The 114919-nt window shown below is 57.1% G+C and carries 111 protein-coding genes and 1 tRNA gene (1 of these 112 running past the window's edge); 33 read left to right on the top strand and 79 right to left on the bottom strand.

Annotated elements, in window-relative coordinates; genetic code table 11:
• From ACP90_RS14505 to ACP90_RS14495, 3 genes are all read right to left on the bottom strand, one after another.
• On the bottom strand, nt 1–276 hold the 5' end (the start) of the coding sequence (locus ACP90_RS14505) for a PAS domain S-box protein (RefSeq protein ID WP_088665233.1). It extends 1695 nt beyond the left edge of the window; 276 of the gene's 1971 nt are visible here — the first part of the coding sequence; its start codon is at nt 274–276; its stop codon lies beyond the left edge, outside the window.
• Nucleotides 277–425: 149 nt separating this feature from the next.
• The gene (gene arfB / locus ACP90_RS14500; protein WP_055654348.1) at nt 426–887 is read right to left on the bottom strand and encodes an alternative ribosome rescue aminoacyl-tRNA hydrolase ArfB; all 462 of its coding nucleotides are present in this window, start codon (nt 885–887) and stop codon (nt 426–428) included.
• The gene (locus ACP90_RS14495) at nt 884–1564 is read right to left on the bottom strand and encodes a TetR family transcriptional regulator C-terminal domain-containing protein (RefSeq protein ID WP_062488726.1); all 681 of its coding nucleotides are present in this window, start codon (nt 1562–1564) and stop codon (nt 884–886) included. Before ACP90_RS14495 ends, arfB begins: the two co-directional genes overlap by 4 nt.
• Nucleotides 1565–2042: 478 nt before the next feature.
• On the opposite strand from ACP90_RS14495, the gene ACP90_RS14490 reads away from it, so the two are divergent.
• From ACP90_RS14490 to mazG, 8 genes are all read left to right on the top strand, one after another.
• The gene (locus ACP90_RS14490) at nt 2043–3371 is read left to right on the top strand and encodes an aspartate aminotransferase family protein (protein ID WP_022998597.1); all 1329 of its coding nucleotides are present in this window, start codon (nt 2043–2045) and stop codon (nt 3369–3371) included.
• Between the two features lie 46 nt (nt 3372–3417).
• Nucleotides 3418–4674 (top strand): Zn-dependent hydrolase, encoded by a 1257-nt coding sequence (locus tag ACP90_RS14485; protein WP_062488725.1) that lies wholly within the window; start codon nt 3418–3420, stop codon nt 4672–4674.
• Nucleotides 4675–4774: 100 nt separating this feature from the next.
• The gene (locus ACP90_RS14480) at nt 4775–5545 is read left to right on the top strand and encodes an endo alpha-1,4 polygalactosaminidase (protein WP_062488724.1); all 771 of its coding nucleotides are present in this window, start codon (nt 4775–4777) and stop codon (nt 5543–5545) included.
• Nucleotides 5546–5614: 69 nt separating this feature from the next.
• Complete coding sequence (hydA, locus tag ACP90_RS14475) at nt 5615–7072, top strand: dihydropyrimidinase (RefSeq protein ID WP_062488723.1); 1458 nt, start codon at nt 5615–5617, stop codon at nt 7070–7072.
• A gap of 120 nt (nt 7073–7192) precedes the next feature.
• Nucleotides 7193–7999, top strand: a complete 807-nt coding sequence (locus tag ACP90_RS14470; RefSeq protein ID WP_062491636.1) for an ABC transporter ATP-binding protein — start codon at nt 7193–7195, stop codon at nt 7997–7999.
• 152 nt (nt 8000–8151) lie between these two features.
• Complete coding sequence (locus ACP90_RS14465; protein WP_062488722.1) at nt 8152–9042, top strand: ABC transporter permease; 891 nt, start codon at nt 8152–8154, stop codon at nt 9040–9042.
• Entirely contained in the window at nt 9039–10184 is a 1146-nt protein-coding gene (locus tag ACP90_RS14460; protein WP_062488721.1) for an ABC transporter permease, read from the top strand. Before ACP90_RS14465 ends, ACP90_RS14460 begins: the two co-directional genes overlap by 4 nt.
• Before the next feature lie 77 nt (nt 10185–10261).
• Nucleotides 10262–11083, top strand: coding sequence for a nucleoside triphosphate pyrophosphohydrolase (mazG, locus tag ACP90_RS14455; RefSeq protein ID WP_062488720.1), 822 nt, complete (start codon nt 10262–10264; stop codon nt 11081–11083).
• Nucleotides 11084–11123: 40 nt separating this feature from the next.
• Here the strand turns inward: mazG and hflX are convergent, their stop codons facing one another.
• From hflX to dusB, 9 genes are all read right to left on the bottom strand, one after another.
• Entirely contained in the window at nt 11124–12404 is a 1281-nt protein-coding gene (hflX, locus tag ACP90_RS14450; protein WP_062488719.1) for a GTPase HflX, read from the bottom strand.
• A 120-nt stretch (nt 12405–12524) separates the two neighbouring features.
• Nucleotides 12525–12782: an RNA chaperone Hfq gene (gene hfq / locus ACP90_RS14445; protein ID WP_173006241.1), complete on the bottom strand. Its 258-nt coding sequence runs from the start codon at nt 12780–12782 to the stop codon at nt 12525–12527.
• 187 nt (nt 12783–12969) lie between these two features.
• Nucleotides 12970–13833: a D-amino-acid transaminase gene (locus tag ACP90_RS14440; RefSeq protein ID WP_062488718.1), complete on the bottom strand. Its 864-nt coding sequence runs from the start codon at nt 13831–13833 to the stop codon at nt 12970–12972.
• A gap of 103 nt (nt 13834–13936) precedes the next feature.
• Nucleotides 13937–15313: a Trk system potassium transporter TrkA gene (gene trkA / locus ACP90_RS14435; protein WP_022998587.1), complete on the bottom strand. Its 1377-nt coding sequence runs from the start codon at nt 15311–15313 to the stop codon at nt 13937–13939.
• Between the two features lie 50 nt (nt 15314–15363).
• Nucleotides 15364–16731, bottom strand: coding sequence for a sigma-54 dependent transcriptional regulator (locus tag ACP90_RS14430; RefSeq protein WP_022998586.1), 1368 nt, complete (start codon nt 16729–16731; stop codon nt 15364–15366).
• Nucleotides 16721–18985 carry a PAS domain-containing sensor histidine kinase gene (locus ACP90_RS14425; RefSeq protein WP_062488717.1) on the bottom strand — a complete coding sequence of 755 codons (2265 nt, stop codon included), beginning with the start codon at nt 18983–18985 and terminating at the stop codon, nt 16721–16723. The genes ACP90_RS14430 and ACP90_RS14425 overlap by 11 nt, the downstream gene beginning before the upstream one ends.
• A gap of 381 nt (nt 18986–19366) precedes the next feature.
• Nucleotides 19367–20806, bottom strand: a complete 1440-nt coding sequence (gene ntrC / locus ACP90_RS14420) for a nitrogen regulation protein NR(I) (protein ID WP_022998584.1) — start codon at nt 20804–20806, stop codon at nt 19367–19369.
• 2 nt (nt 20807–20808) lie between these two features.
• On the bottom strand, nt 20809–21948 hold the full coding sequence (locus ACP90_RS14415) for a nitrogen regulation protein NR(II) (RefSeq protein WP_035909465.1): 1140 nt from the start codon (nt 21946–21948) through the stop codon (nt 20809–20811).
• 8 nt (nt 21949–21956) lie between these two features.
• Entirely contained in the window at nt 21957–22961 is a 1005-nt protein-coding gene (gene dusB, locus ACP90_RS14410; protein ID WP_062488716.1) for a tRNA dihydrouridine synthase DusB, read from the bottom strand.
• Nucleotides 22962–23131: 170 nt separating this feature from the next.
• On the opposite strand from dusB, the gene ACP90_RS14405 reads away from it, so the two are divergent.
• From ACP90_RS14405 to ACP90_RS14385, 5 genes are all read left to right on the top strand, one after another.
• Nucleotides 23132–24385, top strand: a complete 1254-nt coding sequence (locus tag ACP90_RS14405; RefSeq protein WP_062488715.1) for a bifunctional 2-C-methyl-D-erythritol 4-phosphate cytidylyltransferase/2-C-methyl-D-erythritol 2,4-cyclodiphosphate synthase — start codon at nt 23132–23134, stop codon at nt 24383–24385.
• Nucleotides 24386–24391: 6 nt separating this feature from the next.
• Nucleotides 24392–24901, top strand: coding sequence for a CinA family protein (locus ACP90_RS14400; protein ID WP_062488714.1), 510 nt, complete (start codon nt 24392–24394; stop codon nt 24899–24901).
• Nucleotides 24902–25005: 104 nt separating this feature from the next.
• Entirely contained in the window at nt 25006–25473 is a 468-nt protein-coding gene (locus ACP90_RS14395; protein WP_022998579.1) for a hypothetical protein, read from the top strand.
• A gap of 171 nt (nt 25474–25644) precedes the next feature.
• Complete coding sequence (locus tag ACP90_RS14390; protein ID WP_022998578.1) at nt 25645–26121, top strand: hypothetical protein; 477 nt, start codon at nt 25645–25647, stop codon at nt 26119–26121.
• A 98-nt stretch (nt 26122–26219) separates the two neighbouring features.
• A complete protein-coding gene (locus ACP90_RS14385) occupies nt 26220–26654 on the top strand; it encodes a hypothetical protein (protein ID WP_022998577.1) in 435 nt (144 codons plus the stop codon).
• A gap of 18 nt (nt 26655–26672) precedes the next feature.
• Here ACP90_RS14385 and ACP90_RS14380 read toward each other — a convergent pair whose 3' ends face one another.
• From ACP90_RS14380 to ACP90_RS14335, 10 genes are all read right to left on the bottom strand, one after another.
• Nucleotides 26673–27125: a type II toxin-antitoxin system RatA family toxin gene (locus ACP90_RS14380; protein ID WP_023014591.1), complete on the bottom strand. Its 453-nt coding sequence runs from the start codon at nt 27123–27125 to the stop codon at nt 26673–26675.
• A 29-nt stretch (nt 27126–27154) separates the two neighbouring features.
• Nucleotides 27155–28129, bottom strand: coding sequence for a lipoyl synthase (gene lipA, locus ACP90_RS14375; RefSeq protein ID WP_022998575.1), 975 nt, complete (start codon nt 28127–28129; stop codon nt 27155–27157).
• A gap of 56 nt (nt 28130–28185) precedes the next feature.
• On the bottom strand, nt 28186–28626 hold the full coding sequence (locus ACP90_RS14370) for a thioesterase family protein (RefSeq protein ID WP_062488713.1): 441 nt from the start codon (nt 28624–28626) through the stop codon (nt 28186–28188).
• A complete protein-coding gene (locus tag ACP90_RS14365) occupies nt 28623–28862 on the bottom strand; it encodes a GlsB/YeaQ/YmgE family stress response membrane protein (protein ID WP_022998573.1) in 240 nt (79 codons plus the stop codon). The genes ACP90_RS14370 and ACP90_RS14365 overlap by 4 nt, the downstream gene beginning before the upstream one ends.
• A gap of 32 nt (nt 28863–28894) precedes the next feature.
• Nucleotides 28895–29143 carry a GlsB/YeaQ/YmgE family stress response membrane protein gene (locus ACP90_RS14360; RefSeq protein ID WP_022998572.1) on the bottom strand — a complete coding sequence of 83 codons (249 nt, stop codon included), beginning with the start codon at nt 29141–29143 and terminating at the stop codon, nt 28895–28897.
• 181 nt (nt 29144–29324) lie between these two features.
• Nucleotides 29325–30773 (bottom strand): dihydrolipoyl dehydrogenase, encoded by a 1449-nt coding sequence (lpdA, locus tag ACP90_RS14355; protein WP_062488712.1) that lies wholly within the window; start codon nt 30771–30773, stop codon nt 29325–29327.
• Between the two features lie 72 nt (nt 30774–30845).
• Complete coding sequence (locus ACP90_RS14350) at nt 30846–32195, bottom strand: pyruvate dehydrogenase complex dihydrolipoamide acetyltransferase (RefSeq protein WP_062488711.1); 1350 nt, start codon at nt 32193–32195, stop codon at nt 30846–30848.
• A gap of 16 nt (nt 32196–32211) precedes the next feature.
• On the bottom strand, nt 32212–33609 hold the full coding sequence (locus tag ACP90_RS14345; RefSeq protein WP_022998569.1) for a pyruvate dehydrogenase complex E1 component subunit beta: 1398 nt from the start codon (nt 33607–33609) through the stop codon (nt 32212–32214).
• 14 nt (nt 33610–33623) lie between these two features.
• Nucleotides 33624–34673, bottom strand: a complete 1050-nt coding sequence (gene pdhA, locus ACP90_RS14340) for a pyruvate dehydrogenase (acetyl-transferring) E1 component subunit alpha (protein ID WP_022998568.1) — start codon at nt 34671–34673, stop codon at nt 33624–33626.
• A gap of 175 nt (nt 34674–34848) precedes the next feature.
• Complete coding sequence (locus ACP90_RS14335) at nt 34849–35142, bottom strand: septum formation initiator family protein (protein WP_022998567.1); 294 nt, start codon at nt 35140–35142, stop codon at nt 34849–34851.
• A gap of 171 nt (nt 35143–35313) precedes the next feature.
• Between ACP90_RS14335 and ACP90_RS14330 the strand changes: the two genes are divergently transcribed.
• Nucleotides 35314–35970, top strand: a complete 657-nt coding sequence (locus tag ACP90_RS14330; RefSeq protein ID WP_062488710.1) for a protein-L-isoaspartate(D-aspartate) O-methyltransferase — start codon at nt 35314–35316, stop codon at nt 35968–35970.
• A 238-nt stretch (nt 35971–36208) separates the two neighbouring features.
• Here the strand turns inward: ACP90_RS14330 and mfd are convergent, their stop codons facing one another.
• Together mfd and ACP90_RS14320 are read right to left on the bottom strand one after the other, a co-directional pair.
• Complete coding sequence (gene mfd / locus ACP90_RS14325; protein WP_062488709.1) at nt 36209–39694, bottom strand: transcription-repair coupling factor; 3486 nt, start codon at nt 39692–39694, stop codon at nt 36209–36211.
• 17 nt (nt 39695–39711) lie between these two features.
• A complete protein-coding gene (locus tag ACP90_RS14320) occupies nt 39712–40029 on the bottom strand; it encodes a succinate dehydrogenase assembly factor 2 (RefSeq protein WP_077292816.1) in 318 nt (105 codons plus the stop codon).
• Between the two features lie 231 nt (nt 40030–40260).
• On the opposite strand from ACP90_RS14320, the gene recG reads away from it, so the two are divergent.
• On the top strand, nt 40261–42363 hold the full coding sequence (gene recG, locus ACP90_RS14315) for an ATP-dependent DNA helicase RecG (RefSeq protein WP_062491631.1): 2103 nt from the start codon (nt 40261–40263) through the stop codon (nt 42361–42363).
• A 143-nt stretch (nt 42364–42506) separates the two neighbouring features.
• Here recG and ACP90_RS14310 read toward each other — a convergent pair whose 3' ends face one another.
• Nucleotides 42507–43244, bottom strand: coding sequence for a DUF502 domain-containing protein (locus ACP90_RS14310; protein WP_055654395.1), 738 nt, complete (start codon nt 43242–43244; stop codon nt 42507–42509).
• Between the two features lie 122 nt (nt 43245–43366).
• On the opposite strand from ACP90_RS14310, the gene ACP90_RS14305 reads away from it, so the two are divergent.
• Complete coding sequence (locus ACP90_RS14305; RefSeq protein ID WP_062488708.1) at nt 43367–43786, top strand: YbaN family protein; 420 nt, start codon at nt 43367–43369, stop codon at nt 43784–43786.
• Between the two features lie 8 nt (nt 43787–43794).
• On the opposite strand, the gene ACP90_RS14300 is transcribed toward ACP90_RS14305, so the two are convergent.
• From ACP90_RS14300 to glmU, 3 genes are all read right to left on the bottom strand, one after another.
• Complete coding sequence (locus ACP90_RS14300) at nt 43795–44235, bottom strand: GNAT family acetyltransferase (RefSeq protein ID WP_062488707.1); 441 nt, start codon at nt 44233–44235, stop codon at nt 43795–43797.
• Between the two features lie 3 nt (nt 44236–44238).
• A complete protein-coding gene (gene glmS / locus ACP90_RS14295) occupies nt 44239–46065 on the bottom strand; it encodes a glutamine--fructose-6-phosphate transaminase (isomerizing) (RefSeq protein WP_062488706.1) in 1827 nt (608 codons plus the stop codon).
• Between the two features lie 117 nt (nt 46066–46182).
• Complete coding sequence (gene glmU, locus ACP90_RS14290; protein ID WP_062488705.1) at nt 46183–47538, bottom strand: bifunctional UDP-N-acetylglucosamine diphosphorylase/glucosamine-1-phosphate N-acetyltransferase GlmU; 1356 nt, start codon at nt 47536–47538, stop codon at nt 46183–46185.
• Nucleotides 47539–47822: 284 nt separating this feature from the next.
• On the opposite strand from glmU, the gene ACP90_RS14285 reads away from it, so the two are divergent.
• Nucleotides 47823–48986 carry a hypothetical protein gene (locus ACP90_RS14285; RefSeq protein WP_145915776.1) on the top strand — a complete coding sequence of 388 codons (1164 nt, stop codon included), beginning with the start codon at nt 47823–47825 and terminating at the stop codon, nt 48984–48986.
• Nucleotides 48987–49056: 70 nt separating this feature from the next.
• Here ACP90_RS14285 and ACP90_RS14280 read toward each other — a convergent pair whose 3' ends face one another.
• The 3 genes from ACP90_RS14280 to ACP90_RS14270 all read right to left on the bottom strand — a co-directional run bounded on the left by ACP90_RS14280 (nt 49057) and on the right by ACP90_RS14270 (nt 51629).
• Nucleotides 49057–49797, bottom strand: a complete 741-nt coding sequence (locus tag ACP90_RS14280; protein ID WP_022998556.1) for a cytochrome c biogenesis protein CcdA — start codon at nt 49795–49797, stop codon at nt 49057–49059.
• Nucleotides 49798–49923: 126 nt separating this feature from the next.
• Nucleotides 49924–50991, bottom strand: coding sequence for a TAXI family TRAP transporter solute-binding subunit (locus ACP90_RS14275; protein WP_208993320.1), 1068 nt, complete (start codon nt 50989–50991; stop codon nt 49924–49926).
• A gap of 344 nt (nt 50992–51335) precedes the next feature.
• Entirely contained in the window at nt 51336–51629 is a 294-nt protein-coding gene (locus ACP90_RS14270) for a hypothetical protein (RefSeq protein WP_031268452.1), read from the bottom strand.
• Nucleotides 51630–52000: 371 nt separating this feature from the next.
• On the opposite strand from ACP90_RS14270, the gene ACP90_RS14265 reads away from it, so the two are divergent.
• Nucleotides 52001–52076 (top strand) — tRNA-Lys (locus ACP90_RS14265).
• A gap of 238 nt (nt 52077–52314) precedes the next feature.
• On the opposite strand, the gene ACP90_RS14260 is transcribed toward ACP90_RS14265, so the two are convergent.
• The 6 genes from ACP90_RS14260 to tpiA form a co-directional block, all read right to left on the bottom strand.
• Complete coding sequence (locus ACP90_RS14260; RefSeq protein ID WP_062488703.1) at nt 52315–55470, bottom strand: multidrug efflux RND transporter permease subunit; 3156 nt, start codon at nt 55468–55470, stop codon at nt 52315–52317.
• Nucleotides 55471–56631 carry an efflux RND transporter periplasmic adaptor subunit gene (locus ACP90_RS14255; RefSeq protein ID WP_208984171.1) on the bottom strand — a complete coding sequence of 387 codons (1161 nt, stop codon included), beginning with the start codon at nt 56629–56631 and terminating at the stop codon, nt 55471–55473. It lies immediately after the preceding gene.
• Between the two features lie 295 nt (nt 56632–56926).
• Nucleotides 56927–57754, bottom strand: a complete 828-nt coding sequence (locus ACP90_RS14250) for a VOC family protein (RefSeq protein ID WP_062488702.1) — start codon at nt 57752–57754, stop codon at nt 56927–56929.
• A gap of 28 nt (nt 57755–57782) precedes the next feature.
• Nucleotides 57783–59411 (bottom strand): CTP synthase, encoded by a 1629-nt coding sequence (locus tag ACP90_RS14245; protein ID WP_022998550.1) that lies wholly within the window; start codon nt 59409–59411, stop codon nt 57783–57785.
• Nucleotides 59412–59544: 133 nt separating this feature from the next.
• Complete coding sequence (secG, locus tag ACP90_RS14240) at nt 59545–59928, bottom strand: preprotein translocase subunit SecG (protein ID WP_022998549.1); 384 nt, start codon at nt 59926–59928, stop codon at nt 59545–59547.
• A gap of 125 nt (nt 59929–60053) precedes the next feature.
• A complete protein-coding gene (gene tpiA, locus ACP90_RS14235; protein WP_055656557.1) occupies nt 60054–60812 on the bottom strand; it encodes a triose-phosphate isomerase in 759 nt (252 codons plus the stop codon).
• Nucleotides 60813–61043: 231 nt separating this feature from the next.
• Between tpiA and ACP90_RS14230 the strand changes: the two genes are divergently transcribed.
• From ACP90_RS14230 to glp, 5 genes are read left to right on the top strand one after another with little or no spacing between them, the layout of a single operon-like run.
• The gene (locus tag ACP90_RS14230; RefSeq protein WP_062491628.1) at nt 61044–62936 is read left to right on the top strand and encodes a peptidylprolyl isomerase; all 1893 of its coding nucleotides are present in this window, start codon (nt 61044–61046) and stop codon (nt 62934–62936) included.
• A 24-nt stretch (nt 62937–62960) separates the two neighbouring features.
• Nucleotides 62961–63974, top strand: coding sequence for an anthranilate phosphoribosyltransferase (trpD, locus tag ACP90_RS14225; protein WP_022998546.1), 1014 nt, complete (start codon nt 62961–62963; stop codon nt 63972–63974).
• Nucleotides 63975–63977: 3 nt separating this feature from the next.
• Nucleotides 63978–64790, top strand: coding sequence for an indole-3-glycerol phosphate synthase TrpC (gene trpC / locus ACP90_RS14220; RefSeq protein ID WP_062488701.1), 813 nt, complete (start codon nt 63978–63980; stop codon nt 64788–64790).
• A gap of 6 nt (nt 64791–64796) precedes the next feature.
• Nucleotides 64797–65309, top strand: a complete 513-nt coding sequence (gene moaC, locus ACP90_RS14215) for a cyclic pyranopterin monophosphate synthase MoaC (protein ID WP_055654413.1) — start codon at nt 64797–64799, stop codon at nt 65307–65309.
• Nucleotides 65309–66514 (top strand): gephyrin-like molybdotransferase Glp, encoded by a 1206-nt coding sequence (gene glp, locus ACP90_RS14210; protein WP_062488700.1) that lies wholly within the window; start codon nt 65309–65311, stop codon nt 66512–66514. The genes moaC and glp overlap by 1 nt, the downstream gene beginning before the upstream one ends.
• 133 nt (nt 66515–66647) lie before the next feature.
• On the opposite strand, the gene ACP90_RS14205 is transcribed toward glp, so the two are convergent.
• The 11 genes from ACP90_RS14205 to ACP90_RS14155 form a co-directional block, all read right to left on the bottom strand.
• The gene (locus ACP90_RS14205; RefSeq protein ID WP_022998542.1) at nt 66648–67445 is read right to left on the bottom strand and encodes a xanthine dehydrogenase family protein subunit M; all 798 of its coding nucleotides are present in this window, start codon (nt 67443–67445) and stop codon (nt 66648–66650) included.
• 71 nt (nt 67446–67516) lie between these two features.
• The gene (locus tag ACP90_RS14200) at nt 67517–69877 is read right to left on the bottom strand and encodes a xanthine dehydrogenase family protein molybdopterin-binding subunit (protein WP_022998541.1); all 2361 of its coding nucleotides are present in this window, start codon (nt 69875–69877) and stop codon (nt 67517–67519) included.
• 216 nt (nt 69878–70093) lie between these two features.
• Entirely contained in the window at nt 70094–70585 is a 492-nt protein-coding gene (locus ACP90_RS14195; protein WP_062488699.1) for a (2Fe-2S)-binding protein, read from the bottom strand.
• Between the two features lie 232 nt (nt 70586–70817).
• Nucleotides 70818–71528, bottom strand: coding sequence for a carbon monoxide dehydrogenase subunit G (locus ACP90_RS14190; protein WP_062488698.1), 711 nt, complete (start codon nt 71526–71528; stop codon nt 70818–70820).
• A gap of 280 nt (nt 71529–71808) precedes the next feature.
• Nucleotides 71809–74046 (bottom strand): EAL domain-containing protein, encoded by a 2238-nt coding sequence (locus tag ACP90_RS14185; protein ID WP_208993319.1) that lies wholly within the window; start codon nt 74044–74046, stop codon nt 71809–71811.
• A gap of 7 nt (nt 74047–74053) precedes the next feature.
• Nucleotides 74054–75655 carry a HAMP domain-containing sensor histidine kinase gene (locus ACP90_RS14180; RefSeq protein ID WP_208984173.1) on the bottom strand — a complete coding sequence of 534 codons (1602 nt, stop codon included), beginning with the start codon at nt 75653–75655 and terminating at the stop codon, nt 74054–74056.
• 442 nt (nt 75656–76097) lie between these two features.
• The gene (locus tag ACP90_RS14175) at nt 76098–76874 is read right to left on the bottom strand and encodes a winged helix-turn-helix domain-containing protein (protein ID WP_022998536.1); all 777 of its coding nucleotides are present in this window, start codon (nt 76872–76874) and stop codon (nt 76098–76100) included.
• A gap of 328 nt (nt 76875–77202) precedes the next feature.
• A complete protein-coding gene (locus ACP90_RS14170; RefSeq protein ID WP_062488696.1) occupies nt 77203–78549 on the bottom strand; it encodes a FliI/YscN family ATPase in 1347 nt (448 codons plus the stop codon).
• The gene (locus tag ACP90_RS14165; RefSeq protein ID WP_062488695.1) at nt 78518–79309 is read right to left on the bottom strand and encodes a hypothetical protein; all 792 of its coding nucleotides are present in this window, start codon (nt 79307–79309) and stop codon (nt 78518–78520) included. Before ACP90_RS14165 ends, ACP90_RS14170 begins: the two co-directional genes overlap by 32 nt.
• Entirely contained in the window at nt 79306–80037 is a 732-nt protein-coding gene (flgF, locus tag ACP90_RS14160; protein WP_062488694.1) for a flagellar basal-body rod protein FlgF, read from the bottom strand. Before flgF ends, ACP90_RS14165 begins: the two co-directional genes overlap by 4 nt.
• A 3-nt stretch (nt 80038–80040) precedes the next feature.
• Nucleotides 80041–80829 carry a DUF1217 domain-containing protein gene (locus ACP90_RS14155; RefSeq protein WP_062488693.1) on the bottom strand — a complete coding sequence of 263 codons (789 nt, stop codon included), beginning with the start codon at nt 80827–80829 and terminating at the stop codon, nt 80041–80043.
• A 185-nt stretch (nt 80830–81014) separates the two neighbouring features.
• On the opposite strand from ACP90_RS14155, the gene motA reads away from it, so the two are divergent.
• From motA to ACP90_RS14115, 8 genes are all read left to right on the top strand, one after another.
• Nucleotides 81015–81911 (top strand): flagellar motor stator protein MotA, encoded by an 897-nt coding sequence (gene motA / locus ACP90_RS14150; RefSeq protein WP_022998531.1) that lies wholly within the window; start codon nt 81015–81017, stop codon nt 81909–81911.
• A 3-nt stretch (nt 81912–81914) separates the two neighbouring features.
• Complete coding sequence (locus tag ACP90_RS14145; protein WP_006934597.1) at nt 81915–82874, top strand: FliM/FliN family flagellar motor switch protein; 960 nt, start codon at nt 81915–81917, stop codon at nt 82872–82874.
• Nucleotides 82855–83424 (top strand): hypothetical protein, encoded by a 570-nt coding sequence (locus ACP90_RS14140; protein ID WP_062488692.1) that lies wholly within the window; start codon nt 82855–82857, stop codon nt 83422–83424. Before ACP90_RS14145 ends, ACP90_RS14140 begins: the two co-directional genes overlap by 20 nt.
• A complete protein-coding gene (gene fliN / locus ACP90_RS14135) occupies nt 83424–83816 on the top strand; it encodes a flagellar motor switch protein FliN (protein ID WP_022998528.1) in 393 nt (130 codons plus the stop codon). The genes ACP90_RS14140 and fliN overlap by 1 nt, the downstream gene beginning before the upstream one ends.
• Before the next feature lie 69 nt (nt 83817–83885).
• Nucleotides 83886–84950: a flagellar motor switch protein FliG gene (locus ACP90_RS14130; RefSeq protein WP_022998527.1), complete on the top strand. Its 1065-nt coding sequence runs from the start codon at nt 83886–83888 to the stop codon at nt 84948–84950.
• Nucleotides 84951–85002: 52 nt separating this feature from the next.
• A complete protein-coding gene (gene flhB, locus ACP90_RS14125) occupies nt 85003–86076 on the top strand; it encodes a flagellar biosynthesis protein FlhB (protein WP_062488691.1) in 1074 nt (357 codons plus the stop codon).
• Nucleotides 86077–86101: 25 nt separating this feature from the next.
• Nucleotides 86102–86548 carry a hypothetical protein gene (locus ACP90_RS14120; protein WP_022998525.1) on the top strand — a complete coding sequence of 149 codons (447 nt, stop codon included), beginning with the start codon at nt 86102–86104 and terminating at the stop codon, nt 86546–86548.
• A 229-nt stretch (nt 86549–86777) separates the two neighbouring features.
• Nucleotides 86778–87035: a hypothetical protein gene (locus tag ACP90_RS14115; RefSeq protein ID WP_022998524.1), complete on the top strand. Its 258-nt coding sequence runs from the start codon at nt 86778–86780 to the stop codon at nt 87033–87035.
• A 67-nt stretch (nt 87036–87102) separates the two neighbouring features.
• Here the strand turns inward: ACP90_RS14115 and ACP90_RS14110 are convergent, their stop codons facing one another.
• From ACP90_RS14110 to flgB, 31 genes are all read right to left on the bottom strand, one after another.
• A complete protein-coding gene (locus ACP90_RS14110) occupies nt 87103–87297 on the bottom strand; it encodes a hypothetical protein (RefSeq protein WP_062488690.1) in 195 nt (64 codons plus the stop codon).
• Nucleotides 87298–87497: 200 nt separating this feature from the next.
• Nucleotides 87498–87953: a hypothetical protein gene (locus ACP90_RS14105; protein ID WP_022998522.1), complete on the bottom strand. Its 456-nt coding sequence runs from the start codon at nt 87951–87953 to the stop codon at nt 87498–87500.
• The gene (locus tag ACP90_RS14100) at nt 87950–88378 is read right to left on the bottom strand and encodes a hypothetical protein (protein WP_062488689.1); all 429 of its coding nucleotides are present in this window, start codon (nt 88376–88378) and stop codon (nt 87950–87952) included. Before ACP90_RS14100 ends, ACP90_RS14105 begins: the two co-directional genes overlap by 4 nt.
• A complete protein-coding gene (locus ACP90_RS14095; RefSeq protein WP_031268441.1) occupies nt 88378–88800 on the bottom strand; it encodes a rod-binding protein in 423 nt (140 codons plus the stop codon). Before ACP90_RS14095 ends, ACP90_RS14100 begins: the two co-directional genes overlap by 1 nt.
• Before the next feature lie 179 nt (nt 88801–88979).
• Entirely contained in the window at nt 88980–89360 is a 381-nt protein-coding gene (locus ACP90_RS14090; RefSeq protein WP_062491626.1) for a hypothetical protein, read from the bottom strand.
• Nucleotides 89361–89390: 30 nt separating this feature from the next.
• Nucleotides 89391–90167, bottom strand: coding sequence for a flagellar biosynthesis protein FliR (gene fliR / locus ACP90_RS14085; RefSeq protein WP_022998518.1), 777 nt, complete (start codon nt 90165–90167; stop codon nt 89391–89393).
• Nucleotides 90164–92254: a flagellar biosynthesis protein FlhA gene (gene flhA / locus ACP90_RS14080; protein ID WP_055654445.1), complete on the bottom strand. Its 2091-nt coding sequence runs from the start codon at nt 92252–92254 to the stop codon at nt 90164–90166. The genes fliR and flhA overlap by 4 nt, the downstream gene beginning before the upstream one ends.
• Before the next feature lie 385 nt (nt 92255–92639).
• Nucleotides 92640–92906 (bottom strand): flagellar biosynthesis protein FliQ, encoded by a 267-nt coding sequence (fliQ, locus tag ACP90_RS14075; RefSeq protein ID WP_022998516.1) that lies wholly within the window; start codon nt 92904–92906, stop codon nt 92640–92642.
• Nucleotides 92907–92920: 14 nt separating this feature from the next.
• On the bottom strand, nt 92921–93316 hold the full coding sequence (gene flgD / locus ACP90_RS14070) for a flagellar hook assembly protein FlgD (RefSeq protein WP_022998515.1): 396 nt from the start codon (nt 93314–93316) through the stop codon (nt 92921–92923).
• 11 nt (nt 93317–93327) lie between these two features.
• Nucleotides 93328–93801, bottom strand: coding sequence for a flagellar biosynthesis repressor FlbT (gene flbT, locus ACP90_RS14065; protein WP_022998514.1), 474 nt, complete (start codon nt 93799–93801; stop codon nt 93328–93330).
• Between the two features lie 4 nt (nt 93802–93805).
• Nucleotides 93806–94156, bottom strand: coding sequence for a flagellar biosynthesis regulator FlaF (gene flaF, locus ACP90_RS14060; protein ID WP_022998513.1), 351 nt, complete (start codon nt 94154–94156; stop codon nt 93806–93808).
• 51 nt (nt 94157–94207) lie between these two features.
• Nucleotides 94208–95254: a flagellar hook-associated family protein gene (locus tag ACP90_RS14055; protein ID WP_062488688.1), complete on the bottom strand. Its 1047-nt coding sequence runs from the start codon at nt 95252–95254 to the stop codon at nt 94208–94210.
• Between the two features lie 5 nt (nt 95255–95259).
• A complete protein-coding gene (flgK, locus tag ACP90_RS14050) occupies nt 95260–96750 on the bottom strand; it encodes a flagellar hook-associated protein FlgK (protein ID WP_022998511.1) in 1491 nt (496 codons plus the stop codon).
• 33 nt (nt 96751–96783) lie between these two features.
• Complete coding sequence (locus ACP90_RS14045; RefSeq protein ID WP_022998510.1) at nt 96784–98058, bottom strand: flagellar hook protein FlgE; 1275 nt, start codon at nt 98056–98058, stop codon at nt 96784–96786.
• A 169-nt stretch (nt 98059–98227) separates the two neighbouring features.
• Complete coding sequence (locus ACP90_RS14040) at nt 98228–98803, bottom strand: transglycosylase SLT domain-containing protein (protein ID WP_062488687.1); 576 nt, start codon at nt 98801–98803, stop codon at nt 98228–98230.
• Nucleotides 98757–100040: a flagellar hook-length control protein FliK gene (locus ACP90_RS14035; protein WP_062488686.1), complete on the bottom strand. Its 1284-nt coding sequence runs from the start codon at nt 100038–100040 to the stop codon at nt 98757–98759. The genes ACP90_RS14040 and ACP90_RS14035 overlap by 47 nt, the downstream gene beginning before the upstream one ends.
• On the bottom strand, nt 100030–101265 hold the full coding sequence (locus ACP90_RS14030) for a hypothetical protein (protein WP_062488685.1): 1236 nt from the start codon (nt 101263–101265) through the stop codon (nt 100030–100032). The genes ACP90_RS14035 and ACP90_RS14030 overlap by 11 nt, the downstream gene beginning before the upstream one ends.
• On the bottom strand, nt 101265–102761 hold the full coding sequence (locus ACP90_RS14025; RefSeq protein WP_062488684.1) for a MotB family protein: 1497 nt from the start codon (nt 102759–102761) through the stop codon (nt 101265–101267). The genes ACP90_RS14030 and ACP90_RS14025 overlap by 1 nt, the downstream gene beginning before the upstream one ends.
• A complete protein-coding gene (locus ACP90_RS14020; RefSeq protein WP_055654457.1) occupies nt 102761–103399 on the bottom strand; it encodes a hypothetical protein in 639 nt (212 codons plus the stop codon). Before ACP90_RS14020 ends, ACP90_RS14025 begins: the two co-directional genes overlap by 1 nt.
• Nucleotides 103399–105045 (bottom strand): flagellar basal-body MS-ring/collar protein FliF, encoded by a 1647-nt coding sequence (gene fliF / locus ACP90_RS14015; protein ID WP_062488683.1) that lies wholly within the window; start codon nt 105043–105045, stop codon nt 103399–103401. Before fliF ends, ACP90_RS14020 begins: the two co-directional genes overlap by 1 nt.
• A 167-nt stretch (nt 105046–105212) precedes the next feature.
• Nucleotides 105213–106115, bottom strand: a complete 903-nt coding sequence (locus tag ACP90_RS14010; RefSeq protein WP_031268437.1) for a flagellin — start codon at nt 106113–106115, stop codon at nt 105213–105215.
• A gap of 306 nt (nt 106116–106421) precedes the next feature.
• Nucleotides 106422–107165, bottom strand: a complete 744-nt coding sequence (gene fliP, locus ACP90_RS14005; RefSeq protein WP_022998502.1) for a flagellar type III secretion system pore protein FliP — start codon at nt 107163–107165, stop codon at nt 106422–106424.
• Nucleotides 107162–107662: a flagellar basal body-associated FliL family protein gene (locus ACP90_RS14000; protein ID WP_055654461.1), complete on the bottom strand. Its 501-nt coding sequence runs from the start codon at nt 107660–107662 to the stop codon at nt 107162–107164. Before ACP90_RS14000 ends, fliP begins: the two co-directional genes overlap by 4 nt.
• Nucleotides 107663–107692: 30 nt before the next feature.
• Nucleotides 107693–108397, bottom strand: coding sequence for a flagellar basal body L-ring protein FlgH (gene flgH / locus ACP90_RS13995; RefSeq protein WP_022998500.1), 705 nt, complete (start codon nt 108395–108397; stop codon nt 107693–107695).
• A complete protein-coding gene (locus ACP90_RS13990; protein WP_055654463.1) occupies nt 108397–108939 on the bottom strand; it encodes a MotE family protein in 543 nt (180 codons plus the stop codon). The genes flgH and ACP90_RS13990 overlap by 1 nt, the downstream gene beginning before the upstream one ends.
• 194 nt (nt 108940–109133) lie before the next feature.
• Nucleotides 109134–110240 carry a flagellar basal body P-ring protein FlgI gene (gene flgI, locus ACP90_RS13985; protein ID WP_055654466.1) on the bottom strand — a complete coding sequence of 369 codons (1107 nt, stop codon included), beginning with the start codon at nt 110238–110240 and terminating at the stop codon, nt 109134–109136.
• Nucleotides 110241–110244: 4 nt separating this feature from the next.
• Nucleotides 110245–110700, bottom strand: a complete 456-nt coding sequence (gene flgA / locus ACP90_RS13980) for a flagellar basal body P-ring formation chaperone FlgA (RefSeq protein ID WP_055654468.1) — start codon at nt 110698–110700, stop codon at nt 110245–110247.
• Between the two features lie 13 nt (nt 110701–110713).
• Nucleotides 110714–111502, bottom strand: coding sequence for a flagellar basal-body rod protein FlgG (flgG, locus tag ACP90_RS13975; protein WP_022998496.1), 789 nt, complete (start codon nt 111500–111502; stop codon nt 110714–110716).
• Between the two features lie 48 nt (nt 111503–111550).
• The gene (locus tag ACP90_RS13970) at nt 111551–111883 is read right to left on the bottom strand and encodes a flagellar hook-basal body complex protein FliE (RefSeq protein WP_062488682.1); all 333 of its coding nucleotides are present in this window, start codon (nt 111881–111883) and stop codon (nt 111551–111553) included.
• A gap of 2 nt (nt 111884–111885) precedes the next feature.
• Complete coding sequence (gene flgC, locus ACP90_RS13965) at nt 111886–112302, bottom strand: flagellar basal body rod protein FlgC (RefSeq protein ID WP_022998494.1); 417 nt, start codon at nt 112300–112302, stop codon at nt 111886–111888.
• A gap of 12 nt (nt 112303–112314) precedes the next feature.
• Nucleotides 112315–112695, bottom strand: a complete 381-nt coding sequence (flgB, locus tag ACP90_RS13960) for a flagellar basal body rod protein FlgB (protein WP_022998493.1) — start codon at nt 112693–112695, stop codon at nt 112315–112317.
• Between the two features lie 916 nt (nt 112696–113611).
• On the opposite strand from flgB, the gene ACP90_RS28910 reads away from it, so the two are divergent.
• Nucleotides 113612–113812, top strand: coding sequence for a hypothetical protein (locus ACP90_RS28910; protein ID WP_324252086.1), 201 nt, complete (start codon nt 113612–113614; stop codon nt 113810–113812).
• Between the two features lie 243 nt (nt 113813–114055).
• Nucleotides 114056–114814, top strand: a complete 759-nt coding sequence (locus tag ACP90_RS13950) for an FCD domain-containing protein (RefSeq protein WP_022998491.1) — start codon at nt 114056–114058, stop codon at nt 114812–114814.
• The last annotated feature ends 105 nt before the right edge of the window (nt 114815–114919 follow it).

The raw sequence follows: 114919 nt of genomic DNA, 5'->3' as shown, positions 1-114919 counted from the left end.
TCCCTTGGCAATCCGGGCAAATTCAGCAGACTGGAACTCTCCCTTCGACAAAGCCTTCCAAAGACGTTCATAATCGGACGACTTTGCATAGTCCGGATCGACGAACATCCTGTGATGTCGTCCCTTTATTTCATCCAACGAATACCCGAAGGTCCTGAGAAAATTCTCATTCGCTTCCAAAATTGTGCCATCGGGTTTGAATTGTATGATCGCTTGAGAACGACTAAACGCATCGACAATTTCTCGGCAGTCACTTTGCGGCAATAACAACGTCATAAGAAATCGCCTTTAGGTAGGTGTTTTCCCGTATCACACTAGCGACATCTTCTTGAATCTTGTTTAACGTGAACTATAGGTAAATATATCTAGGGTTGCTGCGCACATGTACGGCACGGACCTGTAATCGACGCCATGCTCTACGTCCCTTAACCGTCGTAACCACTTGAACGGCCGCGCATTTTCTTGATCTGACCACGTTGTTTCTTGGCGTCGAGACGACGCTTCTTGGATCCGAGGGTCGGTTTCGTGGCCTTGCGGGGTTTCGGCTTTTCCGTAGCCTTTCGAAGCAAGTCCAGCAAACGCTCCAACGCATCTTCCCGATTCCGTTCGCGGGTCCGGAACCGATCCGCCTGCAAGACAATCTCGCCGCCCAGAGTCAGCCGACTGCCTGCAAGCCTCGCCGCTCGCGTCTTGACGTCTTCTGGAAGTGTTTCATTGCCGGCAAGGTCGAACCGAAGTTGAACTGCCGTTGAGACCTTGTTGACGTTCTGCCCGCCAGGCCCGGAGGCGCGAATGAAATCTTCTGTGAGATCATCCTTGAGGATGAACAGGCGTCCAGTCACTGCAATCTTTGAAGCAGCAAAGGGATCGTCCGTCTCGCCGCTCATACCGCCTGATCACTCTCGGCCGGCAACTTCAGGCCGACACCGTTCAAGATAAGCGACGTCACCGCAGCTTCCGTTTCGGCCTGGAAGGCCGCGTCGGAAAGGTCCTTCCCGGTCAACGCCTTGATCTGCACCGAAAAGTCCGCGTAATGCTGGGTGGTTGCCCAAATCGTGAAGATGAGATGGACAGGATCGACACTTCGCATCTTGCCTGCCGCGATCCAGTCTTCGATCACCTGACTTTTTTCGGCCACCAAACGCTTCAGATCCGTTTGCAGGATCGGCAATATCTGTGGCGCACCCTGCATCACTTCGTTGGCAAACAACTTTGAGGCTTCCGGAAACCTGGCAGACATTTCGATCTTCTGGCGAATATAGGCAGCCAGTTCCTGCGCCGGCTCCCCATCCGGATTGAGCGTTTTCAAAGGGGCAAGCCACACCTCCAGAATATGGGCGAGCGTCGCGTTATAGATCGCCTCCTTGGAGGAGAAGTAGTAGAGCAGGTTGGACTTCGACATTCCGGCATCCGCAGCGATCCGCTCAACTGTCGCGCCGGAAAATCCCTTCATGGAAAACTCGCCAAGCGCCGCTTCCAGAATCAGGGACCGGTTCTTTTCCTGGATCCGGCTCAGCCCGCCTGATTTAAAGGATGCCTGCGTCTGCTCGCCCAAATCCGCCATCTACCGTTCCGTCTTCTGCCGCGAAGGGTCGCAACCCTACACCCAAACCACACGGCATTTTTCCGGAAAAAACACCGATTTCACAACTGCCAAGTTCAGCACCGGAAGGAATGACCAGAAATTAGTCATGACGACCGGATTTGCATCTTGACCATTTGGTCAAATCCCTCCTAGGGTAAATTGACCAGATGGTCAGAAGGCTAGTCGATTGATCCGTCCCTCGCAATGGGGATGTCTTGAACAAACGGCAGCCATCGGCCAATTCGGGAATCCCGGCAACCCGGGGCGGCTGAAAGGCCAGACAGAGGATTTAGGCGAACGGGAAAGAGGCAAAAGCCCATCCGGAACGCCAGGGAACAGTGTGGGGAGAGGACCAGCGCAGTCGGCACTGCCGTTGACGCAGTGCGCGTGCTATTCCTTCCATCACAAATCAGCAACAGTCGGCCGCTTCAAGCACGAAGGGTCGCAAGGAGGACGTATGTCAGCATCGAGCCAGGCTGCCACCAACAATCTCGAAGCTTTCTGGATGCCGTTCACGGCCAATCGGCAATTCAAGCAGGCCCCACGCATGTTCGTGTCGGCCAAGGACATGCATTACACCACAGCCGACGGCCGCCAGGTTCTCGACGGCACGGCCGGCCTCTGGTGCTGCAACGCCGGTCACTCCCGTCCCAAGGTCGTTGAAGCGGTCCAGAAGCAGATTGCCGAGCTGGACTATGCACCCGCCTTCCAGATGGGCCATCCCAAGGCATTTGAACTTGCTGCGCGTCTCGCGGCCATGATGCCCTCCCCGCTGGACCATGTCTTTTTCACGAATTCCGGATCGGAAAGCGTGGACACCGCATTGAAGATTGCACTTGCCTACCAGCGCGCGATCGGACAGGGCACTCGCACCCGTTTGATTGGCCGTGAACGTGGCTACCACGGTGTCGGCTTTGGCGGCATATCGGTTGGCGGCATCGTCTCCAACCGCAAGACCTTCGGCACGATGCTGACCGGCGTCGACCACATGCGCCATACGCACGATCCCGAGCGCAATGCATTCTCGCGCGGCATGCCGGAAAACGGCGCTGAATATGCCGAAGAGCTGATCCGTATCATTCAGCTTCATGATCCCTCGACCATCGCAGCTGTCATCGTTGAACCGGTCGCCGGATCGACCGGCGTTCTGATCCCGCCCAAGGGATATCTGGAACGCCTGCGCGAAATCTGCTCTCAGCATGGCATTCTGCTGATTTTCGACGAAGTTATCACCGGTTTCGGTCGTCTGGGGTCACCGTTTGCGACTGACTTCTTCGGTGTAACGCCGGATCTTGTCACAACAGCGAAAGGCCTGACGTCCGGCGTCGTCCCGATGGGGGCGGTGTTCTGTACATCTGACATCTATCATACGTTCATGACCGGCCCGGAACACATGATCGAGCTGTTCCACGGTTATACCTATTCCGCGCATCCGCTCGCCTGCGCAGCCGCTCTTGCAACACTCGACACCTACGATGAAGAAGGCCTGCTGACACGTGCGGCTGACCTTGCTCAATATTGGGAAGACGGCCTGCATTCGCTCAAGGATTGCCCGAATGTCATCGACATTCGCAATCTCGGCCTGATTGGCGCAATCGAACTGACGCCAATTGCAGGAGAACCGACGAAACGGGCGTTCTCGGCGTTCCTGAAAGCCTACGACGACGGCCTGCTGATCCGCACGACTGGCGATATCATCGCCCTGTCCCCGCCGCTGATTATTTCGAAGGAACAGATCGACGAGTTGTTCGGCAAGCTGCGCAGCGTGCTGAACGCGATCGACTGATATCCGGCAAGACCAGAGACAAAGACACGTTTTAGGAGACACAAGCATGGCAGCCCCCGGCGAAAACCTGAGGATCAACGCAGAACGCCTCTGGGACAGTCTGATGGAGATGGCAAAGGTCGGTCCGGGTGTTGCCGGTGGCAACAATCGCCAGACGCTGACCGATGCCGACGCCGAGGGCCGCAAGCTGTTCCAGAAATGGTGCGAGGAAGCCGGCATGACCATGGCGGTCGACACCATGGGCAACATGTTCATGACGCGGCCGGGAACAGATCCGGACGCCCTGCCCGTCTATGTCGGCTCGCACCTCGATACTCAGCCGACCGGCGGCAAGTATGACGGCATTCTCGGCGTGCTCGGCGGACTGGAAGTCATCCGAACCATGAACGATCTCGGCATCAAGACCAAACACCCGATCGTGGTCACCAACTGGACCAACGAGGAAGGCACTCGCTTTGCACCGGCAATGCTTGCGTCTGGCGTCTTCGCAGGTGTGCATACACAGGACTGGGCCTATGACCGGGCCGACCACGAAGGCTTGAAGTTCGGCGACGAATTGAAGCGCATCGGCTGGGTTGGCGATGAAGAAGTCGGTGCACGCAAGACCAAGATGCACGCAATGTTCGAACTCCACATCGAACAGGGTCCGATCCTGGAAGCCGAGGGCAAGGATATTGGTGTCGTGACCCACGGCCAGGGCCTTTCCTGGACGCAAGTGACGGTAACCGGCAAGGACAGCCACACGGGCTCCACGCCGATGCCCATGCGCAAGAACGCCGGCCTCGGCATGGCCCGTATTCTGGAACTGGTCGATGAAATCGCCTGGTCGCATGCTCCACATGCTGTGGGTGCCGCCGGCCACATCGAGGTTTTCCCGAATTCACGCAACGTGATCCCCGGCAAGGCTGTCTTCACGATCGATTTCCGCTCTCCGGATCTCGCCGTCATCAAGGATATGGAAGATCGCCTGAAGACAGGCGCCAAGAAGATCTGCGATGACATGGGACTGGACGTCGATTTTGAAAAAGTCGGCGGTTTCGACCCGGTAGAATTCGACAAGGGATGCGTCGAGGCGGTTCGCAACGCTGCCGAGCGTCTCGGATATTCCCATCAAAACATCATCTCCGGCGCCGGTCACGATGCCTGCTGGATTAACAAGGTCGCGCCGACTGCGATGATCATGTGCCCCTGCGTCGACGGTCTGTCGCACAACGAGGCAGAAGAGATCTCCAAGGATTGGGCGAAAGCGGGTGCTGATGTCTTGTTCCACGCAGTGGTCGAAACAGCGGGGATCGTGGAATAGCACAAACATCGGCCAACCTGTCGCGTCAGCGACCGGATTGAACGAACACCTGGCTGTCCCGGTCCTGAACCGAGGCCCGTTGCAGGGAAATGAGAGGAACATGACTTTTAATGGAAAGGCATTGGCAATGGTCTGCGCCCAGTTTTGGGCCGCAGCACCTGCCTTTGCCTTTTCCGTTGGAGACAGCTGGGACTGGCAACTCACGGAGCCGGTCGATCTCGACAGGAATGTCAGGGTTCTGGATCTGCACCCCGACCTGGTGACGCCGGATGATCTGGCGGCTCTCAGGCAAAAAGGTGTCCGCACCATTTGCTATGTCAGCATCGGAACCCTGGAAAATACCTCCGAGGATTTCAAGGTATTTCCGGATGACTTGCTCGGCAAAACCTACGAAGACTGGCCGGACGAGCGTTTTCTCGATATCCGCCGTCTTGATGTCCTGCTTCCGATCATGAAATCCCGCTTCGAAGCCTGCAAGAACGAGGGTTTCGACGCGATTGAACCTGACAACATGGACGTTCATGACAACGACAGCGGGTTTCCGATCACCGCAGACGACGTTGTTGCCTATGTCGCCAGACTGGCCGCCATTGCCCATTCTCTCGACCTCGGCATCGGGCAGAAGAATGTGCCCGACCTGACTGCCGATCTGATCAACCACATGGACTTCCTGATCGCCGAAAGCTGTTTTCAGGACAAATGGTGCGACGACGTCAACGCCTATGTCCGGGCAGGCAAGCCGATCTTCGATGCAGAATACACGGACCGGCCGATAGACTTTCAAGAAGCCTGCGAAGTCGCAGCGCGGCAGAACATTGCGATGATCCTGAAAGACCGGGATCTGACGTCACCGGTACAAACCTGTCCATGAGGCAGGCTGACGAGGGAAATTTCCGGCGCTTCGCACCGGACGAGTGAACAAACGAGAAGGGGAACACAAATGGCCAGCAAAGTGATCAAGGGCGGTACGGTTGTAACTGCCGATCTTTCCTACGAAGCCGATGTGAAAATCGAAGGTGGCCGCATTGTCGAAATCGGCCCCAACCTGTCCGGTGACGAAACCCTGGATGCGACCGGCTGTTACATCATGCCGGGTGGCATCGATCCGCACACCCACCTCGAAATGCCGTTCATGGGCACATTCTCTTCAGACAATTTCGACAGCGGCACACGCGCAGCGTTGGCCGGTGGCACGACCATGGTCGTTGATTTCGCCCTGCCCTCACCCGGCCAGTCGCTGCTGGAAGCCCTGCAGATGTGGGACAACAAGTCTTCAATGGCCCATTGCGACTATTCCTTCCACATGGCGATCACCTGGTGGGGCGAACAGGTCTTCAACGACATGCAGACCGTCGTCCAGCAGAAGGGCATCAACACGTTCAAGCACTTCATGGCCTACAAGGGCGCCCTGATGGTGAATGACGACGAGATGTTCGCCTCGTTCTCACGCTGCGCTGAGCTTGGCGCCTTGCCGCTCGTGCACGCGGAAAATGGCGATGTCGTCGCCACCTTGCAGCAAAAGCTACTGGCGGAAGGCAACAATGGCCCCGAAGCACATGCCTATTCCCGCCCGCCAGAAGTGGAAGGCGAGGCAACCAACCGCGCCATCATGATCGCGGATATGGCTGGTGTACCGGTCTATATCGTTCACACGTCTTCGGAACAGGCGCATGAGGCCATTCGCCGGGCTCGCCAGAACGGCATCCGTGCCTATGGCGAACCGCTCATCCAGCATCTGACGCTGGATGACAGCGAATACAAGCACGCCGACTGGGACCACGCCGCACGCCGGGTCATGTCGCCTCCGTTCCGCGACAAGAAACACCAGGACAGCCTCTGGGCAGGTCTCGCTTCCGGCTCCTTGCAGGTGGTTGCGACCGACCATTGCGCATTCTCCACCGATCAGAAGCGCACCGGTGTCGGCGATTTCACCAAAATCCCGAACGGCACTGGTGGTCTTGAGGACCGGATGCCGATGTTGTGGACATATGGCGTGAATACAGGTCGCCTGACACCCAATGAATTCGTCGCGGTCACCTCAACCAATATTGCAAAGATCTTGAATATCTATCCGAAAAAAGGAGCAATTCTGGTTGGCGCAGATGCCGATCTTGTCGTCTGGGATCCCGAAAAATCGAAAACCATTTCCGCCTCCAGCCAACAGTCCGCCATCGACTACAACGTCTTCGAAGGCAAGGCCGTCAAAGGGCTGCCGCGCTACACACTCACCCGTGGCCGCGTTGCAGTGGAAGACGGCACCGTCAACCACAGCCAGGGTCATGGCGAATTTGTCGCCCGCAAGCCGTATCAGGCCGTCAACAAGGCGCTAAGCACGTGGAAGGAACTGACGGCACCGCGTAAGGTGGAACGCTCCGGCATTCCCGCCAGCGGCGTCTGATCCAATCCGGCCCCGCCTTTCAAACAGGCGGGGCCTTCAAGAAACGAACACGTCAATCCGGACCCGACTCGTGCCGCGAGGAACTTGATGACTGCACTTGCCAGCGCAAAGGACACCGAAATGGTGGAAAACAAACAAAGCGCCAGCCCGAACCGGGTGATCGATATCGAGAACCTCTCGCTAACATTCGAGACCAACGACGGCCCGGTTCACGCGCTTTCAGACATCGATCTGAAGATCGAAGAGGGAGACTTCGTTTCCTTCATCGGTCCGTCGGGTTGCGGCAAGACCACATTGCTCAGGGTTATCGCCGATCTTGAAAAGCCGACCGCGGGGTCCATCACGGTCAATGGTGTCTCTCCGGAACAAGCACGCCTCAATCGGGCCTATGGCTATGTCTTTCAGGCTGCCGCCCTTTATCCCTGGCGCACGATTGCCAAGAACGTGGCATTGCCTCTCGAAATCATGGGGCTTTCAAAGGCCGAGCAGCAAAAGCGGATTTCCCGAAACATGGAGCTGGTGAACCTCACCGGCTTCGAAAAGAAGTATCCCTGGCAGCTTTCAGGCGGCATGCAGCAGCGCGCGTCGATCGCCCGCGCCCTCGCCGTCGAGCCGGATCTGCTCCTGATGGACGAACCCTTCGGTGCGCTCGACGAAATCGTCCGCGACCATCTCAACGAACAATTGCTGCAGCTTTGGGCCAAGACCAACAAGACCGTTGTCTTCGTAACCCACTCGATCCCGGAAGCGGTGTTCCTGTCGACCAAGATCGTCGTGCTGTGCCCGCGCCCGGGCCGTATCTACGACGTGATCGAAAGCGATCTGCCTCGCAACCGCAGTCTTGATATTCGCGAGACACCGGAGTTCCTGAAAATCGCCCATCGGGTGCGCGATGGACTGAAGGCAGGGCACTCCTATGAAGACTAAATCGCATCGACCCGCGACATTTGTTGATGTCGACCCTGCCGTGGAAATCCAGGCCCTTGATGGTCTTGCGACCAGGGTTTGGCAGCGCATTTCTGCGATTGCGGGAAAGGCGCGGATATATGACTGACGCCTCTCTTTCGCAGACCCGTAGCATGAACCCATTTGCCGGCCTGATGTCTGGAACGGTCGGGCCGGTCACTGTCGTCGTCTTGTCGATCATAGCGCTCTGGTATGTCGCTGCAGTTGCACTCAACACCCCATTCCAGAAAGACATGTATGAGCGAGCCGGACAAAGTGATGTCGGGTTCTCTCAACTGGTCACCGATACGCTTTACCAGGAGCGCCCGGTCCTGCCTGCGCCGCACCAGGTGATTGTGGAAATCTGGGACACGACGGTAAACAAGAAGATCACGTCCAAACGGTCGCTGGTCTATCACACGGGCATCACACTCTCTTCGACACTTCTCGGGTTTCTGATCGGCACGACACTCGGCATTCTTCTGGCAATTGGCATCGTTCATTCGCGTGTTCTCGACAAATCGTTGATGCCGTGGGTCATTTCCTCGCAAACCATTCCCATTCTGGCCATCGCGCCGATGATCATCGTCGTTCTCAACGCCGTCGGGATCTCAGGTTTGCTGCCCAAAGCGATGATCTCCACATACCTGTCCTTCTTCCCGGTCACGGTCGGCATGGTGAAGGGACTGAGATCACCTGAAGTCATTCACATGGACCTGATGCACACCTATTCGGCGACGCGCTTCCAGGCTTTCTGGAAACTGCGCCTGCCCTATGCAGTGCCCTACCTTTTCACATCAATGAAAATCGGCATGGCTGCCTCTCTCGTCGGAGCGATCGTCGGTGAACTGCCGACAGGTGCCGTGGCCGGTCTCGGCGCGCGTTTGCTTGCCGGCTCCTACTACGGCCAAACTGTCCAAATCTGGTCGGCACTTCTGATGGCCGCCTTTTTGGCAGGGTCCCTGGTTGCCCTGATAGGCATGATCGAGAAGCGCACGCTGAAACGCATGGGGATGGCCGGATGAGCACCATAACCGCAAAAAAGAACCGCCTCGATATGCCGGCGCTGTTGGCCTGGTTCATCGTAGCCATGGTGATAGTTGGCCTGTTCAGTCCGATCTTCGGACCGGACTACGGCATCATGGATGTTCCGCGTCTGGCTCTTTGCCTGGTCATCCTGGCAGTCGCCGGTGTACGCTACGAACTAGGCTTCATGCGCAACCCGTTTGGAGACGTTGTCCTCGGCATCATTACCGCCATTGCAGCCTGGCTGCTGATCTCAACCTCCTCGCACCACGTCGGGCAGGCCACGCTCGGTTTCTGGGCCCTGGTAGCAGCAACCTGGGCAGCGGCATGGCTCTTCGTTGAACGTCTTGCCACATGGCGCAACCTGTCGCCACTTGCAGCCCGGCTCATCAACCTCGCCATTCCGGCACTCTTTGGCATTACCCTTCTGGTACTGTGGCAAATCGTGGTCACCGGCGCGGGCGTTCCGAAGGTTCTGCTGCCAGCCCCTTCCGAAATATGGGTGCGCCTGACCAATTCCGGACCAACATTGTGGGCTGACTTTCGCCAGACTTTCCTGAAAGCCGTTCTGGCCGGTTACGCCATCGGCTGTGGTTCGGCGTTCATCACTGCCATTCTGGTAGACCGGGTGCCGTTCCTGCGCCGAGGGCTGCTGCCGATCGGCAATCTGGTATCTGCACTGCCGATCATCGGTGTCGCCCCCATCATGGTGATGTGGTTCGGCTTCGACTGGCCGTCCAAGGCAGCGGTCGTAATCATCATGACCTTCTTCCCGATGCTGGTGAACACGGTATCCGGCCTTTCCGCGTCTGATGCCATGCAACGCGACCTGATGCGCACCTACGCCTCCAACTACTGGCAGACGCTTTTCAAGCTGCGCCTGCCGATGGCCATGCCTTTCATCTTCAATGCGCTGAAGATCAATTCGACGCTCGCCCTGATCGGCGCCATTGTCGCTGAATTCTTCGGCACGCCGATTGTCGGCATGGGTTTCCGCATCTCAACGGAGGTCGGTCGCATGAACGTTGATATGGTCTGGGCAGAAATCGCCGTTGCTGCCCTCGCCGGATCGCTGTTCTACGGCCTCGTCGCGCTCCTTGAACGCGCCGTCACCTTCTGGCATCCGTCCGTCAGGGGGTGATTTGCCTCTCCACTTGTCATTCCGGATATGCCAAAAGGCATCATCCGGATGACAAGCAGACAGGATGTTTCCACTCCATGACTCCCAGCCGCGACATTTCCCGCCTTATCGAAATCATGGCAGCGCTCAGAACACCTGTGACCGGTTGTCCCTGGGATCTGGAACAGACGTTCGCGACCATCGCGCCCTATACGCTGGAAGAGGCCTACGAAGTTGCGGACGCCATTGCCAAAAACGATCTGGTGGAACTGCGCGAGGAGCTCGGCGATCTGTTGCTTCAGGTCGTCTACCATGCACGCATGGCTGAAGAAGACGACCACTTCGACTTTGGCGATGTGGTCGAAGCCATCACAAAAAAACTGATCCGCAGGCACCCCCATGTTTTCGGTGACGAAAACGGAGAAAAACCGGAGCTGGTCAAAGGTATCTGGGAACGGATCAAGGCTGAAGAACGAGCGGAAAAGAGGTCCGCCAGGGAAGCGCTCGGCATGGAAGAAGCGCAAAAGGGCTTTCTCGACGACGTCCCGACCGCCTTTCCGGCTCTTCAGGAAGCCGAAAAGCTGCAGCGACGGGCTTCAAGGGTTGGTTTTGACTGGAACGATGCCAGACTGGTTCTGGACAAGATCAGAGAAGAAACCCACGAACTCGACGAAGAACTTGCCAAATCCGTTCCGGACAAAGACCGGATCTCCGACGAACTCGGCGACACGTTGTTCGCGCTTGCAAACCTCGCCCGGCATCTGGACATCGATCCGGAAGAATCTCTCAGGCGCACAAACCGGAAGTTCCGCATGCGTTTTGCAGCCATTGAAGCTCATGCAGTGAAAACGGACACGACACTTGAAGCGATGACGCTGGATGAGATGGAAGCTGCCTGGCAGGCCGCGAAGAACAAATAGTTCCCCCTGCTCGGCTCGTTCCGGCTTTCTATCCGACTAGCTAAAGATAAGCGGCATAAAGCTCGCGAAACGGGCCACGTTGCTTGTCGGAAACGCGCACTTCCGCTGTTACGAAATCTTCGGCATCGGTGCGTTCCAGCACCTCTGCCATCTGATAAAGTTTCGCTAGCAAAGCGCCATCGGCAACGGGGATCTTCACGGTCAGGATGTCGTCGTGCTGCGCCATGAAAGCATCGACACGGGCATAAAGCTGCTCGATCCCTTCGCCGGTCAGCGCGGAAAGGGCAATCGGCCCCTCTTCACCGGCATCTTCCAGCAACTTTTCGCGGTAAGCCGGATCAAGGCAGTCGATCTTGTTCCAGACTTCGATGATCGGCGCGCCTGTCAACGCGTCAACACCAAGATCAGTCAGCGTCTTCTTGACGTCTTCTGCCTGCGCTTCGGTGTCCGGATGCGAAATGTCCCGCACATGCAGAATGAGATCCGCTTCAAGCACCTCTTCCAGCGTCGCCCGGAATGCGGCGACCAGATGGGTCGGAAGATCGGAGATGAATCCGACCGTATCCGACAGGATGACTTCCTTGCCATGCGGCAAGGCTACCTTGCGCAAGGTCGGATCGAGCGTGGCGAACAGAAGATCCTTGGCAAAAACGTCAGATTCGGTCATCCGATTGAAAAGCGTCGATTTACCGGCATTGGTATAACCGACCAGCGCAACAACCGGCTGCGGGATTTTCTTGCGTTTCTTGCGGTGCAGGTCACGCGTCCGGCGAACCTGTTCCAGCTGTTTCTGCAACGCAATGATCCGGTCCTGAATCTGGCGCCGGTCGGACTCGATCTGGGTTTCACCCGGACCGCCCATGAAACCGGCGCCGCCGCGCTGGCGCTCGAGGTGGGTCCAGGAGCGGACGAGACGGCTCTTCTGCCAGGTCAGATGCGCCAGATCGACCTGAAGCCGACCTTCCTTGGTGCGGGCCCTGTCGCCGAAGATCTCAAGGATAAGACCTGTGCGATCGATGACCTTGGTCTTCAGCCGGCGTTCAAGGTTGCGCTGCTGAACCGGGGTGAGCGGATGATCTATGACAACGAGGTCCAGGTCCTCGCTTGCAACGATCCCGGCAAGCTCGGCAACCTTGCCATCGCCAAAAAGGGTTGCAGGCTTGGGATTGTTGACCCGGACAACGCCGGAATGCGCGATATTGAGATTGATGGCAGCACTCAGACCGAGGGCTTCTTCCAGCCGCGCTTCCGGGCTGCGATTGCCGCGAAGTTCTGTCTGCGCGGACTCGCCACGCAACTGCAGAACCGGCTCCAGAATCATCGCACGGAAGGGCTGGGGCAGACGGTCTACCCCAGTATCTTTCAACCTTAGAGATTTCTGGCCAGGTTCCTCGGAACCGTTGGATTTAGAAAAATCGTCTGCGCGAGACTTCGGTTTCAATCAGCTTGCCTTTTCAGCGTTTTCCTCAGCCTGATCGAACAGTTGAACAGGTCCGTTTGGCATAATTGTGGAAATCGCGTGTTTGTAAACCAGCTGGGAATGCCCATCACGACGCAGCAGAACGCAGAAGTTGTCGAACCAGGTAACGACACCCTGCAATTTCACACCGTTGATCAGAAAAATCGTCAGAGGAGTTTTTTGCTTGCGAACGTGATTAAGAAAAGTGTCTTGGAGATTTTGTGCGCGCTCAGCCATCAGTCTTTTTATCCTATTTGCCCCGGATGCGGCCGAGCATCCGGCGTTTCAGCAGCCTACCGTCAAAAGCCGTTCAGTATCAATGACTAATGTTTGACGCACCGCCCGCTTTTCGTATAGCCCACCAGTCAAGACCGTCTGCCTCGGTCTAAAATAGTTTCGTACTTTCGACCCAATAAGGCCAATCGAATCATACCGCCTGCAAATCAGTAGCAGTATGGAACAATTCGCGCAATCGGGTTGCCACCGATCCAGGATGACCGTTTCCGATAATCCTGCCGTCCAAACGTGTCACAGGCATCACGACAGTCGTCGCTGCCGTGACGAAAGCTTCCTTCGCATCGAAAGCTTCCTCAAGGCTAAACGGTCTTTCCTCAAACGTCAGCCCTTCCTTTTGGACGAGATCAAGAACCACGGCGCGTGTGATACCGCGCAGGATCCCGCTCTCGGCCGGCCGGGTGACCAAAACGCCTTCCTTGGTAACGATCCAGGCGTTGGTCGATCCGCCTTCGGTGACATTGCCGTCGGCATCCACATACCAGGCTTCCTTGCCGCCCTGTTCCTTGGCGTTCTGTTTCGCCAGCACGTTCGGCAAAAGCGCAACGGTCTTGATATCAACGCGCGGCCAACGGTTTTCCGGATAACTGAACACCGAGATACCCTGTTCGGCCTGTGCCTTGGCAGCAGTCGGGCTGGACGAACGGGCGGTCACCACGATCGACGGTGCAACATGCGCCGGCGGGAAGAAGTGATCGCGCTTGGAAACACCCCGCGTCACCTGAATATAAACCAGTCCGTTGCGAACAAGATTCCGACGGACGACCTGATGCAGCACGAATTTCACGGCGTTACGAGCCATTGGCCAGTCTATGCGCAGCTCATTCAAGGACCGGCCAAGGCGGTCCAGATGGCGCGGAACGTCGACGATCTTGCCCTGCCAGACTTCACAGACTTCATAAACGCCATCGGCAAACTGATAACCGCGGTCTTCAACATGCACCGCAGCATCGGCATGACGCACATACTGGCCGTTGACATAGGCAATCCGGCTCATGGTTCCTCCAGAACAGGACGGTTCGAAACGAACCGATTGGTATTTTTGAAAGTTTTGACCTTTCGGTCAGACAAAAGCAAGGCCAGAAAGAAGCCACTCAGCCTTAAAAGAAGTCAAGGCTGACGCGGAACATCTGTTCTACCTGGCGCACCCGGTTCGCAACCGCGAAGATCACGATACGGTCTTGCGCTTGAATCTGCAGGTCACCATTAGGCGTAAGCACCTCGCCGCCGCGGAAAACCGCACCAATGCGGATACCGGACGGCAGATCGATAACCCTAAGCGGCTTGCCGACCAGCGGCGACGTATCCAGCGCCTCCGCCTCGACAATTTCCGCAGCCCCGTTCTGAAGCGAATGAACGCCGCGGATACGACCACGTCGGACGTGTTGGAGAATACGAGAGATTGTTACGGCTCGCGGGTTGATAAACGCATCAATCCCCAGCGCATTGGCAAAAGCCGGGTAACTCGGATTGTTCAACAGCGACAAGGAGCGTTTGCAGCCTAGCTTCTTCGCCATGACGGAAGACAGAATGTTGACTTCATCCTCATTGGTAAGAGCCACCATGGTATCGGCATCGCCGGCATCGGCTTCATTCAGGATCGTCTGATCCAGCGCGCTGCCATGCAGGATGACCGATCGCTTCAACTCATCGGCAACAGCCATCGCCCGCTCACGGGAGGCTTCGATAAGCTTGATCTTCGTTCCGGACTGACGCTGTTCAAGTGCCTTGGCGACATAGAGCCCGATGTTGCCACCACCGCAAATCACGACACGGGCTGCTTCCGGTTCCTCGTGTCCGAAAATGCTCAGCGTTCTGCGAACCTGGTCGCGGCGGGCAACCACATAGGCAAGATCACCCGTCAGAATGGAATCACTGCTCTTTGGAACAAACAGCCTGTTATTGCGATAAAGGCCGACGACAACGGCCCCAAGGTCCGGGAAGAGTTCGGTAAGCTGGCGCAAGGGAGTGTCCACCACCGGGCAGTCCTCCTCGCACATGATCCCGACGACAACAACCTGGTCGTCGGCAAACCGGACAGTCTCGACAGCGCCTGGAAGCGCCAGACGGCGCAGTACCATCTCGCCAACTTCGATTTCAGGCGAGATGATCACGTCGATCGGCATGTGATCGCGCGAAAACAGATTGCGCCAGCGCCCCTGCAAATAAGACTGCGCCCGGATACGGGCGACCTTTGTGGGAACGTTGAAGAGCGAATGCGCCACCTGACAGGCCACCATGTTGACCTCGTCATAAAGCGTGACGGCAACAATCATGTCGGCCTCTTCGGCCCCGGCCTGTGCAAGAACGTCCGGATGCGCGCCATGCCCGACAAAGCCACGCACGTCCAGCTGATCGCCAATGGCGTTGATCAGTTGCGGAGAAGAATCGATCACAGACACGTCGTTCTGTTCCGCAGCCAGACGCTCGGCAATGCCGTAGCCCACCTGCCCCGCGCCGCAAATCACGATTTTCATGGAAAGATCCCTTTCCCGCCTTGCCGTTACCTATCGCTTCCCGAAGTGCCTCAGGTCATGCCCAAGGTTTTCAGCTTCCGGTGAAGCGCAGACCGTTCCATACCGACAAATTCGGCAGTCCGCGAGATGTTCCCGTCAAATCTCTTGATTTGAGCCTGAAGATATTCACGCTCGAAGATCTCCCGGGCCTCGCGCAGAGGCACGGACATCAGGTGTTCTCCCGTACCTGACGTGGGCAGGCTCGGCAGAGTTTCTCCGATTTCCGCTGGCAGCAAATCCGCGGTGATGGTGCTGTCCGGATCGCCGCGGCTCAGAATCATCAGGCGTTCGACGTTGTTGCGTAGCTGACGCACGTTGCCCGGCCAGTCATGCGTTTGCAGAACCGCCATGGCGTCATCACCGATAGGCCTTTGCGGAATGCCCGAAGCACCGGAAATCTGGTGCATGAAGTGATGCACCAATACCGGAATATCCTCACGCCGTTCTGCAAGGCCAGGCACACGCAGGGGAACCACGCTCAGACGGTGGTAGAGATCCTGCCGGAACAGTCCCGACGCAATGTGTTCCTCGAGGTTTTTCGATGTCGAGGACAGGATGCGAATGTCGACCTGAACCTTCTGGGTGCCGCCAACACGGGCGAAGCTCTGCTCAACGAGGACCCGCAGGATTTTCCCCTGGGTCTCGGCAGGCATATCGGCGACTTCGTCGAGGTAAAGCGTACCGCCATGCGCTTCTTCCAGCGCACCAATCTTGCGCAGATTGCCGTTTTCATCCTCGATACCGAAGAGCTCTTCTTCCATCCGAGACGGCGTGATGGTTGCAGCGTTCAGCACAACGAACGGGCTTTTGGCTCGCGGCGACATGTCGTGGATCATCCGGGCAGCACGCTCCTTGCCCGCACCGGAAGGACCGACGATCAGGATACGGCTGTTCGTTCCCGCAATCTTCTGGATGGTTTGCCGAAGGTTGTGAGCTGCCGAGGAGTTGCCAATGATTTCGCTGGTTTCGCCGCTGCGCTGCTTCAGATCGCGGATTTCACGTTTCAGGCTGGAAGCTTCCAGGGCGCGCTCGACGATATGAACCAGCCGGTCTGCCTTGAACGGCTTTTCGATGTAATCGTAGGCCCCGCGCTTGATGGCAGAAACCGCTGTTTCAATGTTGCCGTGACCGGAGATGATCACGACCGGCATTTCTGGATCCGTTTCACGGAAGATATCGAGCAGGGCCAGGCCGTCGAGGCGGCTTCCCATCAACCAGATATCCAAAATGACCAGCGAAGGCTTGCGCTCCTTCACTGCGGCCAGGGCGCTGTCTGAATCGTGCGCGGTTCGCGTTCCATAACCGTCATCATCCAGGATGCCGGCAATCATTTCGCGAATATCGGTTTCGTCGTCTACGACAAGAATATCATGCGCCATGGGCAGTCACAGTCTGGTTTTGCAGGTCGGTCTCCGGCTCGATCTCGGCATGTGCTGCCAATGTCAGTCGAACGAGCGTGCCCGTGTCCTCTGGGTTGGTTTTTGGCGCGTCGAGCAATTCGATGCCACCGCCGTGGTCTTCCAGGATCTTGCGGACGATGGCAAGGCCAAGGCCCGTCCCCTTCTCCCGGGTTGTCATATAGGGTTCCAAAAGCCGGCTGCGATTTTCTTCCGGCAGCCCGATGCCATTGTCGATGACATCAATCACGATCCGGCCGCTGCCGTCTTCCAGTTCACCGCGCAAATGCACGGTCACCTTGCCTTTGGGCAAATCGTCTCCGATACGCGCACTCACCGCCTCCGCGGCATTCTTGACCACATTGGTCAGGGCCTGGCCAACCAGGCGCGCGTCAAAGACAGCCGTTACCGGACTGGACGGAACATCCGCGGTAACACTGATTTCCGGATTTGCCACCGATTGCATGAACGCCGCGTCGCGCACCGCCTCGCGCAGATCTCCAGATGTCTTCGTTGGCTTGCGCATACGGGCGAAGGACGAGAACTCGTCCACCATCTGGCCGATATCGCCCACCTGCCGAACAATGGTGTCGATGCATTGATCGAAGACTTGCCGGTCCTCCTCGATGCGTTTGCCGTAGCGGCGACGGATGCGTTCTGCCGAGAGCTGGATCGGTGTCAGCGGATTCTTGATTTCATGCGCGATGCGCCGGGCAACATCCGCCCAAGCCGAATTGCGCTGTGCCGAAACCAGATCTGTAATGTCGTCCAGCGTCACCACAAAACCATGCTCACGCCGTGTAGACTGCTCCCTCGTTATACGCACGTTGATCGTACGCAGGCGTCCGCCCCGCGTGATCTCGATCTGTGATTCCGGAACCCTGTCACTGTCATTCTTCAAGACATCGGAAATGCAGTCGTTCAGCTCCGGCACCACCTCGATCAGAGACTTGTTGAGGATCTGCACTTCATCCAGCTGCAGCAATTCCAGGGCGGAGCGGTTGATCAGCATGATCGAGGCTTCATCGTCAACGCCAATGACGCCGGTGGACACTCCGGACAGAACCGCTTCGTTGAAGCGGCGACGGCGGTCGATCTGTTCGTTTGCCGCCAGAAGCGCATCACGCTGCCCGAGAAGCTGACCGGTCATCTTGTTGAAGGTTTCGCCCAGGTTGGCGAGGTCACCACCGGATTTCTCGGTCGGAACCTTGACGACGAGATTGCCTTTGGACACCTCGTCCGCCGCCGAAATCAACGTTCGGATCGGCGATACAAGCCGATTGGCAAACCCGAAACCTATCCAGATCGCCGACAAGAGCAACACCAGCGCAACACCGAGATAGACCAGAGCAAAGGCCACCTGGACACCAAAGCGGCTATTCTCCATCTGCTGGTATTGCGAAGCACCCGTCTCGGCAAGACGCAGATATTCGACAACACGCGGGTCGATGGCGCGAACGGCATAGAGATAGAAATTGTCATAGGCGGACAATTTCATGACACCGCCGACGAGGTTGGAACTTCCCGGTGCGATCAGGATCGGATCCCCGGATTTTGCCTTGAAGAAACTGTCGGCAGGCGGCAGCGGCACTTCCGCGTTGGGATCTATAACGACGCGGGTGACCACCTCGCCGTTCTCGTTCAGGATAAAGGCCGCGAGGATACCGCGAAGGGAAACCTGCGTGGCAAAGAACTGATCGAAACGGGTCGGCTCGAATTCATAAACCGCCTTCGCCCGGTCGATATCGTTGGTCATGGCGATCAGGTCGCCGCGCAGAACTCTGGCATGTTCCTGAAGATAGGCCTGAGCGACGGTCAGGGCGTTGTCGATGATCTGACGCGTCCGGTCCTCGAACCAGCGATCAAGGCCGCGGTCCAGCGTAATCGCTGCCAGAATGGCCATGAGAACGGCCGGCACAGCAGCAACCACGCTGAACAGGGCCACGACCCGAACGTGCAGGCGAGCAGCAGCCCGTCCACGCCGCCGCGCTTGCCACAACTTCAGGATCTCGAAGGCTATAACACCCACGAGAATTGCCGCGAGCGCACCATTTATGGTCATTGCGACCATGATGACTTCCCGCGTGGGATCGATGGACGTCAACCCCATCAGGATAACGAAGGTGACACCGATGGAAACGAGGGCAAGCAGAATGATCGCAAGACCCACGCGCCGCCAGAATTTGCCTGCGGCGCTGGATTGAGCGGCGGGTTCTTGTACTGCTTCCAGTATCATTCGGTCTCTTTTGATTTCAGCTCGCCAAATGCGGACTGTCTTGCTGTATTTGCGGCAAACTTATCACACAATGTTGCGAAATTGCGACAGACCAGAAGAGGCGCAGAAAATTTGCGGTGGACAGGTAATCACTTTATCGCACACTGCTGAATTCGTTACTCTTTTTACGACACTCACAAAATGAAAGCCCCGTCTGAAATTGAAATTTAATTTCAGATGATCCCATGAAACCAGGCTGATATTGAGGACGAAAATCGCTCCTTAGTGGTTTCCCACACCGTGAATCAGAATATCACTCGTCACGACAACCTGCACCTGGAACAAAAAAGCGGCCAGACCATTCGGCCTGACCGCATCAATTTGCCGCCCCGTCGTGAAAAACTATCGGGTGGACCGCATCACCTGGATGTCGAGATCCCGGATCTTCTTGCGCAATGTGTTTCGGTTGACCCCGAGAAGCTCTGCCGCCTTGATCTGGTTACCGCGCGTCGCCGCCAATGCTGCGCTGATCAAAGGATACTCCACTTCCCTCAGGATGCGGTGATAGAGACCGGGAGGCGGCAAGGCATCGCCGAACGTGTCAAAATAGCCGGATAGATAACGCTCTACCGATCCACCGAGATTGACGGTCTCCTGGGATTCCTCTTCCATCGGCGAGACCGAAGGCTGACTCAACTCCTGCTCCAGCAGGTTTTCGCTGATCACGTCCTGCGGATACAGCGCAGCCAAACGACGAACGAGGTTCTCCAGCTCGCGCACGTTTCCAGGCCAGCGATACCGGCGCAGAAGATTGAGCGCGCCCTGGTCGATCTGCTTTGCCGGCAGCCCCTCTTTTTCAACGAGCGTAAAGAAGTGCCGCACCAGATCCGGAATGTCCTCGACGCGCTCGCGCAACGGCGGCAGGCGGATTGGAACCACATTCAGTCGGAAATAAAGATCTTCGCGGAAGAGGCCCTGGTTGATCAGGTGCCGCAAGTCCTTGTTGGTGGCAGCAATGATCCTGACGTCCGTCTTGATCGGAGTGCGACCACCGACAGTGGTGTATTCGCCCTGCTGCAAGACGCGCAGCAACCTAGTTTGAGCTTCCATCGGCATGTCGCCGATTTCGTCCAGAAACAATGTACCGCCATCGGCCTGTTCAAACCGGCCGGAGCTGCGGTTCTGTGCTCCGGTAAAGGCGCCCTTCTCGTGACCGAACAACTCGGCTTCGATGAGGTCTCGTGGAATGGCCGCCATGTTGATGGCAACAAACGGTCCGTTGCGCCGCTTGCCGTAATCATGAAGCGCCCTTGCGACAAGTTCCTTGCCGGTACCAGATTCGCCGTTGATCATCACCGTCAGGTCGGTCTGCATCAACCGTGCTAGAACCCGGTAAATCTCCTGCATGGCGGGAGACCGCCCCACAAGAGGCATCCCCTCGCCCGCATCATCTAGATCGACAGCCGGCCGCTTCTTCGGCTCTTCCAGTGCGCGCTGAACAATACTGGTCAGCTCTTTCAGGTCGAACGGCTTGGGCAGATATTCATACGCCCCCTTCTCCGAGGCCTTGATGGCCGTCATGAAGGTGTTCTGCGCACTCATGACCAGAACCGGCAACTCCGGCCGCATCTTTTTCATGCGTGGCAGCACGTCGAAGATATTTTCGTCCGGCATGACCACGTCGGTGATCACAAGATCGCCATCGCCGGATGAGACCCATCTCCAGAGGGTTGAGGCGTTGGAAGTCAGCCGCACCGTATAACCTGCCCTGGACAGGGCCTGGTTGAGAACGGTGCGGATGGCTGCGTCGTCGTCTGCAACTAAAATCGTGCCCGTCGGCATGGTTACTCGGTTCCTCTGCTGGTCCGGTCGGACGAAGCTGTGCTGTCACCCGTGAATGCGGGCATCAGAATGCGGAAAACTGTCTTCTGGCGCTGGCTGTCACATTCGATGACACCGCCGTGGTCACCAATGATCTTGGCAACGAGTGCTAGACCAAGGCCTGAGCCATTGGTCTTTGTCGTGATAAACGGCTCAAACAGATGCGGAAGAAGGTCTTCCGGAACGCCCGGTCCATTGTCCTGAACACAGAACTCCAACGGCAGGCTGACCTTTTCGTCGGTACCGGGAACAGACAGCCGAACACCCGGCCGAAACGCCGTCGAAACGCGAATTTCACCATCAGGATCATCGCCAATCGCTTCGCTGGCGTTCTTGATCAGGTTCAGAAAAACCTGAATCAGCTGATCCTTGTTGGCATAAACCGGAGGCAACGACGGATCATAAATCTCCACAATGCGTTTGCCGCGGGCAAAGCCGGAATCCGACAAGCGCTTCACGTGGTCCAGAACCACGTGAATATTGACCGGCTCTCTTTCGATCGGTCGTTCGTCTGAAAAAACTTCCATCCGGTCGACCAGCTTCACGATCCTGTCGGTCTCATCCATGATCAGACGCGTCAACGCCCGGTCTTCGGCTGGCACCGACTGCTCTATAAGCTGGGCCGCGCCGCGAATTCCTGACAGCGGGTTCTTGATCTCATGCGCCAACATGGCGGCAAGACCCGTCACGGTGCGGGCGGCTCCACGGGACGTCAGCTGCCGGTCGATCTTTTCCGCCATGGTGCGTTCCTGGAACATCAGAACCACAGCCCCCGGCCGCTCCGATACCGGCGCAGCGTTGATATCGACCACCTTCGGCGCTCCGATGCGCGGAGAACCGATGTCGACCTTGTATTCGTTGACCGGCGCGCTGCGTTCGCGCACCTGCTCGATCAGGGTCAGCAAGGGGCTCCCGAAAGGAACAAAGTCGCTGATTGGATGGCGACGGAGCACCGATACACTGGACCGCATGAAAATTTCCGCGGCCATGTTGGCAGACTCGATCACGCCGTCCGGTGCAACCAGAAGCACCGGGTGTGGCAAGGCATCCAGTATAGTCGGCCCGTCACTGGCAAGCGCGGCCGTACGGCCTGTCTGAGACATGATGTCCTTCAAGCTGCTGTCCGTTTGTTCGAGGAAGAGAGCCAGTCGCTTGCGAGGCGGATAACCTCCGACGGCTGATTGGAAGTCATAAGGGTTTTGCGGACAGATCCAGGGATGTCGGCCGCGCCATCAGACGTTGTCTCGTCCAGATACCAACCGAGATGCTTGCGCGCGATGCGAACACCCTGCCGCTCACCGTAGTGGTTGAGGATGGCCTCGTAGTGCTCCACCACAAGCTCCGCCAGCTCTGTTCCCGTTGGTGGGTCGAGCTGTTCGCCACTTGCCAGAAAATGTCCGATGTGGCCCGGCAACCAGGGACGTCCATATGCGCCCCTGCCGATCATCACGCCGTCCGCGCCGGAAAGCTCAAGCATACGCAAGGCATCTTCAGCACTCTTGCAATCCCCATTGGCGATCAGGGGAACCGAAATAACGTCCTTGACAGCTGCTATCGCACGCCAATCGGCCTTGCCCTTGTAGAACTGGCATCGGGTGCGCCCGTGAACGGTGATGAGCTGCACCCCGGCTGCTTCCGCACGACGGGCCAGCTCTGGTGCATTCAGGTTCTTGTCATCCCAGCCAAGGCGCATCTTCAAAGTGACGGGTACATCAACCGCTGCTACTGTCGCATCAATCAGCGTCAGGGCATGGTCGAGATCCCGCATCAGTGCGGAACCGGAGTATCCGGATGTCACCTTTTTAGCGGGGCAGCCCATGTTGATATCGATTACATCGGCACCAAGACCAGCGATGACCTTGGCGGCCTCCCCCATCCAGCGAGCTTCACGCCCTGCAAGCTGAACGACATGAAGACCCTTGTCCTGAGCCTCCGCACGCATTTGCGTTTCGGCGTCGCCTTTGACGAAGGATTCGCTCGCAACCATTTCACTGACGACCATGCCGGCGCCGTATCTGGCAGCCAGCCGGCGGAAAGGGAGATCGGTCACGCCGGACATCGGCGCGAGCACGGCCGGGTTTGCGAGTTGATACCGGCCAATCGTGAGTGTTTTCATAGACGGCAACACAGCGTCTCTTTTCTGCTTATTGACTGTGCAGATTCATAATTGCCTATATTGTAGACAAGTTTCGCAATGCAACAAGTCAAAATTTGCGGTCCGAACAGGTTCCTAGGTAAAGACGGTTCAAAGCTGACGGTTTGATGCAGAGCACGAGGAGCCCGTTAATGACAAAAACCGCTGCCGCCCTTGTCGTTGCCGCAGGGCGTGGCACCCGTCTTGCGGGCTCCGACAATGCTTTACCCAAGCAATACAGGCCGTTGGCTGGCCGTCCTGTGCTGAGCCATACACTGGATGCTCTCGGGAATCACCCCCGGATCAACCGTCTCGTAACCGTCATTCACCCTGACGACGTGAACCATTTCTCTGAAGCAGCAAGAGCGGCCTCCACTGAAACAGCGTCCAAGATCGGGCCGGCAGTCTACGGTGGTGCCACCAGGCAGCAATCGGTCCTGGCAGGATTGAAGGCCCTCGCCCTCGAAGGATTTGATTACGTTTTGATCCACGACGCAGCACGGCCGTTCCTCCCATCTTCCGTGATCGACAGATTGCTTGAGCGACTGCAGGTAGAAAACGAAGGCGTACTTGCCGCCCTGCCTGTGGCCGACACGTTAAAAAGAGCCGATCAATCGGGTCGTTCGCTGGAAACCGTTGACAGAGCCGGGCTCTGGGCAGCGCAGACGCCACAGGCCTTTCCCTTGCAGCGCATACTCAAGGCGCATGAAAAGGCGGTAGCTGCGGGAAAACTCGATTTTACTGACGACACCGGCCTTGCGGAATGGGACGGGATGACCATTGTCCTGACGGAGGGCGACCCCGCTGCATTCAAGATCACAACTGCCGCCGACCTCCGTCGTGCAGAACAACAGGCCGAGTTACAACTGATGTCGACTACCCCCGCCTCCCCGTTGCCGCTTTCAGAACTTGCCGATGTCAGAACCGGGATCGGATACGACGTTCACGCCTTTGAAGATGGCGATGCCGTCATTTTGGGCGGAGTAGCCATTCCCCACTCCAGCAAGCTGAAAGGTCACTCAGACGCGGATGTCGTGCTGCACGCTATTACGGACGCAACGCTTGGTGCCATTGGCGATGGCGATATCGGCCAGCATTTCCCTCCAAGCGACCCGCAGTGGAAAGGTGCCTCTTCTGACCAGTTTCAACTGGACGCCATGCGCCGTTTGTCTGAACGCGGAGGAAGACTGGCGCATGTCGACGTCACCATCGTATGTGAGGAACCGAAGATCGGCCCCCACCGCGAGGCAATTCGCTCTTCGATTGCCAGGATTTGCGCCGTGCCTGTTTCGAGGATCTCGGTCAAGGCCACGACATCCGAGCGCCTGGGTTTTACAGGCCGCAAGGAAGGTATCGCGGCCCTGGCCAGTGTGACTGTGCGTCTTCCTTTTCAGGACGAGGACTAGAAATCCATGACCGAGACATCTCCAAACAACCTGGAAGAGCTTGCGCCTCTGTCAATTGCTGTGCTGGACGGGCTCATTGCCGCCAAGAAAATGGTAGCGACGGCAGAATCCTGCACCGGAGGCCTGATTTGCGGAGCACTTACGGAGATCGCGGGATCTTCGGCCGCCGTGGACCGGGGGTTTGTGACCTACTCCAATGAAGCAAAGAACGAAATGCTGGGCGTTCCGAAAGACCTTATCGAAAAGCATGGGGCCGTCAGCAAGGAAGTCGCGATTGCCATGGCAGAAGGAGCGCTCGCCCGATCCAGTGCGGATGTAGCAGTTTCTGTAACGGGTATCGCTGGACCAGGTGGCGGAAGTCCTCAAAAGCCGGTTGGCACTGTCCATATTGCCGTTGCGGCAAAGGATCGCCCGACGGATCATCTCCATTGCTGGTTTGCAGACAACGGCCGGCAATCGATCCGGCTTGCCACCGTCAGAACTGCCCTCACATCGATTTTAAATGCAATTTCCTGAGTAAATGCTCATTAACGCTCATGGGAGTTCGCGCTGGGCTTCCGCTTGGTCATATGTATATTCCAGACAACTTGACCTCAACGTAACTCAAGATCAGAACCTTTATGATTAAACCAGCGACCATTCTGGCTGCATTTTTGTGCGCAGGCTCCACCGCTTTTGCAGGTGCCATACCTCAGCCTGGCGATTTTTACCTGATTTCACGCGATCGCAGCGGACACTTTGTGGGCAGTCACAAGCTGTTCACGGAAAACGCCCGCGGATTGAAAAAGGTCTCTTATTGCCAGCGCAGCTATTTTGTACGCAGCCATTCGGTCGCCTGGACGCAAGTGGAAACCGAACGCGGCAACAAAGTTCAGGTGGAATTCAATTTTGGCCGTGGCTGGCGTCCGATTTGCGGCAATCCCGAGCGACAGGTCAGTCTTGAGGACATCGGCGTCACAATGAGCGCGCACGATCTTCTGGCCGCTCCAGATGAGACTTCGGCCCCACAAAGCAGGCTTTCTGCGATCGGCGCAATGTTCCAGAGCAATAGCGCCGAAGAAGCCCACAGCACGTATCACACACGCTAAAAACCGGTCGCTTCTGGACAGATATTCGATATTTCGTCAACAAAATCAGTGCTTTTAAAGTTTTAATCAAACTCATTTCCCTTACGAAATCACTTTTACAAACACTTGCCGTATGGTCACCGTAAGCAGGAACCAACTCGCGAAATGATTTCGCGGTAAAGGGAACGGGATATGTTAATCCAACGTGCGCTTCTTGCAGGAAGTGCCCTCGCCCTTGCGTGCGCCAATGCGCAGGCCGGCAACAACACGCCGAAACCGGGTGATACCTACATTATTTCGCGCGACGGCAATCAGCTGTTCCGCGGCTCCCACCGCATCTATGACCGGATGGCGGACGGGCTGGTGGAAGTTCAGTATTGTGGCAGATCCTACTTTGTACGCTATGCGACAGTCGCCTGGACGCAGCTTGAAGTGCAGCAGGATTACAAGGTTCGGGTGGAGTTCAATCGGGGCAAGGGCTGGCGGCCGATTTGCGATCATCCTGAAGAACAGGTGACGCTTGAAGACCTCGGCGTACAGGATGATCCGAGACTTGTCGTTCAAAATGACGGGTCGTCGGTAAAGCGGGTAAACCGTTTCGCGGTCATTCGCGAAGCGTTCAAAACAACGGACGGCGACAACGCTGCCAAGTCATATCACGGCAACTAAAAAAGCCGGCACCGGGCTGGTAAGGCTCGGGTAAGCTGGTCAGCTTAGACTTTCAACAGGAACAGGTGACATAAACGCGCAGAAAAAAGGACCCTGACATGAAACGCGCCCTCGCGTTCTTCGCTGCTTTGACGGCCGCTGGCACTACCTTTGCCGGCGTAGCTCACGCTCAGAGCGACTTTTATATCAGGTCCCAGTATTCCAACGGTACGTTCACCGGATTTCATGAAATTCTGACAAAACCGAAAGAGGGCTACTACCAGGCCCAATATTGCGACCGCACTTTCTGGGTATCCTCGAACACCGTTATCTGGACGGAAGAAGAAGCTGCTGCCGGAAGAAACCTCGTGGTCGAAGAGAATGTCGGCTCCAGCCGCACGCCCGTCTGTACCGATTATACATCCTTCGCAACGCTCGAAAGTCTCGGGTTGAAGAAGAAGGAAATCGAGCAAATCCGTCGCCAGGCAGAGCCCCTCGACATGCAATCGAGCCGTATCCGCATCATTCGCGACGCCTTCAAGCAGTTCAAGTAGGCCCAAAAGGCTGCTTAATCAGGTCCCGTAAACCTGGTCCGCGCGAGCTTCGAAGGCGCTTGAAAACTTTCGGAAGGCCTTTTCGAACATAACGCCCATCAGAGAGCCGAGCGTCCGACTGCGGAATTCGTAGGAAATATAGAAACCGACGTTGCAGCTGCCCTCGCCTGCATCCTCGAAAGTCCACTTGTTTTCCAGGTGCTTGAACGGGCCGTCCAGGTACTCAACCAAAATCGTCCTGTCCTGCGGGCGCAGTTCAACGCGGCTGGTGAAGGTTTCCTTGAACAGCTTGTAGGCAACCGTCATGTCGGCCACCAGTACCGTCCGGCCACCATCCAGCTCCTTGCGGCCGCGCACATGAAGATCCTGGCACAACGGCACGAATTCGGGATACCGCTCTACGTCGGCAACAAGTCGGAACATCTCGTCCGCCTTGTGGTTGACTTTGTGGTCGGATGAAAAACTGGGCATACGGTGTCCAGTGTCCTGTTGCTTTGGCGTTAGTGGCCGAGCTTTGCTTTGCGCGCGGCGCGAAGATCCGCGAAATCTTCACCAGCGTGGTGAGACGACCTCGTCAACGGGCTTGCCGACACCTTCAGGAAACCTTTGGCGTAAGCAATACGCTCATAGCCTTTGAACTCTTCCGGCGTCACGAAGGAAACGACCGGATGGTGCTTCTTGGAAGGTTGCAGATACTGGCCGACCGTCAGGAAATCGACATCGGCGGCCCGGAGGTCGTCCATCAGCTGCAGCACTTCGTTGCGCACTTCACCCAACCCGACCATGATCCCGGACTTGGTGAACATTTCCGGATCAAGTTCCTTGACCTTTTGAAGAAGGCGGATCGAATGGAAATAGCGCGCGCCGGGTCGAACGGTCAGATATTTCGACGGCACTGTCTCAAGGTTGTGATTGAAGACATCGGGCTTCGCCGCCACGACAATCTCCAGAGCACCGTCCTTACGCAGGAAATCAGGCGTCAGAACCTCGATCGTGGTCGATGGCGCGGTCTTGCGAATGGCATTGATCACATCTGCGAAATGCTGTGCACCGCCATCGTCCAGATCGTCCCGGTCGACGGAGGTAATCACCACGTGCTCGAGCCCCATTGCGGCAACGGCATCCGCAACACCCTGGGCTTCCTTCGGGTCGACTGGCCCTGGCATGCCCGTACGCACGTTGCAGAAGGCGCAGGCACGCGTACAGGTATCACCAAGGATCATGAAGCTGGCATGCTTCTTCGACCAGCATTCACCGATGTTCGGGCATCCCGCCTCTTCGCAAACCGTAACGAGATTGTTCTCGCGCACGACATTCTGCGTTTCGCGGTAGACCGGCGATGTCGGCGCCTTGACACGGATCCAGTGCGGCTTGCGCTGTATCGGATTGTCCGGACGGTGAGCCTTTTCCGGGTGGCGCGGGCGCGCTTCGGATTGTTGCTGCGGGCGATTGAGCGTGTCGACGATCGTAACCATGGGCCTTAAGTGTCGTTATTCCGGTGAAAGGTCAAGACGGATTAGCGTTGAGCCAGCTATGTGCTTAGCGCAGGACCGGTCAGTTCCTGAAGCCGCTCGCGTGCACGTTCCGACAGCGGTTGAGACTTTCGCGTGCTCTCGCTCATCTGGACGATGACGGTCACCGCCTGCGCAACCGGCTTTCCATTCTGAAAAACCTTCTGGAGCAGCTTGAACGAGCTGCGACCAACGTCAAGCACGGCTGTGCCGATCTCCACTTCGCCCGGCCAGTTGACTTCCGCCAGGAAATCCAGCTCCAGCCGCGCGATCACAAAAGCTGCGCCTTGGTCAGCCAGCGCTTCATTATAGAGCAATTCAACGCGGCCGGTTTCCAGAAAAGTGGCGAACACGGCATTGTTGACGTGCCCCTGCCGGTCCGTATCACCATAACGGAGCTTGTCGCCTGTCCTGAGAACAAAAGCCTCCAGGCTCTCGAATTCGTCCGGATTTGTGCTCACTTGAACATTTTCTTCCAGATGAATAGGAACAGGATAGAGCCCAGAACCGCGATAATCAGACGATCGAGAATACCACCTGTCACATGCAGGTTGAGCAGCGATGCGAGTTCACCGCCAACCAGTGCCCCGACAAGGCCGACAACGAGGCTGCCAAGAAAACCTCCGCGACTGTTCAGCACCCGGTGAGCAACGGCGCCCGCAATGAGGCCGATGATGATTGTGATGATCCACCCCATCGCGGACTCCTATTTCCAGAAAATTCAATTCGTCAGGCGATCAGTCGCGCAAGCAGCACAACGACAATTGCTCCAACAGCCGCCACGACAATTTCATTGACGTAGGCATTGCCCAAATTGACGTTGATACCTGCGAGCTTGAACAGGAAACCACCGACAAATGCGCCAATGAGACCGCTGACGAGGTAACGGATCAGACCACCGCCGCCAACGACGACGCTTGCAAGCCAACCGGCTATAATGCCGATTGCAACCCAGATCAAAATTGCTTTTACATCCATGACTGACGGCTCCTTTCAGCCTTTTCTCAGACGGTTTCACGTTACCCGTTTCAGAAAAAGCGTCCAGCGTTGATGTCCTGGTCAACCTTCAGGCCTGCGCATTTCTTTCACTGCTTGCAGATCCAGAGTACGGCAAATGGAAAGCGGCCCCGGCGCTGTTTTGCGCCGAGACCAAATGGGATCAGGCGTTGAGCACCTTGCCGTAGGCGTCCAGCACAGCTTCCTTCATCATTTCCGACAAGGTCGGATGCGGGAAGATCGTGTGCATCAGCTCTTCTTCGGTAGTCTCGAGGTTCATCGCGACGACAAAGCCCTGGATGAGTTCGGTCACTTCTGCACCGCACATATGCGCACCGAGAAGCTCGCCGGACTTTTTGTCAAAGATAACCTTGATCATGCCGTTGTCTTCGCCAAGCGCGATGGCCTTGCCGTTGGCGTTGAACATGTACCGGCCAACGCGGATGTCGCGGCCCTGTTCCTTCGCCTTTGCTTCGCTCAGCCCGACGGAGGCAACCTGCGGGTTACAGTAGGTGCAGCCCGGAATCTTGCGATGATCCATCCCGTGAACACCAGGCACACCTGCAATCTTCTCGATGCAAATCACGCCTTCATGCTCAGCCTTGTGGGCAAGCATTGGCGGACCGGCGACATCGCCAATGGCATAGAGGCCGGGCACATTGGTGCGCCCATACTCATCAATGACCACACAGCCTCGGTCGGTTTTCACGCCGAGCGCTTCCAGACCGATATTCTCGATGTTGCCCTGAACGCCGACAGCGGAAATCAGGTGATCAGCCTTAATCTGGCTGACCTTGCCATCCTTGGTCTCCACGTGGGCAGTAATCGAATCTGCCGCCTTGTCGACCTTGGTCACCTTTGCTTCGGTTATGATCTTCAGGCCACGCTTCTCCAGAGCCTTGCGCGCGAATTTCGAGATTTCCTCGTCTTCGACCGGCATCACGTTGGCCATCAGCTCGACAACCGTTACATCGACGCCCATGGATCGATAGAAAGACGCGAATTCGATCCCGATCGCACCCGACCCCATAACCACCAGCGACTTTGGCATCTTGGCCGGTTTCATGGCCTCGAAGTAAGTCCAGATAAGCTTGCCGTCCGGTTCAATGCCAGGCAAAGCACGCGGACGCGCACCAGTTGCCACGATGATATGCTTGGCGGTGTAGGTGCCTTCACCCTTCACGCCTTTCGGAACCGGATTTTGCGGCTCGACAACGGGCTTGGAAGATTTTCCGACCTTGACTTCGCCCGGTTTGGTGAGCTTGGCCTCGCCCCAGATCACGTCGATCTTGTTCTTCTTCATGAGGAAACCGACGCCACCGTTCAGCCGAGCGGAAACGCCGCGCGAGCGCGCAACGACATCCTTGACGTCCGCCTTCATGGAGCCTTCCAGCGTCAACCCGAAGCTCTTGGCATGGTTGGCGTGGTCCAGAATTTCTGCAGAACGCAGGAGGGCCTTCGTCGGAATGCAACCCCAGTTGAGGCAAATGCCGCCAAGGTGTTCGCGTTCAACGATCGCAGTCTTGAAGCCCAGCTGGGCAGAACGAATAGCGGTCACGTAACCACCCGGCCCTGAGCCGATAATGATCACGTCGTAATTGGTATCAGCCATGGTGTATTTCCCCGGCGAATGAAGTCATCGATTGAAAACGGCGCGGCGTTGCCGCCGCGCCGGAGATGAGGCTTAAACAAGCATGCTCATCGGGTTTTCGATGTAGCCCTTGAGGGCGGCAAGAAGCTCGGCGCCAAGCGCACCGTCCACGCAGCGGTGGTCGGTCGAAAGCGTCACGCTCATCACCGTGGCAACAGCCAGTTCGCCGTTCTTGACGACAGGGCGTTTTTCGCCGGCGCCGACAGCTAGAATGGTCGCATGCGGCGGATTGACGACGGCCGAGAAGTTCTTCACGCCCATCATGCCCATGTTGGAGACTGCCGTGGTACCGCCCTGGTACTCTTCAGGCTTAAGCTTCCGTTCTTTCGCGCGCTTGCCGTAATCCTTCATCTCGTTGGAAATGACGGAAAGAGGCTTTTCTTCCGCCCGGCGGATGATCGGCGTGATCAGGCCACCCGGGATGGAAACGGCGACACCAACATCGGCATGCTTGTGCATGACCATGTTATCGTCGGTCCACGAGACGTTCGCATCAGGGACATCGCGCAGGGCCAGAGCCAGAGCCTTGATGGTCATGTCGTTGACCGAAAGCTTGTAGGCCGGCTTGCCTTCCTTGTCCTTGGCGGCAGCATCGTTGAGCTGTGCCCGAAGAGCCAGAAGAGCGTCGAGTTCACAGTCCACGGACACATAGAAGTGCGGAATGGTCTGCTTCGACTCGGTGAGACGCTTGGCAATGGTCTTGCGCATGCCGTCATGCGGCACGAGTTCGTAGCTGTCCTTGTCGAACAGTTTCAGAACCTGATCCGCGGACGGGCCGGTTGCCATGGCCGGTGCCGCGGCTGCCTTCGGTGCTTCCGCAGCAGCAGCGGCGGGCGCTGCCTTGCCTGTACCTGCAGCAAGAGCTGCCTCGATGTCGCGCTTTACGATGCGGCCATGCGGACCGGAACCGGAAAGTGCTTTCAGGTCGAGACCGTTGAGCTGAGCCAGACGGCGAGCCAGCGGGGACGAAAAGATGCGGTTTCCGTCAGCGGCTTTGGGAGCCGGAACCGGATCCGTTGCCGCCTTTGCCCCGACCTCGATCGCCGGCGCACTTTCCGGCACAGCCGGAGCCTTGTCGCCTCCCGATGAAGAAGCAGGTGCCGCCGATCCACCGGAGGTGTCGATGGAACTGGCATCTTCACCGTCTTCCAGAAGTACGGCGATCAGTTCGTTGACCTTCACACCTGAGGTTCCCGCAGGCACGACAATCTTGCCGACGGTGCCTTCGTCAACCGCTTCCACTTCCATGGTCGCCTTGTCGGTTTCAATCTCGGCGATTACATCGCCGGCCGAAACCTGATCGCCTTCCTTGACCAGCCATTTGGCCAGGTTGCCCTCCTCCATGGTCGGAGAAAGGGCCGGCATGGTAATATTGATTGGCATGTCCGTCTCCCTGGCCTCAGGCGGTGTAGGTTACGGCTTTGACCGCATCGATGACTTCACCAACGTTCGGCAGAGCCAGCTTTTCCAGGTTTGCAGCGTAAGGCATGGGAACGTCCTTGCCGGTCACGCGCAGGATCGGTGCGTCGAGATAGTCGAACGCCTTTTCCTGAACCTGGTAGGCGATTTCCGATGAAACGGAGCACATCGGGAAGGCTTCTTCGATCGTCACGATCCGGCCTGTCTTGCGGACGGACGCCAGCACTGTGTCGATATCCAGCGGACGAATGGTGCGCAGGTTGATGACCTCGGCCGAGATCCCCATTCCGGCCAGCTCTTCAGCCGCCTTGATGGTGTAGGTCATGCCGATGCCCCAGGAAACCAGCGTAACGTCCGTTCCGCCGCGTTCCACCTTCGCCTTGCCGATCGGCAGAACGAAATCGTCCATGTCCGGGACTTCGAAGGAATGACCGTAGAGGATTTCGTTTTCCAGGAAGATGACCGGGTTCGGGTCGCGAATTGCTGCCTTCAGAAGGCCTTTTGCATCCGCAGCCGAATACGGCTGGACCACCTTAAGGCCCGGCACGTGGGCGTACCAGGAAGCGTAATCCTGCGAATGCTGGGCACCTACACGCGCCGCGGCACCGTTTGGTCCACGGAAGACAATCGGGGCACCCATCTGACCGCCGGACATGTACAACGTCTTGGCGGCGGAGTTGATGATCTGGTCAATCGCCTGCATGGCGAAGTTGAAGGTCATGAACTCGACGATCGGCTTCAGACCGGCCATCGCTGCCCCGACGCCAAGGCCGGCAAAGCCGTGCTCGGTGATCGGCGTATCGATGACACGCTTTGCGGAAAACTCGTCCAGCAGGCCCTGGGTGATCTTGTAGGCGCCCTGATACTCCGCGACTTCCTCACCCATGATAAAGACGTCCGGATCACGGCGCATTTCCTCTGCCATCGCATCACGCAAAGCTTCGCGAACGGTGGAGGACTTCATTGCAGTACCGGCCGGAATTTCCGGATCGTCAGCAGTTTCTGGTGCAGGAGCAGCAGGCGTCGGAGCGGAGGCGACTGCCGGTGCGCTCGAGGCTTCTGCAGCCGCAGGGGCTTCAGGGGCCGCAGCAGCGGCAGGCGCGGAAGCTGCGGCGTCGATGGCACTGGCGTCTTCGCCCTCGGCCAGCAGAACCGCAATCTTCGCGTTCACCTTGACGTTGTCGGTTCCTTCGGCAACCAGGATTTTTCCAAGCGTGCCTTCATCAACCGCTTCCACTTCCATGGTAGCCTTGTCGGTCTCGATTTCGGCGATCACATCGCCTGCAGAGATGGTGTCGCCCTCGGCCTTCAGCCACTTGGCGAGCTTGCCCTCTTCCATAGTCGGCGAAAGCGCCGGCATCAAAATGTCAATCGGCATGTTGTCCCCCGGCCTTAGAGCAGAATGTCGGTGTAGAGTTCAGATACATCCGGTTCCGGATCCGTCTGTGCAAATTCGGCAGCTTCCGCGACCCTGGCCCGCACATCCTTGTCGATGGCCTTGAGGTCGTCTTCGGAAGCCCAACCCTTGTCCATGAGGCGCGCACGCACCTGTTCGATCGGGTCATGTTCGGTCCGCATCTTCTGGACTTCGTCCTTGGAGCGGTATTTCGCCGGATCCGACATGGAGTGGCCGCGGTAGCGGTAGGTGATCATTTCAAGAATGAACGGCCCCTTGCCTTCACGGCACCATTCCAGCGCTTCTGCGGAGGCTGCCTTGACTGCGCGCACATCCATACCGTCGACCTGCTTGCCCGGAATTCCGAAGGAAGCACCGCGCTGGGAAAGATCTGTGGTGGCGGAGGCGCGGGCAACGCTGGTGCCCATGCCGTACTTGTTGTTCTCGATCACGTAAACGACCGGAAGCTTCCACAGCTCGGCCATGTTGAAGCTCTCGTAGACCTGACCCTGGTTGGACGCACCGTCGCCAAAGAAGGCCATCGCAACGTTGCCGTTTTCACGGTATTTGTTCGCGAACCCGAGGCCGGTGCCAAGCGACACCTGCGCACCGACGATGCCATGGCCGCCATAGAAATGCTTCTCCTTGGAGAACATGTGCATGGAGCCGCCCTTGCCTTTCGACAAGCCACCGCGACGACCGGTCAGTTCCGCCATCACGCCTTTCGGATCGAGATCCATTGCCAGCATGTGGCCATGATCCCGGTAACCGGTGATCATCTGATCGCCGTCTTTCTTGGCCATCTGCATACCGACGACGACAGCTTCCTGTCCGATATACAAATGACAAAACCCGCCGATGAGGCCCATACCGTACAGTTGCCCGGCTTTTTCCTCAAAACGTCGGATCAGAAGCATTTCGCGGTAAGCGTGAAGTTCTTCGTCCTTATCGAACTCGGCGATCGCAGGCTGCGCCTTCTTGGCGGAGCTGCGTGTCCGGCTGGTGCTCTTGGAGCTAGCGGAAGTGGTCTTTGATGCTGTGGCCATAACCCTCATCTCGGCGTGACGTTTCCCCTAAGATAGGTAGGAGCAACTTATCCGGTTGGGTCTGTCAATCCAATCCACGCATCTCGCACTGCAACAACAGCATCAAAGCATTGTTAATACTACAGAATTTTATATTTAACCAGATTATTGTTAATGCAGCAAAATCAACTGAAATTCAGTTCATACTGTAACGGTGCCCCGGCCTGAGAACAACCAGCTCGTCAGGATGCACCAGGTTGAGATTGAGCCTTGCGCGCTCATCGAGCATATCAGGATCGAGGCTCTCCGGCCGAAGCAGACTAACCCTTGAGACGAGCTCCTGACGCTGTGCGGTCAAGACAGCCAATTCACCTTCAAGTTCGGAAACCTGACGCTCGATCATTGCTCGGCCAACCATACCGAGCTCACCGCTCATCGCATGGAAGCCAAAATAACCAAGCGCAGCAATGGCGATTGCAGGCGTGATCAATCGACGGAGAAATGACTGTTTTCGCTGACGGGTAGCTGCTCGGGGCACTCTTTGGACCTTAACGCTGATACACTGGCCTCTTGGTTCTCTCACTATGCGGATTTAGGTTTAATAGAGTCTTGAGACAGCCAATCAAATGCACGGTAAATTTGTGTCCGGCGAGAGCAGCCCATGGATCAGTGGACGACCGCACGCGCAGAAATGGTTGAGCAGCAACTGCGCAGGCGCGGTATTAGCGATAAACGGGTTCTGGCCGCCTTGGCCAGTGTGCCGCGCCATATCTTTGTTCCGGACAGCCAGCTAAACCGAGCCTACTGGGATGGGCCCTTGTCCATCGGATATGGCCAGACAATATCCCAGCCCTATGTTGTGGCTCTCACTTGCGAACTGCTTGAAATCGGCGAAAACGCGAAGGTTCTGGAGATCGGGGCAGGTTCTGGTTACGCAGCTGCTGTGCTTGGAAACCTCGCTCACAAAGTCATTTCGGTAGATCGACTTCAGGAGCTCGTCAGCCTTTCCAGGGAAAATCTGAAACAGGCAGGTTGCAGGAACGTCGAGGTTATTTGCGCCGACGGAACACTTGGCTGTCCGCCGGAAGCCCCTTTCGATGCCATCGCAGTTGCGGCGGGAGCGCCGGCTGTTCCCGATTCTCTCAAAAAGCAACTCAAGGTAGGCGGTCGACTGGTGATTCCGGTTGGCAAGTCAAAGCGGCAGCAAGATCTCATCCGGATCGAAAGGCTTTCCGAAACCGAGTTCAAAACAGACAATCTCGGTGCTGTCGCCTACGTACCTCTGGTGGGCGCCGATGGATGGACGGATGCGAGCTGATGTCTGTCGGGTGTCAACCGCCAACATCAGGTATCCCGGCGGCCTCTGCTATTGGTTCAAGCGTTGTTACAGAAAAACTCTGTAAAACAGGAAGTTACTCTGGCTTGGGGCCACCAGCTCGTCCATCGCGAACTCCTCGGCCCTCCGGATAACCACACTTTCAGTGCGATTTTGGGCTGGCCCCTGCTCGGGTCCGCGCCCTCGTTCCACACGTCTGAGCGAGCCGGCGAACTCTGCCTCAGGCGGCTGCCAGGCGCGCCAACTTGGTCAGCACCGTTGCGGTCCCTTTCAAACGTGCGTCGGTTTTATCCCAATCGCGCGTCAGGACCACCTTCTGATCCGGTCGGATCTTCGCAAGGACACCCTGCTCGGCAATGTAGGAAACCAGACCGGCCGGATTGGAGAATTCGCTATTGCGGAACGTGATGACGATCCCTTTCGGCCCGGCATCGACCTTCTCGACATTGGCCTTGCGGCAAAGCCCCTTGATGAAGACGATCTTGAGGAGATGCTGCACTTCTTCCGGCAACGGTCCAAAGCGGTCGATCAGTTCCGCGCCGAAGGAATCGATTTCCTCCGCCTCGGTGACATCGCCCAAACGGCGGTAAAGCTGCAGACGCAGTTGCAGGTCGGCGACGTAGTTTTCCGGGATAAGCACAGGCGTGCCGATGTTGATTTGCGGCGACCACTGCTCGTCGCCAAAATCCGCGCCACCATCCTTGAGCTGGGCAACCGCCTCTTCCAGCATCTGCTGGTACAATTCAAATCCGACTTCCTTGATATGCCCGGACTGCTCCTCACCAAGCAGGTTCCCGGCCCCGCGAATGTCGAGATCGTGGCTTGCCAGCTGGAAGCCTGCACCCAGCGTCTCGAGAGACTGAAGGACTTTCAATCGGCGCTCGGCAGTCGCTGTCAACGTCTTGTTGGCTGGAACCGTAAAGAGCGCGTAGGCGCGGGTCTTGGACCGGCCGACACGACCGCGCAGCTGGTAGAGCTGCGCAAGGCCGAACATATCCGCCCGGTGTACGATCAACGTGTTCGCGGTTGGAATATCCAGCCCGGATTCCACGATCGTTGTCGACAGCAAGACGTTGTACTTGCCCTCATAGAAGGCGTTCATGACGTCTTCCAGTTCCCCCGGAGGCATCTGGCCGTGGGCGACCGCCACTTTCAGTTCAGGCACCTGATTTTCAAGGAACTCGAGGCGCTCTGCAATGTCGGCAAGCCGCGGACAAACATAGAAGCTCTGCCCGCCTCTGTAATGCTCGCGCAGAAGGGCTTCTCGAACCACCAATGGATCGAACGGCGAAACGAACGTGCGCACTGCCAGTCGGTCCACCGGCGGCGTTGCGATCAGCGACAGTTCGCGTACCCCGGTAAGCGCAAGCTGCAAGGTCCGCGGGATCGGTGTCGCCGATAGCGTCAACACGTGAACGTCCGATTTCAGCTCCTTCAGCCGCTCCTTGTGCTTGACCCCGAAATGCTGCTCTTCGTCGATGATAAGCAGGCCGAGATCCCGAAATTCGATGGACTTGCCCAGCAACGCATGGGTGCCGACGACAATATCGACTGATCCGTCCGTGATGCCTTTCTTGGTCAGGCTCAGTTGCTTGGTGGGCACCAGGCGGGATGCATGGGCTACGTTGATCGGCAGACCATGAAAACGCTCGGAGAAGGTCTTGAAGTGCTGACGGGCCAAAAGAGTGGTAGGTACCACCACCGCAACCTGGCGCCCGGACATGGCGGCAATGAAAGCTGCACGAAGTGCCACTTCCGTCTTGCCGAACCCAACGTCGCCGCAAACCAGCCGATCCATCGGCCTCCCTGATGACAGATCGTCGAAAACCGCATCGATCGCCGTAAGCTGATCGTCTGTTTCCTCGTAGGGGAATCGCGTCGCGAACTCGTCGTAGACGCCTTCCGGTGTTTCCACCACCGGCGCAGTCTTGAGAGCGCGTTGAGCTGCTGTCTTGATCAGGCCGTCGGCGATTTCCAGAATGCGCTTCTTGAGCTTGGCCTTGCGTGCCTGCCAGGCACCACCACCGAGCTTGTCGAGCTGGGCTTCCTGGTCTTCCGAGCCATAGCGGGACAGAAGCTCGATGTTTTCGACCGGAAGATAGAGTTTGTCGCCTCCGGCATATTGAAGTTCCAGGCAGTCATGCGGCGCGCCGACTGCTTCGATCGTTTTCAGACCGATGAACCTGCCGATACCGTGGTCCACGTGAACGACGAGATCGCCTTCCGAAAGGCCCGTCGCTTCGGTAATGACGTTGGCGCCCTTGGACTTGCGACGCGACTTGCGAACCAGCCTGTCGCCGAGAATGTCCTGTTCGCCGATGAAGACGACGTCATTGAGCTCAAAGCCATGCTCGATGCCCAGTACACACAGCGCGGTTGTCTTGGCGGGAAGGCCCTCGATGTCCTTCAACGTGTCCGCATTCTTGACCGCTCCAAGACCATGGTCTTCAAGAATCTGGCCGAGTCGGTCGCGCGAACCTTCCGACCAGCAGGCAATCACCGTGCGTTTGCCCTGCTTTTGCAGTTGACGCACGTGAGTAGTCAGCGCGTCAAAAATGTTGATGTCGCCCGCTGCCCTTTCGGCAGCAAAACTCCGGCCCTGACGCCCACCCAGTTCGACAATCGTCTTGCCGCTGCCTGGCGGCGGCGTAAAGGGATCAAGTGCGGCGCTTGCGCGGTCGGCGACAGCTGCACGCCATTCCTCTTCGGTGACATAGAGACTGGCCGGTTCAACCGGCATGTAAGGCACCGTTCCGGCGCTTGTCCCCATTTCGCGCGCTTCCTGACGTGCGCGGTAGTATTCCGTGACCTGGTCAACGCGTTCGCGGACCGCGTCACTCATGCTGGTGTCCAGAACGACAGGCGTATCGCCGATGTAATCGAACAGGCTTTCCAGTCGGTCGTGGAACAGTGGCAGCCAATGCTCCATGCCTGCGTATCGGCGACCGTCACTGATCGACTGATAGAGCACGTCTTCTCGGCTGGCTGCGCCAAAATTGGCAAGATAGGAACGACGGAAGCGGGAGATGGCTTCCTCGGACAATACGACCTCGCTCATCGGAACCAGGTCAAGGCGTTTCAGCTGTTTGGAGGTTCTCTGTGTTTCCGCGTTGAATGAGCGGATCGATTCAAGGGTATCGCCGAAGAAATCGAGCCGCACCGGCTCCTCCGCTCCAGGCGCGAAGAGATCGACAATACCGCCCCGAACAGCATATTCACCGGTTTCACGAACGGTCGGAGTTCGCGAAAAACCGTTCATCTCCAGCCATGTGGAGATCGCTCCCATGTCGACCCGGTTACCCGGTGCCATGGAGAAGGTCTGGTCGGCCATGAAAGAGCGCTCGGGGACACGCTGAAGTGCCGCGTTAAGCGTTGTCATCAGTACGGTTTTCTTGCCGTCCGTCATGCCACGCGCAAGTTGGCCGAGCGCCAGCAAGCGGCGTGCACTGATCGCAGAATTGGGCGATACGCGGTCGTATGGCAGGCAATCCCAGGCGGGCAACTGCAGGATTTCGACCTCTGGATCGAAGAACTGAAGTGCTTCGCTGACCATGGCCATGCGCGTGGCGTCGCGAGCGACAAATACCAGGGAAAGGCCCTGCGCCCGGGTTTCGGCAAGCAGCCTTGCAAGAGCGTAGCTTTCGGCCCCATCCGGAACGCCGGCAAGCGTCACGTTGGCCTGATCCTTCAGCAGGCTGTCAAACACAGCTGGCGTCCTTGTTGTTATCTGCCGAACCCGGCCGGACCGGCGGCTTCATGATAGGCAATGATGCGGCGGTAAAGCGGACCGTCCCACTCCTGCGGCAAGGGCTTGCGACCTGTCATCCAGGCGTACAGATCCTGGTCATGCGCTGTCAGCAAGTGCTCGAGTTCGAGGAGTTCTTCTTCCGTAAGGCTGTCGATCTTGGCATCCGCGAATCCACCCAACAGCAGATCCATTTCCTTCATGCCTCGATGCCAGCACCGAAACAGTATTTTCTTGCGCCGGGAATCCCGTTCGCCACCATTGGTATCGACGTGTGCGCCGGACATTTCGGACATGAGAGACAAACCTGTGAGAATCTGACCGGCTTTAAGGCAAAGGCAGTATTGTTTTCGCCGATATCGGCCGGACGAGTGATTTCGTGTCGGTTATATAGCGCCAGAGAGCGAGCTTGTCAGCGCCCAGTTCACAGAATGTTCTATTTGTTGCGCGGCGCTCCGCCTTCGTGGCAGAACAGGGGTTCGTGATACCGAATGCCCTGCCGTCTCTCGAAGGTTTACACGCCGAACATGCGCCCGCCGGTCCTCGATCCCCTGTTTGCCCCGGTTTCGACTTTGCCTGGAATCGGACCAAAGATCGAAAAGCTGGTGTCCGGCCTCGTCGGCAGCCAGCCGGACCGTGACGCGACCGTTGCTGATCTGCTTTTTCATATACCTCATAGTCTTATAGACCGGCGGCACCGCCCGGGCATCGCCTATTCGGAAAATGGCGACATCGTCACACTGGATGTCACCATCGGCCGGCACATAGCGCCCCCCCGGCATTCGAAAGCACCTTACCGGATCAACGCCTACGACGAGACAGGCCAGATCACCTTTGTCTTCTTTCACCCGCGCCGTGACTGGCTGGAGAAAACTTTTCCCGAAGGCGAACGAAGAATCGTTTCAGGCAAGGTCGAATGGTTCAACGAGCGCCCTCAGATGGTGCACCCGGACTATTCGCTGAAACCTGAGGAAGCGGAAGAAATGCCGGCGATCGAACCGGTCTATCCGTTAACCGCCGGTTTGAGCTCCAAAACCCTGCAAAAGGCTGTGCGGGCGGCTGTCGACCGTGTGCCTCACCTCCCGGAATGGCTGAATGACGCCCATCTTCACCAGACTGGCTGGCCGAACTTCGCAGAAGCCTTGAAGACCTTGCATGCACCGCATGAACGCAACGACATCGACCCCGCCTCCCCCTTCATGCAGCGGCTCGCCTATGACGAGCTGCTCGCCAGCCAGTTGGCTCTTGCCATGGTGCGGGCACACATGCGTACGCTTGGCGGAATATCGCGAAGCCCCAAAGGGGAACTGCAAAAAGCGGTGATAGCGTCACTGCCGTTTCAATTGACCGGCAGTCAGGCAAAAGCGATCGAAGAAATAAATGAAGACCTCGCCAAACCAGTACGCATGTTGCGACTTCTGCAAGGCGATGTCGGCGCCGGCAAGACCGTTGTTGCGCTTGCCGCCCTGGCACAGGTGATAGAAACCGGTGCGCAAGGGGCCCTGATGGCCCCGACGGAAATTCTCGCCCGCCAGCACTACGCGTCGATGTTGCCATTGTGCGAAAAGGCAGGCATTCGCCTTGCCCTGATGACCGGAAAGGACAGCCAGAAGGAACGTCGCCTTCGACAGGAACAGTTGGACGCAGGTGAGATCGACCTCGTGGTCGGCACCCACGCCCTTTTCCAGGGAACCGTGACCTTTCGCAATCTGGCCATGGTCGTCGTAGACGAACAGCATCGCTTCGGTGTGCATCAACGGCTCGCCCTCTCAGCCAAGGGCAACGGCGTCGATGTTCTGGTCATGACCGCCACCCCTATCCCGAGAACGCTTGTGCTGACCGGCTTTGGCGACATGGACGTGTCGCGCCTGACGGACAAGCCCGCGGGCCGCAAGCCCATCACCACCGTATCAGTGTCCCTGGACCGACTGGACGAGATCATTGGCCGGGTTGGTGCAGCGGTCGCCGACGGACAGAAGGTTTATTGGGTATGTCCACTGGTGGAAGAATCCGAAAAGATCGACCTGGCCGCCGTTGAGGAGCGTCACCGGGTTCTGGAACATGCTCTTCGGCAACGCGTCTCACTGGTCCACGGCCGCATGAACGCCGACGAAAAGGATGCCGCCATGGCAGACTTCAAGTCCGGCGCAACCAAGGTGCTGGTGGCAACAACCGTTATTGAAGTCGGCGTCGATGTGCCCGATGCCACCATAATCGTGATCGAACACGCCGAACGTTTTGGCCTCGCGCAATTGCACCAGCTGCGAGGCCGTGTCGGACGCGGTGACAAGCCTTCGTCCTGCGTCCTTCTTTACAAGGGACCGCTTGGAGAAACGGCTGGCGCACGGCTCAACATCATGCGCCAGACCAACGATGGTTTCCTGATCGCGGAAGAAGACCTGAAGCTTCGCGGCGGTGGTGAAATTCTCGGCACCCGGCAATCCGGCACGCCAGGTTTTCGTATCGCACGTGCCGACGAACATGCCGATCTGATGGAAGTAGCACGCGACGACGCGAGACTTATCCTTGAACTGGATCCGGATCTGAAAACAAAACGCGGCGAAGCTCTGCGCTGTCTTTTGTATCTGTTCGGCCGCGATGCCGCGATCAGGCTCCTCAGGGCCGGCTGACACGATCGAACAGCAGCAAGTCAATACCCAGGCGTCGGCACGACTACACCGGCAGCCATTTGAGCCAATCGCACGTATATCTGCAAGAACGCCTGACGACGTAGGGCAAAGCGAATAATGGATTACATTGCTTGCTAACGCACTCAGGCGTCTTCAGAGCTTCTCACCCGCTCCAGCTGCGCAGGATCGACAATATCGTCTGCGAGAATTTCCGGATATTTCGGATTGACCAGACCAGCCGAGATCACGAGCTTTGCGGCATCTTCGACACTCATGTCCAGTTCGATCACATCTTCCTTCGGAACAAAAAGCAAAAAACCCGATGTCGGGTTCGGCGTGGTCGGCAGGAATACGGAAAGTGTATCGGCCTTGTCCTTGAGCCGGCGCTCCACTTCGCCCTTGGTGTCGGTAGAGATGAACACAATCGCCCAGAGGCCTCTGCGTGGATACTCGATCAGCGCCGCTGTGGTAAAGCTGCTTCCGCGCTGATCAAGCACTGTCTCAAAAATCTGCTTCAAGCCACTGTAAATGTTACGAACGAGCGGCATGCGACCGACGATTTTTTCGCCAACCGAGATAAGACTGCGCCCAAGGAAGTTTGCTGCAAGAAAGCCGACGACCGTGAGGACAAACACTGCAACAATGAGCCCGAAACCGGGTATCGGAAACGGCAGGTAGGTGTCCGGATTGTAGATCTTGGGTACAAACGGCTTGACCCAGCCATCCACCCATTTGATGAAGGTCCAGGTCAACCACAGGGTAATGCCGATCGGGCCGGCGATGACCAGCCCTGTCAGGAAGTAGTTGCGAAGACGTGTTGCCGCACCCGGCCGATGGCCTATCTTGTGCGCGTCTTCTGCTTTATGTTTGTGTCGGCTCATGGGTTAAACCCGAAACTTCCCTGTGTGTGCTCGTCTTTTCAACTGACCCGCAATTAGATAAGCATCTTTATCGCAGTGCGGTATCCTTCGCTTGATTTATTTTTCAGCGATGTATTCAAATTATGCCGGATTTGGAGGCAGTGTTGCGGCGGACCACGTTCAAACTTCTGGGAACCGGATGTGTCGGCCTCGGGATTGTCGGTGCGTTCCTTCCCATTCTGCCGAGCACGATCTTCTTCATCCTTGCCGCTGCCTGTTTTGCCAGATCCTCTCCCGCACTTGAGGCGCGCATCCTCAACCACCCTATCTTCGGCCCGCCAGTGATTGCCTGGCGCGAACACGGCGCGATCCCGCCGAAGGCAAAGATCTTCGCCATTTCCGGAATGACCTTCGGATATTGCGTCTTCTATCTTTCAGCCCATCCTGACCTGTGGCTTGCCATAGGTGTCGGACTGTTCATGATCGGCTGCGCAGCCTACGTCCTGTCTCGTCCATCGGGCCCGGGCAACACCCCTCCCGACGGTTGCAAGGATCCGTCATAGGTCGGCGGCTAAATGTCTGGAATAAGCCGTTTCCCAAGGGAAACAGCGCTTTCCTCCGCATATCCGAGTTGTTCGTAAAACCGCAGAACCTTGTCGTTGTCCTGACGTACCATAAGGTTGATCTTCGGACAGCCCTGCGCAATCAGAAATGCCTCGCAGCGGCTCATCAGCATTTTCCCAAGGCCGACTGTCTGGCATTCGGGATCGACTGAAAGATAGTTGATCGACCCGCGGTGGCCGTCATACCCGGCCATGACGGACCCGATAAGCCAGTCCCCGCGCAGAAGTACGAAGAAGGCTCCGTTTTCGTCGGTCTGCTTGCGGTCGATGTCCTTGTCCGGATCATTCCAGGGGCGCGTCAGGCCACATTTCTCCCAGAGCGCAATGACGTCAGCCCTGTACCGCTCCTCGAAGGGCAAAACCCGATCTTGCGTGCTTGTGCTGTCCATGGACTATTCAACCGTCACGGATTTGGCCAGGTTCCTCGGCTGATCGACATCGGTGCCCATGAAGACAGCCGTGTGGTAGGCAATGAGCTGAACAGGCAACGCGTAGATGATCGGCGCAACGATATCCGACATGTCCGGCAGAATGACGGTATTTTCGGCCGCATTGCCACACTCCGACGCACCGCGCTCGTCTGTGATGAGCACGATCCGTCCGCCGCGCGCGGCCACTTCCTGCATGTTGGAAACGGTTTTCTCGTAAATCGCGTCAAAGGGCGCGATCACGAAAACCGGCATGTTTTCATCAATGAGAGCTATAGGACCGTGCTTGAGTTCCCCGGCAGCGTAGCCTTCTGCGTGGATGTAGGAGAGCTCCTTGAGCTTCAGCGCGCCTTCCAGTGCAAGCGGGAAATTGGTTGCCCGGCCGAGGTAAAGTGCATTGCTTGCCTTCGAGAGCGGATGCGCCAGTTTCTCGATATCGCTTTCACGGGCCAGGGCCTTGAGAGCGAGGCTCGGCACTTCGATCAATTCCGCGACAAGCTCCTGCTCCCGCTCCGGCGTCAGCACGCCGCGCTCCCGTCCGGCCTGCAGGGCAAGACCGGCGAGCACCGCAAGCTGACACGTGAAGGCCTTTGTCGAGGCAACGCCGATTTCAGGTCCGGCAATGGTCTGGAAAACCCTGTCGGCTTCCCGGGCTATCGTGCTTTCCGGCACATTGACGATCGCGCCGATCGTGGCACCATTCGTCTTGCAGTAGCGCAGTGAGGCGAGCGTGTCTGCAGTTTCACCAGACTGGGAAATCACCAGCGCCGTGTCCTTGTCGCTCACCGGTGTTTCGCGATAGCGGAACTCGCTGGCGATATCGATCTCCACGGGAAGACGGGCGTATTTCTCGAACCAGTATTTGGACACCAGACCGGCAAGATACGCTGTCCCGCAGGCCGTAATGATCAGGCGTGACAGGTCCTTGAATTTGAGTTGGTCAGCCCCTTCCACGCGGGCCCGCTTGGTCGTGTAATCGAAATAGCGTGACAGCGTATGGCCCAGCACTTCCGGCTGCTCGTGGATTTCCTTGGCCATGAAGTGCTTGTAGTTGCCCTTGTCCATCAGACTGGAGGTGACAGACGACCTTGCTTCCGGGCGCGTGACAGGCTGGTTCGCCTGATCGAAGATCTCAACACCCGCCCTAGTGATGACAGCCCAATCGCCCTCATCAAGATAGGTAATCCGGTCGGTAAACGGCGACAGGGCGATGGCATCGGACCCGAAGAACATTTCCCCGTCTCCATGCCCGACAGCAAGCGGCGATCCTTTGCGGGCACCGATAAGAAGATCTTCCTCACCGGAAAACAGCATCGCCAATGCAAAAGCACCCTTCAGGCGCGGCAGAACCTGTGCAACAGCATCGCGAGGAGAAAGTCCCTTGGCCATCGCCAGATTCACCAGATGGGCCACGACTTCTGTGTCGGTTTCGGTATCCAGCACGGCGCCGGCAGCGACGATTTCCTCTCGCAGTTCCAGATAGTTTTCGATGATACCATTATGAACGACGGCAACCGAGCCGGCCTGGTGCGGGTGGGCATTGGCAACAGTTGGTGCGCCGTGTGTTGCCCACCGTGTGTGACCGATCCCGGAGATGCCTGTCAGGGGCGACTTTTCGAGAACAGCTTCAAGATTGCGCAGCTTGCCTTCGGCCCTGCGGCGCACGATGGCACCATCCACCAATGTGGCAACGCCAGCAGAATCATAGCCCCGGTATTCCAGCCGCTTCAGCGAATCCACGATCCGCGGCGCCGCATCAACCGTTCCCAACACGCCAACAATGCCACACATGCAAAAAGCCCTTTAAAAATGGATCCAACGGACCGCACTGCTTTAGACGACAGCGCCTGCCAACCAGAAATCAATCCCTGTTTCATTAAATGACAAGGGTCGAGAAATGTATGAAAGTCAGGATTTGGTTTCCTTGGCAGCCTTCAGCCGCTCCCGCAGCTGTTTTGCCTTGCCTTCCTTGACGATCTGCCGAGCGCGGCCAAATGCCATGGAATCCTGGTCCACATCATCGGTGATCACGCTTCCGGCAGCGACAAAAGACCCACTGCCGAGGCTGACCGGTGCCACCAGCGTGGAATTGGAACCGACAAAACTGCCCGCTCCAATCTCTGTCCGGTGTTTCAGGTAGCCGTCGTAATTGCAGGTAATCGTGCCAGCACCAATGTTCGACTTCGAACCGACACTTGCGTCGCCGATGTAGCTGAGATGATTGGCCTTGGCACCGTCTTCGAAGGTCGTGTTTTTGACTTCGACAAAGTTACCGATACGCGTGTCGGCCCCCAGAACCGTGCCTGGCCGCAGACGGGCATAGGGGCCAACAGCGCTGTTCCTGCCAACGGATGCTCCCTCAAGGTGACTGAAGGCGCGGATCCTTGCTCCGCTTGCGACCCTTACCCCCGGGGCGAAGACGACATTCTGCTCTACAACCACATCAGATTCCAGAACGGTATCATGCGAGAAATAAACCGTGTGCGGCGCAAGCAATGTGCAGCCGTTTTCCAAAGCGAAATTACGCATACGAACCTGGAAATCCTCTTCACAGGCAGCCAGCTGAGCACGTGTATTGATGCCTTGCGTTTCGACTTCCGAACCCGAAACCGCAACAACCTTCAAGCCCCTGCTGTTGGCGATTTCAACCGCGTCCGTCAGGTAAAATTCGTTTTTGGCATTGGCATTGCCAATCGCATCCAACAACGAGAGTGCATGCTGCCCCGAGAAACCCATGATGCCGGAGTTGCAGAACGTGATCCTCCGTTCTGCGTCCGAGGCGTCCTTTTCTTCCCGAATGGCAACCAGTTGCCCGTTATCGGTCAACAACCGGCCATAGCCGAATGGTTGTTGGGTTTCGAACCCAAGCACGGCCAGATCTGCGCCATCCGACAAGGCCCGTCGAACTTTGCCTATCGTGTCTGCCGTCACCAGTGGAGTGTCGCCGAACAGGATCAGGACATCGTCCGAAGGCGAGGCCAGCGCAGAACGGGCGGCAAGCGCCGCGTGAGCCGTACCCAGCCTCTCGTGCTGGACATGACAATGCGCTTCCGGTGCAAGGTTTTGAACCAGCTTTTCAAGCTCGCGCATATCTGGGCCGGTTACGACGGAAATTCGGTCAGAGCCAGCCTGTTTCAGGGCCTTTACCACATGCCCGACCAACGGCAGTCCGCCGATCTCATGCATCACCTTTGGCAGGTTGGATTTCATCCGGGTGCCAAGTCCGGCGGCCAGAACAATCGAAAGGCAAGAACGGGAAGTCATCAAAGGTCCACTGTCAATTTTTCGGGCATCACCCACACAAGTCGGCCTCTATATGCCCCGATCCACAGAACATTGAAAGATCTGACTTCCTGAGTGCTTCGGTTTGCTTTTCATTAACCATAATGCACACCTGATGAGGTATCTTCTTTGAGATTCGGTTTCAGGCTCGGAAAGCAGGACTTTTGGCAAAACGGAAGGCACAAAAATCTGTTCGGGACGTTGTCCGGGATACGTTCACGCCTTCGCGTGTCGGCCTGCTTTCCTGGGCATTTGCGGCCGTTTGCATGGGAACTGTCGGCCTTGCTTCCTATCAGTTCAGCAACGCCCACGGCCAGTTCACACCGAAGTTCGATTTCCCGACGGGAATAACTCTGCCCCCAATCGGAAGCGTGGGTTCAACTGCCTCCATCACGTCACCTTCCGGCAGAGGGGTGCCGGTAGAAGTCATGCAGTTGCCGGAAGATAGCGATCACGCCCCCCTTCCCGGCCTGGACCAGAGCCAGATCGCGGTGCTGCAGAAAGAAATCGTCGGGTTGCGTCGACGCCTTAGCGCACTTGCCGAACAAAATCTTGCGTATTCGCGCCGCATCGCTGCACTGGAGAAGGAAGCTGCTTTTTCGAGGCTTTCTGAAGCGGACTATACTGGCAGAGACAGCGGCGAACCAGTGGAACCGAGCCCGGGTATCGTCCGCACCGAGGTGACGGAAAAACTGGAAAAACCACTTCCCGTCCCCGTAGCGTCGCCAAAAGCAAAACGCGAAGCTTCAAAGCTGAACCAGACGACTTCTGCGGCACCAGATCAGGCGGACACCAAGAAACAGGTTTCAACGCCGGCCCTTGATGTTCCCAAGGCGCCCCCCCGGATGGTCAGCATCGATTCCGAAACCGCTCCAGTCGACGCGCCTACCCGAAGTTTCAATCCTGCCGAACCGGTCCGGATAGTCGACCTGCCAAGGGTAGATCTACCCGCACCAGGTGGCGAACCCCAAGCGACAGGTTCAATCCCCTTGGCCGTTGAAGACAATAAACCTTCTACACCGCCCTCGCCGGAGCCGTTCGACGCAACACCTACCCAGACGACAAGTCGACCTGCGGTTATCACGCCCTCCAGTCCCGCCGGACGGCTTCGCGGTGGCGGTGACAGCAAACTGAAGCGAAGCGATTTCGGGGCGATTATCGGTCACTACAGCTCAACTGCTGCAGCAGCAAAAGCCTGGGCCGATTTCAAGAATCAAAATGCGGAACGCATGCGTGACCTTCGCCCCCTCCTGATGGAACGAAATACGCCTCAAGGCGGTATTGCCTTGATGGTCGGACCGTTTGCCAATGCGGCGGACGCTGCCGTTGCGTGTCTTCACCTGTTGGATGTGACTGAGCTCTGTCACCCGGCCCTGTTCGCGGGTGACCCGCTCGTGACTGCGGCGGAATTTCGCGACACGGCGTTTTAAGGCAACCTAATCTCGTTAGATTTCAGTCGGTCGATGCAATGCGCCAAGGCGAAGAACCTTGGCGCTGCGTTTACCCGATGGTCTGCAGCGCGGGGAACGTTTCCAGGAGCCAATAGGACAAGACCGCCATCTGCCCGGTCAGGAACATGACCCCGGTCAATACGAGAACGCCGCCCATGGTCTTTTCGACGACACCCATGTGCTTGCGGAACCGCCGCATGAACTTGAGAAACGGCGAAGCGAAAAGCGCTGCAATCAGGAACGGGATACCGAGGCCGAGTGCATAGGCGCTCAAGAGCAAGGCTCCCTGCCCCACCGTTTCTTTTCCGCCAGCGACAAACAGAATGGCAGCCAGTATTGGGCCGACACAAGGTGTCCAGCCAAATCCGAAGGCAAGGCCGATGACATAGGCGCCAAGCGGACCCGCAGGCTTTTTCTCCACGTGAACACGCGCTTCCTTGTAAAGCAGGCCTATGCGGAACACGCCAAGGAAATGCAGGCCCATAACGATGATCGCGGCGCCGGCGATATAGCTCAGGTAATCGAGATAGGCGCGAATGAACTGGCCAAGAAAACTGGCAGTCGCCCCCAACAAAACGAACACGGTTGAAAAACCAAGCACAAAGAACAGGGCACTCAGAAACACCCGACGCGATGCAGCCGTGCTGTCTTCTGCTTCACCTGATAGTTGCTCCAGCGAAACGCCCGCAAGGAACCCCAGGTAAGGTGGCACCAACGGCAGGACGCAAGGCGAGACAAAAGATAGGACACCGGCAAGCGCGGCGCCTATGATGGTGACTTCCTGGATCATTCGACATTCCGGTTGTTCAGGCAGCCCACCGGCAATCCGGCGAGGCTCGGAGCGACCTTATTAGCCGCTTCCCCGCTTTGACCAAAGACACAAGGTGCTCACCATTTGGAGAGCCGTGAACACCGGTCAGTTTGCCTTGGCCGGTGCGGTTGCGGGCACTAGGCCTTTTTCCTGGAAATAGGTCAATGCGCCAGGATGTAGCGGCGCCGGCATGCCGTAGGCAACCAGGTCATTTTCGGTCAGGCGGCCAAGTGCAGGATGCAGACGCTTGAAGCTGTCGAAATTTTCGAAAACCGCTTCTACGAGTGTTGTCACGATCGGTTCCGGCATGCGCGCAGACGTTACGAAGGTCGCGACAACGCCGAAGGAATCCACTGGCTGCGAAAGACCATAAAGGCCCGCAGGGATGTCGGCCGGCATGTAGTAGGGAACTTCTGTCAAAAGCTCATCAACCGCCTTGCCATCGATACCAATCAGTCGAATATCGCAACGAGCCTGAGTTTCCTCGATCAACGCAGCCGGATGACCTATCAATTCGAAATAGGCATCAATTCTGCCTGAACAAAGCGCTTCAGACAGCTCCGATGTCTTGAGCTCTTCAAGATCTTCCTGATCGCTCTGCGTCCAGCCAAGGCCGCTGATCAGTGCGTTCCAGGAAGCTGCAGACCCCGATCCCTTGCTGCCGATATTTATCTTTGCCTCTTTCAAATCATCGAAGACCCGATAAGAAGATTCGTCTCGAACGACGATTGTTGCGACTTCGGCATGAAGTGAAAATATGGAGCGTAGCTCGTCAAACGGCCTGACCTCTTCAAAGGCAGAGGTCCCGAGAAAAGCGTGATGCTGCCAGTCGGACTGCACATAACCAAAATCGATTTCACCGGAACGAATCTTTTCGATATTGGCAATTGACCCCAGCGTGGTTTCGACTGAGCAACGAACGCCGTGGTCGGCGCGTGTCATGTTGACGATCTTGCAAGTCGCCCCGCCGGACGGATAGTAGACGCCGGTAACGCCGCCGGTGCCAATCGTAATGAAATGCTGTTCATCCGCACGCACGCCAGCGATTGCACCGCTCAAAACCAGCAACCCCACGCCCAGAAGTGCGGTAAGAAGGCTGCATGCGGTATTGGAACCGGACAACTGGCGCGTAAAGCACTGCGTCGCTACGAGGGTCTCCAGAGACTTTGCCAAATGTTCCGCCCTTCTGCCGCCGACAAATATGGCGGTATCCTTCAACAACTCGGCTACACACCGACCACAACAACCCAGCATCAGGCGCTGCAGTGCGACTCCTGCACATCTGGCTGCCGAGGCACCCGCAAGATTACGCAATGTCGAAGGGATAGCAAAGGCGACGCGTCAACACCAGTTCGGGACGATCGGTTCAATGACAAGTTACCGAGCCCATGACCGGACCGATAGCGCAAACAGTTTGAAAAAATTTCTGGTCAGAACAAATTTCGATTGAACAAATGCTACGGACGAGAATATGCCACGGTCCCCAACCCCTTGGACCGGCCATACTCCAGACAGCGTCAGTTGTTTCGCCCTCCCCGGATCACCTCAAAGAGCTTCCCCTTTAGCTCTTCTTCAGCATCACCGTCGCGAAGGCCCTGCCGCCACTGGTCAAGGATGAGACGCAAGCCGAGCGTTTCCCGGCTATGCGGTAGGTCTCCGATAAACGACGCGAAAAACAGGTCGAGCCGTTCCCGGTCGATCAAGCCCTGGTCGATCAATCCGTGAATCAGCGTCATCGTCGCAGCGATGTGCCCTTTCACGAAATCGAACTCGACGGAGCTCGTGTGGGTGTCGATTGTCGTTGTGTGCATGTAACCTCTCATGTGCCTGATAACGTTACCTCACATAGCTTTATTGCGCTACCTGACAGTTTTCGCAGGAGAATGATCGTTATTTTCTTAGAAGCGAAAATTAGCAACTAGAGTTAAAAAGAGTAGAATCTACTGTACTTGATAATACTATCAATCGAAGGACCGTTGTTGCTAATAACATGTGCGAGAATTCACCATTTCCCGAATTTGGTTGTGTGTTTTCAACAGTGACCACTGAACAACGCTGTTTTTTGCTACCCTGTTGAAAAAATCGATTTTGCCTCTTGCATTGTCCTCAAGGTCGGCCTAAACACACGCCACCAACGCGGTGGCGCTGCAACAACGCACTGAACCGCTTCGGAAATTGGTGAGAGCCGATAGCTCAGCTGGTAGAGCAACTGACTTTTAATCAGTAGGTCCAGGGTTCGAACCCCTGTCGGCTCACCAATATTTCCAAAAGCTTAGCCTTAAAAATTTTAAGCTTGTAGTATCGACCGCTTGCGCGTCGCACGGTGGACGAGATCTGTGTTTTCACTATCCAAGTTCGCGATCCCGAGACCTGAGAACTTGCTGGCATTTGACCTAAAAGCAAAGCCGGACAACCCATCTGGATCGCCCGGCCAAACTAACCTTAAGTAAGATTCAAACAACGCAAAACCGTTTGCGTATTGAAAATTTTCTCACATCAGGACGCAACAGGCTCCTGTTCCGTCTGGGTTTTTCCTTTTCCGCCAAACCAAGTTTTGACGGTTTCACGCATGGTCTGCATGTTCACATAAAGAATCGGGATCATGAGAATGCCGATGCAGGTCGCAAACAGCATGCCACCGAACACCGCGAAGCCAATGGCCTTCTGACTGGCCGCACCAGCACTTGATGCGGTCATCAAAGGCACGACACCCAGCAAGAACGACAAGGCCGTCATCATGACCGCCCTGAACCGAAGATGAGCCGCTTCTACTGCTGCATCCTTGATCGACTTGCCATCGGCCCTCTGCTCCATCGCAAACTCCACGATGAGGATGGCATTCTTGGCACCCATCCCGACAAGCATGATCATGCCGATCTGTGTGTAGAGGTTGACATCCCCCCCAGTCGCAAAGACCGCAACAAGCGCCCCGAGGATTGCAAACGACACCGACATCAAGATCGCAATCGGCATCGTCCAACTCTCATACTGAGCGACAAGGAAGAGATACGTGAACAAGATTGACAAAAGCAGGATGAAAAGAACGATCTGCCCCGATCCGAGCTGCTGAAGCGCTGTACCTGTCCACTCGAGAGAATACCCGTCCGGAAGGGCTTCAGCCCCCGCGGCATTGACTTCGTTGATGACCACACCTGTTGAGGCTCCAGGTGCCGGATCAGCCATCACGGCAGCGGCTCGGAACATGTTGTATCGGGTCAGGATCTGCGGACCGAGGACATTCTGTGTCGTCAGAATGCTGCGCATGGGCACCATCGTGCCGTCGCTCGACCGCACATAAAGTGCACCGATATCCTCCACCCGATCGCGGAACTTGCCTTCCGCCTGGATCATCACCTTGTAGACCCGGCCGAAGATGTTGAAGTCGTTGATATAGTACGAGCCCAGATAAGCCTGCAGTGTCGTGAACACATCCGACACATTGATGCCGAGTGTTTTGGCCTTTTCACGATCAAGATCGATAAAGACCTGAGGCACATTGGCCCGGAAAGTCGAGTAGGCGCGCCCAACTTCGGCACTCTGGTTGGCAGAATAAATCATCGAGCCAAGTGCCGATGACAAATCCTGCGGCGAACCTCCACCGGTTTGTTGCAGCATCACCTGAACGCCGCCGGTCGTGCCAAGGCCCGGAATCGGCGGGGGGTTGAAGGCAATGATATTCGCACCGGGAATAGTCGAGAATTCCGCCCAGAACTTTGCAAGGATCGCGTCAATGCGAAGGTCGGGAGCCTGACGGTCTTCCCAGTTCTTCATGGTCGCAATCACCAGCGCCGCATTCGAGGACGTTGCGCCGTTGAGGATTGAGTAGCCGTTGACAATGACGACGTCTTCCACACCCGGCGTTTTGGAGGTCAGGTCAACCACCTGCTTGGTCACGTTCTCCGTCCGTTGCAACGACGCTCCATCGGGAAGCTGAACGTCGACCATCAGGTAGCCCTGGTCTTCCGAAGGCAGAAAGCCCTGAGGCAGTGATCCGCCGAGTGTCACGATCAAGGCGACCGCCCCTGCAACAACGGCAAGCCCAATCACGGCGAAGCGAACAAGGCGGCGAATAATACCGGTATATCCGTTGCGTACCGAGGTGATGCCACGGTCGAACAGCCCCATGATGCCGCGCGGCGGGCCAGAACGGGCTTTCAGGATCAGGCCACAGAGAGCCGGAGACAGCGTCAGCGCGTTGATTGAGGAAATCAACACAGAGACCGAGATGGTGACTGCGAACTGGGAATAGAGACGGCCGGTAATGCCTGGCATGAAGATAGTCGGAACGAACACCGCCAGCAGCACCAGCGTCGTGGCAATCACCGGACTGGTGATCTGTTCCATCGCTTTCGTCGTGGCTTCTTTCGGCGACAAGCCTTCGTCGGCAATGATGCGTTCCACGTTTTCCACGACGACGATGGCATCATCCACAACGATACCAATAGCCAGCACCAGTGCGAACAGCGAAATCGTGTTGAGCGTCATGCCAAGTGCCAGCAGCACGGCAAACGTGCCGATAAGCGACACTGGAATGGCAACAGTTGGAATGATTGTCGCTCGCCAGTTCCCGAGGAAGATGAACACCACCGAGACCACCAGAAGGAAGGTCAGGAAAAGCGTGGTGATGACGTCGTTGAGAGAAGCCTGAACGAAATCCGTAGTGTTGAAGGGAACGCCGTACTGCATGTCCGGCGGAAAATTCTTGGCCAGTTCATCCAGGCGAGCCAGCACGTTTTCCGATACCTGAAGTGCGTTCGCGCCTGGTGCCTGATAGATTGCCAGAACTGTGGAAGGCTTGCCGTTGTATTCGCCGGAGGCGTTGTAAACCTGCGCGCCGAGTTCGACGCGGGCAACATCGCCAATCGTTACGACTGCGCCGTCTGCACCGGTCCGCAGAACGATCTGCTCAAATTCTTCCGGTGAGGCCAGACGGCCCTTTGCCTTGATCGTGTACTGGAACTGCTGTCCGTCCGGAACCGGAGGTGCGCCGATCTGACCGGCAGCCACCTGAATGTTCTGGTCACGTACGGCGGTGATGAAATCCGTCGGCGTCATGCCCAGGCTGGTCAACCTGTCCGGATCAAGCCAGATACGCATGCCGTAGGAAAAGTCGGTCATGACGTCTGCCAGACCAACCCCAGGCACACGGGCAAGTGCATCCTTCAGGTTGATCGAGGCATAGTTTGACAGGAAGACCGGATCGTAACTGCCGTTCGGCGAAAACAGTGTAATGACCAGCAACATGTTCGTGCTGGCTTTCTGCACTGTCACACCGTTGTTGGTCACATCGCTTGGCAGCTGGCTGTTGGCCTGACTGACCCGGTTCTGCGTGTTGACCGTGGCAATGTCCGGGTCTGTTCCGACAGCGAAGGTAACGTTGAGCGAATAGTTGCCGCTGTCGTTACTGGTCGACTGCATGTAGATCATGTCGTCGACGCCGTTGACCTGCCCTTCGATTGGGGCGGCAACAGTTTCTTCCAGCACTTCGGCATTGGCACCGGTATAGGTCGCCGTAACATTTACGACCGGTGGGGTGATATTCGGAAACTGTTCAACCGGAAGCGACAGATACCCAAGCACACCGGCAATAGTGATAACAATGGAAATGACCAGCGCGAATTTCGGCCGGTAGATAAAAAAGCGTGAAAACATTTAGCTTTTCTCCGCCGGCTTGGAAGCAAGTACCGGGTTCACGACAACGCCGGGGCGCACTTTCTGCAACCCTTCGATGATGACCTCGTCACCTTCCTTCAGGCCTTTGGAGACGACGAAATCCGTGCCTTCCTGCTGACCCAGTGTCACGTATCGCTGTTCGACCTTCTTGTCCGACGTGATTGCCAGTGCAAACGCACCTTCCTGGTCCCTTTGAATGGCAGCCTGCGGCACAACCAGCGCCGTTTCCGTTTTCGGCGCTTCGAGAACCACCGTCACATAGGTTCCGGAAATCAGGCGGATGTCCTTGTTGTCGAATTGTCCGCGGAAGGAGATGGTGCCTGTCGCTGTATCGACCTGATTGTCGATGAAAACGATTTTGCCCTTTTCATTATAGTCCTGCCCGTTTGGCAAAACCAGTTTCAGGTCTGGAGACTCATCCGGCTGGATATCGGCAGGGTTTATCCCGTGTGTCTTGACCGCGTTGAGATACTGCGCCTCGCTGACGGAAAAATTGACATAGACAGGAGCAAGGCTGATCAAGCTGGCCAGTGAATTCGTCGTGGGTCCGACGACCTCGCCAACGCTGTAGGTGGTCTTGCCGAGCTGGCCGTCGAAAGGTGCCGAAATATCGGTGTAGCTGAGGTTGAGTTCCGCCTCCTGCAGAGACGATTGCGCTGCCTCCACAGAGGCTTCCGCCTGTTGCTTTTGCGCCAAGGTCGCTTCGTAAGCAGCCTCGGAGAGATGCCCCTTGTCTCGGAGGTCCCTGTCACGCTTCTCGTCGGCAGCCTTCAGTGCAGCGTCTGCCTTTGCGCTTGCAAGATCCGCCTTGGCCTTTGTCAGTGCGGCCTGATACTGCGCTTTTTCAATCGTGAACAACAGGTCGTTTTTCTTGACGACGGAGCCGTCCGGCACAGCTTTCTCTTCCAGGAAACCTTTGACGCGAGCCATGAGATCGACCTGGTCGATTGCAGCGACTTGCCCGACAAAACGTGCGCTTTGACGAATATCCTGGGATGCAATCTTCGCAACGGTCACCGATGGTGGCGGCGCTGCCGGAGCGGCCTTTTGCGAGTCGTCGGAGCATGCGGCCAAGAGTGCCGAGGTTGCAGCAACGAGTGCAAAATTGCGAGGGAAAGAGGCAAAAGGCAAAAAAGTCATTCGGGAACTCCGCAGTCCGACCATCAGGTCAAGGCGCATAATTTGGGGTTCACTATAAAAGGACTGGTTGATTCAACAAGTGAATAGTGCCCTTGCCGTGTGGTCTTGGCGGGAAAAATTCCTTAACGTTTTCAAAGTCACGTATACATTGCCCGACACGGCAATCACGAAACACACCTAATGGTTTGTGCGTCGGCAAATTTTCTGAATGCGATAAAGTGCAGCAAATCCAGCCGGAGAGCCTTGGACGGAACATGTCTCCCGGCTAAGCCTTCTCACAAAGAATGGATTTCATTTACGAGACAACTGGCGACAGGATCAGCGTGAGCCCGTTGAGCTGGCCTGCCGGCACTATCTTGCGCTCATCCAGGCCTTTGCAGCCGATTTCCAGAGCAACAATCTGCGGCAGGGAGCCGGCAATTTGCGCAGCTGCATCAGTGCCGACCAGTGACGCATACGCAGATGGCGTTAGCACGGATATTGTTCCACGAGCAGTCTTGAGCTCCAGACCCAGACTGGTGGCGCGCATTTCGCGTTGGCCCGTGAACCCACCCAGAAACTCGTGATGATCCGAGGGATCGCCGGCAACGAGATAGACTGTCTTTATCGTTGACGCGCCGTTGGCATGATCCTGAAAGGCTTCTTTCCAGAAATTTTCGGGAAATCGATTCCTGCAAGTGAAATAGCCGATCTCCGGTGCAAGTGCATCACTGACAAATGTCAGGTCGAAGGCAACTTGCACCTTGCCGCCATCCGCCAGATTGGCGGTGCGCTCGAAGGAAAACGGCTCGTAGAGTTTCAGTCCAGCCTTGCTGAAATCGTCCCTGTCCTTCGCAGGATCGGAACTGTCCAGCACCAGCATGCTGGCCCCTTCGTGCCGGGACAGAAAATCTCGGTTGAAAGCCCCGAACGAGAAAACCTCTTCAGAAGCCTCGAAAATGAGATCCCGATCGGCAACGCTCAACAGCTCGACGAAAAAACCGTCGAGCTGAACCAAACGGTTGGCCGTTCCCCAGGAATGGCGATTTTCAGGAGTAACCGTGAAACCAAGGTCCGCCCACACCTGGCCCGCGGCCTCCAGATCCCTCACCGCTACAACGACGTGATCGAGCCCGCGCACCATTATCTTGTCCCCTTCCCGCCTTGGCCGATCAGACCAGACGGCCCTGATGGATCGCTGCGCTTATGAAGGATGCAAACAGCGGATGCGGATCGAAAGGACGGGACTTCAGTTCCGGATGGTACTGAACACCGACGAACCAGGGATGATCCGCGATTTCGACCGTTTCCGGCAAAACACCGTCTGGCGATGTCCCGGCGAAAATCAGACCGCATTTCTCGAGTTCATCGCGGTAGCCGATGTTGACTTCATACCGGTGGCGATGACGCTCCGAAATGCTGGTCGTTCCATAGATTTCAGCAATCTTGGAACCGGTCTTGAGCGCAGCAGGATAGGCACCAAGGCGCATTGTACCGCCCAGATCGCCTTCGGCGTCGCGCACTTCCTTGCGGTTGCCCTTCGTCCACTCGGTCATCAGGCCGACAACAGGTTCCTTCGCCGGGCCAAACTCGGTGGAATTGGCTTCGGCGATCCCGGCGAGATTGCGTGCCGCTTCCAGAACCGCCATCTGCATGCCGAAACAAATTCCGAAATACGGGATCTTGCGGGTCCGGGCGAAGTGTGCCGCAGCAATCTTGCCCTCTGCGCCCCTTTCCCCAAAACCACCGGGAACCAGAATTCCGTGAACACCTTCCAGATAAGGGCTCGGGTCTTCCTTCTCGAATGTCTCCGATTCGATCCATTCAAGGTTCACCTTGACCCGGTTGGCGATACCGCCATGGACCAATGCTTCGATCAGCGACTTGTAGGCATCTTTCAGAACGGTGTACTTGCCGACAATCGCGATCTTGACCTCGCCTTCCGGATTGGCAACCGCCTCGGAAATGCCGTTCCAGCGATCGAGCACCGGTGCAGGTGCCCCCTTGATGCCGAATGCAGCCAGAACTTCGTCGTCCAGCCCTTCCTTGTGGTAGGCGACCGGCACGTCGTAGATCGACTTGACGTCGTAGGCCGGAATGACCGCGCTCTCGCGCACGTTACAGAATAGCGACAGCTTCCGTTTTTCCGTTTCCGGAATCGGGCGATCACAACGGATCATCAGGATATCCGGCTGAATACCGATGGACCGCAGTTCCTTTACAGAGTGCTGCGTCGGTTTGGTCTTCATTTCACCGGCGCTCGGGATGTAGGGCATCAGGGTCAGATGCACATAGACGACATCGCCTCGCGGAAGATCGTTGCCAAGCTGGCGGATCGCCTCGAAGAACGGCAGGCCTTCAATATCGCCCACAGTTCCGCCGATCTCGACGAGAACAAAATCGTAGTCCTCGTTGCCGGTCAGAACGAAGTTCTTGATCGCATCAGTCACGTGCGGAATGACCTGGACGGTTCCGCCCAGATAATCGCCGCGCCGTTCCTTGGCGATGATGTCCTGATAGATCCGCCCGGTGGTGATGTTGTCCTGCTGGTTCGCAGGACGGCCGGTGAACCGTTCGTAGTGGCCGAGATCGAGGTCTGTTTCCGCACCATCGTCGGTCACAAAGCATTCGCCATGCTGATACGGGCTCATGGTGCCCGGATCGACGTTCAGGTAGGGATCGAGTTTGCGGAGACGGACCTTGTAACCGCGAGCCTGGAGCAATGCGCCCAGTGCTGCAGAAGCAAGACCTTTTCCAAGCGAGGAGACCACGCCGCCAGTGATGAAAATATATCGCGCCATGGACCAATACCATATCCTTGCCGAGGGCGCCTTGGCCACTCGGGAGTTGCGTTCTCAACACATAAAAATGCCCTGCGAGTTAAGCCGCAGGGCATATGTCGGGTGAATGGGCCAGAAGACCCGTTCGGCCGCCTTACTGGGCGGCCGGGACCTGAGGTCCGGAAGGTTGCTGTTGGTTCAGCTGTTTCAACGAATCGAGAACACCGCCTGAACCGCCTTCGGTCGTGCCGTCCGTCGTGGCAGGCGCTTCCTGGGTTGCCGTTGGAACAGCATCAAGAATCGAACCGGGCCGGTCCTGATTCTTTGCAATAAGGCTGAGCGTCAGCGAAGTAGCGAAGAAAGCGACCGCCAGAACGGCAGTTGCACGCGTCAGGATATTCGCAGTCCCACGACTGGACATCAGACCACCGCCTCCGCCGCCAATGCCAAGCGCGCCGCCTTCGGAACGCTGCAGGAGGACAACAAGCACCAGGGCCAGGACGACCATCAAGTGGATTACGATGACTACGGTTTCCATCGAACGCCATTCTTCATTGAATTCAAGATTGGCGGCCTTCTACACCAGACGCCGCCAGCTTTCCACCCTTCAATTGCGCCTTCGACACAGAAGCTTCAAGGCCGGGCACAATATATTCGGTGTCTTCAGGAATAAGCAGCAAGTATGCCGAGGAAATCTTCAGCCTTGAGACTGGCGCCGCCAACAAGGGCGCCGTCGACATTGGCAACAGACATCAGTTCACGCGCATTGCCCGGTTTCACAGACCCGCCGTAAAGAAGGCGCATGGAAGCTCCTTCCCCGCCGAACCTTGCGGAAAGATTGTCCCGCATTGCCTTGTGCATTTCCTCAACATCACCTGCGGTGGGTGTCAGACCTGTACCGATCGCCCAGACCGGCTCGTAGGCAATCACGCAGTTTTCGGCAGTCGCCCCATCCGGAACCGATCCGTTCAATTGGCGGTCGACAATAGCAAGTGCCTGGCCTGCCTTGCGCTCGGCTTCTGTCTCGCCGACACACACAATCGCCACAAGACCGGCTCTCCAGGCTGCCCGAGCCTTTTCATTGACATCAACATCGCTTTCAGCGTGATCCGTCCGGCGTTCGGAATGACCGACGATGACGGCCTTTGCGCCGGCATCTGCAAGCATTTCAGCAGAAATATCGCCGGTGTGAGCACCAGATACTGCGGTATGGCAATCCTGACCACCTACAGACAGCGCGCCACTGCCAGCCTTTTCCGCAATTGCTGCGATCAGCGTTGCAGGCGCACAAATCATCGCATCGACCGAATCCGCCAGATCGTCACTGATGCCGGCGATCATCTTGTAGACTTCAGCCTGGCTTGCCTTCAGACCGTTCATTTTCCAGTTACCGGCAACCAGCGGCTTGATCGCTGCGCTCATGTTCAGTTTCTCCCGCGGCATGATCCTTGATTTGCCGCCTATAGAGCAGAAGCGCACACGCGTTGCAATCACCCTGAGGACGGGAAAACCCAAATCGCTTCCGAAGTTTGTAAAAGGCCGCCTTGCGGCGGCGGCGCGGCGTCTTTATGATCCGCCCGCTCCGGCCAAGGCCGGTCCTGAATTCAGCCGGTGACGCCGGCTGCCGGAACGAAGAAGAATACGGGAGTCGTCATGCTTGACGCGCTGCGCAAGGGCGCTGGCACCTGGGTTGCCAAACTGTTTATTGCTCTGTTGATCTTTAGCTTCGCCGTGTGGGGCATTAGCGGTTTCTTGACCGGTGTCGGCCAGAACACCGCCGCCAAGGTCGGTGACACGGAAGTCTCCCTGTTCGATTTTGATCGGGCCTACAGGCAGGACCTCGGACGGCTGGCTCAACAGTTCGGCCGGCCGCTGACGCCGGCAGAAGGCGCGACCCTCGGTGTTCCGCAGCAAACCCTGGGCAAGCTTGTGGCCGAAGCGGCCATGAACAACACCGCTCAAAACATGAAACTCGGTGTTTCGGACGAACGCCTGGCGACCATTATCCAGAGTGACCCTGCCTTTCAGGGCCTGGGTGGCAGGTATGACAAGAACCGGCTACAGCAGGTTCTGCAGGCAAACGGATACCGGGAAGACGAATATGTCGTCGAACGCCGCAAGGTTGCAGAGCGAGCGCAGCTTGCAGAAGGCCTCGCCGGCAGCATGAAGGCGCCGATTGCCTATCTGGAAGTTCTTGACGCCTATCAGGGTGAAACGCGAAGCGTTGATTACCTGGTCGTCACACCGGAATTCATCGGAGACATCGAGGATCCGGCCGATGGTGTCCTGACAACCTACTTCGAAGAGAACAAGGATAATTTCCGGGCACCCGAGTTCCGTGAAATCAAATACGTCTCACTCACGCCGACATCTCTCTCTCGTCCGGATGACATTTCCGACGAAGACGCCCGCGCTGAGTTTGAGCGCCGGTCGGAAGATTTCTTCCAGCCCGAACGCCGCAAGATCCGTCAGATGTCCTTCCCGTCTCAACAGGCTGCGGAAGAAACTGCCGAAGAAATCGCGAACGGCAAGACCTTTGACGAACTCATGACTGACCGGAACCTTGCCAACAACGACGTTGCCCTTGGCGTCATGGCAAAGGCCGATTTTCTCGATGAAGCTATCGGCGACGCCGCTTTCAGCCTGGAGGAAGGCGCCACCAGTGGTACGGTGGAAGGCAGGTTCTCGACTGTCATTCTGAATGTCGAAGAAATCCTTCCTGAAAGCACCAAACCCTTCGAAGACGTGAAGGACGAGATCGTCCAGAGCCTCGCAAAGGAACAGGCGGAACGGGAAATTCTGGATCTGCTTAACGAAGTCGAGGATGCCCGGGCCGGCGGTGCTCCGCTGGACGAAATCGGCGAGCGTTTCGCCCTGACTGTAGAAACTCCGTCAGCTTTTGATGCATCCGGAAACGGTGAAGACGGTAAACCCGTAACCTTGCCTGATGCTGAGGGACTTGTAGCAGGTGCGTTCGACAGTGACATCGGCATCGAAAACGATGTCCTTCAGCTCGGTGAGCAAGGCTTTCTCTGGTATGACGTCGCAAAGGTTATTCCGTCGCGCGAACGCACCCTCGACGAAGTTCGCGAAGACGTCATTGCCGCCTGGAAGCAGGATGAACTAGGCAAACGCTTGAGCGACACTGCGGCAGACCTATTGGCCAAGGCAGAGGGCGGCACGCCGTTCATCGCCCTTTCCGCAGAAACCGGGCTGGAAGTGAAATCCGCAACTGACCTGAAGCGTAACACGCCGTCCGGGGATTTCGGCCGCGAAGCTGTTTCGGCAGTATTCGACGGCCCCGTTGGAACAAGCGCGGTCACCGAAACCAACGATGGCAACGGTCGGATCGTGCTTAAAGTGAGCGGTTCCAACGTACCGGACTTCCAGAGCGACGCACCGCAAGTAGCGGCCCTGGGTCAGCAGCTTTCCCAGCAAATTCAGGACACGCTGCTCGGCCAGTTCATCTCCGACCGGGAAACCAAGGCAGGGGTCGAGATAAACAATGCCGGTATCGCCCAGATGATCGGGTTGGACCGGAATTGATCCGTTTGAAAGTGGAATGACGACATGAGCACATTCAAGGACTTCATCGCCAAGGTGTCAGACGGTCACGCCTTGAGCCCTGAAGAAGCCCGCGAAGCCTTTGAGGTGATCCTGTCGGGATCTGCAACACCATCGCAGCTTGGCGGGTTTCTGATGGCCTTGCGTGTGCGCGGCGAAAGCATTGCCGAAGTCACGGGTGCGGTCGCGACCATGCGGTCCAAGATGATCCCCGTGAGAGCCCCGGCCAACGCGATGGATATAGTGGGAACGGGTGGCGACAATTCCGGCAGCTACAATATTTCCACGTGCACGGCCCTGGTCGTCGCCGGCAGCGGCGTTCCGGTTGCCAAACACGGCAACAGGTCATTGTCTTCCAAGTCGGGCGCTGCAGAAGCGCTCGCCGAACTTGGCGTCAACATCGATATCGATGCCAGGAAGATATCCGATTGCATCAACAGGGCGGGTATCGGTTTCATGTTCGCCCCGCTGCACCATGCAGCCATGAAACACGTGGGTCCAACCCGCATGGAGCTCGGCACGCGCACAATCTTCAATCTGCTTGGCCCATTGACCAATCCCGCAGGAGTGAAGCGCCAGATGGTTGGTGTGTTTGCCCGCAAATGGGTCGAACCGCTTGCGGAAGCTCTTCGCGAGCTAGGGTCTGAAAAGGCCTGGGTCGTCCACGGGTCCGACGGAATGGACGAAATTACCACAACCGGTCCAACCGCTATTGCCGAACTCAAGAACGGGACAATCCGTTCGTTTGAAATTTCACCCGAAGATGTCGGCCTTGCCGTTTCCGATCCGAAAGATCTCAAGGGCGGACTTCCCTCGGAAAACGCTAAAGCCCTGCGCGACGTCCTCGCCGGAGCAAAGAACGCCTATCGCGATGTGGTGCTGTTCAATGCGGCTGCCTCCCTGCTGGTTGCAGACAAGGTGGAAACCTTGAAGGATGGTGTCGAGTTGGCAGCGCAATCCATTGACAGCGGATCCGCGGCCGACACCTTGGAAAAGCTTGTCGCAGCATCGAATGGGTAAGACATGGCAGACATTCTTCAAAAGATCGAAGCCTACAAGCGCGAGGAAATCATCGCTGCAAAGGCATCCGTTTCGATCGACGAACTCAAGGCACGCATCAAAGACTTGAGTGCTCCACGCGGGTTTCTCAAGGCGATCGAAGCCAAACACGATAACGGTGAGTACGCTCTCATTGCGGAAATCAAGAAGGCCAGCCCTTCGAAAGGGCTCATTCGGGAAGATTTCAATCCGCCTCTCCTGGCAAAGGCCTACGAAGTAGGCGGCGCAGCCTGTCTTTCGGTCCTGACCGATACGCCCTCTTTTCAGGGAAAGCCTGAATTTCTGGCTGCTGCACGTGACGCTGTTGCCCTTCCTGCGCTGCGCAAGGATTTCCTCTACGATCCTTACCAGGTATATGAAGCCAGAGCCTGGGGCGGCGATTGCATCCTGATCATTCTGGCCGCTGTTGATGACGACACCGCCAAAGCATTGGAAGACACCGCGTTCGAACTCGGAATGGATGTCTTGCTTGAGGTACATGACGCTGATGAGCTGGAGCGTGCGCTCAAGCTGTCGTCTCGTCTGCTCGGTATCAACAACCGCAATCTCAAGACATTCGAGACCAAGCTGGAAACAAGCGAAGAGCTTGCACCGCGCATTCCGGACGACAGAATCATCGTCGGCGAAAGCGGCCTGTTCACCCCAGCCGACCTATCCCGAATGAACAAGGTTGGTATTTCAACGTTCTTGATCGGCGAAAGCCTGATGCGTCAGGAAGACGTCGCCTCGGCTACCAGAACGCTCCTGGCCCGTCCGGCCCTCTCCGAAGCGGTATAGGCGGACATGGCCAACAAGGACGCCATACTGACCCATCTGGATGCGGCAGGGTCTGCCAACATGGTGGACGTATCCGAGAAGTCCGTAACGCATCGGATTGCCGTGGCGCGCGGGACCGTCACCATGCGGACTGAAACCCTGGATCTCATCCGGTCCGGTAACGCCAAGAAAGGCGATGTTATCGGCACGGCACGCATAGCCGGCATCCTGGCCGCCAAGAAGACCCACGAACTGATACCGCTCTGCCATCCACTGATGTTGTCCAAGGTGTCCATCGACATCGATACCGATGATGATCTTCCCGGCCTCATAGTAACAGCGACAACCAAGGTCAGCGGCCAGACAGGTGTCGAGATGGAAGCCTTGACCGCATGCTCGCTGGCCTGCCTGACGATCTACGACATGGCTAAGGCCGTAGACCGGGGCATGGTCATCGGAGATATCCGTCTGGTCGAAAAATCCGGTGGCAAATCCGGCCATTGGACACTCGACAAGGACGGCAGCCTGGGTGGCACCTGATGAGCCTGATGCCTGTCGACGAAGCGCTGACGAAGCTCCTTTCCGGCGTAAAACCTCTTGAAACGGAATATGTTCCGCTCGAGAGCGCCAACGGCAGATATCTGTCCGCCCCCCTTGTTTCCACCCGAACCCAACCGCCTTTCGCAGCGTCTGCGATGGACGGCTACGCCATTCGTCATGAAGATCTTTCCGCTTCCCGAACATCCTTGACCGTTGTCGGCGAAGCACCGGCCGGCCATGGTTTTTCCGGAACGGTCGGCAACGGTGAAACGGTGAGGATCTTTACCGGTGCTCCTGTGCCGGCCGGTACGGACACGATCTTGATCCAGGAAAACGCAGAGCGTGAAGGCGAGCGCATAACCGTTCTGGAGAACCCGGCCAAGGGCGCATTCGTTCGTCCGGCCGGCCTGGACTTTTCCGAAGGTGATGTGCTTCTGCAACCGCCGCTCAAACTTGCCTACCGGCATCTCGCCCTTGCCGCTGCAATGAACCACGCGGTCCTGCCGGTGCACCGCAGACCGAAGGTTGCGATACTCGCAACCGGGGATGAACTCGTTCGCCCAGGAACGGAACCGGGACCGGATCAGATAATCGCCTCGAACCACGCAGGTATCGCCGCACTCGTGGAAGATTGTGGCGGTCAGCCACTCGATCTTGGAATATCACCCGACGAACCGGTGGCACTTGCGAACCACGTTAGGCGTGCGATTACCGAGAAGGCCGACATTCTCGTCACGCTTGGGGGTGCCTCGGTCGGCGACCACGATCTTGTTCAAAGTGTCCTTGGACAGGAAGGCATGGACCTGGCGTTCTGGCGAATTGCAATGCGTCCGGGCAAGCCGTTGATGGCAGGCCGTCTTGGCGGCACCAAGGTTCTTGGTCTGCCCGGAAACCCCGTCTCAAGCCTTATATGTGGTTTGCTGTTTCTGAAGCCACTCATGCAGGCAATGCTCGGTCAGACGCCGGAACAGTCAGGACCTCAACAAGCCATACTCGCCTCTTCCTTGCCTGAGAACGATCGCAGGCAGGACTACGTCAGGGCAACGCTTTCCAGATCGGCAAACGGTGATCTGGTTGTCACGCCGTTTTCCCGGCAAGACAGTTCCATGTTGAACCTGCTCGCCAAATCCGGCGCACTTGTGGTCCGTCCACCTCATGCTCCGGCGCTGGAAGCCGGAGCCGAAGTGCCCATACTGGTACTCTGACGTGACGTGGCAGCTAGCAGTGCGACTGTCTGCGCTCGTGCCCCAATCGAGAAGCTGACTACTCCTCCCTCAGGAAAACAAAACCCGGCCGAGTCTCGGCCGGGTTCTTATTCTTAAATCAGCACGAGGTCGTTTACGCCTTCTGGACGGCGCGCTTTGCCATAACGGTAACCAGGTTCGCACGATAAGCAGCAGACCCGTGAATGTCAGACAGAAGATCGTCCGCGTCGGGCGCTATGCCGGCGACGGCGTCGGCTGAAAAATTACTTGCAAGCGCCGTTTCCATGGCGGACATGCGGAAGACACCACCCTGTCCTGCTCCGGTTACCGCAACCTTGACGGAGCCATCGTTGCCTTTGGCAACGAAGACACCGGCCATGGCATAACGCGATGCCGGGTTCGGGTATTTGGCATAGGCACTGGCGGCAGCACCCGGAAACTTGACGGCGACGACGATTTCATCTTCATCAAGCGCGGTTTCAAACATGCCGGTGAAGAACTCTTCCGCTGCCAGTTCCCGCTTGCTTGTGACAACGGTTGCACCGAGCGCAACCAGCGCAGCAGGATAGTCGGCTGCAGGATCATTGTTGGCAATTGAGCCGCCAATGGTGCCCATATGACGAACCGCCGGGTCACCAATGCCACCGGCGAGTGACGCCAGTCCAGGAAGCTTCTGCTTCACCAGATCCGAAGTCGAGACTTCGAAATGGCTCGTTGCTGCGCCGATGGTCACACCATCGCCGTTTGCGCTGATCCCCTTCATGTCCGCAATCTTGGTGACATCCACCAGATCGCTGGGGGCTGCAAGCCGCTGTTTCATGGTTGGCAGCAAAGTCTGGCCACCACCAAGGAATTTGCCGTCATCGGCATTGGCCATTAGTGAAGCAGCTTCCGCTACCGATCCGGCCTTGTGATACGTCGTTTCATACATGCTGGGTCTCCCCGGATTTCGAACTGTGCAATGGCGGGCGGGTTGCCCCGCCCGAAAATCCCGTTGTGGCGTTATTCGGCCGCCTGCTTCACACCTGCATGGTAAAGCGCCCAGACCTTTTCAGGAGAGGCTGGCATCGACAGGCTGTTGTCCCCGATCGCATCCGTGATCGCATTGATAACTGCCGGCGGAGATCCGATAGCCCCGGCCTCGCCGCAACCTTTCATGCCAAGCGGGTTGCCTGGGCAGGCCGTGACATGCGTCGACAGATTGTAGGACGGCACATCATCGGCACGCGGCATGCAGTAATCCATGTAGGACGCCGTCAGCAGCTGGCCGTTTTCGTCGTAGGACGCATTTTCCAGAAGTGCCTGGCCAATGCCCTGCGTAATACCGCCATGCACCTGACCTTCCACGATCATCGGGTTGATGATGTTGCCGAAGTCGTCAGCCGCGACGAAGTTGACCACTTCCGTCTTGCCCGTATCCGGATCCACCTCGACTTCGCAGACATAAGTACCTGCCGGGAAGGTGAAGTTGGTCGGATCGTAGAAGGCTCCTTCCTTCAGGCCCGGCTCCATGCCTTCTGGCAGGTTGTGCGCCGTGTAGGCAGCGAGAGCCACCTCGGTGAAGGTCAGCTTCTTGTCGGTACCGGCTACTTTCAATTCGCCGCCTTCGATCTGGATGTCTCCTTCGGAGGCTTCCATCAGGTGAGCAGCAATCTTCTTCGCCTTGGCTTCGACCTTGTCGAGCGCCTTGACGATTGCCGACATGCCGACCGCACCGGAGCGCGAGCCGTAGGTTCCCATACCGAACTGAACCTTGTCGGTATCGCCATGAACAATGGACACCGCATTGGTATCCAGGCCAAAACGTTCGCTGATCAGCTGGGCAAAGGTTGTCTCGTGTCCCTGACCATGGCTGTGCGATCCCGTCAGAACCTCGATCGATCCGACAGGGTTTACACGCACTTCGGCAGATTCCCAAAGACCGACACCGGCTCCAAGTGAACCGACCGCAGCGGACGGTGCAATACCGCACGCCTCGATGTAGCAGGACAGACCAATACCGCGCAGCTTGCCGCGGGAAGCTGCTTCCGCCTTGCGGGCGGCAAAGCCGTCGTAATCCGCGGCCTTCAGGGCTGCATCCAGCGTCGCATCATAATCACCTGCGTCGTAGCACATGATCACCGGTGTCTGATGCGGGAACGTGCGGATGAAGTTCTTGCGACGGAACTCTGCCGGCGACAGGCCCACTTCACGGGCTGCCGTTTCCATGATCCGCTCCAGAAGATAGGTCGCCTCCGGCCGGCCTGCGCCCCGATAGGCGTCCACCGGTGTGGTGTTGGTGTAGACCGTCTTCACGTTGGCGTGGATAGCCGGAATGTCGTACTGACCCGAAAGAAGCGTAGCGTAGAGATACGTCGGCACGGAAGACGAGAACAACGACATGTAGGCGCCGAGATTGGCAATCGTCTTGACCCTGAGGCCCAGGATCTTGTTGTCCGCGTCAAGGGCCAGTTCCGCTTCAGAGCGATGGTCCCGGCCATGTGCATCCGTCAGGAAGGCTTCGGTCCGGTCAGACACCCACTTGACCGGACGACCGACACGTTTGGACGCCCACAGGCAGACCATTTCTTCCGGGTAGATGTAGATCTTGGAACCAAAGCCACCGCCGACATCAGGCGCAATCACACGCAGCTTGTTTTCAGGAGCAACGTTGTAGAAGGCCGACAACACCAGGCGAGCCACATGTGGATTCTGCGAAGTGGTGTAAAGCGTATAGTGCTCCTCGGCCGCATCGTAACCTGCAAGAGCTGCGCGCGGCTCCATCGCGTTCGGAACGAGGCGGTTGTTGTGGATCTCCATGCGCGTGACATGAGCAGCCTTTTCGAAGGCCGCGTTTGTGGCTCCTTCGTCGCCAATTTCCCAATCGTAGATCAGGTTGCCTTCGGCTTCCGGGTGAATCTGCGGGGCACCTGCTTCGAGTGCCGCAAGCGGATCGATAACGGCAGGCAATTCCTCATAATCAACCACAACCGCGTCAGCGGCATCACGTGCCTGAGCCTGCGTATCGGCCACAACCACGGCAACGGCCTGCCCGACATGGCGGACAATTTCCGGTTCCAATGCGCGCCAACCGCCCATCTTCATCGGCGAACCATCCTTGGAATGGATCATCCAGCCACAGATCAGGTTGCCGATACCATCACCCACCAGTTGGTCGCCGGTAAGAACCGCATCCACACCCGGCATTGCCAGAGCAGCGCTCGCATCGATCCCCTTGACCTTTGCATGCGCGTGCGGCGAGCGAACGAAAGCAGCATACCCCATGCCCGGCATGGTCATATCGTCGGTGTATTTGCCCTTGCCGGTAATGAAGCGCTTGTCTTCCTTGCGCAAGGCACGGGCGCCAATCCCTTCAACTGCCATTTCTTCTCTCCCGAATATCTGCCGGCTCCGCCAGTACCGGACATCCTCCACTCGCCGGACAATCCGGCTGCTGCCTTCAAGGCAACTGTCTCTCAAGACCTGGCGGTCAATGCGAAGATGCCTGTTCCTCCCGGCACCTCATTCGATTGATCGGTCTTGCTGTCCTGCTGCGCGAACGTGTTCGCGCATCAATTTTGGGAGTTCAGGCCAACGCTGTTATTCGGCGGCCTGAGCCATACCGGCCATTTGATCGGAGGCGGCTTTGATCGCCTTGACGATATTGTGGTAGCCGGTGCAGCGGCAGATATTGCCTTCCAGCTCGTGGCGAATGGTTGCCTCGTCGAGATTTCCGGCGCCATGACGCTTGATCATGTCCACGGCGGTCATGATCATGCCGGGGGTACAAAAGCCGCACTGAAGCCCGTGATGTTCACGGAAAGCTGCCTGTACAGGATGCAGGCTGTCGGCTGTGCCGATCCCCTCAAGTGTTACAACTTCTGTGCCGTCGGCCTGGGCTGCAAGCATGGTGCAGGACTTTACGGCCTTGCCGTCAACATGCACAACGCAGGCACCGCATTGCGAGGTGTCGCAGCCAACGTGCGTACCAGTCAATCCGCGCACGTCCCGGATAAACGATACGAGCAGCGTCCGGTCTTCGACATCAGCCGAAACCGTCTTGCCGTTCAATACCATCGATACTTTCGACATGAATTCCTCTCCCTCATGAAATTCCCTGAACCGGAGCGATCAAACCGGCCCACCTGCATGAAATGACAAGCAAGACCTCTGATGTCCGATCCAGACCAGCGTACGAATAAACAATCGAATTCGATTGCGTGTCACTGACCCAATTTCCCGGCTTGTCACCGTGTTTTGTGCTGGGGCCCTGGCGCGTCCTAAATTGTCAGAGCCCGATCATTTCAAGATTTGTCCTACCCGGTCAACTTGCAAGTGCAAGCACGACAATCACGGCGGCGAGCAACACGAGTCCCCAGACCATGGGGCCGCCGAACACGTTGCGTCCCGCAGCGGCTTCAATATTTTGTTCCGCCTGATGGATCTTTTCCTCGACTGCATGCTCCACATCCTCAATTGCGTGCATGACTTCGCCAGGGGACTCTTCAATCGCGATCCGCTTGGCTTCCTCGGCCACACCGGGATCCAGATCTTCATCGGCACCAGCTGCGGTCGCAGTTTCGTCCTGCCCTGCCGGTGAACCAACCATCTCGGAGAACTTCGTGAAAAAGTCTTCCGCCATTTTCTTGGCGGTAGAATCGATCAGCCGGCTGCCGAGCTGGGCAAGTTTGCCCCCGACCTGCGCCTTGGCTTCGTAGGAAAGTATGGTTTCGTCACCTTCCTCCGTAAGCTTCACATCCGCAGACCCCTTGGCAAACCCGGCGACGCCGCCCTTGCCTTCTCCCGAGATCGTGTAGCTTTCCGGAGGATTGATGTTCTCAAGGGTCACTTCCCCTTTGAACTTGGCTTTGACAGGCCCGATTTTCGATGTGACCGCGGCGGTCATTTCGGTGTCCGAGGTCTTCTCGAGGCTTTCGCAGCCCGGGATGCAGGCCCGCAAGACATCCGGATCGTTCAAGGCTTGCCATACGGTTTCCCGTTTGGCCGGAATCCGGTGGGAGCCGCTCATGTCCATATGTTTTCTCCCCAAGTTGCGCTTTAGCGCATATTTACAAAGGTTCAGTCGACATTCAACGCGATTGACGCGTCCGCCGCAAACACGTTTTCCCGCATGAGAGCGTGTTTCGTACAAATTTTCAATCGCTTATGTGAACAGAATTGCAGAACGCAATCCTTGACAGGCTGTCCGATGTCTTCAATTCAACGTATGACCTAGCTGTCGCAGTATGCGCCAAAAAGGCACTTCTGTCCTGACAGTTCCGGCCAGAATTTGATAAACGGACGGATAAACTGTTTTATCCGAAGGCAACGCCCGGTTCGACAGCCTTCTGGATGAAATCGGACAGGTCATTGGTCGCCAGAGGCTTGGCGTAGAAATATCCCTGCAGGTAATCGCAATGCAGCTCCTGCATGATATTTCTCTGGGCGACAGTCTCGACACCTTCTGCTGTAACGTTCAGATCCAGCGCCTGCGCAACGGCGATGATGGATTTCACGACAGCAAGCGCATCCGCATCCTGATCCATGTTCATGATAAAGCTTCGGTCGATCTTGATACCGTCAACCGGCAGCTTGCGCAGATAACTGAACGAGGAATACCCGGTGCCGAAATCGTCAATAACGACGCGCGCCCCCTTGGCACGCAGCCACGTCAGGAAGGCCAGGGTCACCTGATCGTTGCTGAGGAACAGCCCTTCGGTCACCTCGAATACCAGGCGATCCAGCGGCAGTTCGGCGGCTGTCACAGCATCTTCGATGTCCTTATAGATCCGGTTTGCCTGAACCTGCCTGGGAGACAGGTTCACATTCAACCGAACGTCATCGGAAATCCCGGTCAAGCTGCTGAACTCGGTGAACGACGTCTTGAACATCCATGCGCCGATTTCGGTAATAAGACCACTGGCTTCGGCAGCTTCGATCATCCGAGCGGTATTCAGGAACGTTCCACTGGGGGTACGGAACCGCATCAGGGCCTCGAAGGACGCAAGGCTCTCGTCCCGGGCATGCATGATCGGCTGATAATTCAGCGAAAACTTCGTCTGGTTGGAACTACCGGTAAGCAGCGAAGCAAGCCGCAGGCGCTCAAAGGCAGCCTCCTGCATCAGCGGATGAAAAACCGCGTGGTTGGTCACCCCTTTCTGACGCACATCGTTAAGGGCGATGGAAGCAAAACGCACGAGTTCTTCCGCGCCCTGCGTCTCGGTGCCGGTGGATGCAAACCCCAGCCGCAGTCGAAGGGTAATCTGGTTGTCTTCGAGCGTTATCGGTTGCTGGAAAGCATCTTCGATCCGCGCAACCACATCCTGAATCGTATTCTCTTCACCGCCCTTCAGAAGAATCAGAAATTCGTCCTTTTCCTTCCTGGCAATGGTGAGCGCATCGGGGAAGGTCTGCGACAGGCGGTGGCCTGTCCGTTTCAAGACCGCGCCGGCCTTTTCGTCGCCGATCCCGTCGACAATGACACGGAATCTCTGGATGTCGGAATGAACGACCAGCAACTTGGCGCCGTTGGCGGCGTGACGCTGAAAGGTTTCGATGAAACCGGAGAATGTCGACAGTCCGGTGACGCGATCGACATAAGCAAGGTTGCGAATATGCTCCAACAGGCCGGTCTTCTCGTAGCCAAGCGCGACGTTGGAAACAAACAACTGCACGACTTCCGACCCGACAAGCTCCTCCAGCAACTCCTCGGAAATACCGAGATAAAGCGCACCTGTCATGCCGTTACGGGTGACAAGCGGAAGAGCAAGTCCTTTGGGCGACGCGCATGTTGCCTGTGTCTCGACGCATCTTGCCACGGCATTGCGGATCGCATCGTCACTGATGACGTCCACCGGCAGGTCAATCTTGTCCTCGAAATTTCCCGTTGCCGCGAGCACACGGACGTTGGACTTGTCGAAGGACCCGTAGTCGGGAAGCGTCTCAAGACCACACAACAGGCTGTCGACAGGTTGCCCGACAAGAACCGTGAAATGCTTCAGGACTGCTGCAGCAAATTCACTCAGGGCGTTCTTTTCGACAATAGCTGCAAAATGCTCGTTTAACTGCTTGAGCTTCTTGCGGTTGGTCTCAAGCGACATGACAAGCTTGTAACCGCGCAGACCTGTAACGATGGCGGTAATCAGCTTGGTTCGCGACAATTCGGCTTTTTCGGTGTAGCCGTCGATGTCGAATTTCATGATCACGTCGGTCTGCGGTGCATACCCGGGTTGACCTGTACGCAGAATCAACCTCGTGAAATGATTGCCGAGTTCGGAACGGATCCAGCTCACAAGCCCGAGACCTGCCGTATCGCTTTCCATGACGACATCGACAAGCGCCACCGCGATATCGGGGTGTTTCAACAGGATCTGCCGGGCTTCCTGAGCCGAGAGAGCATGCAAAAGTTCAAACGGACGATTTTCGAAGATGCATCCACCAACGGCGATCTTGGTGACTTCATGTACGTCGGGATCGTCATCGACAATCAGGATTCTCCAGGGCGCCTTCGTGATCTTCTTCACTTCCGGCTCGGAGGGGGCAAGAAAGTCCATCACCATCTCAATGCACCTTCTGTCCGAGAGGCTTCCTGGTATCCTGAGCGGCCATGGCGGGGAATTCGATAATGAATTCGGTTCCCGACCCGACGCTGGAAGACACCGAGATGGTTCCGTTCAGGGCTTCGGTGACCAGCTGGTAACAAATCGCCATCCCTAAACCGGATCCTCCTTTGCCGAACTTCGTCGTGAAGAACGGCTCGAATACTTTTTTCAGATTCTTCTCCGGAATGCCTACACCGAAATCCTGGCATTTGAAGATAATCTTGCGTTCGTTCGAATTGTTTCGGTTCTTGTCCTTCGGGTGAACCACCTGGGAAGACAGCTTGATCAGACCTTCGCTGCGCCCCTCGTATCCGTGCTTGATGGCGTTTTCGACAAAATTCGAGACGAGCTGACTGACCGCGCCAGGATAGCTGTCGATGATTTCGTCCGCATGGAGATCAAGCTCGACCTTGAAAGGCGTTTTCTTGAGCGTCGGCTGCAGTGTTGCAAGAGTTTCACGAATGATGTGGTCGAAATTGAAGGACCGCTTCTTCTCACTCTGCCTGTCGACAGCCACCTGACGAAAGTTCCCGACGAGCTCGCGGGCCCGGCCGAGTGTCTTCTCGATAATATGCGCGGTATCGGAAATACGTTCGACTTCGTTTTCCAGGGCTTCCTTGCTCAGTTTCTGCTCTTCAAGTTCGGTGCGCAAGTAACCGGTTGAATCCTTGATGGTCGTGGCCGCCATCAACGCGTTTCCAAGAGGCGTGTTCAGCTCGTGCGAAACCCCGGCAACCAGCGCGCCAAGCGCGGCCAGATTATCTGCCTGGATAAGCTCTTCCTGCACCAACTTAAGCTGCTCCGTCCGGTGGGCGACCAAGTCCTCGAGATTAGTCTGGTATTCTTGAATTTTCTGCAAATCCAGATGCCGGCGCTGAACCATGGACTGGAGACTGGCGGCGAGAATACCGATTTCGTCCGCACGGCCAGGCATCAGTTCGGCTTTGGGTGGATCTTCGATCAGGCGCGGCGTGGAAAGGTATTCCACGATTGCCGAAAGCGGCTGACCGATCAGACGGCGAAAGACTGTTCTGATCACGATGGCGAGCAACAGCAGATAGACGATGATCGCGGTGACGATGAACCCGACAGTCGAAACGATTTCATAGGAAATCGTGTTGCGGTCGATGAGAATGAACACCTGCCCGATTGCATCCTTGTGCAGGATGGTGCTGGGCGAATTGAGTGTATAACTGAGAGCTTCGGCAGCGCGCGGCCCGGTAACAGGTTCACCGAAATTGCCTGTGTCCGGTGTTTCAACCCAGACTTTCTCGACCACTTCGAGACTTTCCAACCCGCGGATGAGCTGCAGGGTCGCGTCCGCATTGACTGTCCAGATGGCGCGTTCAAACGGGCGTTTGGTTGCCTGAAAGAAGGCCTCGGTCACACGAATGGCGCGTGCGTGAGAGGCGTCCCACGTGATCTTCGTGAGAATGCCGATGAATATGACGCCAAGAACAGCGAAAAGACCGAGCGTATAGAGAATGAATGTCCGGGACAGGCTGGAACGGCCCATCTCCTTGGGAGTATATGGCAACGACGTACTGCCGTTCAGTGTCAAGACGCCCACCTCAAATCACGGTGTCCGTTCCAGCTCATAAAACTCCGGCAGAACGCCGATTTAAATGGCTTCCAGTCAAGGACGAAAACCGAACCGCCTTTGCGGACCGTCTCTTCAATACTTGATTCACAGACACATCTACATTGCCCCTCGCCCCATCAATGCGCCGCGCAGCGGAGATCATGTGATTAGAGCGTCAGTGTGTCGTATATTCTGGGTAGGTTTTCTAAATTTTCCATAAAAATCAATTGTAAATTGAAAGAGCCTTCTTTCCACAGCAAAACAGATAGTCTTGCATCTACAAAAAACCTGAATTCGACGAATTAGAGCGGCATCGCATCATGCAATTGTCTCCGGCAAAACTTTCATACCAGTCCGCTCGATCGTTGCCATTGCAAATTATTGTTCCTTGCAAGGTCTTCATATTCTGAGCTTATTCCGATCAGGCATTGACCACTGACAAAAACGGCTTGTTGGTGGTGGTGCGGGTGTCAACCGGAACCTCTACAGCGTGTGCGGTTGCTGGCGAGGCCTGAACCTGACGCCGGGTGTCTGCAACCTTCTGCTTGGTGGCCGTGGCGTCTTTCAGCATGTAGCCGATGTAGCGCGTCGACTCGATTGCATCGTAGCCAAGCTTTTTCCGCAATTTCTTGCGCAGCTTGGAGATGTGGCTTTCCACGACACATTCATCCACGCCGTCGTTCATGACGCCGTAAACAGCATTGAAGATCTGTGTCTTGGTGACACGCCGTCCCTTGTTCTTGACGAGATATTCAAGAATGCGGCGTTCCCGGCGCGGCAGTTCCATGACGTCCCCACCGACGACTGGATCGCGACCGTCAAAGAAGACTTCGATGGCACCGGTGCCTGCTGAATTGTTCCGGGAAGTGATCCGGCGGCGGAAAGCTCCGACGCGGGCAATGATTTCCCGAACATGAACCGGCTTCTTCAGAACATCGTCCATACCTGCGGAAAATAGGTCGAGCGTGCTCTCAAGGTTGGCGGTATCTTCCAGAGCCACGATCTGGGCTTCCGGACACCGGCTTCGGATCGATGCAACGTAGCCGCATCTTTCTTCACACTCTCCCAGAAGGATGGCGTCAACCGAGCCCAGATCCTGGGCACAGGTGATTTCCAGCCAGTCAAGAAGTTCCGATGGATGAAGTTCCAGGGAGGCATAGCCTTCCCGGTCGAATGCCGAGGCATAGCCTGCGGTCACTATCTCTCTTGAGTCTACGATTATGAACATATCAGCCCCTTGGATTTTACCAATGTAGAATCCGTAATTTTGGAGCTTCACAAGGTCAACGTTTCTTCCCTAACTCGACAACTATTTCAGAATTTATAGTGGGGGAAGTTCTTATATCCACACAGAAAACTAAATAAAAAATCACGGACATTACCAATAAACTGAGAGAAAAATTTATTAAAATGCCGGGGACCGCGTTTTTCCGCAATCCTTAATAAGATGTAACACTGATATATACAAAAATCGCCGCCAGACAAGGCGGCAATTTCGTATTTATACTAGAGATGTGGAAAATGGTTTACGTATCGGCAGCTAAAGCCTGGGCCAGGTCTGCAAAGGGATCGGACGGTGCCACCTGGTCTGCGCGCTGTCTCAGCGCTTCGTAAATCTTGGGCACAAGTCTGCAGGCCTTTTCCAGTTTTTCGTCGCCCGCAGTCTGGAAACCGCCCATCAGGCGGAGATCCTTTGTATCTTCATAGTAGGATATCAGCCCCTTGATCCGATGGATAAGTTCCTGCTGATCCTGTGTCCAGGCCCGGTCAGCAAGCCGCGAGGTGGATTTCAATACGCTGACCGGCGGATAGTGGCCGGCCTCGGCAATCTGACGATCCAGAACGATGTGCCCATCCAGAAGACCACGAATAGCATCGGAAACCGGATCATTGTGGTCGTCACCGTCAACAAGAACGGAAAAGATCCCTGTGATTGAGCCCTCGCCGCTGCTTCCAGGTCCGGCGCGTTCGATGAGGCGGGCAAGATCAGCAAAGACGCTTGGCGGAAACCCGCGGGCGACAGGAGGTTCCCCAGCCGCCAGAGCCACATCCCGCGCGGCATGGGCAAATCGGGTGGCGGAATCCAGAATGAGCAGCACCTTGTGACCTTGCGCACGAAAGTACTCGGCAACGCTCATAGCCGTCTTGGGGGCAAGCCGGCGCTGCATGGCGCTTTCATCGCCAGTCGAGGCGACAACAACGGAATGCGCCAAGGTCTCGCCCAGGATGTCATCAATGAACTCGCGCACTTCGCGGCCGCGTTCACCAACGAGACCGACCACAACGGTGTCAAAGTCCCCAAACCCGGCCAGCATGCCAAGAAGTGTGGATTTGCCAACGCCGGAACCAGCAAAAACGCCGACACGCTGTCCGACGCACAGTGGTGTGAACAGATCGATCACCCGCACACCGGTTCGAACGCCTTCGGAAATCTTGCTTCGGTTCATCGCCGGTGGCGGTGCGCGGTCAAGAAGAAACGCTTCCACACCATGGGCAAGCGGCCCTGCCCCATCAATCGGTTCACCAAGCGCATTCACGATCCGGCCGCGCCAGCTCATGTCCGGATGAATGGCAAGTCCGCCCATGACCGAAGCAACGCTGCCGATGCCAATGTCGGTCACGCGCTCCAATGGCTTGATTACCACGTCCTTCTGGTCGAGCCGGATGATCTCGCCCTGCCGGATGCCGGCCCGCCCTTCGAACTGCACCAGATCGCCCAGGCAAACCACGCGGGAAAGACCGGAGACGCGAATGGATTCGGAAGAAACCTGGGTCACACGTCCGCTGAGTTTGACGGGCCCGATCTCAGTTTCCAGGGCCGCCAAAGACGCGGAGATTTGATCAAGTGCGTTCAGATACGGAGCGTTCGGCATGGCGTTCCTGAAGAGCTTTCAAGACATCGAGAGGCAGATGGTTGGATTTGTGCGAAGCGAGACGGTCAAGGCCCTGCTGGTCAGGCATTACCGGCCCCGATGGCGTGGCACTATCTTGCATGTCGAGATAGGAAACGGATGAGGCATTACCCGAAGAAGACTTAACGGGTGATGTCATTGTTTCCCCATCCGGCCCGGGAGCCGCACCGGTGCTGTTGATGAGATCGACAAGAGCAGTTGGCGGAGCGTCCTTGCGACCAGCCGATGCCACGGTTTCACCAAGTACGGCTGTGGCAGCAGCCTTATCGGCTTCGGTTGCAGTTGGCTCAACACCAGGCTTGCGCACTGGCACAGGAACATCGCTTGTGGGCGCCGGTTCGCCGACTGGAGCCGCTTCCGCAACTTCGACGGGTTGTGCCGCGGCATTTTCTTGACCGCTGTTCAGGCGATCGCCGACTTCGTTATAGGCGAGCATGGCTCCCAGCCCGACCGGCCCGCCAAGTGCGAAGCCGTAAAGAGCATTGCCGGCCTTGCGGGCGTTGTCGGAAATTTCGTCGTTCGTTACCGATCGATAGAGTTCCGCAATCCCCGGAATATGCTGCAAGGGATTGATCACGTCGATGAAGTCACCGAAGCTGAAGGCAGAGTTTTCAGCCTTGGGCGAAACCCCGGGCCGCGCTGCCTTGACGGGCGAACCATCCATGACAGCATTGAGGTCCATCGGCTTGCCCACTGCCTGCGTTGCATCCACCGCCGTCATGAGGTTGCCCCCAGTTCGCGAATGGCCTTCTCCTGGCTTTCGTTACTGGTATCGATCATCTTCGTCGCGCTCTCAAAGGCGCGTGAGATCATGATCATCTTGGTCATTTCCCGGACGGGATTGATATTCGAGCCTTCGACATATCCCTGGCGAACACCGTTTGTGTCATAGGTCTGCACGGGAATAACCGGCTTGTCGGGAATGACCGCCGAATTTTCAGCACGCGTGAGCTGGGCATCGTCGGGGATCAGGAACAAACCGACCTGGCCGACAATTCCAACTTCGCCCTGGGAAATCTCGCCCGACTGCGTGATCAAGGGTGTCCCGGCATCCGGATCGAGTGCAATCGGTTGCCCACCTGCTCCCAGGATCTGTTGTCCGGTCAAGGTACGCAAGGTTCCGTCATTGCCGATCTGCAAGCGCCCGTCCCGGGTATAGGACAGGTTGCCGTTTACATCGCGAATTGCAAACCAGGCTTCGCCTTCCACTGCGAGATCAAGGGGATTATCGGTCTTGTTCAGACTGCCGTACTGCCGGGAAATGTATTTCTCGCCACCGGTGGAGAAACTGACCTTGTCCTGCGCTGCCTTTGAGACGAGCTCTGCGAACTTGACCTCGTCTGCCCGGTAGCCTGCTGTGTTCATGTTGGCAACGTTTCTGGCAACCGTTTCCAGCCGGTTCGAAAGTGCAACCTGCGCAGATAGCGCAACATAAAGTGCGGATTCCATGGATCAAAAGCCTCCGAGGCGGAAATTCTGGATGCTTGCCAACAGTCCCTCGCCCATCTGGATAACCCCTCGGCCGTTGCCGTAAAGAGCAAGTGTTGGCGACATGTTGCCGGACGGGCCGTTGGAAAGGTCATAGAGAGCCGAGAACCGGTTGAGGATTTTCGCCAGGTAGTCCGCATCTCCGAACTTGCTGAAATCCAGACGTTCTTCCAGATAAGCTGCCTGCTTGTCGATGTCGGTCATCGCAAATTCTTGCGGCAGGCCAAGCGAAGTATAAACAGCCTCGGCAAGTGCGCGGTCGGCCAGAACATCGTACGCGTTGGTGATATCGGGCGCTCGGCGTTCGAAGTAGAGTGCCAGACGAACACCCTGGTTTTGTTCACCCTCGCGCACTTCCAGCGTCTGCCGATGATACTTCTGTACAATCGCGTCCTGCGTTCGGGCAAAAGAAGTCGTCGTTTCGCCATACCGCTTGAAATTGAAGGTTTCAGCAAAATTCTTGTACTTGGTATCGGCCAGCTGATTGGCGAAAGCGCCACGTTCGTCCGTGCCTTCTTCCAGCACTTTCCGAATGAACGCCTTCGCGTAGATCATGTCCTCCAACCCCATGGCAGTCATTGCGTAGTTGAAGATGCGATCATCAGCCAGGAATTCGTCGATGGACTTAATATTGCGGATGTTCTCGCGATAATATTCGGTTTGACGTTCGACCATAGGGTCCGCGGCGACCGTCTTCAGCGAGCGTTCCATATTGGTTCTGACCAGCTGAACCTGGCTCAATGTATTGATCATGGTTCTATCCCCATTGCGGGCCCATGGCGGGCAGGCTTTCGGGGAACACTCACTCGCAAACCTTACGCCAGGCTGACGACCGGAGATGATTTTCAAAAGCCTTTCTCGCGTCAGCTTCAGGCAAGTCTCGGCCGCTAGCGTCCTCCCAATCAGAGTTGCAATCCACACCAGTTGGGAGCTGTTAGGTGACTATTCTTATCGGCCTGATCATAGCAGGCGCGTCCCTTATAGGCGGCTTTGCCGCACTCGGAGGCAAGGTCTCCGTCCTCTGGCAGCCGTGGGAGCTCGTCATTATTCTTGGCGTCGCTATCGGTGCTTTTGTTGTTGCCAATCCAATGAAGGTAATCAGGGGAACCCTGGTTGCCGTGTCGGATGCGCTGCGCAACGCAGTTCCCAACAAGCGGGAATATCTCGACGTTCTGGCACTTCTCTACGGCCTGATGCGTGAGTTGCGCGCCAAAGGCCGCAACCAGGTCGAGCCGCACATTGAAGACCCGAATACTTCTCCGATTTTCCAGAAGTATCCGTCGGTCCTGCGCAATGCCAGCCTGACAACCTTCATCTGCGATTATTTCCGACTGATCATTGTCGGAAATGCCCGCGCTCACGAAATCGAAGCGCTGGTCGACGAAGAACTTCACACGATCCACCGCGACCAGATGAAGCCGTACCATGCCATGAGCAGCATCGCTGATGCATTGCCTGCCATCGGCATCATCGCGGCCGTGCTCGGTGTCATCAAGGCCATGGGCGCCATCGACCAGTCTCCTCAGCTGCTGGGCAGCCTGATTGGCGCGGCACTCGTGGGCACGTTTGTCGGCATCTTCTTCTCCTACTCGCTGTTCGGCCCGATCGCCTCCAAGATCCGCAACGTCCGCGAGTCCCGCCTTCGTACCTACATCGTCGTCAAGCAGACCCTGCTTGCCTTCATGAACGGCGCCGATCCGCAGATCGCCCTGGAGCATGGCCGAAAGACCATCTCCGACTACGACCGTCCAACCATCGACGAAGTTGAAAACGAGACGATGAGTGCCGGTGGCGCTGGTGCCGACAACGTCCAGGACCTGCAGGGAGCCGCCTAAGCCATGATCGAAGCAGCGACCGCAAGCTCCAATGCTTCCAGCTCCGAACGCGCGATGATCGCCGACAGACTGCTGGATGCCGCCGGAATTTCCGTTGACCGCCTGCCGATGCTTCCGGTGGTGTTCGACCGCATGGCCCGCCTGATGGCCGACGCCATGCGCCAGAAGTCCCCCTCACCGTCCTATATCTCGGTGAGCTACGTTGAAAACAACCGCATCGGCGACGTACTCGACGAGTTCGAATCCAATGCTCTGGTGGCCGTGCTTTATTCTCCGGAATGGGACGCCCGTGTACTCGTCGGCTTCGACCGGGACTTCATCTTCACACTGGTGGATGTCCTCTTCGGTGCTGACGGGACCGAGCCTCCAATCGACGACGAGCGCCCCTTCTCGAACATCGAAACGCGGATCGCGCGCACCATGTTCGAGGTAGCCGCCAAGGCACTGGCCGAGAGCTTTGCCCCGATTGCAGAAACAACGCTGAAGATCGAGCGCATCGAAAGCCGCATGGACTTTGCGGTGGTTGGCCGGCGGAACAACCCGGCCGTGGTGGCCCGCCTGCTGCAACAGGCAATCGGGCGCGGCGGCGAAGTGTTTATCGTCATGCCGCACTCGACACTCAACCCGCTGCGGCAGCGCCTTTCCCAGGTTCTGTCCGGCGAGATGTCGAGCCGCGACAAACAGTGGACCCAGCATTTCCACAACGAGATCCAGCGCACCGAAGTCAAGCTGGAAGCCATTCTCGAAGAACGTGAAATGTCGCTCGGCGACCTTGCAAACCTCCGGGTCGGACAGGTCATCGAACTTCAGGCGACAGCCCGCTCTCCGGTCACACTCGCCTGCAACGACCAGCCCGTCTTCACCTGCCAGCTTGGACAGTTGAACGGATCCTACACGTTGCAGATCGATGAGCTCATCCATGAGGAAGAAAAGGATCTGTTCGATGATCTCCGCAATCGTTGATGGCGTTCTCCTGCTCGCGCTGGTCGCGACCACGGTCCGGATGCTTTCCATGCACCGGGAGCTGCGCCGACTGGGCAGCTACCACGATGACTACCAGCGTATCTTCGATCAGACCGCCCTCGCACTCGACGGCATCGAGGTCTCGATCCAGGAGATCAACGTCAAGGGTGCCCAGATCCTCAATGCGCTCGGCAACCGGATGGACGATGCTCGGGAGCTGATCGCGGAAATCGACGGTCTGACCCGTGAGGCAAAGCGCCAGCAGTCCGTGCTGCGCGCGGAGCTGAAGGAGCTCTCCAAGGCGACCGCCGTCCTGCATGACCCGAAACGCTTTGCGCCCGTTCGCGACGACATCGACATCTTCGCCGAAGACACGACAGGCGAGCAGACAGCTGGCGCCGCCGGTTCCGCTCAGTCCGGCGGGCGCAAGGAAACGACCATTCATCGCGGCCAGGTCCATCAACAGGCGCCCACACGCGTCCACCGTATCGACAATTCGCTGCAAAGCCCGTTCCGCACGGTCTCCATGAACCAGAAGGATAAAATGTAATGTCCGAAACAATCATCGATCACATCGACGCTGAAAAAGGCCCGAAAACCCGCCCGGCCGATGCCGCGAGTTTCGCCAAGGTGGAATCGCCGGAAAAGAACCAAAATGGCGATACCATCGGTGACGACCGAAATCTCGACACCATCCTCGGCATTCCCGTGAACATCCAAGTGGTTCTTGGATCTGCGACCATGCTGGTTTCCAACCTCCTGAAACTCGGTCGCGGCGCGGTCATTCCGCTCAATCATCGTGTCGGCGAACCGATCGACATCGTGGTCAACGGCCGTGTCATCGCCCGCGGAGAAGTGGTGGTCGTGGAAGACGACAACTCGCGCTTCGGCGTTTCGTTGACGGAGATCATGAGCGCCCAAGCCGGCGGTATGGACATCTGAGGTCGAATTTCTCCGGCCTCACATTCTCCGGTTTGCCCAAGGCTGTCTTCTTAGGATTGAAGTGACAAAATGATGAATTCCGCCAACGCCGCCGCAGCAACCGCTGCAAACCTGGCCAAGCCGCCTGCTCCGCCTGCCCGCCGCATGAACGGTACACAGCGCGTGGCCGCTCTGCTGCTGTCGCTGGGCAAGACGAGTTCGCAGAAACTGCTCCGGCATTTCGATCAGGAAGAAATCCGGATGATCACCGTCTCCGCAGCTCAGCTCGGCACGGTGGCATCGGAAGAACTTGATCGGCTGGCCGAGGAATTCATCGAGCAGTTCTCTCATGGCACGACGCTTTATGGTTCGGCCAATGAAGTGGAGAAAATGCTGGAAGGTGTCCTGCCGGACGATCAGCTTGCAGACATCATGTCGGACGTGCTCGGCAACTCCAACCGGTCCATCTGGGACCGGTTGACCACGGTTTCCGAAACGGTATTCGCAAACTATCTCCTGAAGGAACACCCGCAAACCGCAGCGCTGATCCTCACAAAAATAAAGCCGAGTGCAGCAGCAAAGGTTCTTGGCCAGATCAATAACCAGACGCGCAACTCTCTTGTCCGGCGCATGCTGTCGATCAAGGCGGTTGTGCCGGAAATCATGCGCGACGTCGAAAAGACCATGCATGAGGATTTCATGCTCAACCTGTCGGGCACCCTGGAAGCCGACTCCCATGCTCGCATGGCGGACATTCTCAACAAGATGGACCGCGAGCACATGGAAGACGCTCTGGAGAACCTGAACGAGGTGAAACCGAAAACCGCAGAACTTCTGAAGGGTCTGCTCTTCACCTTCGACGACATCACCAATCTCAACGCCCGGACCCGCATGGCGATTTTCGATCAGATCCCGACGGACCGGATCGTGCTGGCACTGAAGGGAACCAATGCCCAGTTCCGGGAAGTGATCCTGTCATCGCTGACATCACGCGCACGTCGTATCGCCGAACACGAACTGGCAGCCGGCGAACCGGCCGCTCAGCGCGACGTACTGGATGCCCGCAGTGCGATCACCAACCTCGCGCTGGAAATGGCGTCGCGTGGTGAAATCGAGCTGAATCCGAAGCAGGACGAAGGCGCATTCTTTGCGTGATCGTCTTTGCAAGCGGTTCGACGTGATCTGAGCCTGAACACCGGGTGGCTGGATGTCGGAAGAAGACAAGGATTCAAAAACAGAGGAACCGACCGAGAAAAAGATCAGCGATGCCATAGAAAAGGGCAACACCCCGGTCTCACGGGAAGCCCCCGTTCTGGCAACATTTATCGCGACGCTCTTGATCGGCAGTTTCGTTGTTACATCGGCATCGAGTCAGCTCGTGCAAACGCTGACGCATCTTCTGGACCTTTCGGGAGGAGTGGATCTTGGAAACAGCGCCGACGCATTGTTGCTCTCCCATGCGGTGTCGATCGAGGTCATGGTCTTCCTCGCCCCGATTGTCGCACTGCTTGCCGCGTCCGGTCTTGCGTCCGCTTTTTTGCAGAACACGCCCAGCATCGTTTTTCACCGCATCAAGCCGGATGCCTCCAAGCTCTCGCTGGCGAAGGGCTGGAGCCGCATATTCGGAGCCCAGGGCCTTGTGGAGTTCCTCAAGGCAGTCTTCAAGTTCTCCACGGTCAGCGCCATTGTCTATGGCCAGTTCCGGGCGAATGAAGCGGAACTGATCAACGCCATGTTCACAGATCCAAGCGCACTTCCCGAAGCGATCCTTCAGATATCGATGAAGCTGATCGCCGGCGTCTGCATCGTTACCATTCTTCTGGTTACAGTCGACATTCTCTGGTCCCGCTCGCACTGGCGCAAGAACCTGCGCATGAGCAAGCAGGAGATCAAGGACGAGCACAAGCAGATGGAAGGCGACCCGATCGTCAAGGCCCGGCAACGCTCGCTCGCACGCGACCGGGCACGAAACCGAATGATGTCAGCCGTGCCGCAAGCAACCCTCATTGTTGCCAATCCGACACACTTCGCCGTTGCCTTGCGCTACGACGGGGACCAAAACCCTGCCCCGGTTGTTGTAGCTAAAGGGCAGGATCTGATTGCGCTGAAGATCAGGGAGATCGCCGAGGCGAACAATATTCCCGTGATCGAGGACCGGCAACTTGCACGGTCCCTCTACGCCGCTACAGAAGTTGAAAGGATGATCCCGCCGGAATTCTACAGAGCAGTTGCGGAAATCATTTGCTACGTGTACTCACGCCAGACCAAAACTGCTGTATAATTTAATGTATTTGGAGGTCCGGGGAATGCACGATATGCCTGAAGGCAACGGCACGAAACCGTCGCCACTGGAATGCGACCGGCAGCGCCAGGAAGCAATTGCCTCTGCTCTGACCGAATTTATCGAAGATCTGAAACTGGTCGATGTGGTCGACTTCGTCGCCTACATACGAACAGACCAGCACGGCAATATCGATGAATTGATCAAGACATCGGCCGAGCTCTTCTTCAAGGAAGGCTCCTTGCGCTATTCCATGGCCGCACAGGCAGATGTCGAGTGGGAAACCACCCCGCGCATTTCCCTGGATCTGGAATTCTTCAACAAGGGTGTCTGGATCTATTTTACCGCCGTCCTCGCCTGGCCGGACAATGCAGTCAACGTTTCCTATGTCGAGGTGCCGGACGCCGGTGGCAACAAGGCGAAAGAAACGGAACTGCTGCTTGAGGCCCTGAAGGACGCCCGGTTGCGGTAATTGCGTTTCAGGCTTCCCAAATAATTTCCGGTTTGTCAGGCAGCTCGTCCGCATAGATGCGAACGACGTGGCGGCCTACTATTTCGTCTGATGCATCGGCAACTTACCGAAATTCGCCAACGTTCTTCAATTCTGCCAGCCTAGCACCATATGCTGTTGACCCAGCCGCGCGTTTCGGGTCTTCCGGACCTGGAAACTACCTGCAACTGAAACCAGAGAAACGGCGCGTATGAAGAAAATCCAGATCCCGGAGGATCCCGCCCACATGGTGACCGCAATCGTCGCCTATGCCGGGATCGCCAAACGCCTGCACGTGGAGCTTTCAAATCGGCCGATGGGTACACAAGTGGATCTGGAAGCCATCAAGGCCGACTTGATTGCCGAAGCAAAAAGAGCGGTGCCTCACGGAGATTTCGCCAAAGACGAAATCGGTGTCTACAAGACCATCTTCCAGGCGATCGACACGATTTTCGATACTGATGGCTGACATCGGCATTCACTAAATGCCACGAAACAAACGCCACGAATTTATATTGACCTGCCATCGCTCAAATTCACTCTCCCAGAAGCGTCGACAAGCGCTCCATGATTTCGTGCAGGCTTTTTCCGGCTAGCTGCATTTCCCTCGCCTGCTCACCGTCTTCAACATCGGAATAAAGCAGGATTTCAACTGCGTTTTCCAAAACCTGGATATCATCGGAAGTCAGATCGATTGAGCCACGACTGCTCGATACCGTTATCGTCTTCATGGGCCTATCCTCCAAACCGCACCAGGCAAAGTAGCGCACTCGGCGCTCGGTCTATTGCGTAGGTTTTCCGAATAGTCCTGTTCCATCAAGCTCAAATCAGGCCACGGTGAGGATCAAAAAAAAGCACCCAGCCGAAACTGGGCGCCAATTGCCTGGGAGGCGGCAGAAGAAGTTTTTCAGTACAAGACAAGGATCAGCGGCTAGTGCGTGATCACGTCTTCCTTGTCGAAATAGTTGAATTCCTCCACCAGGACGTCATGCACCACGGGTCGGCCGAGACGAGCGTTGGTGGTTTTCTTGAGACGTTCGGTGAAAGCCTCCAGGTCGTAACGTTCCAGGCTACGGAAATCGAGGGTTTCGTCCGAATAGAGTACCCTGAAGGCTTCATCCACCAGGAAAGGGTGTGGCGGCACAGGCAGGCGGCGCAATGTATCGCCATCCGCTGTGAAGACCATCTTGATCACCACATATCCCTGCAGCGTGCCATCAAACAGGATCGGCACGTTGACCGGGTTCACTGTCTCATAATCCAGCCCTACAAACGCCGGCTCATCGTCGCCGACCCTTTTCTGGGCTGCCAGATACTGCGTGGTGCCGTAACCGGACGCCAGCATGGTGGCAGACATCCAGAGGCCGGCAACGAGAGTCTTGATCATCGAGCCCTCTCCGGAAACGGTGCCTGATACGTGCCGTCGGATTCATAGTCGATCATGGTTCTGGACATCATGCCGACAACTTCCGTCACCGCATTCATATGCAGTTGCAACAGGCCGACATTCTCATCGAGCACTTCCTTGAATTCGGCGATGTCTTCGCGCAACTCCGCGGAATAGAACGCCGGCGGTACGAGTGTCCGAGCCCTCGACAGGTCAAGCAAAGCCTGGCTCTTGCCGTACTCGAAGATCTTCAGGTCCGCTGTCGGGTTTGCACGAAGCGCCCGGGTTTCCTCGCGAACAGCGCCGATTGCTCGGCGAACGGCGACCACCAGCGGCATGGATCGCACCGGATCGGGGGTGAATTCCTGAAGTGCGAGATCGGTCACGGCAACGTCCTGAAAGTCAACATCGTTGGCAGCGTCCATCAGGCTTTAACTCCCTTTTCAAGCGTATCTGAAATCAGGCCGGCGATACCGACACCACCACTGGCGGCAAGCTGGTTTGCGACCTGTTCGGCAAGCATCGATTTCCAGATTTCCCCGGCGGTTCCGGACCCGAAGACCGCTTCGGAGTCATCCGGAAGCATTGTTTCGACGAACTGGCTGAGGATCATCGCCTCGAATTTCTCCGCAGGAGACTTTTGGGACGGTCCTTCGTAATTGGCGGTTCGAAAACTGCCTTCAGTGGCTCCTGCCCGGTTCGTTGCACCGGCATAGGCAAGTGCAAAGCCATCCCCCGAACCACCAGCGGAAATGGACCTGAGACGGTTCGTGGCATCAGCAAGGTTCACCGGATCGGCAGCCTTGGACACATCCAGGATCAGATCTGAAGGAGGCGAAATCGCCATGCTGGGCTCCTCGAAAAACATAAGGTGCAAACAAGGCCCGGCAGGCGACAGGGCAAAGCAAGCAATACACTTGAACCGAACCTTGTTTGCATCCTCAGGAATAGCCTGCGCAGCTTGCGGGAGGCTTGCGTCTTCTTGCTGAACGGCGACGAATATGCCCCGTTCACGCCAAGCAACTTTCACCCGTATCTGCGGTCGAGCAGATCCATCAGGTCCCGTTCTTCTTCAGCACGCTGTTCCTCCCCACGCATCCTGGCGAGACGTTCAGCCATGAGTTTCAGCATCAGCCGCTGGCGATCGTATTCGGAGTTCACCTTTGCGCGCGCTTCGCTGAGCCGTGACATCTCCTCGATGATGCGTCTCAGCCGCTCGGCAGCGTTGGCGATAAACCTGTCTTGCTGTGCCAGGTCGCCATTCGAAAGGGCCAGCAAAATGCGTCTTTCCTTTTCGTTCAGCTGATAGACCTGAGCGTCAAGCTTCTGAAGCAGCCAGGATGAAAACAGGAATATCTGCTTCTGCATCCGGAACAAACGTTCAATATCCTGACTTTTTCTTGCCATGGAACAGGAACCTTTCACGGTCAGGATTGCCTAACCTATCTGGAGCCAAGTGAAGTAGCCGTCGAGGAAGATCATGATGGCCTCCGCGATGACCAGATAAAGAAAGTAGAGACCGCCCGCGATTACGAACGGCATGGAGATGAAGTAGACCGGGATCTGCGGTGTCAGCTTGTTGACGAGGCCGACGGCAAAGTTCACTACGACCGTGTAGACGATGAACGGGCTGCACACCCGCAATGCCAGGATGAAGGTCCGGCCCAATTGCTCGGCAAACTGCTCAAGGCTTGTCACGGCCGCCAGCGGCTGCCCGACCGGGATCGCTTCATAGGAGGCTGCCAGCCCGCGCAGAATTTCCCAATGCTGGTTGGTGATGAACACCATCGCCGTTGCCGTCACCGTGAAAAGGTTTGCGACAGGCGGCAGGGAATCCACGCCATCGATCGGCATGCCCGGCATGTTCGACAGGCCGATTGCCATGGACACCAGCGTCGTCAGCGTCTCCAGGGCCGCCAGAAAGATGCGTCCCAGAAAACCGATGAAGGCTCCGGTCAGCAACTCCGCCCCAATGAAGCCGGCAACAGTGCCGAGCTGCTCATCCGGCAGGGACGCCTGTACGCCTGGCGCCAACAGGGGCGACAAGGCCAACGCCACGGAAAGCGCGATGAACAGGCGAACATGCACCGGCACACGGTTGCTACCGAACCCCGGGATCACCATCAAGCACGCTCCTATCCGGCAGAACAACAGGAAGACTGCCAGAAGCAGCGAGGAGCTGAAGGTGCTGAAAAAGAGGCCGCCGGAAATCACGAGACGCTTCCGAGCGCGGAAACATCCACTCCGCGTGCGATTTCAAGATGCGACAGGACCGGCAAGGTTGGGAACATGCGCTCCACGATCATACGTACGTATGGCCGGGCATCAGGTGCCGCTACCACCGCGAAGCGGCTGCCGTCCTTCATGTGTTTCTTGACGGCGTCGGACATCTGCGTGCCGAATTCCTCCACCAGTTGCGGCTCGATGTCGAACTCGATGACGTCGCCCTTCCCGTCCCGTTTCAGGGCATTGTGGAAGGCTAGATCCCATCGGTTTCCGAGACGCAGCACTTTCAGAGGGCCGCCTTCTGCAAGGTCGCCGCAAATCTGCTGGGCGATGCGCATTCGAACGTGCTCCACCACCTGCTCCGATCTGCGGACGTGTGGAACGATCTCGGCAACGGCTTCCAGGATCAGGTTGAGATTCCGGATCGAAACCCGTTCCGCCAATAGAAGCTTGAGCACCGCTTGCAGTCCGGAGAAAGACGTGTGCGCCGGACAGATATCGTCGAGAAGCTTCTGGTACTCCGGGTCCAGCCTGTCGAACAGCTTGCGCATATCCTTGTAGGACAAGAGCTGAGGCAGGTTGTTGCGGATCACTTCGCTCAGATGCGTGAGGATTACCGTGATGTTCTCGGCCGGCGTCATACCGCGGCGCTTGAGTTCGTCCTTGTACGCAGGCGGCACCCAGTAGGCTGGCATCCCGAATGCAGGCTCACGCGTCTGGTCAGCCGGTACCGGCAGTGCCTCGTCATTGTTCGGAATGACCAGCAGTTCACCCACTTTCAGATGCTGCGAGGCAATGATGGTGCCGTGGATCTTGATCTGGTAGCTCTTCGGATCAAGCGTCAGACTGTCGGTGACCCGAATATCGGGCACGACAAAACCATACTGCTCGGCAAACTTCCGGCGCATCTTGGCAACGCGGCGAGACAGTTCACCGGTTCGCGTCAGCAGCTCGGCGGAAAGCTGCTTGCCAAGCACCAGTTCGACCTCAGCCGACTTGAGCGTTTCCTTGACGGAGTCCTTTTCCTCAAGCTTTGCCTGTTCCTCGGCTGCGCGTATCTTGTCATCCTCGACCTTTTTCGCCGCTGCCAAACGCCTCGGAATGGCATAGCCGATAAAGCCCATCAGAATCGCCAGCAGCAGGAACGGCAACATCGGCAGACCCGGCATCAACGCGAAGATGGCCATCAGGATAGCTGCGACGAACAGGGCACGCGGATAGCCGCCAAGCTGGCCGAGAACAGCCTTGTCGGTCGACCCTCTGGTGCCGCCCTTGGACACCAGCAGACCAGCCGCCAGCGAAACGATCAGCGCCGGGATCTGGGAGACGAGGCCATCGCCTACGGAGAGCTTGGTGAAAACGTCTGCCGCGTTGGAAACCGTCATGTCATAGCGGGTCACGCCAATAACAATGCCGCCAAGGATGTTCACAGCCGTAATGATAAGGCCGGCAATCGCGTCGCCGCGAACGAATTTGGAGGCACCATCCATCGCGCCGAAAAAGGAGCTTTCCTCTTCCAGTTCCTTGCGCCGACGCTGTGCTTCCTTGTCATCGATAAGGCCAGCGGAAAGATCCGCATCAATCGCCATCTGCTTGCCCGGGATCGCGTCCAGAGTGAAGCGTGCGCCAACTTCCGCAATACGGGTTGCGCCCTTGGTGATGACCATGAAGTTGACGATGACCAGGATCGCAAAAACAATTAGACCGATGACAAAGTCACCGCTCATCACGAATTGCGAAAAGCCGTTGATCACATAGCCCGCCGCATTCAGCCCCTCGTGGCCGTTGGCAAGGATCATGCGCGTTGTCGAGATATTGAGCGACAGCCGCAGCATGGTGGCGATCAGCAGGATCGTCGGGAAAGACGAGAAATCGAGCGGACGCTGGATCCAGAGCGAAACCATCAGGATCAAGACCGACAGCGCGATCGACATGGCCAGGCCGATATCGATCAGGAATGTCGGGATTGGCAGAAAAAGAACGGCCAGGATTAGGACGATGCCTATGGCAAAGCCGACGTCGCGGCGGCTGTCCGGCGCATTGCCGGCAGCCGGCGAAAGGGAGGTGTCTGTCATGCCTTCTCTCTGCTGCAGGTCTGATACCTGGCAACCTCGCCCTTGAAGCTTGCGCGAGGCTTTTTTGAAGAAGGATTTCAGGAGGGAAGTTCGGGAAAGGTTGAGCACTCTGACCGACGATGGTCGCTCCAGGCTCTGAAGGGAGCCGCCTTCGCGCTTGAAGCAAGTCGTGGTTCAAGGAGAAATGGATGCAAGAAACGCATCTACCTTGTCATCCCGGCAAAGGCCTGGATCCATTAGCGACATGCGCCAAGGTGAAAGGTTTCGCCGACAACTCAATGCACCTGATCCCGGCTTACAGCTTTCGCTGCAAACCAGGACGACAGATAAGTTCTGGACCAAGACGGCACCTGAAACCATGCAAGAATAGTCCTGCAGACCGTCGCTAGAACCCCGTTTCGATCCGATTGTAGATCAGGGTCGTCAACGAGTAGATCTGGCCGCCGATGAAAGGTCCGGCGACCACGATCATGACCAGGATCGCCACGATCTTCGGAATGAAGGTAAGAGTGATTTCCTGAACCTGGGTCAGGGCCTGCAGCAACGCAATTCCGATACCGACAATCATCGCCGGTACGATCGCGGGGGCAGATCCGACGAGGATCGTCCAGATTGCAGTCCGGACCAGGTCCAGGGCATCAACTTCATTCATGTCATTCCATCCGCTCAGGAAATGGTTACACCCGGTCCAAGCAGAACACCCTGACCGTTGTCGAGCGCGAGCACGGTGCCGTCGGAATAGACTTCAACCTTTTCAACGACACCCGTCGTGCCGTTGGCGTCGGTCACGGTCCGCCCGATAAGATCATCTACCTGACCGAACGAAAGGTTGGTCAGAAGCGTTTCCAGCTTGGCGTTGGTCTGAATAGACTGCTCAACTTGGCTGAAGCTTGCGAGCTGCGCGAGCTGTTCGGACGCGTCCATGGGATTGGTCGGATCCTGGTTCTGCATCTGAGCCATCATCAGATGCAGGAAGGTGTCGTAGTCGACAGTCAGCTGCTTCTGAGCAGATGCAGTCGAGGCAGCACCCTGGGTGGCGCTGACGCCTTCAACACTGGTCATCTAATCACTCCTTAAACAACGGCCAGCCTGGGGCCGTACTGAAAATTTTCTCTTGGCGCCGGCCGGGGCGCGGTCTGCCGGGTCTCCTGCGCGCGCCGGTTCTTTTCGGCCAGCATCAGGCTTGCCTCCAGCGGATAGAGCGCACGCACGACCTTCATTGCCTCGAACCACCGATCCGTTTTTGCCAGCTCCTCAACCTTGTCGAGATGCATCAGCACCTCCTTGTTCGAGAACGCCGACTTCACGGAACCAAGCACGAGATGGAACATGTCCTGAACCGCACCAGCGGCTGCCGGATCGATGATCATGGTCTGGAGAATGAAGTAGAGCTGGCGAAGCGGCGTCGTCGCCTCTTCTGGCTGAAGCACATGGGCTTCCAGCAGGAATACGGCATCATTCAGCAGTTCGATGTTGGTTTTCCGTTCGGCCCGGATCACCGCACCGTTGATGAACAGGCGTTCGCCCGCTTTCAAACCGATTTTCATGAGTTTAACCGTCCAGGCTGTCGCGGATGATGGAATTGATCTGGATGATGTCGGAGAAGTCCTCCTGCTCCCACTGGCGCAAGGATTCGACCTCTTTCAGGACCCAGATGCCGACAGAGATCAGATTGGCTCTCGTTTCGATCGGCAATTCGTTGGCGTCGTCCGCCAGGTGTTCCAGGAAGTAGCTCCACAGGCGCCGTGTGTAGAACAGCGCGTCGACGGCTTCGGGAGACTTGACGCCGCGCTCCTGGGCGACGTTGAGCTTGCCGATCACGATCGACATTGCCTCATGTTCGTTGAGCCGCTGGTCAGAGCAAAGATCGTCCATAACCTCAGCGTAAGACAGATTGTACATGGGCCCTCTCAAGGTTGGGTTTGATACGAAAAATCAGACATTCGGCCACGATCACAGGTAGTTCAGAATGCTCAGACCCTGCATGCGGGCCGTGACCGCATAGGTGGTCTCAAGCTGTGTCAGAGCCGTGTTGAGACGCACCGACGTTTCCTCCAGATTGACGTTTTCAAGGTCGTTGATGCGCCGGTTCAGGATGTCGGTTTGAACCTTCAACCGTTCACTCGCCAGCTTGACCTGCTCCTGCACATTGCCGAGCTTGCCCATCTGGCTGGTGACATCGGCGATACCGGTGCCGAGCTTCTCGATCGCCTTGTTGACCACCACCTTCCAGGTCTCGGGATCAAGGTCCTCGTTACCGAGGTCGGACATCATCGTGTAGGCCGCGGCCAGGTCTCTGAAGGCTTGCTCGTTTGCGCTGACGGAACTGGACACCGTTTCACTCGCCGAAATACGGCTGACCATCACGTTGCTGGACGCTATCGACCAGGACGTGCCCCAGGCCGGGTTCTGGAACATCGTCTCGAAGGCACCGTTCAGATAAGTGGACATTGCCGCAGGTGTGATGCCCGAAACGCCCGGGTTGGATTGCGCCATCCCGAACTCGGTCATGAACGCTGCATCGGCGGCCAATTTGTTCGGAGACGTCGGATCGGAATAATCCGCGAAAGGTTCCTGGTCCGTATTGATGCCGGCAAAGACGAAATTGCCGTTGAGCTGGGTGTTCAGACGGGACGTCAGAAGCTCCAGATTGCCGACGGCATCCGCCTTGACGATGTCCGAACTGCCGTTGTTCTCACGCAGGGCCACAAGGGTCGCCAGAAAGTCCTGCGCATCCGTCAGAATGTCGCCCATTGCCGCCTGGCTGACATCGAGCCGCGACGCGGTAAGCGCGTTGGTATCCATGATGCCATTGAGAAAATGAAACTCGGAACGAAGCGACACGCTTTCGCCGGTCTTGGTCCCAAGATCCAGGCCAACGTCGTATTTACGGCCGGAGGACAGCTCGATGCTGAGCTTCTGCACGAGGCTGGACTGGTTCTGGATCTGCCGGCGAGACGCATCGGCGAGTGTGATCGTGGAGATATAGGTGGTTTTCATAACTGTTACCTCGCCGCGGCCAGAAGGTCTTCCAGCATGCCGTCGACGGCGCTGATGAGCCGTGTCGCCGCTGAGTAGGATCGCTCGATTTCCAGTAGCAGCGTCATTTCTTCGTCGATGTTGACGCCTGTCTTGTTGTTGAGGTTTTCAGCCGTCCGACTGAGAATGACGGTCTGCACCTCGACATTGCTCGTCATGGTCTTTCGGCCGGCTTCCAGCCAGCTGACGGACGAAGCGGCAAAGCCGGACAACGTGTCGGTCGGATCGAGTTCCACGCCGCTGTCGAAAACGGTGTCCTTGTCAAACGCGGAAACCAGTTCCTGCAGACGGTCGGAGAACCCGGCAGCGCCGGACGGGTTGTAGTTGTAATTGGGATCGAACGGATCGGAGATGCCGCCATCGCGCAACCTGTCCAGGTCGCCGCCCTGATCCGGATCGGCGTTGGCATTGACGACGATTTCCGCAGCAAGCCCGGTGATATGGGTGCCGGATGCCGGCACCGCCGGTGCACCAGACCACGTGAACAGGCCAGCCTGATCCGGATTGCCGCCACCGCTTTGATCGCTTTCGGCGAAGGCTTCGATCAGACCACGCGCGATTTCGTCGAGCTGGCTCTGATAGGTCACCGCGACTTCGTCGCGCAGTTCGGCAAGACCTTGCAGCCTGCCGGACTTGATCTCCATGAGAGCGCCCGGTCCCGCCACGGGAACGCCGTCCACCATCACGGAATTACCCGTGGTAGCAGCACCATAAACAATGGTCGGCTCGAAGGTGACCGCTCTGGCCTTGGTTTCAAACAGCGTCACGCCGCTGTCCGTGTAGACCACAATATCGCCATTGCTGCGGTTCAGCGTGGTAATGCCGATTTCCTCGGACAGCTTGAGCAGAACCTGGTCGCGGCTGTCGTGGGCATCGGTGACATCAGCCCCCGATTGCGTTCCCCGCACGATAACCGAGTTGAGATCTTCGAGTTGTTTCAACAGCGTGTTGATCTCACGCACGGAGGTCGCCATGTCCGCATCCGCGTTAGTACGCACATCCTGCACCAGTGCCGTTCCGGACTGGAGCGTCTGCACCATGTCCTTGGAGGCCTGCAGAACGTCCTGCGCCTGGATCGCGTTGCTGGGATCGGAAGCATAGTTTTGAAGCGACAGCTTCAGCGCCCCGAGTTTTGCCGCAGCGGACATGTGGTTCTGGGTATCGCCTGTGGTTTCAGCGAGACGGGTAAGGCCCGCCAAGACCGCTTCCTGGGAGGATCCAGTGGAGGTGGAGGACAGGAGCGACGAATACAGCGCGCTGTCCGTCACCCGGCCGATACCGTCGACCTTGAGGCCGCCGGCCTGACCGGTGTCGGTGTAGGTCTGGCTCAACAGAACGGATTTGCGCGAGTAGCCGGGGTCTTGAGCCCCGGCAATGTTTCGCGAAACCACGGAGGATTCTGTCTGCCTTGCGGCCAGCGCGGACTGGGCGACTTTGAGGGCTACAGACAAACTCATGACAATAACTTTCCGATTGGCGGGTGAGCCGTGTTAGCGGACCAGGTTGACGAGCTGCTCGAGCAGGTCGGAACCGGCCTTGAACACCTGGGAATTGGCCGTGTAGGTGCGCTGGGATTCGATCATTGAGGTGAGCTCGTTGCCGAGATCGACGTTGGAGTCCTCAAGACCACCAACCTTGATGCTGCCAAGGCCGCCCTCGCCCGCGAAACCGACCCGGACATCACCGGAATCGAAGGACGTGCTGTAGACGTTGCCGGACTTGTTGGAGAGCCTGTCCGGGCTCGGTACATCCGCCAGCGGGATCTTGTAGATCGCCCGGCGGTCCCCGTTGGTGTAGATGGCAAACAGAGTGCCGTCGTCGGAGAATTCGACGTTCTTCACCGCACTCGGTGCGTTCCCGTCCGCATCAACGTTGGTGACCGTGAAATCGGCATTCAGGTAGGTCGACTGATCAAGATCCAGGTCGAAGGTGCCACCATTGGGAACCGCGATATTGATTGCGGTCGCACTGGCACCGGTGAGATTGCCTGTGGTGACGTCGAAGGTCAGCGTCTGGGTATTCAATGCCGGAGCAGTATAGGGAAACCCGCCACCGGGTGCGGCATCTGCCGCGTTGTAGATCGAGACTTCCCAATCACTGTCTGCAGCCGTTTCCGTGACCTTGGAGTAATAGACATCCAGTTTCACCTCGTTGCCGAGGTTGTCGTACACGATCATGGACGTCTTGTGGGAATAGCTCGCGGTTGCTGCGTTGGCGGAGGGCAGATCCGCCGCCGGCACAATCGCCGCGTCTTCACTCACGTTCACGCGCAGGAACGCTTCGCTGGTGGGAGTGGCTTCCAACTGGTTCTGGGTGATGTTGATCCGCTCCAGACCACCAAGACCGTTGGCAACGGTTGTTGGCGCGGTGTTGCCCGTGATCGGATAACCCTGGAGATAATAGCCGGCCGTATTCAGGAGATAGCCATCTCCATCCGGAACGAAGTGACCGGCGCGGGTCAGAAAGCTTTCACCTGCCTCGTTGCCGACAACGAAGAAGCCGTTGCCATCCACCGCAAGATCAAGCTTCGACGTGGTGAAGCTGATGTTTCCCTGCTTGGAAACCTGGTACTGGGTGTGTGCCTCGACGCCGCCGGAGTTGAACGAGCCAGCCCCTTGCGAAACAACCAGTGAGGAAAATTCCGACTGGGCGCGCTTATAGCCTGTCGTGCTCGAGTTCATAATGTTTTCGGCAACTGTGCCGAGCTTGCTCGACTGTGCGTTCATGCCGGAAACGCCGGTTCGCATAACTCCGAAAAGGCCCATGACAGGTCTCCTGTGTCCAAATCAACTGGAGACAGTCAAACCGACCTAACTTGCGCGAAGCTGTTGCGAGAAAATAATTATTCTTTCCATTCAGATACTTAATTATGTAAAAATTTATCTATCAAACAAAACGAAAGCACCGGGCAAGCTGTCCGGTGCTTTTCAGAGATCAGGCGCCGCAGAATTGCTTGGACTGCTGTGTCCAGTTTCCAAAACCGGAAGCAACCATGTTGCGGATCACCGTGCAGACATACCGTTTTTGCGCGGGATCATTGTTCGGCCCCGCGTGATAGCGGGCAACAGCCATCGTCCAGGATCCCTGGCGCCGCCTCAGGTCCTTCAGGAACCTTGCCGCATATTGCACATTTGCACGTGGTTCCAGCATCTGATCCACCGAACGGAACTGGTCACCGTGGTAATGATGGTTGATCTGCATGCAGCCGATGTCGATCAGCTTCTTGCCGTGCTGTTGCGCATCAATCACGTCCTGCTTCGCGGCTTGCCGGCTGGGAGGAAACACGGACTTTCCCTCGATATTGAGGGCATAGGGGTACAGCGAATTGCGCCGCCCGGTTTCCGTCAGCCCGACCGCATAAAGCACGCCGAGCGGCACGTTGTACTTTCGCGCTGCCGAGATCATCTCGCGTTCGCAAACGTTCTGGGTCTCGGCAGCCGCAGGCACGCTAACGGCGAGAGCACTAAAGATAGATGCCGTCAGAAAGGCTGATGTCAGAACCTTCCTCATGACCTGTTCCTCTTGTTGTTTCAGAAGCCTGATACGCGTCTTCTCTGGAGTTTTGTCCCGGGCGACCATTCTGTTGTCCGGCACCGTTGCCGGAACTCTGCGGTTGGCCGTCAAACGGGTTACCGCCACCAGCGCCATTCTGGTTCTGGGCCTGAGGGCCTGAAGCGTTGCTTCCTGCCTGGACCTGGATCCGGTCGTCTCCGGCCTGGATCGTGATGGCATCAGCCTTGACCCCGGTCGCCCTGAGCATCTGATCGAGCAGTTGCCGGTCTTGCTTCAGGAGTTCCGCAGTTTGCGCCCTGCTCGTTACAAGCGACACTTCCACTGTATCACCGACCATCCTGAGAGACACTTTCACGGTGCCCAGCTCATGTGGCGTGAGCTGGATATCCAGTGTTTTCAGAACAGGGCCTTCCGCCTTGGCAGTTATGCCACCGTCAAGTGATGCGGAGCTGGAAGCCATATCCTTGACCGCAGCGGCGATCTGGTCACCGACCTGTTGCGCGGGGGAGAGTCGCATATTCGGTGCAAAGTGGGTTTCCTGGCGCAGAACCTTGACGGTGCCCGCCGCTTCGTCCGGCAACATGGACCGGCCAATAGCCCCACGTCCCTCGCCGTCGGAAATTGCCTCCGGTTCGACGCCGAACTGCGCGAAGAGCGAAGAAGTTCCGGTCTGTGCAGGTCCATCGGGATCGCCAACCGGCATGCCGTTGGCCCGCCCTTGCAGGAGCGAAGGCATCGGGGCTGCACCAGACTGGGCCTGCGACGAGGGAACCTGCCCGGGTTTTCCAGCAAGCACCGCATTTAGTGACAATCCCACATGCGCTGCCGAACTCTGCAACATGGTTTCGGCCTTCGGGTCCGTTTGTCCCTCGACCGCACCATCCAGGCCCTCGCCATCCTTCGCCTTGCGTGACAGTGCGTTCTGGGAAGCCTGACGCAGGGCATCGACAAGATTGCTGGTCGAAAACGCCGCCGAACCTGCCGCCTGTTCCTTGCCGGAACCGGTCTTGCCGTTCGCATCACCCGTAGCCCCTTCTGCCTGATCAGATGTTTCAGACCCGGGTTTTCCGGCCGCATCTTCGGCAGCATCGCCTTTTTTCATGTTCTGCATCACGGCCTGGAATGCAGCCGCGGCTTCTTTGGAAGAGGTTTGCCCGCGCTCACCCGTTCCAGCGTCCGTCGACTTGCCGGACTTCGGTGCAGTCGGAACGAATGCCTGAGTGTTAACGCTCATCCTGTTCTCCCAATTGAGCGAGGGACTTTCCCGTCCGGCGCAACAGAACATTCGCAAGTTCCATGTCCGCGCTGACCCAGCTTTGATCTTCAGGAGCGTCCATATTGGTCGCGACGTTGAATTCGCCGATCACGTTGGGCGGCGGCTCCGGAAAATGCCGGACCGAGTTGAGCACGGTGTAGACGCCGTCAAGCATCGCCAGGTCCTGCGCAGTCAGGATCGACTTGTCAATCGACCACAACAGGTCTCGGTTGGCTGTGATGAATTCCGGGTCGAGACGGGTCGCCGCAAGGTATATCTTCAGGATTTCGTTTTCCTTGGTGCCGTCGACGGTTAGCGTCAGCGCTTCTCCCGTTGCCTTTCGCGCGACATTCAGATGGCCTGCCAGCAGGGCGGAACGGGCCAGCCGAAGATAAAGACCGCGCCTGCTGTCGGCATCGAATTCGTGCAGCACGTCATCCAGGAGCGCGAACTTGTCCTCGCTTTTGACAAATCCGAGCGTGTCCAGTGACAGGGCAAATCGCCTGCGGAAATCACCGGCATAGACCGACGTGCGGAACCGGCGAAGATACCGGATGCTGAGAACTCGAAAGCGATCGACGTTGCCGGTCATCCCAGCGACGAATACTTCCCGGCGAAGAGCAGCTTCCTCGACGAGCGTTCCAGGCATCAGTAGGCTGGCGACCTGAAGCAGTTCCATCGCCTTTTCCGGATCCGTGCGGATGTAGGGTGCAGCCTTTACCAGTGCGACATGCCCCCCCAGGCTTGCCGGCAGTTCCAGCGGATCGATCTCCGCCAGAAGAACGATCATGTCCTCTTCCCTGCCTTCGACATAGGCAAGCGACGCTTCCATGAGTTTGCGGTCGACAGCGGGGGCCGGATCGAGGGACAAGAGATACCGCATTACGTCTGGGTGTCCGCCACTCAGAAGATGGATGACGGCCGCCCGGGCGTTGCGCGGTTCCTGCCACGCATCGGCTGGCAACACGACGAAACTTGCGTCCATCTTTGTCAGCAAGGCTCGCTGCGCCTGCATCGCATGGCTGTTACCCTGTGCGATCTGCTCCTGCAAGGACTGCAGCGACCGGATCATTTCAAATGGTTCCGGATCCGAAGTCTGCTTGCCAACTTGCTGCGCCCAGCCTGCCGACACCCAGAAGACGGCCGCCATCAAGCCGAGGAGCAGACCTCTGAAGCAAGGGATCCTGATGGAGAGGCAGCGCATTACCGAGCTCCTTCCAGCAAGTAGATCTCAATCCGCCTGTTGGAGGCAGCAAGAGGATCGGACGGAACTTTCAGATCCTGATCGGCATAGCCTTCGACCCGGTTGAACCTATCCTTGCCGACACCTCCGCGAGTGAGCATGTAGAGAGCCATGTGAGCGCGTGCCGACGACAAGCGCCAGTTGTCATAGGTCTTGCTTTTGAAAGGGCGCGCGTCCGTATGACCCTTGATGACAATCTGTCCCGGAGTTTCGGCAACCACCTTGCCAATCCGTTCAAGCAGTTTGACGAGTTCCGGGCGCGGCTCGGCAGACCCGATGGCGAACATACCGAAGTTCTGGTCGTCGGTAAGGCTGATCAAGGCTCCCTCACCTTCTCTCATCACCGTAATCTGACTGGCGGTTTCCTCAAGAGCTGTCCCTTCAGTCTGGGCAAGGACTTCCGAAAGACGGGCGACCAGTACCTCGGCGCTGCTTTCCGTGAAGTCTTCTTCGTAGGTGCCCTCACCGTCTCCGGTACCAATGACCGTTTCTGTCTGGACTTCAGCGATCACCTCGGTTGAAGACGCCTCAAGCGACTTGCCAAGCACATGAGCAACGACCTGATCCGTCGTATCCCCGTTGTCGGGAAGTGCGCCGTTGCCGACAAATTCAAAGGACGTCGTTCCGGATTGTTCCGCCATGTAGTCCCCGTTGCTAGGCCCATTTCCAGGGGCAGCGTTTCCGTTTTGCCGGGTAATGCCGGTCTCAGGTTGCGTGCCATCTTCAAACGGCGCAGCAAAGGCGAATTCACCGGCCAGAGCCTGGGTAGAAGGCGCGGTACCATCGCCCGGCAAACTTACGTCAGGAGCTGCCTCGGCACTGGCGACACCTCGGCCAGGACGGAACTGCCAGAACATCGGATCAAAGGGATCCCGATAGGCCTGCCCACCCTGAACGCCTTCGTTTTTCTGAAGACCTGTGCCTATACCCTTTGGGTTGTCCTCCCGCACATCGGCGACACGGATTTTCTGCGAAAGGGTGTCGAGTACGGCATAGGGATCCGTGAAAAGGATCGATTCCGAATGGGTCTGGGTAAACTGCCCAGAGGCCGGAGCCCCACCCATCTCCGGTGTCTCGACCACCTCCTCCAGTCTGTGTCCCTTGTCCAGGCCATCACCGAAGTTCTCATCCTGATCGACCGGCGCATCAGACCCACCCAATTTGCCGGTGAAAAGCTTGGTGCCGGCTTCGTTGGTATCGCCGTTGATCTCCGGATCGTTCAGGCCCTTGCGGTTCGGAGCCGTGGAGGCAAGTTTGACCGGGTTGAAATACTGCGCAACGCCGCGACGCACGCTGTCGTCGGTCACATTGATCAGCCACATGACCAGAAAAAAGGCCATCAATGCGGTCATGAAATCCGCGTAGGCAATCTTCCAGACGCCATGTGGCAGCTGATCGTCTTCCCAGCTGTTCTTGCGCCGGACAATTACGATTTCATTCGGGACGCCGTCCAACATCAGTCTGCCTCCCCTTTCAAGGCTTCAAGCTGGCCGAGCCATTGTCCGAGCCGTGTTTCAATGGTTGTCTCGTCAAGCAGAGCCACCAGTTCGACCTGATCAGCATGCTGAACGTCGATCCGGTCTCTCAAGGCCGGCAACTGCTCCAGCACTCGGCTGACCAGAGTTTCCGGTCCGCGCAGCCTGATCATTTTGCCCTCCGTTTCCTCGGTCAGTTGCCGAAGATTGCCGGCAAAGGCATCGACCAGCTGGTCGACGATCTGCTCTGTCAGGAAAGGTTGAAGAAGCTTGGAAAGCGAATAGGAGATCCGCTGCTCCATAACATTGAGGAAGCCTTCGATGGAGGCGCTCACGTTGGCCGATTCACGCATGTCGAACCGGTCACGCTCGTCTTTGAGCTGCCTTGCGTGCTCCTCGCGCTCCTGTTCCAGGATGGCCTGAAAATGAGCCATCGTGCGGTCACTGCCTTCCGCCAGGCCGCGCTCGTATTCGGCCTGAAGCTGTTCTTCCAGGCTGGGTTCGGGCACAGCTTCCTCGCAAGGCTCCAGAACGTCCACGAGAGCGGGGTCGAATGCACCGAAGGACTTGAATCTGGAGGCGGACAGGACGGGAATATGGGAAGCGATTGAGGTGGTCATTAGATGCGCTCCGATTCATAGAGCCACTGGCGCAGGATCGCGGCAGACTGTTCCTCGTTGAACTCCAGCAAGGATTCCAGCTTCCGGAGCGCGGACTTGTTGCGCCGGCTGTTGAGGTCCTGCAGCATGTCGGAATGATCCGGCGGCATCAGGAAGGTCTGATCCCCGTCGACTGCTTCTGCAGTCCCTTCCGCAGTCTCCGGCAGCATTCCGAGTTCGGCCATTTCGACCTGCGGCTTGGCCATTTGCGGCACCAGGGCAGCCACGGCAGGCCGCAGACCGAACCAGATCACCAGCATCGACACGGTCAGGATTGCGAGCGCATTGATGATGTTGCCGGACTGGCGCATCAGATATTCGGTGATGCTGATCGGCGGGATCGGCTCCATGGCCCGGCCGCCGTCAATGAAGTCGACGACAGCAACCTTGACCAGGTCTCCCCGTTCTTTTTCAATCCCCGCAGAAGAAGCAACCAGTGCTTCGATTTCCGTCAGCTGTTCATCCAGTTGAGCCTGGGTCGGTTCGCCGCCAAGAGACTGCGCAAGACGGGACTTATCAACCAGAACCGCAATGGACAGACGGTCGACACGATAGCCATCCTGAGACGTCTCGATGCGTTTGGAGGAGATCTCGTAATTAACGGTTTCCTCGCGCCGCTCGTTTTCTTCGCTGGAACGCTCACCGTTGTCCGCGGACACATCCTCTTCAGGAAGGTTCTGCTCGACCGTTGTCGGTGCCGAGACGCTGGAGTTCTGAGCGTTCTCGTTTTCGCGAATGGTCCGGATTGAGCGCTCGGTCCGCGAGTCCGGATCGAAAATCGTCTCGGCAATCGTCTTGCGGTCCGTGTTCAGCTCCGCGGCGACACTGACCTCGAAGTTGTCCAGGCCAAGATATGGCGTCAGGGTCTTGCGAATGTTTTCCTGGATCCGGCTGCTGACAGCCGTCTCGAGGCTGGCAAGCTGGCCTGCGGAGGCCTTGGTCGGATCCTGGCCGGCCGCCAGGATACCACCGGACGTGTCGAGCACTGTAACCTTGTCGGCTTGCATGCCCGGAACACCGGCAGCAACCAGGTGGCGGATGGCATCGGCGGTTCGTACATCGTCTGGCACATCGGAACGGATGACGACAGATGCCGACGGCGGCTGCTGATCGCGCCTGAAAGATCCTTTCTCTGGCAACACGATATGAACGCGCGCTGCCCGGATCCCCTTCATGAGCTGGATGGTTCGGGCAAGCTCACCTTCAAGCGCTCGCACCCGTGTCACTTCCTGCATGAAGGAGGTCAACCCAAGCGACCCCAACTCGTCGAAGAGCTCGTAGCCGGAGTTGGCTCCACGCGGGAGACCCTTTTCGGCCAGAAGCATGCGCGCCTTGGCTGTCTGCGCATGGCTCACCATGACGGCGGTGCCTTCCGAATTGATGTCGAAAGGAATGCCGGCGTCCCGCAGCGCGGAACCGATGCGAGTGACGTCTTCACCGTCGAGACCCGTATAGAGGACGGTCTGTTCCGGTCGGCTCAAGTAATATGCTCCCGCGCCGACGGTCGCGATTGTAGCGAGCCCGATCAAGGCGAGCGCGACAAGTCTGCGCACTCCCAGTTCCATCAGGTTTGCCCATAGTTTTTCGGCGTGTTCACGGCCCGGCATGCATAACCCCTTCATGCACGTAACGTTCTGTTTGAACCACTATCGGAACTGGACCTTGCGCGAGCCTGTCACCCGGGCCTGAAGACGGAAATTCTGGACACAAAAAAACCGCGCCCCGAAGGGCGCGGTCCTCTTGCCTGGAAATCCGGTCAGATAAACTGGTTGGATTAACGGAACAGGGACAGAATGTTCTGCGAACCCTGGTTGGCGATCGACAGAGCCTGGATACCGAGCTGCTGCTGAGTCTGCAGAGCCTGGAGGCGGGTCGATTCTTTGTTCATGTCAGCATCCACGAGCTGGCCGACACCACGGTCGATCGAGTCGATCAGAGCGGACACGAAGTCCTTCTGCAGATCAACGCGCTTCTTGGTGGAACCGAGCAGGGTTGCGGAGTCTGTGATGAGGCCCAGAGCTTCGTCGACATCCGAGATCATGCCTTCCAGAGTGGTCAGGTCGGCAGCGCTGTCCGTCAGAGCGGAGATGTCGATGGTGTCGACAACGTTACCGTTCGTCAGAGCACGATCGAGGATACCGGTACCACCACCAGTGGTGTCATAGAGCTGGGTAGCGGTGATATCAACCGTGGTCGTCAGAACGGAAACCGCACCACCGACGCGGGTGAAGGAGCTGACGATTTCTTTCGATGTAACGGTGGTCACGTCGGAAGACAGCCAGTTTTCACCGTTGAAAACAGCGGATTCGGCAGTCGACTTAAGCTGGTTCTGCAGTTCGTTGATGTCGGACTGGATCTTGCCGCGGTCGACACCCGGAGTACGGGCAGCAACAAGCTTGGCTTTGATTTCGTTCATGACATCAACAGTGCTGTCCATAGCAGTGTACATGACGTCGACGGTCGCAGCACCCAGACCCAGAGAGTCTTCAACGGCGCTAAGAGCCATGTTGTCAGAACGCATGGTGGTTGCGATGGACCAGTAGGCAGCGTTGTCTTCCGCGCCGGCAACGCGATAACCGGTGGAGATGCGGTTCTGCGTCTCTGCCAGGTTGGCGCTGGTGTTCCGCAGAGTCTGCAGAGCGGTCATTGCGGAAGCGTTCGTCATCAAGCTAGACATGATATGTCCCTTCAATGTGTCAGTGTGTACTGGATTGGATTGGGACATGCCGGGTTTGCACCGGCACAGCAGGAGCAGCGTCATGCTTTTGAACCGTGGGTAGTTTGGGGTTCAACCTGCTGTGAAAATGACCCTAGCGGCTCAATCTTGCGTGAAGCTTACGTCGATACGGGCAATTTGATCTTTTTCGAATTTCTCCAAGGCCTAATCTTGGACCAAAAGATATAGTCGCGCGCGATCTTATCGCCAAAACAAAAAAGCGGAGCCTTTCGGCCCCGCCCTTTTGCGCCCCGACGCCCCCGTCGGTTACAAGAATGATCGCACAAGACTACCGACCAGAAGGTTCCATCCGTCGATCAAAACAAAGAACAACGCCTTGAAAGGCAACGATATGACTGTTGGTGGCAACATCATCATACCCATGGACATGGTGATCGTTGCGACGATCATATCGATCACGAGAAAAGGCAACGCGATCAAAAATCCGATTTCGAAACCCCGGCGCAACTCGGAAATCATGAAAGCCGGGATCAAGACACGCAGTTCAACTTCCTCTGCAGAGGCCGCTTCGTTTTCTGTCACGCGGCCGGCCGCAAGATCATCAAAGAGAACGAGATCTTCTTCGCGCACCTGGCTGAGCATGAAGTCCCGGAAGGGCGTTGTGATCCGCACATAGGCCTCTTCCTCGGAGATCTCGTTGTTCATCAGAGGCTGAACACCCTGCTCCCAGGCTTTGTCGAAAGTTGGAGCCATGACGTAAAAAGTCATGAAGAGGGCCAGCGAAATGAGGATCAGGTTACCCGGTGTTGTTTGAAGACCTATACCGGACCTCAGGAACGAGAAAGCGATCACGAAACGGGTGAAGCTCGTCACCATGATCAGGATGCCCGGAGCCAGAGAAAGCACCGTCAAGAGTGCAATCATCTGGATGATGCGGCCGCTGGCACTGCCCTCTCCTGCAGGTAGCAACGCAGAAAGATCCGGCACCTGGGCAGCCGCAGCCCCCGTCATCGCGACCAGTACAAGGCCGGCAACAAGAAGACGGCTCATTGAATAACCACCGATTCCAGAATGACTTCGTTCACCTGACCTTTGGTGCGTGTCTGAGCGCGCTCGGTGAGATCTTCGCGAAGATGCTGCAAACCGATCCCCCCTTCCAGATGAGAGAGCGTAAGCGTGCGCATGTAGCCTAGAAAATCGTCCTCGACCTTTTTCTTGAGCACACCGACATCACCGTCCGGATCGTCTTCCAGAAGAATTGACGCCTGCAACCTGATCCAGGCGTCTTGCGGCGATGCCAGATTTGTCACGAGCGGTTCAAGCGTCTGCAGGCGTGTCGAAGGCGAAAACGGCAGCGTTTCGGTAAAGCTCTGTTGCTGGCGAAGCCGGCCATGAACTTCCTCTTCCGTATAGTCCGCAACATATTTTGCAAGGCCCGCTCCAGCGCCACCGCCAATCAGCGTCAGGAGCACCAACGCCGCGACGAAACCGGAGCTGCGCTGATTTTCCCGCGCACCCTCAAAAGGAACTTCAATGATATTAGGCATTTGGGTCTTTCCGGTACTTTCAGGAAGGGCTCAGAAGGGCGTCACGATGTCGTAGATCTGCTGCCCCCAGGCCGGTTGCTGAACCTCGGTGATCCTGCCGCGGCCACCATAGGAGACCCGCGCTTCGGCAATCTTGTCGTAAGGAATGGTGTTGTTGGCCTGAATGTCCCGCGGACGTACGATCCCGGCGATTTGCAGGATGCGCATCTCGAAGTTGACGCGCATTTCCTGCGAGCCGGAGATCACCAGGTTGCCATTCGGCAGCCGGTCCGTGACGACGGCGGCAACGGACAGCTGGATTTCTTCCGACCGATCGATAGAGCCGGAACCCGCGGAACCGGAGCCGGAATCAACGCCAAGATTGCCGCTGCCACCATGCCCGATGCCATCCCAGTCGTAATCCATGGTGCCACCCCAACCGATATCGGAAGTGCGGCGGCGATCCGAACTGTTGTCCATGTTCGCGCGGTCATTGATCTGGATGGTTACTGTCAGCACATCACCGACCTTCTTCGCACGCGGGTCTGCAAAGAAATTGTCGCGACCGCTGGCCCACAAGGAGTTGTAGTCCTTGACCGTGCCCTGCCCGAAAGTGCTCAGCGGATAAGCTGCCGGCTGTTGAACGGCAAGGCCGTACCCGACCGGAGACATCTCCGGTGCGCGACCAACGTCTTCCAGCTGCCCGGCACAGCCGGTCAGCATCGCAGCTCCTAGGGAGATCACAAAAGCGCGCATCAGAAACTCCGTTGTATTTCGGGATGGGTCAGGCCCATCATCGATTGGGTTAGCTGGGCAGCACGGGAAGGCTCCATCTCATCGAGAATGCTGCTGGCAACACGGGCCTTCAGTTTCAGGAGAACGCCAACAGCGGCTTCCTCGTCGGTCGTCTGCAGCTGCGCCGCAGCTGCTTCCGGACGCATGCGCCCGATAATGGAGACAACCTGATCCTCGACTTCGTTGAGAAGGTCTTCGCGCCGCTCGACCCATTTTTCGAATTCGCGCTCTTTGCGCTGCAATTCTTCAATCCTGTCCCGGAGACTTGCCTCCAGGCTGATCAGTTTCCAGGTCTGCCACTTGATGCGCGCATCCGAAGCCGCTTCGGCGATGTTCTTGCAATAGAGCTCGCTGTCCTGTGGCGGTACGGGCGCAATCGCGCTTTCGCGTGCCTGCGGCTTCTGACGCGGCGCCTGGGCAATGGCCTGGCCGCCAAATGTGAGCGAAACTGCCGCAAGCACCAGAAGCGTGAATGTGCGGCCGCGGTCCAAATGTCGTGGCATAAGGCCTTCCCTTGTGCAGAACCTCTTTGACCGCACAATCGGAGATCGAGCTTGCGTGAGGCTGTCGCAAAAAAAACGCCGCTTCAAAAAGCGGCGTTTCAGAATTGCTCTCATGAAGGAGACGTCATCCCGCCCTTCAGGGGTTCAGACCACATGAGTGCTGGCTTCCCTGTTGGGTTAGGACCAGGTCTGACTTATTGCACCACGAGTTCCGCCTGCAGCGCGCCGGCTGTCTTGATCGCCTGAAGGATGGCGATGATACCAGTTGGTCGCAGACCGATCCGGTTGAGACCTCGTACCAGCGTGGGCAGGTCCGTTCCACCGACAACAGCCAGTTGACCACCGCTTTCCTGAGCATCGACATATGTTCGTGGCACAACCACTGTCTGGCCATTCAGCGAAAACGGCGACGGCTGCGAAACCTCGGGTGCTTCCGATATACGAACCGTCAGATTGCCATGGGTAATCGCAACGGTCGAAATCTGCACATCCTTGCCTATGACCACAGTCCCTGTTCGCTCATCGATCACGACCTTCGCAATCTGGTCAGGCGTCACCCGAATAGCCTCGATTTCAGCGATGAACCGCGTGACACTGATGTTTTGCGGAGGCGTGAGTACCACGGTGCGATAGTCGCGCTCCTTGGCCACCTTGATGCCGTATCGCTCCCTGGTGAACTGGTTGATCGCATCGGCGATACGCACTGCGGTGCGGAAATCCGGATTGGAAAGTTCGAGAACCAGGTTAGGTATTTGCGAAAATTTAGCCGGCAAATCTCTTTCGATGAGACCACCGTTTGGAACCCGACCGACAGTCGGTATCCCCTGGGTCAGGCTTTCCGCCTGCCCCAGCTCCGAGAAACCTGATACTGCAACGGGGCCCTGCGCAACCGCGTAGATTTGCCCGTCAGCTCCCAGCAAAGGGGTAGCGATGAGAGTACCCCCGGCAAGTGACGTCGCATCGCCAAGCGAGGACACACTTACGTCGATCGTCGATCCCTGACCGATGAAAGACGGCATTTCGGCGGTCACGACAACGGCTGCTACGTTACGCGTCCGCAGCCGCGCATCGCGTACGTTCACCCCCAGACTGTCGAGCATCGATTGCAGCGATTGCTCCGTGAATGGGGAATTGCGCAACGTGTCGCCGGATCCTTTCAGACCGATAACGAGGCCATAGCCGACAAGCTGGTTGTCGCGCACCCCTTGCAGACTGGCGATGTCCTTGATCCGCACCATGGACATTGCCGACACCGGCAAGGCCAACAGTGCAGCCAGAACAAAAACGAGTAACCGGGTCATAAAATCAGTTCTCCACACGTATGGTGCCGTCTTCTTGAACCCGCCCGGAAACAACCAGACCGCTATCGACATTGCGTACGCGTACGAAGTTGCCGGCTCCGCCGTTCTGAAGAGCTTCCACCTGCATGATGATCACCAGCCCCTGCTCACGGAAAACCAGTCGCGCCGGCTCACCACGACGAACAAGGACCGGCTTTTCGACCGAATTGATCGGTACCGGCTGTCCTGGAAGCAACGTACGCCGTGCAACCATGCCAACCAGTTGGCCCCTGTTGGTAGACACCGCGAATTGCTGCGCTGTCCGCGTTGGAAACGACCGTTCGATCAGATCCTGGTGAGTGATTTCGGTTCCAGCCGGTATGGTCTGGCGCGGAACCGGCAGATCTATGCCTCCGGCTGCTTTCGCTGCCCCGGTGCTGAAGATCATGACCAGCACCAGGAAAAGGGATCGGATCGTCATCACCTTCTCCCTGTTAGCGAATGCCGTTGGTGACGGTACCGGCCATCTCGTCGGCGGCTTTCATGACCTTGGAGTTCATTTCATAGCCGCGCTGAGCGCTGATCAAGGCAGTGATTTCCTTTACCGGATCAACGTTGGAGCTTTCCAGATACCCCTGGCGAACCACGCCGAAACCCGGATCACCCGCAACACCGGTAACAGGCGTGCCAGACGCCTCGGTTTCACGGAAAAGGTTGCCACCCACTGGTTCCAGACCGACATCGTTGGCAAAATTGGAAAGCGTCAGCTGTCCAAGTTCACGAGGCGTCATCTCGCCATCGACCTTGGCATAGACCTGACCCGATTCATTGACGACAACTTCAATGGTTTCTTGCGGAATGATGATCGCCGGTTCGACGGCATAGCCGTCAATGGTCACCAGTCTGCCGTCGGCATTCTTGTTGAACGAACCGGCTCGGGTAAACAGTGTTTCGTCATCAGGACCGGTAATTTCGAACCATCCCCGCCCGTCGAGCGCAACATCGAACTGGTTGCCGGTGTTAGTCAGCGAGCCTTGGGCATGGAGTTTGCGGATCCCGGCGGTACGAACGCCCAGACCAAGCTGAGCACCTTCCGGTACAGGATCTTCACCTCCCCGGTTCGGCACGCCCTGCAGGCGCTCGGCCTGATAGAGCAGGTCTGAGAATTCCGCCTGCGAACGTTTGAAGGACGTGGTGTTCATGTTCGCGATGTTGTTGGCGACCACTTCGACATTCGTCTGCTGGGCGCTCATGCCGGTCGCGGCGATAGCAAGGGCTTTCATGGATCTTCTCCTGGTAATTACAATCGCTTATCGAGGCCAAGCCTTCGATCAGATCGACATGCGGCTGATTTCCTGATAAGCGCTCACGACCTTGTCGCGGATGGCAATTGCGGTCTGGAGGGTCGATTCAGCAGCCATTACGGCCTCGACCACCTGCTGTACCGACGCCTGTCCGTCGACACCTGCAATCGATACCGCTTCGCCTTGCTTGATCTTGTCGATCGCATCGGTCGAAACTTTCGCCATCGCATCGGAGAAACTGGATTCGCCCACGGCGCCCGTGCCGCCAAGATCCGGCGTGCTCGCCGTGTACCTGGTGGTGGAGGCTGCTTTCAGGACGCCGTCGGTCGACGATGTCAGCGCGGAGATTTCATTGATCATGATCAGTTCCTCAACAGGTCAATGTTGCGCATGACCATCTCGCGGGCCTGCGTCATGACTTTCAGATTGGCTTCGTATGAACGGTTGGTTTCACGCATATCGGCCAGTTCAAGCAGCGTGTTGACATTCGGCATCTTGACGTAGCCGTTCTCGTCCGCCGCCGGATGGCCGGGGTCGTATTCCACCGCGAACTCGGCTTTGTCCTTGCCGATGTCCTTCACGGACACCAGGTTGGCCTGGACGGCGCGGTTGAATTCACTTTCGAACGTAATGGTCTTGCGCCGATAGGGATCATCGCCGGCGGCTTCACCGGTGGAGCGGGCGTTGGCGAGGTTTTCGGACACAACTCTCAACCGCTCCGACTGCGCTCTGAGACCGGCGCCGGAAATCTGTAAGGTTGCGGAAAGCGGATCAGACATGATTGTTTTCCTTTAGGATTTCACTGTGGAGAGGTACATGCGGTGAAAGGACTTCGCGATACTGGCGTTCAACGAATGATCGCGCGCGACCTCTCCTGCCTTCATGAGTTCCTGTTCCAGACTGACGGAGTTACCGGAATGCGTGACCGTCCAGCTGTCCGCCTTTTCGACATCGGACTTGCGCGCGGCTTCCATGGTCTGACCAAGATGGCCGTCATGGGTTGCGGTCATGGCAAGCTGGGTCTTGCTGATCACGGTTGTGAACGGTTCCAGGTCCTTTGAGCGGAAGCCTGGCGTATTGGCGTTGGCAATGTTTTCGGCAATGGTCGCCTGGCGGACGGACAGCCAGTCATTGCTATTCGAAACGAGTTTGGTCAGGAACACAGGTTCCATAGAAGACCTCCTATCAGCTCAGGTTGCCCCAAGGGATAGTCAGCCAAGCTTGCCCGAAACTGTTCGACCGTGATGATTTGGCAGGGTTCCTTCCCGGACGCCTGCGACGCAAGTTTCACGCAATCTTCGGTGTGCATGCATTACCGGTGCGGGCGCCCCTGCCCTTTCAGTTTTCGGTATTAGGGAGAAGCGTATGATACGTCTGCAGCCGCCGACCTGCGCAAGGAAAGCAGCCAGACCCTCGGTCCAACCATTCATATGTCGCCCCTTCACGATGCACCGTGTCCAGCTCGCGAAGGCCGGGCTCCTGCAGGCTGCAATCGCTGCTTCAGTTGCCTGCCTGGCTCCAGAAGCCTCAGCCCAGACCACGAACTGCGATGCCTACGCAAGAGCCTATGCAGATGCGCATATCAACCCGGATCAATCGGACATGCCGATCGTCGACGGCGCGATGGAAGGAGCCGTTGCAGGTGGCGCCTGGGAAGGCCCAAGTGGAGCACGCAGGGGTGCATTGACGGGTGGTGCACTTGCAGTGCTGGACAACCTTGGCAGTACACCGGCTGGATGGCGCGGTTTGTATGATCTTGCATATCGCCTTTGCCGGAACGCACAATCACCAGTCACACACCGCCCCTCTACGCTGGGAGATCCCAGCTATCGGCCCGCACTCCCCGGTTCCAGCAGACCAGAGCCGTTAAGGCCAGCTGGACCGCTTGCCCCATCAAGACCCAACAACTGAGGTTGTGCCATGTTTTCATTTCTGTCTTCGAAACGGGACTCCATTGCCGCAGCAATTCAGCGTCGCCTGCATCCGCGCCAACGCACAAGATTGCGCCCCGCGAAACTTGCGAGTCTGGACAATGAATTTATTTGCGATTGCACGATCAGGGACATTTCCGATGGAGGTGTCCGTCTCGTGCTGAACGAGGTTACCGACCTGCCGGAAGAGTTCTATGTCTTCGATGCCGTCCCCAAAACCGTTGCCGAAGTGCAGCTGCGCTGGCGCGACGGACTGGCCGCCGGAGTTGTCTATTTAGTTCCACCTGCAAGTATCCGGCACTTCAAGAACACCGGCGTCAGAAAACTTGCACAAAGGCTTTATGCTCTGGATGGCTAGGTCCCGAGTAATTGTCCTACAAATTTCAAAGCAGCGAATTCATTTCCTTGCCTGAATGGTCAATAATTCAAACAGCAGCGACATAAAGAGACTCCAGAAGCGACGTATTAGCTTTGCAAAACGTCGTAGCAACTCATTAAATCTAGTATTTTATAAAATTCGCTTGTAAAACATGCGCAGGACACAACGCCGGTCTCGCCGATCAAGTTCGATTGGAAAGACCCGACTGCCTGAGTCTGTTGAATGGATAATAAAAAGCGTAATTTCTTCGAACTTCCGGACAAGGTCCTTACATCCCTGCCGACGGGGGCAGTCAAAGATACGGTCGAACATCTCGGTAGAAAGATTGCGCGGGGAGAATATCCGACAGGCGCGATCCTTCCGCGTGAGGACGAACTTGTCGACAGCCTCGGTGTTTCGCGAACTGTTGTCCGAGAAGCCATCAAGGTGCTTTGCGGCAAAGGGCTTGTTCGAACGGCACGCAGATATGGGTCTCGGGTCTGCCCCTTTGACGACTGGAACCTTCTCGATCCGGACGTCATTCGCTGGCATGACCCAAGAAGTCCGCAGACTGCGAGAATTTATGCGGAAGCAACCGACCTCAGACTGATTTTCGAGCCGGAGGCCGCCGCTCTGGCAGCCGTCAACGCAAGCCGGGAGCAACGCGACACCATTCTTGCGGCCGCGCGTGCCATCCATCCTCTGGATGGTCAGGAAAGCATGATCGGCGCCGACTACATGTTCCATGCCACGATCCTGCAGGCCAGTGGCAATCAGATGCTTTCCCAGCTCCAGAATCTGATCTACGCGGTCATGCTCTTTTCCTATGCCGCCTCACAACGAACCCCTCCGGAAGAAAAGATTGCACGTCGCAATCACGTAGGCGTTGCTGAAGCGATCGATTCCGGAGACGCAGAACTGGCACGTGGACGCATGAAAGACATGCTGGTGCAAAACAAGGCCATGGCGGACAAGCTGGTCGCTTCGACCCTCCAGGAGTGACCTGGTTGCCTGCAAACCTGTTGGTCTGTCCGGCAAACAGAGAGAGACACCGGTAATTTCCTGACCAGATACCCACTCTCTCTAGCGCACCTATGGAATGGCGCC

The organism is Labrenzia sp. CP4 (assembly GCF_001579905.1).
Classification (GTDB): domain Bacteria; phylum Pseudomonadota; class Alphaproteobacteria; order Rhizobiales; family Stappiaceae; genus Roseibium; species Roseibium algicola.
This window is presented reverse-complemented; position numbering and strand designations above follow the sequence as displayed.

Bases quoted from the DNA above. Each gene is read 5' to 3' on its own strand.
- arfB (WP_055654348.1), bottom strand. From the start codon at position 887: ATGAGCGGCGAGACGGACGATCCCTTTGCTGCTTCAAAGATTGCAGTG.
- ACP90_RS14495 (WP_062488726.1), bottom strand. From the start codon at position 1,564: ATGGCGGATTTGGGCGAGCAGACGCAGGCATCCTTTAAATCAGGCGGG.
- ACP90_RS14490 (WP_022998597.1), top strand. From the start codon at position 2,043: ATGTCAGCATCGAGCCAGGCTGCCACCAACAATCTCGAAGCTTTCTGG.
- ACP90_RS14485 (WP_062488725.1), top strand. From the start codon at position 3,418: ATGGCAGCCCCCGGCGAAAACCTGAGGATCAACGCAGAACGCCTCTGG.
- ACP90_RS14480 (WP_062488724.1), top strand. From the start codon at position 4,775: ATGACTTTTAATGGAAAGGCATTGGCAATGGTCTGCGCCCAGTTTTGG.
- hydA (WP_062488723.1), top strand. From the start codon at position 5,615: ATGGCCAGCAAAGTGATCAAGGGCGGTACGGTTGTAACTGCCGATCTT.
- ACP90_RS14470 (WP_062491636.1), top strand. From the start codon at position 7,193: ATGGTGGAAAACAAACAAAGCGCCAGCCCGAACCGGGTGATCGATATC.
- ACP90_RS14465 (WP_062488722.1), top strand. From the start codon at position 8,152: ATGAACCCATTTGCCGGCCTGATGTCTGGAACGGTCGGGCCGGTCACT.
- ACP90_RS14460 (WP_062488721.1), top strand. From the start codon at position 9,039: ATGAGCACCATAACCGCAAAAAAGAACCGCCTCGATATGCCGGCGCTG.
- mazG (WP_062488720.1), top strand. From the start codon at position 10,262: ATGACTCCCAGCCGCGACATTTCCCGCCTTATCGAAATCATGGCAGCG.
- hflX (WP_062488719.1), bottom strand. From the start codon at position 12,404: ATGATTCTGGAGCCGGTTCTGCAGTTGCGTGGCGAGTCCGCGCAGACA.
- ACP90_RS14440 (WP_062488718.1), bottom strand. From the start codon at position 13,833: ATGAGCCGGATTGCCTATGTCAACGGCCAGTATGTGCGTCATGCCGAT.
- trkA (WP_022998587.1), bottom strand. From the start codon at position 15,313: ATGAAAATCGTGATTTGCGGCGCGGGGCAGGTGGGCTACGGCATTGCC.
- ACP90_RS14430 (WP_022998586.1), bottom strand. From the start codon at position 16,731: ATGGCGCATGATATTCTTGTCGTAGACGACGAAACCGATATTCGCGAA.
- ACP90_RS14425 (WP_062488717.1), bottom strand. From the start codon at position 18,985: ATGATACTGGAAGCAGTACAAGAACCCGCCGCTCAATCCAGCGCCGCA.
- ntrC (WP_022998584.1), bottom strand. From the start codon at position 20,806: ATGCCGACGGGCACGATTTTAGTTGCAGACGACGACGCAGCCATCCGC.
- ACP90_RS14415 (WP_035909465.1), bottom strand. From the start codon at position 21,948: ATGTCTCAGACAGGCCGTACGGCCGCGCTTGCCAGTGACGGGCCGACT.
- dusB (WP_062488716.1), bottom strand. From the start codon at position 22,961: ATGAAAACACTCACGATTGGCCGGTATCAACTCGCAAACCCGGCCGTG.
- ACP90_RS14405 (WP_062488715.1), top strand. From the start codon at position 23,132: ATGACAAAAACCGCTGCCGCCCTTGTCGTTGCCGCAGGGCGTGGCACC.
- ACP90_RS14400 (WP_062488714.1), top strand. From the start codon at position 24,392: ATGACCGAGACATCTCCAAACAACCTGGAAGAGCTTGCGCCTCTGTCA.
- ACP90_RS14395 (WP_022998579.1), top strand. From the start codon at position 25,006: ATGATTAAACCAGCGACCATTCTGGCTGCATTTTTGTGCGCAGGCTCC.
- ACP90_RS14390 (WP_022998578.1), top strand. From the start codon at position 25,645: ATGTTAATCCAACGTGCGCTTCTTGCAGGAAGTGCCCTCGCCCTTGCG.
- ACP90_RS14385 (WP_022998577.1), top strand. From the start codon at position 26,220: ATGAAACGCGCCCTCGCGTTCTTCGCTGCTTTGACGGCCGCTGGCACT.
- ACP90_RS14380 (WP_023014591.1), bottom strand. From the start codon at position 27,125: ATGCCCAGTTTTTCATCCGACCACAAAGTCAACCACAAGGCGGACGAG.
- lipA (WP_022998575.1), bottom strand. From the start codon at position 28,129: ATGGTTACGATCGTCGACACGCTCAATCGCCCGCAGCAACAATCCGAA.
- ACP90_RS14365 (WP_022998573.1), bottom strand. From the start codon at position 28,862: ATGGGGTGGATCATCACAATCATCATCGGCCTCATTGCGGGCGCCGTT.
- ACP90_RS14360 (WP_022998572.1), bottom strand. From the start codon at position 29,143: ATGGATGTAAAAGCAATTTTGATCTGGGTTGCAATCGGCATTATAGCC.
- lpdA (WP_062488712.1), bottom strand. From the start codon at position 30,773: ATGGCTGATACCAATTACGACGTGATCATTATCGGCTCAGGGCCGGGT.
- ACP90_RS14350 (WP_062488711.1), bottom strand. From the start codon at position 32,195: ATGCCAATCAATATTACCATGCCGGCCCTTTCTCCGACCATGGAGGAG.
- ACP90_RS14345 (WP_022998569.1), bottom strand. From the start codon at position 33,609: ATGCCGATTGACATTTTGATGCCGGCGCTTTCGCCGACTATGGAAGAG.
- pdhA (WP_022998568.1), bottom strand. From the start codon at position 34,673: ATGGCCACAGCATCAAAGACCACTTCCGCTAGCTCCAAGAGCACCAGC.
- ACP90_RS14330 (WP_062488710.1), top strand. From the start codon at position 35,314: ATGGATCAGTGGACGACCGCACGCGCAGAAATGGTTGAGCAGCAACTG.
- ACP90_RS14320 (WP_077292816.1), bottom strand. From the start codon at position 40,029: ATGTCCGAAATGTCCGGCGCACACGTCGATACCAATGGTGGCGAACGG.
- recG (WP_062491631.1), top strand. From the start codon at position 40,261: ATGCGCCCGCCGGTCCTCGATCCCCTGTTTGCCCCGGTTTCGACTTTG.
- ACP90_RS14310 (WP_055654395.1), bottom strand. From the start codon at position 43,244: ATGAGCCGACACAAACATAAAGCAGAAGACGCGCACAAGATAGGCCAT.
- ACP90_RS14305 (WP_062488708.1), top strand. From the start codon at position 43,367: ATGCCGGATTTGGAGGCAGTGTTGCGGCGGACCACGTTCAAACTTCTG.
- ACP90_RS14300 (WP_062488707.1), bottom strand. From the start codon at position 44,235: ATGGACAGCACAAGCACGCAAGATCGGGTTTTGCCCTTCGAGGAGCGG.
- glmS (WP_062488706.1), bottom strand. From the start codon at position 46,065: ATGTGTGGCATTGTTGGCGTGTTGGGAACGGTTGATGCGGCGCCGCGG.
- glmU (WP_062488705.1), bottom strand. From the start codon at position 47,538: ATGACTTCCCGTTCTTGCCTTTCGATTGTTCTGGCCGCCGGACTTGGC.
- ACP90_RS14285 (WP_145915776.1), top strand. From the start codon at position 47,823: ATGGGAACTGTCGGCCTTGCTTCCTATCAGTTCAGCAACGCCCACGGC.
- ACP90_RS14280 (WP_022998556.1), bottom strand. From the start codon at position 49,797: ATGATCCAGGAAGTCACCATCATAGGCGCCGCGCTTGCCGGTGTCCTA.
- ACP90_RS14270 (WP_031268452.1), bottom strand. From the start codon at position 51,629: ATGCACACAACGACAATCGACACCCACACGAGCTCCGTCGAGTTCGAT.
- ACP90_RS14260 (WP_062488703.1), bottom strand. From the start codon at position 55,470: ATGTTTTCACGCTTTTTTATCTACCGGCCGAAATTCGCGCTGGTCATT.
- ACP90_RS14255 (WP_208984171.1), bottom strand. From the start codon at position 56,631: ATGACTTTTTTGCCTTTTGCCTCTTTCCCTCGCAATTTTGCACTCGTT.
- ACP90_RS14250 (WP_062488702.1), bottom strand. From the start codon at position 57,754: ATGGTGCGCGGGCTCGATCACGTCGTTGTAGCGGTGAGGGATCTGGAG.
- ACP90_RS14245 (WP_022998550.1), bottom strand. From the start codon at position 59,411: ATGGCGCGATATATTTTCATCACTGGCGGCGTGGTCTCCTCGCTTGGA.
- secG (WP_022998549.1), bottom strand. From the start codon at position 59,928: ATGGAAACCGTAGTCATCGTAATCCACTTGATGGTCGTCCTGGCCCTG.
- tpiA (WP_055656557.1), bottom strand. From the start codon at position 60,812: ATGAGCGCAGCGATCAAGCCGCTGGTTGCCGGTAACTGGAAAATGAAC.
- ACP90_RS14230 (WP_062491628.1), top strand. From the start codon at position 61,044: ATGCTTGACGCGCTGCGCAAGGGCGCTGGCACCTGGGTTGCCAAACTG.
- trpD (WP_022998546.1), top strand. From the start codon at position 62,961: ATGAGCACATTCAAGGACTTCATCGCCAAGGTGTCAGACGGTCACGCC.
- trpC (WP_062488701.1), top strand. From the start codon at position 63,978: ATGGCAGACATTCTTCAAAAGATCGAAGCCTACAAGCGCGAGGAAATC.
- moaC (WP_055654413.1), top strand. From the start codon at position 64,797: ATGGCCAACAAGGACGCCATACTGACCCATCTGGATGCGGCAGGGTCT.
- glp (WP_062488700.1), top strand. From the start codon at position 65,309: ATGAGCCTGATGCCTGTCGACGAAGCGCTGACGAAGCTCCTTTCCGGC.
- ACP90_RS14205 (WP_022998542.1), bottom strand. From the start codon at position 67,445: ATGTATGAAACGACGTATCACAAGGCCGGATCGGTAGCGGAAGCTGCT.
- ACP90_RS14200 (WP_022998541.1), bottom strand. From the start codon at position 69,877: ATGGCAGTTGAAGGGATTGGCGCCCGTGCCTTGCGCAAGGAAGACAAG.
- ACP90_RS14195 (WP_062488699.1), bottom strand. From the start codon at position 70,585: ATGTCGAAAGTATCGATGGTATTGAACGGCAAGACGGTTTCGGCTGAT.
- ACP90_RS14190 (WP_062488698.1), bottom strand. From the start codon at position 71,528: ATGGACATGAGCGGCTCCCACCGGATTCCGGCCAAACGGGAAACCGTA.
- ACP90_RS14185 (WP_208993319.1), bottom strand. From the start codon at position 74,046: ATGGACTTTCTTGCCCCCTCCGAGCCGGAAGTGAAGAAGATCACGAAG.
- ACP90_RS14170 (WP_062488696.1), bottom strand. From the start codon at position 78,549: ATGCCGAACGCTCCGTATCTGAACGCACTTGATCAAATCTCCGCGTCT.
- ACP90_RS14165 (WP_062488695.1), bottom strand. From the start codon at position 79,309: ATGACGGCGGTGGATGCAACGCAGGCAGTGGGCAAGCCGATGGACCTC.
- flgF (WP_062488694.1), bottom strand. From the start codon at position 80,037: ATGGAATCCGCACTTTATGTTGCGCTATCTGCGCAGGTTGCACTTTCG.
- ACP90_RS14155 (WP_062488693.1), bottom strand. From the start codon at position 80,829: ATGATCAATACATTGAGCCAGGTTCAGCTGGTCAGAACCAATATGGAA.
- ACP90_RS14145 (WP_006934597.1), top strand. From the start codon at position 81,915: ATGATCGAAGCAGCGACCGCAAGCTCCAATGCTTCCAGCTCCGAACGC.
- ACP90_RS14140 (WP_062488692.1), top strand. From the start codon at position 82,855: ATGATCTCCGCAATCGTTGATGGCGTTCTCCTGCTCGCGCTGGTCGCG.
- fliN (WP_022998528.1), top strand. From the start codon at position 83,424: ATGTCCGAAACAATCATCGATCACATCGACGCTGAAAAAGGCCCGAAA.
- ACP90_RS14130 (WP_022998527.1), top strand. From the start codon at position 83,886: ATGATGAATTCCGCCAACGCCGCCGCAGCAACCGCTGCAAACCTGGCC.
- flhB (WP_062488691.1), top strand. From the start codon at position 85,003: ATGTCGGAAGAAGACAAGGATTCAAAAACAGAGGAACCGACCGAGAAA.
- ACP90_RS14120 (WP_022998525.1), top strand. From the start codon at position 86,102: ATGCACGATATGCCTGAAGGCAACGGCACGAAACCGTCGCCACTGGAA.
- ACP90_RS14115 (WP_022998524.1), top strand. From the start codon at position 86,778: ATGAAGAAAATCCAGATCCCGGAGGATCCCGCCCACATGGTGACCGCA.
- ACP90_RS14110 (WP_062488690.1), bottom strand. From the start codon at position 87,297: ATGAAGACGATAACGGTATCGAGCAGTCGTGGCTCAATCGATCTGACT.
- ACP90_RS14105 (WP_022998522.1), bottom strand. From the start codon at position 87,953: ATGATCAAGACTCTCGTTGCCGGCCTCTGGATGTCTGCCACCATGCTG.
- ACP90_RS14100 (WP_062488689.1), bottom strand. From the start codon at position 88,378: ATGGACGCTGCCAACGATGTTGACTTTCAGGACGTTGCCGTGACCGAT.
- ACP90_RS14095 (WP_031268441.1), bottom strand. From the start codon at position 88,800: ATGGCGATTTCGCCTCCTTCAGATCTGATCCTGGATGTGTCCAAGGCT.
- ACP90_RS14090 (WP_062491626.1), bottom strand. From the start codon at position 89,360: ATGGCAAGAAAAAGTCAGGATATTGAACGTTTGTTCCGGATGCAGAAG.
- flhA (WP_055654445.1), bottom strand. From the start codon at position 92,254: ATGACAGACACCTCCCTTTCGCCGGCTGCCGGCAATGCGCCGGACAGC.
- fliQ (WP_022998516.1), bottom strand. From the start codon at position 92,906: ATGAATGAAGTTGATGCCCTGGACCTGGTCCGGACTGCAATCTGGACG.
- flgD (WP_022998515.1), bottom strand. From the start codon at position 93,316: ATGACCAGTGTTGAAGGCGTCAGCGCCACCCAGGGTGCTGCCTCGACT.
- flbT (WP_022998514.1), bottom strand. From the start codon at position 93,801: ATGAAAATCGGTTTGAAAGCGGGCGAACGCCTGTTCATCAACGGTGCG.
- flaF (WP_022998513.1), bottom strand. From the start codon at position 94,156: ATGTACAATCTGTCTTACGCTGAGGTTATGGACGATCTTTGCTCTGAC.
- ACP90_RS14055 (WP_062488688.1), bottom strand. From the start codon at position 95,254: ATGAAAACCACCTATATCTCCACGATCACACTCGCCGATGCGTCTCGC.
- flgK (WP_022998511.1), bottom strand. From the start codon at position 96,750: ATGAGTTTGTCTGTAGCCCTCAAAGTCGCCCAGTCCGCGCTGGCCGCA.
- ACP90_RS14045 (WP_022998510.1), bottom strand. From the start codon at position 98,058: ATGGGCCTTTTCGGAGTTATGCGAACCGGCGTTTCCGGCATGAACGCA.
- ACP90_RS14040 (WP_062488687.1), bottom strand. From the start codon at position 98,803: ATGAGGAAGGTTCTGACATCAGCCTTTCTGACGGCATCTATCTTTAGT.
- ACP90_RS14035 (WP_062488686.1), bottom strand. From the start codon at position 100,040: ATGAGCGTTAACACTCAGGCATTCGTTCCGACTGCACCGAAGTCCGGC.
- ACP90_RS14030 (WP_062488685.1), bottom strand. From the start codon at position 101,265: ATGCGCTGCCTCTCCATCAGGATCCCTTGCTTCAGAGGTCTGCTCCTC.
- ACP90_RS14025 (WP_062488684.1), bottom strand. From the start codon at position 102,761: ATGTTGGACGGCGTCCCGAATGAAATCGTAATTGTCCGGCGCAAGAAC.
- ACP90_RS14020 (WP_055654457.1), bottom strand. From the start codon at position 103,399: ATGACCACCTCAATCGCTTCCCATATTCCCGTCCTGTCCGCCTCCAGA.
- fliF (WP_062488683.1), bottom strand. From the start codon at position 105,045: ATGCCGGGCCGTGAACACGCCGAAAAACTATGGGCAAACCTGATGGAA.
- ACP90_RS14010 (WP_031268437.1), bottom strand. From the start codon at position 106,115: ATGTCTAGCTTGATGACGAACGCTTCCGCAATGACCGCTCTGCAGACT.
- fliP (WP_022998502.1), bottom strand. From the start codon at position 107,165: ATGAGCCGTCTTCTTGTTGCCGGCCTTGTACTGGTCGCGATGACGGGG.
- ACP90_RS14000 (WP_055654461.1), bottom strand. From the start codon at position 107,662: ATGCCTAATATCATTGAAGTTCCTTTTGAGGGTGCGCGGGAAAATCAG.
- flgH (WP_022998500.1), bottom strand. From the start codon at position 108,397: ATGCGCGCTTTTGTGATCTCCCTAGGAGCTGCGATGCTGACCGGCTGT.
- ACP90_RS13990 (WP_055654463.1), bottom strand. From the start codon at position 108,939: ATGCCACGACATTTGGACCGCGGCCGCACATTCACGCTTCTGGTGCTT.
- flgI (WP_055654466.1), bottom strand. From the start codon at position 110,240: ATGACCCGGTTACTCGTTTTTGTTCTGGCTGCACTGTTGGCCTTGCCG.
- flgA (WP_055654468.1), bottom strand. From the start codon at position 110,700: ATGACGATCCGATCCCTTTTCCTGGTGCTGGTCATGATCTTCAGCACC.
- flgG (WP_022998496.1), bottom strand. From the start codon at position 111,502: ATGAAAGCCCTTGCTATCGCCGCGACCGGCATGAGCGCCCAGCAGACG.
- ACP90_RS13970 (WP_062488682.1), bottom strand. From the start codon at position 111,883: ATGATCAATGAAATCTCCGCGCTGACATCGTCGACCGACGGCGTCCTG.
- flgC (WP_022998494.1), bottom strand. From the start codon at position 112,302: ATGTCTGATCCGCTTTCCGCAACCTTACAGATTTCCGGCGCCGGTCTC.
- flgB (WP_022998493.1), bottom strand. From the start codon at position 112,695: ATGGAACCTGTGTTCCTGACCAAACTCGTTTCGAATAGCAATGACTGG.
- ACP90_RS13950 (WP_022998491.1), top strand. From the start codon at position 114,056: ATGGATAATAAAAAGCGTAATTTCTTCGAACTTCCGGACAAGGTCCTT.